We start from the raw sequence: 115,343 nt of genomic DNA, 5'->3' as shown, positions 1-115,343 counted from the left end.
CAACGGCGGCGTCGGCTCGGTTCTGGTCCAGCTCGCGCACGCCGCGGGCGCAAAGGTGATCGGTACGGCCTCCGCGCGCCACCACGACGCCCTCCGGGCCCGCGGCGTCACCCCCGTCGACTACCGCACCGAGGACGTCCCGGCACGCGTGCGAGAACTCGCCCCCGGCGGCGTCGACGCCGTCTTCGACCACGTCGGAGGCCGCAGCGCCGTCGACTCCTGGCACCTGCTGGCCCCCGGCGGCACGCTCGTCTCCTACGGCAGCGCCTCCACCCGGGACGACACGGGGTCCAAGCAGGGGCCCGTCCTCAAGCTGCTCGGCCGGGTGTGGCTGTGGAACGCCCTGCCCAACGGCCGCCACGCGTACTTCTTCAACGTCTGGGCGGGCCGGGCCCTGTCCAAGAACCGCTTCCGGGCCCGGCTGCGCGCCGACCTCACGCAGGTCTTCACCGCCCTCCAGCGCGGTGACGTCACCGCGCAGATCGCCGTCCAGCTGCCGCTGACCCGCGTCGCCGAGGCCCTGCGGCTGGCCGAGTCCGGCACCGTCGCCGGAAAGGTCGTCCTCAATCCGTAGGTCCAGGCCGCGACACGCCTGACCGCCCTTCCCTCCCTCCCCGGAACGCGAGGACCTGCCATGACCGACACCCACGCAACCCCTCCGCGCCGCCGGATGCTCCTGCTCGCCCCCGCCGCGCTCGCCGCCCTGGGGCTCACCGCCACGACGGCCGCCGCGGACACCTCGACGACCGGCCCGTCCGCACGGACGGCTTCCGGCCCGGGCCGTCACGGGACCGCCCGGAAGACGAAGGCGATGCTCGACGCGTGGCTGCGCCTCTGGAACGGCGACTACACCCAGGCGCCGGGCATCATCTCGACCGACTTCCGCGTCCACGCAGCCCTCCTCGACGGCGGCGACGGCAGCGCCATTCGGGGCGCCGACGGCCTCGTGGCCTGGATCGGGCAGACCCGTGCCGCGTTCTTGGACCTGCGCTTCGCGCTGCAGGTCGCTCCCTTGGTGGACGGCCGGTACGCGTCCGTTCGGTGGACGGCCACCGGCACCTACGCCGGCGGCTTCCCCGGCGCCAGGGCCGCGCCCGGCACCGAGGTCACCTTCACCGGCACGGACACCCTCCGCATCCGCGACGGGAGGTTCGTCGAGTACTGGGTCAATTCCGACACCCTGCAGCTCCTCACCCAGCTCGAAGCCCTCTGAACCACGCCCCCGTTCCGAGGTGATCGTGAACGGGTCGCCCCGGCTTGCCCGCGCGGGCCCGGCAGCCGCGTGTCAGTGTGGTTTCAGGGCCGCGTGGCCGCGAGACCGTCAGGACTTCGGGCGCCAGGCCCTCAGACCGCCGAGTCGTCTGACCGACGAGGCAGAAAAGGAGACAGCGCGTGGAGGAGAGGGAATTCATCCAAGCGGTGTCGGAGCGCACGGGCCTGTCGCGACAGGAGTCGGCCGATCTGACACGAGCCACGCTGGAGACGCTTGCCCACCGGCTGAGCGGCAGCAAGGACCGGACCCTGGCGCTGGAGCTCCCGGAAGGCCTGGCCGAATCCGTTCGGCGGGGTGCGACCTCGGCCATCGAGGTCTTCGGCTACGACGAGACCGTACGGCGTGTCGCCGAACGCAACATGCTCAAGAAGGACGAGGCCGACAGTGGCGTCCGCGCCGTGCTGGTGACGCTGCGCGACGCGATCACCGACAAGGAGTTCGGCAACATGATGTCGCAGCTCGGAGCCGAGTTCTCCAACCCGGTCGAGGAATTCGTCGGCTGACGCGCCGGCACTGTCCCGCTGTCCCGCCGGGACATGATTCAGGGACTTCGGTTCCCGCGTCCGGCCGAGGCATCGCCGTTCTGGGCGGACAGCCTCTTGGCCCCCGCAGTACCGCCGCGTTCACCTGCCGCCTCCTCGCCCCAGGCGTTCGCGTCGCGGCAGGGCGGCCATTGGCCCCGACCCGGCAGTCCCGGCACCGCGTGCCGGGCTGTCGGCATGTCGGGCCCGGGTCGAGGACGTGCCCGGACGCGACCCGGGGCGTGCCCGGGGTCCCGCACCGGACGCGGCACGTCCCGGCCCGCTCACGCCCCGGCCTTCGTGCCGTGCTGCTGCTGCTCGTGCCGTGCTGCTGCCCGGGCCGGGCTGCCGTTCGCGCCGGGCAGGCCGGTGACCCCGGTGCGCCGTGCGGGCCCTGAGCGCGGGGGCCGCTGCCCTCGCTGTCCGTGGCCGGACACCGATGTACCCCGTCGGCGTCCCGCCGCACCCCCGATATCCTTCAGTTTTCCTCCTCGTCTCCGACTTCGGGTGCCCCCACCTGGAAGGGATCGCACCCGTGGAGTTCCGGCTGCTCGGCACGGTGTCCGTCGACACCCTCGTGGGACCGCTGCCCCTCGGCCCGGCCAAACGCCGCAGCCTGCTCGCCGCGCTGCTGCTGTCGGTCAACACACCGGTACCCGTCGCTCGTCTGACGGACTGTCTGTGGGACGACGCGCCGCCGCTGCACGCCCGCAGCGTCATCCAGGGACATGTGTCGCAACTCCGCGCCTTGCTGGCCGGCGCGGACGCCGCCGCCTACGGGGTCGAACTGGCCACACTCGGCGACGCGTACGCCTTGCGCTCGCCCGAAACCCTGCTGGATTCGCAGCGGTTCGAAGAACTGCTCGCGCTGGCCAGGGAGCAACAGGACGCACACGATGCCGTGTTGATGCTCAAGGATGCCCTGTCCCTGTGGCAGGGGCCTGCCCTCGCCGGCGCGTTCCCCGGCCCGCCGCTCCAAGCGGCCGCGCACTCGCTGGAGGAATCACGGCTTGCGGCCGTCGAGCAACTGGCCCGCGCCTACACAATGTTGGGGGAGCACGACCGGGCCGCGGCCGTCCTGCGGACCGAAGCGGTGGTTCACCCCATGCGGGAGCCGTTGGCGGCGTCCCTGATGACCGCGCTGTACCGGGCCGGACGCCAGTCGGAGGCGCTGACCTGGTTCCACCGCACCAGGCGGCTGCTCGTCGACGAACTCGGTGTCGACCCAGGTCGCGAACTCGCCCAGGCGTACGCGCTGATCCTGCGGGGCGACCCCCATCAGCAGGGCGCACCGGATGCTTCGACGGACCCGGTCGCAGGGCCGCCCCAGGAGATGCGCGACGGACCCGGCCAACAGGTCGCCGAACGCGGCCGGAACACATCCGCACCCCGGACGGCGGGGCACGAACAGGCAGGACGCCCTTCGGCGGGTCGCTCATCGGACCGACACCCGTCGGCGGGGCGCCAAGTGCCCGCGCAACAGGGGTCCGTGCAGCAAGGGTCCGTGCAACAGGGGTCCGTGCAGCAAGGGTCCGTGCAGCAGGGGTCCGTGCAGCAAGGGTCCGTGCAGCAAGGGTCTGTGCGGCAAGGGTCCGCACAAGGAGCGTCCGCACAGCAGAAGTCCGTACAACAAGGGTCTGTGGATCAAGAGGCGGGAGACCGAGGGCCAGGACGCCGGCCGGAGCCGTACGGTCCGTATCCGGTCACCTCGTCCGTCCACCGCCCGGACGTCCCGGCGAACGGCCTTCCCCCCACGGAGCCGGAAGCCCGTACCGAGGAGGTCTGCGCCTCAACGCCCGCGTGGTCCGGGCCCGTTGCGGTCCCGCCCCCGGTCGGTCTGCCGTACCCCACGGATCTGCTGCCGCGGGCGCCCCGGGGATTCCATGGACGGGAGGCCGAACTGGCTGCGCTCACCCGGGCGGCCGCGGCCGAGGCACCCGTCTGTCTGGTCACCGGGCTGGCGGGGATGGGCAAGACCGCGCTCGCCGTGCAATGGGCCCACCTCAACGCCGACATGTTCCCGGACGGGCGGCTCTTCGCCGATCTGCGCGGTTTCAGCGACACGGGCGAGACCGCCCTCGCCGAAGTCCTCCGTGAGTTCCTGCCTGCGCTCGGCGTGCCCCCGCGCCGCGTGCCCGAATCCGTGTCGGCCGCCGCTGCGCTCTTCCGTTCCCTGACCCACCGGCGCCGCCTGCTCGTCATCCTCGACAACGCCCGCGACTCCGCCACCGTCCGCGCGCTGCTGCCGGGCGGCGCCGACTGCGTCACCCTGGTCACCAGTCGGCACCGGCTGGACGGCCTCGTCGCCTCCGAAGCGGCCAGCGCCGTCCCGCTGGACAGCCTCGAACCCCAGGACGGCACCGCCCTGTTGGCCCGCGTGCTCGGCAGGGACAGGGTTCTGGCCGAGCCGATGGCGGCGCGCAGACTCGCCGAACTGTGCGGCGGACTGCCCCTCGCCCTGCGCGTCACCGCCGCGCGGCTGGCCGGACGCCCCCAGCGGACACTCGCCGACCTCGCGGACGAACTCGCCGACGAGCGGAGCCGGCTGGGCTACCTCGACGTGGACGACACCAGTGTCCCCGCCGCCCTGCGACTGACGGTGCAGCAACTGCCGCCCGACGCACTGCATCAGTTCACCCGGCTCGGTCACCATCCCGGCGCGCACTTCGACCCGTTCACCGCCGCGGCCCTGGCCGACACGGACCCGCTCGTCGCCGCCGCGGCACTGGAACGCCTCGCCGCCGCCCACCTGGTGACCGAGACGGCACCCGGTCGATGGGAACTCCACGATCTGGTACGCCTCTACGCCCGCTCCCTCGATCCCGGTTCCGGACGCGAAGCCCTCACCGGTGTCCTCGACCACTACATCGCCACCGCGCTCGCCGCCGCCGACACCGCGCAGCCCGGAGGCGAGCCCTGTTTCACCCTGCCCGGCGGCTTCCATCGCCCGGCCGCGGTAAGGGACTTCACCGACCGGGCGGCCGCCATGCACTGGCTGGCCACCGAACGCGAAGATCTGGCACTGGCCGTCGTCGCGGCCCGCGCCGCCGGCCTCGACGACCGTGCCTGGCGGATCATTCTGCTCCAGTGGCCCCAAGTGGTGTGGCGGGTACGGGACAGCTGGGTACCGCTGCTGAACATCGCGCTGGAATGCGCGCGCGCAGAGCGGGATCCGTACGCCCAGTCACGTGTGCTCACGCTGCTCGGCTGGGTGTTGAGCGAGGAAGGCCGGCCGACCGAGGCCCTCGCTCTGCTGGAGCTCTCGCCACCCCTCGCCCGGCAGGCAGGTGACCGGCTCGGCGAGGCGACCGCGCTGATCAACCTCGCCGTCGTCGAAGCCGCGCAGGGCGATCTCGGGGCCGGACTGGAGAACTGCACCCGGGCCATCGCGCTGGCCCGGGAGGAACCCGACGCGCACACCGAGATGCTCGCACTCCAGCATCTCGCCCGGATACAACTCACCGCGAACCGGCCCCGAGAGGCCCTCCGCTCGGCTCGCACGGCACTCGATCTCGGCCCCGAGCACGAGGAGGCGGCGCGCCACGCGCTGCTGCTGACCGTCTGCGGCGAGGCCCAACTGGCGCTCGGCGCGGTCGGCGAGGGAATCCTGCTGCTGGACCGGGCCGCGGGGGAGGCCGAAGGCGCCGGTTACGACGAGGGCGCCGTACAGGCACTGGCGGCGCTGCTGAGGGTGAACCCGGCGGCGGACTACCGCGGACGGTACGAGGAGGCGGTGCGCCGGATCGCCGACGACGGGTGACACCCGCCACCCGTTGCCCGGCGCACGAACACCCGCTGGCGTTCGTCGGCCGAGCGCAGACGTTCGGCGGCGACGATCCGCTCCCCGCTCGCTGCGTGAGCGAGGACGGCACGACCACGTGAGGCGTCCGGCGCCCGTGCCGGCGTCCGTGTCGGCGTACGACAGGCTCTACGACTGCTCCTCGACGACCATCTCGCCCAGGAGTGACCAGTCGTCCTGGGGGATCTTCATGTTCACGATGCGCGGTGTCGCGACCAGGTGTCGGGGCAGGGTCTGCTGGGCGGCCTTGAAGTGCGCTGACTGGACGTGGGACGCTCCGGCCTCGTCGTCGCGGAAGGCCTCGACCAGGACGTACTCCGTCGGATCATCGAGGCTCCGGGACCAGTCGAACCAGAGGCAACCGGGCTCGGCGCGGGTCGCGGCGGTGAAGTCGGCGGTGATCTGAGGCCACTTCTCCGCGTCTTCGGGGCGGACGCGGAACTTGACGGTAATGAAGATCATGAAGGCTCCTCGGATATGTGTTGAGCCATTCTGTGCTGTCCGCGCCAGTTGAACACCAAGGGCCCGCAGGCCGACCGGGGAACCTCCACGAGGAGGCCTGTCGTGTCCGTCAGCGGCCCCCCTTCTCGCGACCCCGGCCCCGACCTGGAGGCGAACTTCCCTAGTCGCGGTCGACCGCCGTGCAGACGCAGACCCTGTTTCCCTCCGGGTCGGCGAGCACGATGTACGACGGGGAGTGGGAATCGTCGACGACCGTGCCCCCGGCGGCGACGGCGGCCCGAATGCGCGTCCCCGCCGTCTCGGGGGCCAGCCAGAGATCCATGTGCCACCGCTGGCGCGGGGTCTTGTGGGCATCGGTCCGCTGGAACCACACGCTGGGGACACGGCTCGTCGGGTCGAAGACCGTGTCGTACACCGTGTTGTCGGCGTCTCCCGTGAGCAGCGCCGCCCAGAAGGGGCCTGCCGCCGTGTCGTCAGCGGTGTCGAGGGCGATCTCCAGCTGGGCCACCTCGTCAGGGGCAGCCGTCAGCCCGTGCTCGCGGGCGAGCGCCGAGATGACGCGAGCCAGCTCCAGGTCCTGCGAGGTGACCCAGCGGGCACCGCTCTCGTCGACGCTGAAAAGGCTCACATCAACCAGACCGGGCGCCAACCTGATGTCCGGGACGTCATGTCCGGCGGAGACCGACGCCTGGGCGACCGCGCCCACGAAAGTGGCCCCCGAGCCCGTATCGGCGGCCCGGTAGCGGGCGGCGAGGGGCTGAGCGAGCTTGCGCCAGTCGTTCAACCCGTGCGCGATCGATTCAAGAATCCCGCGATTGCTGATCCTGTCCATGCGCCCATGCTTCCAGGCTGCCTTCGGTGCCACGAGAAGCCGGACGAACGAACCGTCATGTGATGGGCCCGTCCCGTTTCCCCTTCCCGCCGGATGCCCCGGGTTCGGGCCGTTCGTCGGTGAGTTCGGGCTCCAGACCTTCGCCGACGGCGGTACGGGTCCGCCCCGCGTCGGCACGCCACGCCTCGAAGGCCCACGCGGTGAGGGCGACGACGGCCAGACCGAGCAGCCAGCCGCCCACCACATCGCTGAACCAGTGCACACCCAGGGCGACGCGGGTGAAGCCGACCCCGAGGACGGAGAACACAGCGGCGTACCAGCACAGCGCTCGCCGGGAGCGCGGCACCACGGGCAGCAGGACCAGCAGGAGGATGGCGAACGAGGTGGTTGCGGTCATCGCGTGGCCCGACGGGAAGGAGAAGCCGGGAGCCCGTGCCACCGGATCCTCCAGCGACGGACGTGCCCGCTCGACAACCGTCTTCACCAGGAGCCCGATGAGTCCGCCGGCCACGGCTGTCACCGCGGACCAGGCGGCCAGACGCCATGCCCGGCGGTACACCAGCCAGACGGTCAGCAGCGCGACAGCCGTACGCAGGGTGAGCGGGTCCCAGACGCGGTCGGAGAGGAAGCGCAGCGTACCCGTCCAGGCGGGATGCTCCAGGGCGATGCCGTGCAGCCGCCGGGCAGCGCCCGCGTCCAGCCGGCGCAGGGGCCGCCATCGTCCTTCGACCAGGACGAGGAGCAGACCGAAGGGCACCGCGGCGATCGCCGCGACGGCGGCCGAGCCGAGGAGCCGGGCGCCGAATCTGCGGTCGGCCGCCCGGCGGCGACGCTCTCGCAGGTTGCGGACCGCGACGCGCGCCGCCATTCAGACTCCCGGATCGGCGTGGATCGGACCGGGGCGCCGCGCACGTGAGGCCTCCAACTGCGCGGCGAAGGACAGCCCGAGGAAGAGGGCGATCGATGTCAGGTAGGCCCAGAGCAGCAGCGACATGAAGGCGCTGAGGGGGCCGTAGACCGTGTCGAAGGAGCCGCTGACCCCGAGGTAGAGGCTCAACAGCCAGGTCAGCGCCGTCCACAGCACCAGATACACGGCGGCGCCGAAGGCCAGCCAGGTGTATCCGGGTTGCCGACGGCGGGGCGAGCGACGGAAGATCGCGCTGGCCGAGATGAGGGCGAGGAGCAGCCCGGACGGCCAACGCAGGATGTCCCAGGCGGTCTTGGCGCCTCCGTCGAGGTGGTAGACGGTCACGACCGCGGACGCCAGGTCGCCGCCGGCCACCATCAGGACGAATCCGAGGCCGAGCGGGATTCCCGCGCTCAGCGCCATGACCAGGCCGCGCAGATACTTCCGGTGGAACACGCGGTCGCGCTCGTTCCCGTAGATCCGGTTGGCACCGCGTTCTATCTGGCACATCGCGGTGGTCACGTTGACCAGGGAGAAGGCCAGACCGAACCACAGGGCGACCTGTGCCCCGTCGCCCGCCGTGTGCCGGCTGCGGCGCAGCGCGTCGTCGACGACGTCGGCGCTCGGGCCCGCGGCGATCCGGCGGATCGTCAGCTCGGCGACTCTGCCGATGTCCTCGGTGTGCAGGGCCGAGGAGAGTCCCACGAACGCGATGGCGAGCGGGATCAGGGCCAGTACCGTCTGCAGGGCGAGCGCACGGGAGTGGCTGAACCCGTCGGCGTAGCGGAAGCGGATGAACGCGTCGCGCAGCAGCGGCCAGCCGCCGTAGCGGCGCAGGGACGCCAGTGCCTCGTCGGCGGAGAGCTCGTCGCCCGTCATGGCACGGGTCTCGGGGACCTTGGTCGCGGTACCCATTCACTTCTCCCGGGAGGGCAGCAGGACGGTCAGCGCGCCGGGCTCGACCTCGGCGCTGAGGCGGCGGCCGGGACCCACCGGATCCCCGTCGAGTTCCCGGGACTGAGGGGTGTCGAAGGTGAGTTCGGCGCGGCGGAAGGCGAAGAACTCGACGGGGATCCGGCGTCGGTCGGCGCCATCGGCGGGGAGGGTGTGCACGGCGGGCGGCCGGGGAGACTTGCCGCGGCCGCGCAGCAGCGTCCGCACGGCGCGCAGCCAGCCGCCCGGGCCGCGGGGGTCGAGGACCAGGAGGTCGAGCAGCCCGTCGTCGGGACGGGCGGCGGGCAGCAGGGTCACCCCGCCCTGCACGGTTCCGACATTGCCGACGAGCACCATGCGGGCCGTACGGCGGATGGCGGGGGACCCGTCCAGCCGGATCGTCACCCGCATGCGGGGTGTGCGCAGCGTTCCGATCGCGGCCAGGGCGTAGGCCGGCCAGCCCAGGTGGGCCTTGGCGCGAGGATCGGTGTGCTCCATCATCGCGGCGTCGAGGCCCGCCCCGGCCATCGCGGCGAACCGGGTGGCGGTCAGGCCGTCGCCCTCGATTCTTGCGAGGTCGAGCCGGTGCGGACCGCCGCCCAGCGCGGCGTCGAGCGCGGCGGTGGGGGAGAGCGGCAGACCGAGATTGCGAGCCAGCAGGTTGCCGGTGCCGCAGGGGACGATGGCCAGCGGAACACCGCTCTCGGCCAGCGCGTCGGCGACCGTGCGGACGGTCCCGTCCCCACCGCAGACCACGACGAGTGTCGCGCCCTCGCGGACCGCGCGGGCCGTCTGTCCGGCTCCGGGGTCGTCCGCGGTGGTCTCCAGGAACACGGGGCCGCGGTGGCCGTGCCGTTCAAGGATCTGCCGCAGATCGTCGCGCGTGGCCTCGTCGGCCACCGTGGGGTTGAGGATCACGGCGGTGGTGCCGGGCCGGCGCTCATCGGCGGTCCGCGCGGCGGGTACGCCGCCCGCGGAGGGCACGGCGGTCACGGACCGGTCGACGAGCAGGGCGCGGCCCACGATCAGCAGGGACAGCCCGCCGTTGGCGAGGCCGCCCAGGACGTCCGTGGGGTGATGCATGCCCCGGTAGAGCCGGGCGGCGCCCACGATCAACGGCAGGAGCAGCAGCAGTCCGGCCACGATCCTGCGCCACGGTCCGCGGATCCGGGACAGCGCGACCACCGCCAGACCCGCGTAGAGCGCGGTCGCCGCCCCGGTGTGTCCGGAGGTGTAACTGGACGTGGGAGGCGAGGCGTCGAGGCGGTCCACGTCCGGCCGGTTGCGGTCCACCGACTCGGTGATGGCCAGGAAGACCAGCGACTGGAGCGAGACGGCGACGGCGAGGAAGATCGCCTGGCGCCACATCGGCAGCCGGGGTATCAGGAGCAGGCCCAGGCAGGTCAGAAGCGTGACGGCGATGACCGTGAGGGTGTTGCCGGCCTCCGATGCGATGGACGACAGCGTGGTGAGGGTGCCCGTGCGGGCCTGTTCGAGGCGCTCGTTCACGGTGTCCTCGGCCGTCAGCGGCCACAGTCCGCGGGCGGGACCGGTGATCAGGAGACCCATGCCCACCATCAACGCCGCCTGGCACGCGGTCAGCGCACCGATGCGTGCGGTGGTCCTGCCGGTGCCCCGGGGCAGCGCGAACGAGCGGGCGGAGCCCAGGGCTTCGGTTGGGCTGCCGGACGTTCCGGCAGCTCTGTCCGGTACGGCGGTCGGCATCGGGGACTCCTAGGGGGCAGCGCGGTGCGGCCGGATTCCGCCCGGGCCGCGCTTCCTCCCGGGTCCATCGCCGTTTGCCCCGGAACGCCTCGGACAGGCCTGTCACGGCGTGGAATTGGGCGAAAGCCCTGTTTCGAGCGGATGCCCCGCAGCCGGGCGCCGATCCGGGCGAGCGGCTCGCCGCCCCTGGTGGGGCGAGCCCGGCCGGATCGCACGCGCAGGCGGAGCCCGGCGCCGGTCCGAAGACCGGTCGACGGGCTCCGAGGGGTCGCTCAGCCGTGATAGGAGATGTAGCCGTTGCCGTCACGGTCGTTGGCCGACTTGGTGTACGAGTGGACGTCGGCGCGGGCGCCGGACGACTTGTACAGGTTGATGGTGTCCTTGTCGTTGTTCCAGATGAAGTTGCAGTTCTGGCGGTAGACGACGTTGTTCGTGTCCGAGTCGGTGCCGTGCCCGCCGCGGAGCTTGATGTAGTCCCCGGGCTGGAGGTAGTGGTTCGCGGGGAAAGTGAACTTGTTGCCTACGGCGTCCTTGACGACGTAGCCCTTCAGGTTCACGGTCGTGCTGGACGAGTAGTTCTTGATCGTCAGGTACTCGTCTCTCGTGTTGCCGCTGGAGCAGTTGTTGGAGTCCCGGCCGGGTGCGTCGTACTGGACACCCTTGATCTTCAGCGCGGACGAGTACTCCGTGGCCTGGGCCGGGGCCGTGGCGATGGCGGCGAGCGTGCCGACAGCGGCGGCGGTGACAGCCAGGACGTTGCGAATACGCATGAGGAATCCCCCCTCGGTGGTGCGGATGAAGCTCCAGGAGCATACCGATGATGTGATCAAAAGATGGTGGAAATGTGTGGAACACGTAAACACCCTCGCGCTGCGAGTGTCCCGCGCTGCCCGGTGGGCCGAGCCTGCCGATCGGTCGAGGGACCCGCCGTCGTGGCTGCCGACCTGCTGTGACTTCTCCCACCTCCTCTTGTCCCGACAAGAAAGGCATACCTAAGTTCTGTCCATGGCCCCACAGAATCCCCCGCTCCCCGAAGGTCCCGGCGACGCCGACTCCCCCCGCTCCCCGGGTGCCGGTCGACCGGACGCACCCGCGCTGGTCGATTTCACCATCGACCTCACCTCCCAGGAGGTTCTGCGGCAGGCCCAGGTCCTGGCCGCCCTCGGACCCGACTGGGACCCGATGGAGGTGATGCGCGGAGAGGAAGCCGCGTACGCCCTCCTGTACTCCGGTCTCGACGAGGAGCAGCAGCGCGTCTACGACGGCCTGGTCGAGTCCGGCGTGCTTCCCCGGCGTGGAGACGACAGTGCTGCCGCTTGACCCTCAGGCGGACATCGGGCGCCGCGCCTGGGTGACGTGCCCGAAGTGCGCCGACAGTCGCGGGTGCGAGTCGTGCGAGCAGGGCCGGTCGTGCTCCGACCACTGGCGCTACCTGCTCTCCACCACCGGAAGCCTGCTCCACCTGCAGTGTCCGTCGTGCACCCATGTCTGGGCCCACGAGACCGGATTCGGCGCCACCCGTTCCCTGTGGAACCGCATCGCCGGCGGCCGCCCCAAACGCTGACCGGCGGGCAGGCGTCGCGAGCCCAGCTCTTTGCCCACCCCCCAGGACCCGCATGGCGCGGCGGGGATATCCTCAGGGGCCCCAGGCGGGTCGAACTTGTCCGACGCGCCGCTGTGGGAAGATCGCAACCCCGCACGACAGCAGTCCGGGCCCGCGCACGCCATCGCTCGTAGATTCGACGACGCTCGCGGCCCACCGGTGGATGACGGACCGGCCCGCGCGGGTAAAGAAACTATGCGCACCAGCGCGAACATCCCACTGCCGAAGGACTGCCGGTCTTGGACCTCCCACACTCCGAATCCCCTGCCGCGCGACGTCCGGGACGCACTTGGACCGTCCGCATCTCCGGCCACAGTGACCGCACCGCGTCGGTCACGTGCTCCTCTCCCTGCGCCATGCCGCCGCGGTCCCGTGACCTCGCCGCGCTGCGCCGCTTCGCCGAGGCCCACGTCGGGGCGCATGCCCGCGCGGCCACCGTGCACGCGGACGCCGCCTGCGCCTGCAGGCAGACGCAATGCGCCTCCCACGAGGACAGCCAGGTGCACTGCATGGGCAGTGTGCTGCTGGTGCTGCGCCATGATCCGGCCATTGCCCAGGTGTGGACCCTGATGGAAGTCTGCGCCGCCTGCGCCCCGTTGATGACGCACACCCGCGTCGTGGGCCGTGCCGTGCCCCGCACCCGCACGCCGTCCGCACCCACCGCGCCGTCCGCTCCCGCGGCGACCGCCGGTGCCCCTGCGGTCGCCCCCGCGGTCCCCGGCGGATTCAGTGCCCCGAGCGGGCCCGGTTTCAACAGCGCGGACGCACCGCCGGCACCGTCACGTCGCCGCGCCGGCGGCCGTGGCCGCCCGCAGCCCCGACAGGGTCGACGGGACCAGGGCAGATCTCGCGGCTGACCATGTCCGCAGCCGGCTGACCACGGTCCCACCCGAAGTCGGCCGGCCATTGCTCAAGCCTGCTGACCAGGGCCTCAGCGGTCCGGCGGCCAGGGTCCACCTTGGTCGGCCGTGGTCCCACCGTGGCCGCTCGCCGCGCTGCCGATCGTCGTCGACCGGTGGTCGACGCGACCCGGGCGAAGTCGCAGCCCGGGTCCGCTTCCACCCCTCGACGAGAGTGCGCTGCGCGCCGGTCCGACCGACCCGACGACCGGACCGTGCGCCCGGCTCTGCCCAGGGTTCTCGTCGGTCCCCATCGGGCCCGCGCCCGAGCGCCGTCGCCCGTACGTCCGTCCGCTGGGATCGGTGACGCGCCAAACGCGCATGTCGCCACGGAGGCGGGCGCAAGGCCCGGATCGGGGCATTTGCATGAACAGCACTGATTCGGTTGAGAGTTCATCATCGACTGAAAGGTGTTGCAGCACTTTGCGCAATTCTTGCAGCCGTTGCAGGGTGACACCGCGCGGCGGCTCCAAGGCCGCTGCTTCGCCGACCTGAAGGACGTCACCATGTTCCCCGCCAGCCGCTTCGTACCCTCGCACCGGCTCAGGACGGTCCTGGGTCTGTCCGCCGCAGCTCTGGGTCTGTTGGGTGCGACCGGCGCACCCGCCACCGCGCGAGACGCCGAACGGGGCGCCCTCGCCGACGACGTCGTCCAGGCGACAGCCGTTCCGGACTGCGTCCACTTCTACAGCGACTGGCGCTATACGACGGTCGTCAACGACTGCGACACCACCGTGAACGTCACCGTCGAGTACACCGACGGCCAGGGCGCCCCTTGCCGCACCCTGCTTCCGCGGGCCATCGCCACCTTCGCGGGCTACGGCCCCCAGCTCAACTACGTCACGGGCCTGAGCACCTGCACACCGGCGAGCGCGTGAGGTCGTCGCACATCGTGCCGACCCGGGCGTCGGGCCTCCCTCTCGCCCGGGTCTCCCCCTTCGCACGGGTCTCCGGTCCGTGCGGGCCGAGCGCCGTCACGCGGCAGGGCTGTCCAGGGGCCGGAGTTCGTCGGCGTACGAGACGGAGACGCGGCGCATCAGACCGTCCTCGGTGATGTCGTACTGACCCAGGCGCCACAGCGGCGGCGAGTAGGCGTGCAGGGAGACCGCGTCGTCGGTGGCGCCGGTGAGGCGGTGGATGTGGTCGGGGCCGAAGCAGAACGAGTCACCCGCGCCGACGCCGACGGACAGGTGACGGCCGCCGATACGGGGGTTGGACTCGGTCAGACCACCCTGGACCACCCGGACGGCACCCGAGGAGACGTCGTGGTCGTGCCAGCCGGTGTCGTTCCGCCGGGTCCAGCAGAGCAGCCAGACGTCGACGTACTCGTCGCGGTGCAGGGAGGCGTAGTGCCGCTCCTCGTGGGAGAAGGCGATCCGGTCGCGCCAGAGCTCGGGCCGGGCGGCGAGATCGTCGACGAGCCGCCGGAGTTCGTGCTTGTCGAGCGTGCGGTCCGGCAGGGACGAGTACGTCACGGTGAGGTTCCCTTCCAGGAGTGGTCCGCCGGGCGGCTCAGGTGCGGCCGTGCAGCAGACGGGCGGGGTTGACGGTGCGCAGGGCGTGGACGGCGGCGTCCGCCCCCAGGTCGGGGATGACGGGCGGCGCGTACGGCCGGTCGCTTCCGCTGACGACGACATCGATGCCGACGGCCCGGACGAGAGCGTCCACGGCCCGCGTGCCGTACGAGGAGGTGTCGTAGAAGACGTCGAAGTCGACCTCGCCGCGGCCCCCGCCCCGGGCCGCGAGCCGTTCGCCGTGCAAGGGGGCCAGCCCGGCGAGTGCGGCGAAGCAGACACGCAGTCCCGGATGGCGGGCGCGACCGAAGGCCCGGAACGCGAACCACGCACCGTGCAGCTGCTGTTGGTAGGGGACGAGGGCCGACCACCAGGGTGGGGCCCGGAGGGCGGACGGGGCCTTGCCCGGATGGACGAACAAGGGTTTGCCGAGGCGGGTGAGGAGGTCCAGGAGCGGGGCGCGGTCGCGCCAGCCCGTCGCGTCCAGGAGTGCCGTGGCCGGGAGTTGAAGGCCCACGCAGCCCCGGCGCAGGTCGCGCTCCACCGCCTCGGGGTCCGGCTCGCTCAGGCAGGGTGAGGCCCAGGCGCCGAAGGGCGCCGGGAGGGTGAGTGCCCCCTCGTGGAAGGCGCTCAGCAGCGGCAGGGCTTCGGCCGCAGGCAGGTACTCGATGCCCAGTGGGCTGGAGAGGGAGACCAGGGCGAGCCCGAGGCCGTCGGCGGCGGCCAGGCGGGTACGGGCGTCGATGTCGTGGTCGGCCGGGTCCACCTCGTACGGCGGCTCGCCCTCAAGGTGCAGCGTCCAGCCGTCGAGGTGCGGCGGCGTGGTGCGCGCACGCAGCAGATCGACGAAGTCGGGCGGCCAGATGTGCTGGTGGACGTCGATGGGCACCCTGAAGTCCTTGAGGAGTCCGTGCGGTGACCGCACGGGAGCTGTCATGGGTTAAGCGCTTCAGTGATGCGCTTAACTTAAGCGCTTAACAACGAGTCGTGTCAAGCACATGCCCGCGCCGCGGACGCGGCCCGGTAGGCTTCCCGGCATGGTCAGGCCTCAGAAGCGCACCACCCTCAGGGAGGTGGCCGAGGCCACCGGCCTCTCCACCGCCGCCGTCTCCTACGCCCTGCGCGGCAAACACGTCTCCAAGGAGACCGAGGAGCGCGTACGCAAGGCCGCGGCCGAACTCGGCTACGAGGCCGACCCCATCGCCCGAGCCCTCGCCAGCGGCCGGACCAGCATGGTCGGCGTGCTCGCCGGCGACCTCCAGGATCTGTGGCAGCAGCAGCTCATGGCGGCCATCGGCCGGGAACTCCTGGCCGGCGACCGCTACGCGCTGATCCTGGACGCGGGCGGCGATCCCGACCGTGAACTCGTCCTCGCCAAGCAGCTGCGCGATCAGCGCGTCGACGCGCTCGTGGTGTCTCCGGTGAACCCGGCTGCGGAGGCGTGGGCGGCGATCGCCGACGCACTGCCGGTCGTCGCCGTCGGCGACTCACTGAGCCGGGCGCGCACGGCCGGGCAGGTCATCTTCGACAACCGGGCCGGGATCGATGCCGTACTGGAGTACCTCCACGGTCTCGGCCACCGCCGGGTGACCGTGCTGACCCCGACCCGGCCGAGCACGCCCGACCGGCCCGCCGACGTGTATGTGCGCGAGGCGGCCGACCGGATAGGGCTGCGGGCCGAACTCGTCCCCTGCCCGCAGGAGTTGGGTGCGGCGACCGTCGTCGCACGGCGGGTCCTGGACGGGGACCGGCGTGCCACGGCCGTCTTCTGCTTCTCCGACTCCCTGGCGTACGGGGTGTACGCGGCGGCGGCGGAGGCGTCACTCGTCGTGGGGCGTGACGTCTCGGTGGTCGGTTTCGACGACCACCCCGTCTCCCGGGTCCTCACACCGCCGCTGACGACGGTCGGCTGGGGGCTGACGCAGATCGCCGCGGAGGCCGCGCGGTTGACCGCTTCCGCGATCGAGGGAAAGCGGGCGCGCAGAAAGCGGATCCTGTGCGCTCCGATGATGTGCGCGCGCGGATCCGCCGTGGCCGTCTGAGGGCCAGGGAGGTGCCGCGGGCCGGCCGCCCGGCCCTGTCGGCCTGTCATGGGCAGTGGTAGGTGAGCCCCGTCGAGACAGTACGGCGTACCGGTGAGAGCAGGTGCAGCTCGGCGCTCGCCTCGTAGCGGCCGTTGCCCTGGAACGTCCACAACAAGTGCAGCCGGGACTGTTTCTGACCGCGCGTCATGTCCTCGTGCAGGACGTCCGAGAAGGTGCCGTCGCTGCGGACCCAGCGGTACGTGAGCGTGCCGGGCCTGCCATTGGTGGTGACCGTGCCCGTGATGTCGGCGGTTTCGTCGCATCCGGGGGAGGGCGACGCGGCGGAGACCGCGACGTGGTCCACGTCCAGGGACGGCGCTGCGCGGTGCCAGAGGAGAAAGGCGACGACGGCCAGCAGCACCACGGTGGGCAGCGCGTGTCTGCGCCAGGTCCGGTGACGTACCAGGACCGCCGGAGGAGCCACGGTGACCCGGCGCATGGTGTCGGCGTTCACGCCGGGGCCGAAGCGCAGCAGGGTGCCCTCGACCCGGTCGGGACGTGTGTCCCCGGTCGTGGGATCCGACAGCGCCACCGTCGCCGTATCCCCGGAGAGGGGAAGGGTGTCGGGGAAGTCCGGCCGCTGGATCCAGTGGCTGGCCAGCGCGGTCGCGCTGTAGTCGTCGTCGGGGGAGTGGGCGCCCGCAGCGCCGGGGTGTTCAGTCATGACAGGGTGCACCGCCGGGTCAGTAGCTGTTGGAAGGCGCCGCCGTCGGCGGAGGCCGGCTGGCTCCTGGCCTGGACACCCCAGTAGCAGCCCGTTCCCTGGAAGGTGTGGGCGAGGGCGATCGTGTACTGCGTCGAACCGCTGCGCTGGTACGTGTCCGCCGCCCCGTCCTGGGACCCGGCCTGGCCGCTGACCTCGCCGGTGAACCACGCGACCGTGATGGTGACCGGTCCGGGCCCGTCGGTGGTGACTGTGGCCGTCGCCGCCGCGGTCGCCGTGCCCGTCTGCCGGAAGCCGCTGAACGTGACGGACTTGACGTTGACGGTGACGGTCGGCGACGGGGACGTCGTGGTGGGCTCGGCCGTGGTCGTGGCCGGTGGCGTCGGCGGCGCGACGGTCGCGGACGCGGACGCGGTGCTGGTCGCGGACGCCGACGCGGGCGGCTGCGTGGTGGCGTCCGTGGCCGAGCCGGAAGGCGTGGGCTGAGCCGAGGTGGACGACGAGGAGGACGGCGTCGGGGAGCCGGAGTCCGCCGTCGTGGGGCCGCTGTCGCCGGTCGGCTGCGCGCTGGTGGTGGCGAGTGCCTGTGCCGCCCTTCGCGGTGTGCCGAAGTCCGGAGCGTGCCGGTCGATGCCGTACGTCAGGAGGAGGGCCGCGACGAGCGCGGCCGCCGCCACCAGCAGCGAGCGGAGGCTCGGCTGCCAGGCTCGGAGCCAGTCGGGTGTCCCGCCGAGGATCGTGCGCGCCGTGTCCGTGGCGCGGCGCGGAACGGCGGGGGCGGCGGGAAGCAGCAGAAGGGACAGCGCCGCGAGTGCCGCGAGCCGCCCGCGGCCGCGCTCCTCCCAGTCCGGACCGTACGCGCCGCCGGCCGTGGCCTCGAGTTCCGCGACGAAGTCCTCGGCATGGGCGGGCCGTTGCTCGGGCGACTTGGCGAGGCCGCGCTGGACGAGGGAGCGGACCGGCTCGGGGACCTCGTCGGCGGGGATGGCTCCGTCCACGTGCTGGAGGGCGAGTTCGGCCAGGTTCTCGCCGGTGTAGGGCTTGCGGCCGGTCAGGCACTCGAAGAACGTCGCGGTCGCGGCGTACACGTCGGCGGCCGGTGAGGCGGGGGCGCCGGTCCACTGCTCGGGAGCCATGTACGACGGGGTGCCGGCGATGCCCGCGGTGGTGCCGTAGGCGGCGGCGATCCCGAAGTCGACGAGCTTCGACGTGCCGTCGGGGCGGACGAGGACGTTCTCCGGTTTGTAGTCGCGGTGGACCACGCCGATGCGGTGGGCGTCGGCGAGGCCGAGCAGTGAGCCCTTGAGGAGGACGAGAGCGGCTTCCGGATCGAGGGGAGCCTCCCGGGCGAGCAGGGCCCGCAGGGACACGCCGTCCACCAGCTCCATCACGATGGCCGCGCCCTCGGGCCCCTCCACGTACTCGTAGAGGCCGGTCACGTGGTCACTCCGCAGCCCGCCGAGCAGCCGGGCCTCCGCCCGGAACTCCTGCACGAAGCCCGGACGGGTACGCAGCGACTCACTGAGGTATTTGACCGCGACCGGATGGCCGGTCTCCTCGTGAACGGCCAGCGCGACGCGTCCGCTCGCCCCCGAACCGAGCTCGCGGGACTCGGCGTAGCCCGGTACCGCCCATGTGCTCATGACCCAACTCTCCCCCGAGACGCGGGGCACGTGAGGCATTCCGGTCCCCACGCGCTCCCAGTCGTGTGCAGTGAGACACGATTTTGGCCACTTCGGTTGCAGGTGGCCAGAGGCCGGATCGCCGGACCGCAGTCATCCGCGTCACACGGGCGGTCGTTGCCGGTCCCGGGCCGGCGGGTCGATCCGGGGTCGTGGCGGTGCCGGGCGCTTGGCTCAGCCGATGCGCGCGAGGCCCCGGGCGTCGCGGCGGGGCAGGCCGAATGTGCGTCGCTCACGTCGTCCGGATGGTCCCCGTTCGAGGCCCCGGCCGCCCCGTCGGCAGACGGAGTCCCGTCCACCGCGTCCGAACCGGCACTCCCGACACGCGTGCGCTACCCCAGTTCGGCGACGTCCTCGGTGCTCAGTTCGAGCGCTCCGGAGGCGAGGTTCTCCTCCAAATGGGCCAGGGAACCGGTGCCGGGGATGAGGAGGATGTTGGGTGACCTGGCCAGCAGCCAGGCCAGGGCCACCTGGGGCGTGGTCGCCCGGTGGCGGGCGGCGACGGACTCCAGGTGCTCGGCGGTGACCGGCTGGAAGCCGCCGACCGGGAAGAAGGGGACGTAGGCGATGCCTGCCTCCACGCAGGCGTCGACGAGGGGGTCGTCATCGCGCTGGGACAGGTTGTAGAGGTTCTGGACACAGGAGATCGGCGCGATCTTGCGGGCCTCGGCGAACTGGTCGGCCGTGACGTTGGAGATGCCCAGATGCCGGATCAGGCCCTCGTCGCGCAGCGCCAGCAGGGCTTCCAGGGGTTCGGCCAGGGACGGCGTCCCGGTCTCGGCCAGATCGCCCAGCCGGAGGTTCACCACGTCCATCCGGTCCAGGCCCAGCGAGCTGAGGTTCGCCTCGATTCCACGGCGCAGATTGTCGGCCGTGAGGCCCGTCTTCTCGGCCGCGGGCAGAGCGATGTCGGCACCCTCGACCAGCGCGCCCACCTTGGTCACGATCACCAGGTCGTCCGGGTAGGGGTACAGGGCCTCCCGGATCAGTTCGTTGGCCGACACGCCGTCCCGGGAGTAGTAGTACGAGGTGTCGATGTGGTTCACCCCGAGTTCCACGGCACGGCGCAGAATCCCCAGTGCGGTGTCCCGGTCCGGCCGGTCGCCCCGAGGCCAACCGGTCAGCTTCATCGTGCCGTATCCGATTCGCGCGACGCTCAAGTCGCCGCCGAGTGCCCATCGTTCAGTCGTCACGATCACCACCCTAGTCCTGCGGCGGCAGGGCGATATCGGTGACGAGGGCCTCGGGTGACGAGTGTGCCTCGCTCGAACGGCCGCGGCCGGCGAGCCGTGCCGGTCGGGCCGTCGCACGACCGGCAGCCGGCCCCTCACAAGGCGCGCACCACAAGGGCGTACACCACGGGGCGCACGACACACGGCATGCACCCGCACGGTGCACGGCACACCGGTGCACGCCATACATGACGTGCTCGCGTGCGTCGTACGGGGACAATCCGGGGTGTACGGGAGACGCTGCTCCTGAGCAACCGGTCGGACCGACACCGAGTCACCCCGTACCCCCGCCGCACCGCCGCAGTCCCGCACGAAGGAGTCCCCCGTGACCGAGTCACCGTCGACCTCGGCAGCCGACGACGCATACCGCTTCGACGATCTGCGCGCGCTGTTCATCAACTGCACCCTCAAGCCGGCACCCCAGCAGAGCCACACCCAGGGGCTGATCGACAAGAGCAGCGAGATCATGGAGGCGCAGGGAGTCATGGTCGAGGAGGTACGCGCCGTCGACCACGACATCGCGCCCGGCGTCTACCCAGACATGACCGAACACGGCTTCGCCACGGACGACTGGCCGGCCGTTCAGGAGCGGGTGATGGCCGCCGACATCCTCGTCCTCGCCGGGCCGATCTGGCTCGGCGACAACAGCTCGGTCACCAAGCAGGTCGTCGAACGGCTCTACAGCGGCTCCGGACTGCTCAACTCCGCCGGCCAGTACGCCTATTACGGGCGGGTCGGCGGCTGTCTGATCACCGGCAACGAGGACGGCGTGAAGCACTGCGCGATGAACCTCCTCTACAGCCTCCAGCACCTCGGCTACACCATCCCGCCCCAGGCCGACGCCGGCTGGATCGGCCCGGCGGGACCCGGTCCGTCGTATCTCGACCCGGGTTCGGGCGGCCCCGAGAACGACTTCACCAACCGCAACACCACCTTCATGACCTGGAACCTGATGCACATGGCGGCCCTGCTGAAGCGGTCCGGCGGCATCCCCGCCCACGGCAACCAGCGTTCGGAGTGGGACGCCGGCTGCCGTCCCGACGCCCCGAACCCCGACTACCGCTGAGTCACAGACTCCGCGCGGGCCAGTCCAGCAGCCGGGCGCCGATGACCGCGGTCTGCAGCATGTAGCGCTGCGCGGGGTCCGCGGGGTCGGCCCCGGTCAGCAGGTGGATGCGTTCCAGGCGGTACGTCAGGGCGCGCACGCTCAAGGAGAGATGGCGGGCCGCCGCGGCGGCGACGCAGCCGGTGTCGAAGTACGCGGTGAGGGTGTCCAGGAGCGGCTGGGCGCCGCCGCGGGCGCTGGTGAGCGGGCCCAGCGCGGCGAGTACCAGGTCGGCCATCGCCTGGCGGTCCCGGGTGAGAACGGGGTAGACAAGCAGATCGGCGGCGCGCAGCACGGGAGCGTCCAGGCCGAGCCGCTCGGCGAGTTCGAGGGTGTTCAGCGCCTCCTCGTAGGACTGCACGACTCCGCCGGGGCCGGGCTGGGGTCGGCCGATGGCCACATGCCCGCCGTCGGTCGCCGCGTGCGCCTGCTTGGCGAAGTGGATGAGGACGTCCTCCTGTTCGCCCGGTGCGACGCACAGCATTCTGCCATCCTTCGTGGTGAAGAGGATGTTGCGGTCGCCGAAGCGGGCGATGAGGGCCTGCTCCACCCGGCGGGGCACGGGCGCCGACTCGTCGTAGGCCGTCGGGCCCTGTGCGACGGCGACGGCGTGCGCGTGGGAGAGCCGCAGACCGAAGCGTTCCGCGCGCTCGGCGAGGCGGCCCAGGTCGCTGCGCCCGTAGAGGAGGTCGTCGATGAACTCGCGGCGCGCGGCCTCCTCCTTGCACACGGCGAGGAACTGGGCCCGCCCGTAACCCTCGGCGAAGGCGTCGATGACCTGTTGGACCGCGGCGAGTGCGCGGTCGGCCGAACCGGGTGAGGCGGGCCAGGCTGCGCGGGCGGCGGAGAGGTGGGCACTGACGAGGGCGGCCAGGCCGTGACCGGCGTCGGCGGCCCGTTCGCCGAGAGCGCGCCGGGACTCGATCTCGTCCCGGGTGAGGCGCCTGCCTGTGACGGAGACGTCGGCCAGTATCCGGGCACAGCCCTCCAGATACTGCTCGGGTATCTGCCGTTCCATCACATCGTCCCCCGGTTTCTTGACGGCCCGGTGACGACTTCTTAGCGGTGACCGGCACGCAGAGACTAGGCAACACTGCCGGGAACCGGCAATGCGCCTGTCACGCACCGCGATGCACGATGTCGGCAGGGGAGCACGGCGGATGGTCCTGTGCCGGACACCGGCAGAGTCGACGGTGACCGGCACAGGACCGGAAAGATGCCGTGCCGTCCGCATCCGGCCGGTGGAGGCATCGGTCTCAGGGGGCGGGCCAGTTCCGCAGCAGGGCGTCGAGGGCGTCCAGGACACGCGACCAGCTTTCCTGCGAGTCGGGGGCGCTGTGGCTGAACCCTCCGCCCATCTCCAGGCTGACATAGCCGTGGAACACACTGCCCAGCATCCGGACGGCATGGGTCTGGTCCGGTTCCGTCAGGTCGTAGCCGCGCAGGATCGCCCGCATCATCTGCGCGTGCTTGACGCCGGCGCTGGCCGCCGCCGTCTCCGGGTCGAGCCTGAGCTGCGCGGCGGAGTAGCGGCCGGGGTGTTCCCTGGCGTAGTCGCGGTAGATGTTCGCGAAGGCGGTCAGGGCGTCCTTGCCGGCCCGTCCGGCCAGCGCGGCGGCCCCTTCGTCGGCGAGCTCGTCCAGAGCGAGCAGGGCGATCCGGGTCTTGAGGTCGTGGGAGCTCTTCACGTGCGAGTACAGACTCGCGACCTTGACGTCGAACCGCCTGGCCAGCGCCGACACGGTCACCTGGTCGAAGCCGACCTCGTCGGCCAGCTCCGCCCCCGCCCGCGTCAGACGCTCGGCGTTCAGTCCCGCGCGAACCATGCCCTTCCTCTCCCTCGACGTAACCGATTATGCATTTGCCTAATACTTTTAGGCAAATTACCGTGGGGCTCTATGAAGCCGTTGACCGAGCAAGAGATCCGTGCCGCGTTCGTGAACTGCACCAAGGGCGAGGCGAAGCGCCTCTCCGTCCCGCGCGACCTGGCCGACCGGCCCTGGGACGACCTGGACTACCTCGGCTGGCGAGACCCGCAGGCGCCCGAACGCGCGTACATCGTGGCCGAACTGCACGGCGGCCCGAAGGCCCTCCAGCTCCGCTGCCCCAGCGCGACCTCGGGGCAGCTGCGGCGCAGCATGTGCTCGATGTGCGTGACGACACACACCGGCGGTGTCTCCCTGATGGTGGCGCCCAGGGCGGGGAAGGCCGGGCAGCAGGGCAACTCGGTCGGTGCCTATCTGTGCAGCGACCTGGCCTGCTCGCTGTACGTGCGGGGAAAGAAGGACGCCGGCGTCGGAGGGCGGCTCCACGAGTCGCTGACCCTGGAGGAGAAGATCCAGAGGACCGTGGCGAACCTCGTGGCGTTCATCGCCAAGGTGACGGCCTGAGCGATTCTCCGGGCGCCCGGCACTCCGAGCGGGGACGCGTCGGTCTGCCGGAGCCCGTCACGCGGCGCTCGGCCATGGCGGTGAGTCGGGCCGCCGGGATGTGCGGGATCCCGGCGTGGGTCCGGCTCGCCATGTCGGCGGCGGGCCGCAGCGCGAACGCCGCGGCCGTGGCACCGGACCTCACCATGTGCTCGAAGGAGCGGAGAACACCTTCGGGCGAGGGCACATCAAGATGTTCGGTGCGGAGTAGCGCCCGACACACAGCAGCGCCGGATACACAGCAGCACCGGACACGCAGCCGCGCCGGATACACGGACGGCCGTCGCGAGCGCCCCACCTTTCGGTCCACCGCGTCGGAGCTGATGCCCAAGTCCCGTGCGAAGAAACAAGGTTGACGGGGGTCAGTTGCTGTCCGCCACTGCCTCCGCCTCCGTCGGCAGGTCCGCGCTCGGCGTTGACGCCGACGGCTCTTGAGCGCCGATGGCCGTGTAGAACACGGAACTGCCCTGCTTGGCACGGTGGGCATGGCTCTTGGCTACGAGGTTCTCGAGCGTGGTCCGGACGACGTTGGTCTGGATGCGACGGTCGGGGTGGGTCTGGCCGAGCGCCGTGGACACCTCCGCTGCGGAGCGCGGTTCCCGCTGGTCCGTGAGGTAGCGGCGGATGAGTTCGATGAGGGTGGGCTGCGTCGAGGTGGCCTTGTCCGTGGGCTTCTTGGCCGCCGACGTCCGCGCCGGCGTGTCCTTCACGGCCTCGGCCTTCTTGGTCCGTGTGCGCTTGCCGTCGGCCGACTTGCCGGGAGTCTTCTGGCGGGGCACCGAGGATGCCGCCGTCGGCTCGGGCTCGGCCTCGATGAGTGCGCCCGTGGCACCCAGCGCCTGGTGCAGGTTGGTGAGGACGGCGTGGTCGTGCCGCAGGGCATTCAACTGCTCCTGCAGTGCGTCGATTTCCGCACCGACGCGCTCCTGCTCCTTGGCGTTGCGCTCCAGGTCGCCGACCACCTGAGCGGTGTACTGCGATGTCAGTTCGGTGGGAGTCTTGGTGTCGGGCATGGTGGAGACCTCTCTTCGGTGCGCGGTCGCCACATGAACACACCGGGAAGGTGCCGGAGGGCGGGGCGTGTTCCTGTTGACCGGGCTGCATGGCTGGGCGGCCGCACTTGATGCGTATGCCCCGGCTTACAGATAGTACGGACACTGTTGGCCTGTTGTTCCCTTCGCGTGCTGGTTCGCCCCAAAGGGGAGCTCGGGTTGTGGTGGCGGATTGACCCCACAGGTGTCGTCCGTGCCGCGCACCGAGCGCACCGCGCCCAGTTTTGACTCATCGACGGTTGATGCCTGGAGCGTCTCCGCGGTGTCTCGGACGCTTTGGCGGTGGTGCCGAGTGGGTGGGCGGCTTTCGGGTACCCGGCCGGTACGAAAGACACGGGCGACGCAATCGGGAGCGAGGTCGGGCGATGGCGGTCAGGGCGATGGGCTGGGCGCACTCGTTCCCGGTCTCCGGAGGGGTGAGCGCCGGGCGGCGCTGGACCCGTGGGCACCTGGAGTCGCTGGCGTGGACGGCCGAGGAACCCGAGACGGTGGACGCCGTCGTGCTGACGGTGTCCGAGCTGCTCACCAACGCCCACGTCCACGCTCGGAGCGACGCGTATCTCGTGCTCACGTGGGACGGCGACTGCCTGCATGTGAGCGTCCACGACGAGGACTCCACACTGCCGCTCCAGCGCGATCCGGAACCGGGCGCGGTCTCCGGCCGTGGGGTCGGCATCGTGCGGATGCTCGCCGACGAGTGGGGCATGAAGTGCCAGCGGCACGGGAAGACGGTCACGGCGTGCTTCCGCCCGGCCGGTGCCCGGCAGCGCGGTGACGATGGCTGAGGCTCCCCGTCCTTCGTGGGCGGAGCGTGCGCGTGATGTTCCAGGTGCCGATGCCGACGGGATGTCATGGCCGGCGGAGCGGACCTCGACGTGACATGAACTTCACCGGGCGCGGAGCCGACTTGCTGTCGGCTCCGCGCCCGGTGCGTCAAGGGGCAGCGGGCGCGATTGGTGTGCGCTCACCAACGGCGGCAGGCTGATGACGCTCCTCACCGGCCCCCTGCCCCGGGCGAGCTGAGCACATCTCCCGCGACGCCCCGCGCGGATTTCGAGGCAGAGCACCTGGTGGGGCGCCGAGGAACCGAGCCGGACCGCCTCGGACAAGTGCAGCTCAGCCGTGCCGAACGGCGGAGAAGCTGTGGGTGCCCGTGCGCAGGCCGGAAACCGTGATCCGGCCGTCGGTGACCCGAACGTTGTTGCCGGCCGATGCCCGGTTTCCGTTCCAGAGCACGCGCCCGCTCCCTCGAACCGTCACCTCATGACTGTCCATCGGGAACGTGACCGCACCTCGGGTTCCCGCGGGCACACGCACGGTCAACATGAAGACCTTCGCACTGTTCTCCCACTTGACCTGCAAAGGGCCCTGAGGTGTGGGCAGTTGTCCTTGGGCCCAGGCGATGCCGCCGGGATGCGGCCGTACTTCCCAGGTCGCGTATCCGGGGGACGTCGGCAGGGCGCCCAGCAGTTGATGCGTCAACGCCGGGAGAACGCCCGTGGACCAACCGTGCGCCATGCTGGTGTAGGCACCCTCGTACAACGATCCGCCGGGACCGATGCCCTCCCAGTTCGTGATGCCGGGGTCGTGGCTGTCCATCCAGCCGTAGGTGCGCCGGATCTGGTCGACGGCGGACTCCGCCCGGCCTGCCTCGAAGCGTGCCACTATCTCGGGGTACGAGGTGAAGGCGTACACGCGCTGTGAGGCATCGCCGAAGATGGTGTCGTTGTCCATGAACGCGTTGCCATACGGCCGTTGTGTGGTGGCGTCCAGATGGGCGAGGGCGGAGGCGGCGCGTTCGCTGTCGGCGACGCCCGCGGTGATGGCGATCGCGTTGCCGTCCTGCGCGTGCCTGACCGGTCCCGTCGCGGAGTCGAGGTAGGCGCCGGCGGGCGCGTCCCACAGATGGGTGTTGATGGCGTCCTTCACCGACGAGGCCCGCTGGGTCCAGCGCCTCGCGTCGTCCTCGCGCCCCAGCCAACGTGCCAGCAGAGCCGCGTCGTTGAGGGCCTGGACGTAATTGGCGTTGTAGTAGGTGATGCGTCCGGTGCGGTCCAGGAAGGCATAATCACCGTATCCGCCGGTGCCGTTGAGGCCCTTGCTCAGGAGACCGGCGCTGTCGGTGACACTCGGGTACCAGGTGTCGAGCAGCTTCAGCAGGTTCGGGTAGTAGCGGTTCGCGTACGAGCGGTCCCCCGTGTAGAGCACGTAGTCCCAACTGCACGTCACCCACCACAGCGGATAGTCGAACAGGGGCAGGGCGTACCCGGCGATGGAGGCAGGAGGTATCCAGCCGTCGGCACGCTGATGGTCGGCCAGGTCGGCCAGGACGTTGCGTGCGGCGGCGGCCGCGTCGTCATGCGTCAGATAGAGGGTGCGCGCGGACACCGCCAGGTCACCGACATAGGGGTCCCGGTCGCGCTTGGCACCGTCGTGCAGCACCGACTTGCCTTCGAGCGAAGGGCTCCAGGCGTTGCGCGGGTCGACGTCGTCCTGACGGAAGGTGTCCGTGACCAGCTCATTGGTGTACGAGGCTCCGTACCAGTAGCGATTGAGGTCGTCGTCGGAGCACAGGAACCATCCCCGGTAGGTGCTCGGCGTGCCCAGATAGGCGCTGAAGTCGAGGCCGACGGAGTCGATCTCGACCATTCCCCACGGCTGAGCCGCAGGCGCGTCACCCGCGAGTGCGTCGAGCGTGATCCTGAGGTAGCGGAAGCCGTGCAGGCCGTCCGCGTAGACCTTGTCGCCTGCCTGAAAGCCCTTGTGGTCGGTCCAGTCCGCGCCCGCAGCCGGCACGGCGAACTGGTCGGTTCCCTGACCCGCCCCGCCGGACTGGTCGGACCGGGTGAAGTCGGAGCGGTCGGTCAGGAACTGCCGGGTCTCGGAGAACGCGAGCCGCACACCGGGGGAGTTGTCCGACGCGGAGGTGAAGCGGATGCGCGGATATCCCACGACGACTTTGCCGAAGTCCACCGTCACACTGGGTGCCACCACAGGCGCGACGGGCTCCGGCCACACCTCGTTGACCCGGGTGAAGGCCCCGCGCGGAGTGTCCTGGACGCCCGTCACCGTGATGCGGACCCTGGTGGTGGACACCTTGGCCGCGAACGGCACGGCTCGCTGGATGACATCGTTGTCCGTGACCGCGGCGGCCGGCTGCCACGCGCCGTCCTGCCATACGTCGACGACGAAGCCGGTGGGGACGCCGTCGCTGTTGGAGATCAGCGTGATGCCCGACAGTTCCCGCGCCGCCGGCAGCGTGATGGTGAGGGTGTCGGGAAACACGCCCAGGGTGTCGTCGTTCCAGAACGTGCCAGGATCGCCGTCGATCGCGTTCTTGGCGTCGTAGGTGCGTGGTTGTCCGTCGTTGCCGTTGTTGCCCGCGTGCGCCGACGAGGCCTCGGCCGTGGTGCCGTCGGGCCAGCGTGGGGCAGGTGCGGGCCGGGGGCGGCGCAGGACGGTCCGGGGGCCGCCGGGCCGCAGCAGGCCCTCGGGGCTGCCGACGTCTCCGGTGGAAGCGATGACGCGTACGGGCTGCACCGCACGGGAGGCCGGAGCCTGTACGTAGCGCTGCCAGCCCGTCCCGGAGCGGGGCGCGGTCGAGGGGGCCGCCGCACCGGCCGATCTCTCGGAGGCGGACGCGGCCCCCGCGGCGGGGAGGCCCGTGGCGGACAGGGCCAGGGCACCGGCCCCGGCGGCGATGACCGTTCGCCGGGGGAGACGGGACTGTGGGGCGTTCTCAGAAGTGCTGTTCGACGGCATGGCGCCTCATTCCTCAACTGATTGAAACGATTCAATCGTGGTGGGCGAGGTGACGCTATCTCAGGACCTGGGCTGCGTACAGGGATTGAGCCGGGCCACTCTCGAACGGCTCCGCGTTGACCGACAGCTCGAAGAGGCGCTCACCCATGGCGCCGACCCACTCCAACCCGCCCCTCGATTCCGGCATCGATGAGAGGACCGCCAACCGCTGCGCGGAGTCAGCACGCGCGCTCCTGGGAGAAGTTTCCGAGCAGACATCGCAGTGAAACCCCTCGACCTGCTCAACCCACTGACGAGACCATGGACGGATGCCGTCGACCGAGCCAGCAGCCCGCGAGTTCCAGGACCGTGCCGTTCTCTGGAGCATGGGCGAGATCCGCGCAACCGACGTCGTCAGTGCTGCCTGTGACGCACTCGTTGCCGGCCTCGACAGTCCCGCCCTGCGGATCTTGGCCGCGTGCACACGCGCGGAGGCGAACTATGACGTCCCCGACCTCCTTCCCCCGGCACTCGACGAACTGGGCCTCACCTTCTGCTCAGCGGGCAGCGTTGTCGGACAGGAAGCCGCCGCACGAGCACTGGCCGCCCGGATGCTGGCCGGCGAGCTGACGCCACGCGAGCTGGCCTTCCGGATCCATCAGCGCTTCGGGCACGACCTGCCTCTGGTCGAGCGACTCGCCGAACTGGACGACGACTACGACATCCTCGAGTACGGCTACAGAACACCGGCACAGGTCGACGCCGGCGTCACGGCCGAAGCCCTTCGGCTTGCACGGCACCCTCGTGTTCCAACCGAACCCACGGATGCACCGCCCTGAAGCAGACCGCGGATGCACCGACCTGATGCCGGCCCGTGGACCCCTGGGCTCAGGCTGAACGGCCTTCGGTTTCCTTGAACCCAAGGGGACCCGGGCCCTGTTCTTGTACAGCTACGGCGAACGGCCATGCATCGCTCCGTCGAGCACGGGCGCGGCAGGACTGGGGCCGGAAGACCTGATCGAAGTCCGGACGCCGCTCGAGGGCGACATGAAGCGGCTGCCCCGGAGGGCGACCTGTCGGCGGACTTGAAGGACAACTGGTACGTGCACTACGCCGCGCTGGGCCGGCCGCGGGACGCCGGGAGTTCATCACCGCCCTGCAAGGCACGCTCCGCACCTCGCTGGACCGCTTCGAGCAGGCCCTGGCGACAAGCCGCAATCGCTGTGACCGAGCGCGTTGCAACCAGCGGAGCGGGCGAGTGCTCCTCGGCCGTCAGGACAGGGTGGTGGTGCGGGCGGCGTTGGAGTAGCGGGTGGCGAGGCGGGCGAACGCCGCGTTGAGTTCGGGTGGACCGATGACTTCGATGTCGGCGTCGAAGCGGCCGATGGTGGCTGCCAGACCGGTCCACGACCAGGAGCCGAGGGCGAGTCGGCAGCGGTCCGGGCCGAGCTCTTCGACGATTCCGTCCCGGGCGAAGGGGGCGACGGCGGTGGCAGGAAGGTCGAGGACGACTTCGCCCTGGCAGGGCCAGTCCGTGGTGGTGCCGTCGGAGCCGCGGAATCGGCCGGCGACGAAGGCGGACACGTCGCCTCCGGGCAGTTCGCGCGGGGTGAAACGGGGTCCGGTCGGTGTGCGCGGGTGTATGCGGTCGACGCGGAAGGCCCTCCAGTTGTCGCGGTCGAGGTCCCAGGCCAGGAGGTACCAACGGCCTTGCCAGGCGACCAGGTGGTGGGGCTGCACCCGACGATGCTGCGGCCCGGTTGCGGCCTTCCGGTCCTGCGCGTAGTCGAAACGGAGTTCCTCACGGGCGTGGATGGCGCTGCTGAGGTCCGTGAAGACCTGGGTGTCGGCCTGTGGGGCGTCGCCGTTCTCGGGTGGGCGGACGGCCGTGATGCGCAGCATGTCCATGCGATGGCGAAGGCGGGACGGCATGACCTGGCGGATCATGGCGAGGGCGCGTGCGGCGTCCTCGGCGATCGTGGTGCCGGTGGCGGCGGTTTGCAGCGCGACGGCCAGGGCGACGGCCTGGCCGTCGTCGAACAGCAGTGGAGGCAGGTGTCCGCCGACGTCGAGGCGGTAGCCCCCGGTGGGACCCTTGAAGGCCTTGATCCGGTAGCCGAGTTCCCGCAGGCGATCCATGTCGCGGCGGACCGTGCGCGGGCTGATGTCGAGCCGCTCGGCGAGGTCCTCGCCGGACCAGTCACGGCGCGTCTGGAGCAGCGAGAGCAGCGCGAGCAGTCGCGAGGACGTTTTCTGCATGTCCGCCAGTCTGCCTTCAGTACAGGACACAGCCTGTCCGCTACCCCTGCAATGGTGGTCCACGCGCCGCCAAGGGGACACAGCCCCGGCTCACGGTGGCCGCGCCGCTTCCGTCGCAGTGGCGCACATCCGAGGAACCCAGAACGAGGAGCGGGCCATGTCCGTCACGACCACCACCCACCTGAACTTCCGTGGGGCCGCGCGCGAGGCTCTGGACTTCTACCAGACCGTCTTCGGCGGGCGGGCCGTCGCCGTCACCTACAAGGACGTCGGCAACGTGCAGAACGAGAACGAGGCGGACTGGGTGATGTGGGGAGAAGTGGTCGGGGACAACGGCTTCCACGTCATGGCCTACGACGTGCCCTCCCAGTTGCCGTGGAACCGGGGCGAGAACCCCTTCTTCGTTTCGGTGCGCGGCGACGACGTCGACGAGATCAGCGCCCTGTGGCAGAAGCTGTCGGACGGCTCGACGGTGGTGCGGCCCTTGGAGGCCGCGCAGTGGGCGCCGCTGTACGGCATGCTCACCGACCGCTTCGGCGTGACCTGGGTCATGGACGTCACCTCCCCCTACAACGGCTGATCCGCCCGGGCCGGTGCGGCGGAAGGCACGCCGCCGCACCGGCCCGCAGGCTCGGCACGAGAACGACTGGGGGCACTCTCGGGACGCGGCGGGCTCGTCCCTGTCGCCGAACAGGCCGACATGTCCCTCACCCACCCGGCCATGGCCTTCGCCACCACCCACCCGGACGTCACTTCCGCCATCGTCGGCCCGCGCATGATGGACCAATTGGAAGACGGCCTCGCGGGCGCCCCCACCACACTCGACGACGATGCTCTCGACCGGATCGACGGGATCGACCCGCCCGGCCTCGGCATCAGCCCCCTGGACGTCTCCCGCACACCCCTCCCCCGTCCCAACTGCCCTGCGCCGGCGTCCGCTCGACGAGTGGGCCGCGGCCGGAGAACGCCATGACCGTCCTCGACACCCGCACCCTCAACCGCGCGACCCTCGCCCGTCAGTACCTGCTCGACCGCGCCGACACACCGACCCGCGACGCCGTGGCCCATCTGTGCGGGATGCAGGCACAACGACCACAGGAGCCATTCATCGGCCTGTGGTCCCGGCTGCGCGCCTTCAAGCCGGATGAACTGGACGACGCGCTGACAGGACGAGAGGTCGTCCGCACGCACCTGATGCGCCGCACCGTCCATCTCGTCACCGCCGACGACGCGCTGGCCTGGCGGGCCCGCCACGACATGATGCTGCGCCAGCGGGTCCTGGCCACCTACCGAAACGAGCTCGCGGACATCGACCTGGATGAGCTCGCCACGGCCGGCTGGGCGGTCGTGGCCGACCGCCGGCCCCGCAGCATGGCCGAGCTCGTCCAGACGCTCCATGACCGCTGGCCCACGCCCCCACGCCGCGCCCTCGGTGAACTCCTCGTCGCCGCCTTGATTCCGATGGCCCAACTCCCGCCCCGCGGCCTGTGGCACAACACGGCAGGCGTGCGCAACCTGCCCCTGGCCACATGGCTCGGACGCGACATCGACCCACCTTCCCCCGACGCCACCGACCCGACCGGGCAACAACTCGTACGGCGCTACCTCGCCGCGTACGGGCCCGCCGCGACAGCGGACATCCGCTCCTGGTGCGGCCTCGCCGGGCTCCCCGCCGCCGTCGAAACCGTCCGCGAAGAACTAGTCACCTTCCGCGATGAACGCGGCCGCCAACTCCTCGACCTGCCCGACGCGCCGCGCCCGCACCCCGACACTCCCGCGCCCGTCCGCTTCCTCCCGGCCTTCGACAACGCGATCCTCGGCTACCACGACCGCAGTCGCATCATCGATGACGCCCACCTCGGCCTCTCCGTCGCAGGCCTGCGCGCCGTCCTCGTCGACGGACGTGTCTCCGCCACCTGGACCGTGCACGACAACCGACTCGCCATCACCCCACTCCGCCCCCTCTCCACCACGGACCAGGAAGCCGTCCACGCCGAAGGCCAAGCCCTGACCACCTTCCTGGACGAAGACATCGATCACGTACACATCGAAGCCACCAACGGCTGAGAACGACCACATCGCTCCGGTTGGCGAACGCTGCCAACTGGAGCGATCCCGCTCGCAGGGCTGTCCGGACGGCCCACCCGCCGGGCGTGGTCGTGGCCCGCCGCCTATCTTGAATTGGTGAGTGGCTCCAGCGTTCCACCTGAGCGTGGGGATCGTACAGACCAGCCGGACGGCCATCGAACCGACTACGCGGGTGCCATCTACGGCTCGATCCTGGCGGCTTCCGTGGTGGCCACGGCCGGAACGGGAGGGGAGTACCCGCGGCTCCAGGCCGTGGTGCTGCTGATGATCACCGGCCTGGTCTTCTGGGCGACCCATGTCTACGCACAGCTCGCGGGGGAGCGCATTGTCGGTCAGGTCTGGTCCTGGCAGGAGATCCGCCGGATCGGTACGCACGAGTGGTCGATCGTCGAGGCCGCCACCCTTCCCGCTGCCGCCGTGGCCCTCAGCGCCGCGTTCGACATGAGTGTGAACACGGGCCTGTGGATCGCTCTGGGTATCGCGGTGGCCCAGCAGGTCATGTGGGCGTGCCTCGGAGCCGCCCGTGCGGGCGCCACCCGCGGCCTGGTCATCGCCGAGGGCTTCGTCAACCTGGCTCTCGGACTGATCATCGTGGCCGCCAAGGTCGTCCTGAAGCACTGATGGCGCGGCCGGCTGTCGAGCGGCCGGGTGTCCAGACGTACGAACGCCCCGGTCGCGGATCGCCCTGGTCGCGGATCGTACGAGCGCTCCGGATCCCGGACAACTCGTTAGCCTGGAGCGGAGGGGGAGGCTCGGGTGACGGCCCAGAGGAGGCCGGTATGGCTGATGTGACTTCCGAGGCCAGAGGGGAGCACCACGGGACCCGTGGTGCGCCTGGCGGACCGCGTGGCGCCGGCACTCCCCGCTATCTGCCCATAGCCGACCACGGTCTGATCGGCGACCTGCGCAGCGCGGCCCTGGTCGGTACGGACGGCACCATCGACTGGTACTGCTGCCAGCGCTTCGACGCGCCCAGCGTCTTCGCCTCGATCCTGGACGCCGACCGCGGTGGCTGCTTCGAACTCGCCGCCGACGTTCCGGCGCGTACGAAACAGTTCTACTTTCCCGACACGAATGTGCTGATCACCCGGTTCTTCGCGGACGACGGGGTCGGTGAGATCCAGGACTTCATGCCGATCGTCGACGACTCGCGCGAGGTCCGTCGGCACCGCCTGATCCGCCGTGTGGTGTGCGTCCGCGGAACGCTGCCCTTTCGCGCGCGGGTCGCCCCCCGCTTCGAGTACGGGACGGTCCCGCACACCGTGCGCGTGGACTCCGGCCAGGCCGTCTTCACCTCGCCCTCGCTCATCCTGGCCCTGACGTCCACCGTGCCGATCGAGGTCGCCGGACAGGACGTGTGGTCGCTGTTCAAGCTGCGCGAGGGGGAGTCCGCGGTCTTCGCCCTCGATCAGATCGACGACGAGGTGGGCCCGCGCTTCTGCGCCGTGACCGAGGCCGAGAGGGACTTCAACGCCACCGTGCGCTACTGGCGGCGCTGGCTGTCCCAGTCGCGCTACCGCGGTCGCTGGCGGGAGATGGTGCACCGCTCCGCCCTCACGCTGAAACTGCTGACGTACGCCCCCACCGGCGCCATCATCGCCGCGCCGACCACCAGCCTGCCCGAAAGGATCGGCGGCGAGCGCAACTGGGACTACCGCTACGTGTGGATCCGCGACGCCGCGTTCTGTGTGTACGCGATGCTGCGTCTGGGCTTCACCGACGAGGCCGAGGCCTTCATGGGCTTCCTCGCCGAGCACGTCCAGAGCGACATACCCGAACGGGTCGGTCCGGACGGCCCGCTGCAGATCATGTACGGCATCGACGGGCGCCGTGACCTGCCCGAACGCGAGCTGACACACCTTGAGGGCTACCGCGGATCCGCTCCCGTACGCATCGGCAACGGCGCCGTCGGCCAGCTCCAGCTGGACATCTACGGCGCCCTCGTCGACTGCCTCTACCTCTACGACAAGTGGGGGCAGCCCCTCTCCAGCGCGCACTGGGACAACCTGAGCGGGCTCGTCGACTGGGTGTGCGACAACTGGGACCAGCCCGACGAGGGAGTGTGGGAGACCCGCGGGGGCCGCAAGCCCTTCCTCTACTCCCGCCTCATGTGCTGGGTGGCCATCGAACGTGCCATGCGGCTGGCCCGGCACCGCGGCCTGCCCGCCGACGTCATCCGCTGGGGCACCGTCCGCGACACGATCTACCGGCGGATCATGAGCCAGGGCTGGTCAACCAGACGCAACGCCTTCACCCAGACCGAGAACAGCGACATCCTCGACGCGTCGCTGCTGATGATGCCGCTCGGGAAATTCATCTCCCCGACCGACCCGAAATGGCTCGCCACCCTCGACGCCCTGGGCGAGGACCTGGTCTCCGACTCCCTGGTCTACCGCTACGACCCGCAGGTGAGCCCCGACGGCCTCAAGGGCGAGGAAGGCACCTTCTCGATCTGCTCCTTCTGGTACGTCGAGGCACTCACCCGCGCGGGCCGGCTGGACGAGGCCAGACTCGCCTTCGAGAAGATGCTCACGTACGCCAACCACCTCGGTCTCTACGCGGAGGAGATCGGCCACACCGGGGAACAGTGCGGCAATTTCCCCCAGGCCTTCACCCACCTCGCCCTGATCAGCGCCGCCTTCAACCTCGACCGCAAGCTCGGCTGACTCCTCCCGGGACCACAGGTGAACCCCTCGGGGACTCCAGCGGAGAGCGATCCGCGTGCTCAGGGGGCTGTGAACAGGCCCGGGAAGCGGGGCGCGAGCCAGGGCTTGCGGCCCCGGACGAGGATGCGGCCGCGGGCGAGCGGGCTCACCTGTCCTTGGCGGCCGAGCGCCATCAGGAGGAAGGTGACCGGTTCGATGGAGATGGTGCAGTCCGGCCTGGCGGGTGGCTGCGGGTCGACGGTCAGTACGCCGTCGGCCAGGGTCACGCCGAACCGGCCGCTGCCGCCCCACAACCGGATGTCGTAGCGGGCGTTCATCCCGGCCGTGCGGACCGAATCGGTCACGCGTGGCATCGCGGTGAGCATGAACGGCAGGGTCAGCGCGACGCGGGCACGGTCGAGCATGTGCGCCCGGCCGAGCGCGCGAGCGAGATCGTAGCCGTGGCCGAGCATGTGCGTGAGGAGGTACGACCCCAGCTCCTGTGGGCTCATCGAACCCAGCGGAGTGACCACGGTCCCCTCCGCCGCTCCCTCCTCCAACGCCTTCACGCAGGCTTCGGCGTGCTCGACGATCATCGCCGCCAGCGGCTCGGCCGCCCGCTCCCCGAACTCCGCCAGCGACCGCTCGTTGGCCGCGGCGAGGCTCTGCGGTGTGCCGTCGCCGTAGGGGCGCGCATGTCCTGCCGCGAGCTCGGCCATCAGCTCGTTGGCCAGGGCCAGATGCGCCGCCGCCTCGCCGACACTCCACTCCGCCCCGGGAACCCGGCGTTCCATGTCGGCGTCGGTCCGCAGCAGGGCGGCGATCTCCTCGGCGGTCTCGCGTATCGCGGCGCCCAGCCCTTCGGGCAGCGACCTCCGCACGTCCTGCCCAGCCACTGAGTCCACGTTTTCGCCTTTCCTGCCGGCCCCGTCTCACCGAGGGCTGCGGGCAGACCGTGGTGCGGCGGGGCGCTGTTTTGCTCACCGGGCGTACAGAAGACCAGGGAACGGGAGGGGCGACAAGACCCTGAACAGCGAGAACGCGCTTCCGGGGCTGGACTGCGGCGGCAAAACGGTCATTTGTGTCTGGGTGCGTGTTGCGTCAGTCGCATGAAGGGTGGCTCTTGGCGCGGTGCCAGAGGAGCTTCACGTGTTCCGTGGTCATGGCGTGCGGCCGGCTGACGGTCACCGTGACGCGTCCACCGGTCCGGACGGGGAGGCCGAAGGCGGAAAGCCGGCGTCTGCCGTCGACGAAAGGGGGGAGTGGTCGGAGTGCGAGGGGTGTGCCGTTGCACGTCACCGACAGGACGGTTTCGCGGTCCGCGCCGATCACGTGGTGCTGGTCGTTGATCCCGAGGGTGACGAGGGGGACGATCGCGGGACGGGCGGAGAAGGGGGTGTCGCCGGGGGACGTGGTGCACGTCGTCATGACGGCTCCGCCGTCCGCCGTGGCTGATCCGAAGCGGAAACGCTTGTCGGCGGTTTCCCGGACGAACAGCGCGGTCCGCCGGTCGACGGCGGCGGTGGACATCCCCGTAACGCCGTCACACGTTGTGCCACGAAGCCAGGTTGGTGCGGAAGAGACGTCATCCTCCGGGGCGAGAAGGGCATCGCCTGCATCGTCGTTCGTGCACGGAGAGGGAGGCACTACCGGGCGAGCAGCCCGCGTGCCGGCCGGGGGAGTACGCACTGAGGGGATGGCGCCGCCCGGACCTCGGGTGGCACCATCCCCTCAGGGGTACTGCCTGGCGGGAAGCCCGGCGCTGATGGAGCCGGACGAGGCACCCCTTGGGCACCCCGTCCGGAGCCGATCAGGTGTCAGCAGGCGCCTTCGTCCTGCCACGGACCCCAGTCAACGCCGGTCGGCGTCTCGTTCTGGGTCCACCACTTGGCCTTCCAGTTGTGGTTGTTGTACGACGCCTCGTTGCCGGCGGTGTAGACCGTGGTCGAGTTCCAAGCCGTCTTGCAGCCACTGCTCGGCGGCGTGGGAGTCGGGGTCGGAGTCGGCGTGGGCGTCGGGGTGGGTGTGCCGGTGGGCGGGGTCGCGCCGGCGAACTTCACCGAATACTTCGCGAAGTCCCAGGAGTTCTGGGCCACGCTGGAGCACGTGCCCGACGTACGGCCGCCGTTGTCGGCGGGCGAGCACTGGCGGTCCCGGTTGAGGGACCAGAACGTGAAGCGGTCCATGTTGTGACCGGTGGCGAAGTCCAGGACCGTCTGGAAGTCGGCCTGGGAGAAGTACTCGCCACTGTCGCTGCGGCCGTTCATGCCGGAGTAGCCCTCATGGGCGTACGCGGTCGCCTGGTCCCAGCCGAACGTCGACTGGAGGATGGTGTTGAAGTTGGCGAGCGCGCTGGTCTGCGACGCGGCGCCGTTGAAGCCGCCGTCGAACGGCATGATGGAGAAGTTGTTCGGAGTGAAGCCCTGCGACTTCGCCTCCAGCAGCATCTGCTTGCCGAACCAACCGGTTCCGTCCGCCGTTCCGGGCGTGGTGACGGACACGTACAGGCCCGCGTTGTTCTGCTGAAGGATCTTGGCGGCGCCGATCTCGTTCTTGATGGCCGCCGTGTTCTCGTACTCCGGCTCCTCAAGGTCGAAGTCGATGGCGTGTAGGCCGTACTTGGTGATGACCTGCTGGTACGCGGCAGCGGTGGCGGCCGGGTCCGAGCAGGTCTGGCCGAGCTTGGTGCCGCCGTAGCCGCCGATGGAGATGGAGACGTCGCCGCCCTTGGCACGGATGGTGTTGATGACCGACTGCACGGCGGTGTCCGAGGAGACCGCGGCCGTCCCGCCCCAAGTGGGCGAGCATCCGCCGCCGTTGGGGGCGAGGACAAAGGCGAGCTGGAATGCCTTGAGGCCGGTCGCGTCCATGATGGCGGCCGCGTCCGGCGGATCGTTGTCCAGCGGCATCAGGTAGGGGGCGGCGGCGTACCACCGGTTGCTGAGCGCGGTGGTCGCGCCCGAGGCGCTGCCCGCGACGAGCGCGGTCGTGCCGACCGCAGCCAGGCTGACGGCGGCTGCCGCGCCCAGACATGCGCGAAAACGTCTCACTGTGCCTCCAGAGGGGTGGGGGAGTCCCAGCCTCCGGTCTCTGTCGAGATCACGTCAATAATGTTGGACTAGACCAGACGGGTCTTTGGACTAGACCAGGCGAACTCTTTACTCGGCCGCCGTTCCCTTCTCGTCGCTTGTGGGGCGCGAGGGGACGATTCACGCTCGGTGGGGGTCGTGCGGCCCATGTCTCCCCGGCTGCCGGCGGCACGGCGAGCCCCTCGGAAATGGCGCACGCAGACATCTTGTCACTGAGTGACATCCGCTCCTACTCTCCTGATGTAACTCGGTAGTAACTAGCGGGCGTCGTACGGGACTTCGGCGTCCGTTCGTTGTCGAGGACGCATACAGGAACAGGGCAGCACAGGACAGCACGCGACAGCGCAGGGCGGCGGAGCCACAGCCACGAGCACCGGGCCCGCCGTATACGGAACCCCAGACATCCGCCTCGCCCGGCGTCGTACGACGTGTGGGCCGGCACCGCACTGCGCGCCGCCCGGCCGACGGCGCGCGGGCGGTGCCTTCGTCCTGCCCACCTCCGCGATGCGGGCGGGTGCGGCCCCGTCCTGCCCGCGTCCGCCTCCGGGCGTTGCCCTTCCCCCCATCACGCCGACCTGAGACCGCCACCAGCCTCCCCCGGTGGCGGTGCGGTCGGCACCTCAGCCAGTAGCGGCGTCACGCCATTGACGCCGTCGGCCGCCCGCACGAGCCCCACGTTTTGACGAAGCAGGGAGTGAGCCGCATGGAACGACCCCACAGCACCCATCAGCCGCATCCGGCGTCCGGCCGAAGTCCCCGCGCAGAACGGCCTTTGCCCTCCGCGCACGCCGGGCCCGCCGCACCCAACCGCAGCCGTCTCCTCGCCACCGCGCTCGCGGCTCTCGCCTGCCTGAGTGTCCAGGCGATCCCCGCAGCGGCCGCCACTACGGACGACGTCGTCTCCCGAGGCGTGACCATTCCCGCCTTCTACACGCCGCCCGCGAGCCTCCCCTCGGCCAACGGTGCCCTGGTCCGCAGCGAACCCCTCCCGCTCGCGCTCAGCCTGCCCGGTCTCGACGGTCCGCTCCCCGGCACCGCGACCCGCCTGATGTACAGGTCGACCGACTCCAACGGGCAGCCCGTGGCGGTGACCGGCGCCTACATCGAGCCCTCGGCCGCCTGGCAGGGCGGCGGTCCGCGCCCCCTGGTCGCCCTGGCCCCCGGCACCATGGGCCAGGGCGACCAGTGCGCCGCCTCCATGGGCCTTCAGCACCCGATCACCTTGAACGGCGAGACGGTGTCGGTCGGTTACGAGGATCTCGCGATCTACCGGCTCCTGGCCTCCGGCACGGCGGTGGTCGTCACCGACTACGTCGGGCTGGGCGCGACCGACCGGCTCCACACGTACGTCAACCGCCTCGACGGCGGTCACGCGCTCCTCGACGCCGTCCGCGCGGCACGCGCGCTGACCGGGGCATCGATCACCTCCGCCTCACCCGTCGGCCTCTTCGGCTACAGCCAGGGCGGCGGCGTCAGCGCGTCGGCGGCCGAACTCCAGCCCTCCTACGCTCCGGACATCACACTGGCCGGCACCTACTCCGGAGCCCCGCCCGCCAACCTCACCGACGTGATCAAGGGCATCGACGGCAGCGCCCTCGCCGGTGCCCTGGGCTGGTCGCTCAACGGATTCCTGCAGTCCGACCCCGACCTGCGGGCCGTCGCGGACGCCCACCTCAACGCCGCCGGGAAGGCCGCGCTGAACGACCTGTCCACGATGTGCGTCGGCGACGCGATCCTCGGATACGCGTTCAAGAAGAGCACGTCCTGGACGACGGACGGCGAGTCCGTCAGCGAGCTCGTCGAGAACACACCGGCGCTCCGGGCCACGCTCGACAATCAGCGCATCGGCAACCTGGAGCCGACCAGTCCCGTACGCCTGGCCACGGGCATCCAGGACGACATCGTCCCGCACGCCCAGGCCCGTCAACTCGCCGTCGACTGGTGCCGCAAGGGCGCGAACATCACCTACGACGCCATCAACCTGCCGAACCTCGGCGACGGACTGCTCACCAACCATGTCGCGCCCCTCATCACCGACCAGGGCGATGCCATCTCCTGGCTGACCGACCGCCTCTCGGGCCGACGGGCCACCTCCAACTGCTGGACGATGCCCTTGCAGCCCTGAGACACGTGCCGCGGGCCCCGGAGCGGATCCACCGCGCCGGGGCCCGCAGCACACCGAAGAGCACCGGACCCGCGACCGCGGTGCAGCAGACGCCGGGGCCCGCGAGTCCGGCGCGTCGGAGCCGGACCATCCGCATCGTGCGGTGTCCACGGGGTGGTGCTGCCCCTGTCGTGACGCGAGGATGCTCCTTCGCGTGGTGCCCGCCGCCGCGGACGGTGTCCGGAGCGGTCCTCGCGGACCCCGTGCGGGGGAGAGCGGCGGCGCCCGCACGCCGAGGAGCGAGGGAGGCCCCCCGATGGGTTCACACGCGGCGCCCGGCCGACACGGGCGTGCTCTGCTGATGCCTCTCGCTCTCGCCCTCCTGGCCGGCGCCCTGTTCTGGGTACCCCGTGCCGACGGAGCACCGCGCCCGGCGGACGCCTGCCACAACGCGAGTACCGTCCTGCCCCGCGGTGACTGCGGGCCGTTCTGGCAGGTCCTCGCGGAGGACTTCAACGGCGACCGGGTGCCGTTGGGTTCGTTCAGCGACTGCGACCACGCCGTCGACACGTCCGGCGCGTACTGCGGTGGGCTGCGCGGCAAGTACCGCGACAACTGGTGGGCGTATCCCACCGGTTGGCGCGACACGGCGAACGACCGGGGCCGGGACGTCGTGGGCGAGTACCACCCCGAGGACACGGTGAGTGTGGGTCCCGGCGAGAACGGCGACGGGATGATGCACATCCGGATGTGGCGCCCCGAGGACGGAGGCCCCGTGCACGCTGCGGCGCTCGTACCGCGTGCCGTGATGCAGATGGTGTACGGCAAGTACAGCGCTCGTATCAAAGTGACGAAGCCGGCCCCCGGATACAAATCCGCATGGCTGCACTACGGCGGCGGCTGCGAAATGGACCACCCCGAAGGAGAGTGGACCGGCACCATCACCGCGTTCCACCATCCGTGCGGAGGGGGCGAACAGGGCTACTTCCCGAGCAATGACGACTGGACCCGGTGGCACACCGTCTCCACGGAATGGACCCCCGGACGGGTGCGTTTCTTCGTCGACGGCCGTCAGACCGGTGAGGACACCCGCCGGGTTCCCTCCATTCCCCTTTCCTGGGTCCTGCAGAACGAGAGCGCACTCGAAGGCCCCGGCGCGGCACCGGGCAGCAGCGCCGAACTCGACATCACCTGGGTGGCCGCCTACGCCTACGGGTGGAAGTGACCGGCCGCGCGCGTACGACCGTGGAAGTGGCACGGTCACGGGAGGCTCCGCACACCGCGCCGAGCCCGTCCGCCCGCGCGTGTCCGATCCGAAAGGCAAGCGGCCGTATTCGCTCAATGCGCGCCTATTAGAGGCAAAGCGCCGTGATTTGGCCCGGATATTCCTAGGCTCGCCTCCTGTTTCTCAGCATCCGGGAGGCCCCGCGTGCCGCAACCCCATCGGACGAACGAACATGATCTCGTCCTCCCCAGCGGTTTCGACGACATCGTCCGAGTGATCGACCGCTATGTCGTCGACCGCCGAGCCGGCATCCCGCCCAGGCGGCAGAGCGCACGGCACCGGCTGCCCGCCCTGTTGCTCACCCGTGAGCCGGCGGCCGACACGACCGCGGAGGGAACCACCGCGGCCGGGCTCGCGGCGGCCGACACCGCGCGGGGCGAGCCGGATCCGGCGCTCTCGGCGTTGGTGCACGTCTACCACCACCGTCTCGTACGCCTCAGCACAGGTGAGACCGGCCACCTGGCCAGCCTCGCGCCGCACGCCCTGGTCGACGAGGAACTGCTCGCGTGCGACCACCCCGGGGAGGACGCCGAGGGGCAGGACGGCCCCCACGTACGGCTGCTGGACAGGGTGGCCAGGCAGCTGCGCGTCACCATGCCGGACGGCTCCGGCACCCTGCGGCTGACCGAGTTCGACGCGTGTCTGTCGGTGCTGCGCGCCGCCATCGCCGCGGGGGACGTGACGGACGAACGGCGGGCACTGCGCGACCGGATCTACGACAAGTACGCCTGGAAGTTCGGGTTCGCCTCCGAGGTCGGCGCCCTCGGCGACGAACTCGGCGCCAGGCACTGGTCGGCGATCACGAAGCTGGTGACCACACCGCTGGCCTGGCTGTGGCGGTGGTCGTACGGCGTACGGATCGACCGCGGTGCCCGCTTCCGGTGGGTCGGCGGGATGCTGGACGAGCCGGGGCGCAGCTTCCTGAACGCCGCGATGTCCCTGCGCGACGCCCATCTGCGTTCCCGGGCCCAGGGCAGGGCCGATCAGGGAGCCCCGGCCGACGCCGGTGCACCGGCGGCTTCGGCCAGGTCCGCGGCGTCCGCCGTGTCGGCCCGTGACGAGGCCGTGGTCCGCCAGGTCCTGCTGACCGCGCTCATCCATGACCTGGCGCGGGCGGCCCGCCCGCCGGTGTGGAGCGTGCGCAGGCCGCGGCGGCGATGGCCGTTCGTCCTGCTGCTCCCGACGGTCGGCGGCGACGATTCCCCGAGCCGCAAACTCCTGAACTCCTTCTCCGCCGTGTCCGAGGACGTCGGGACCTGCCCGCTGCTCGTCCTCGGCGCCGCCACGGCGGACCTCCCGCCGTACGCCGTCGGCCTGCCCCGGCCCGGCATCCCGAGCCAGGGCAGCCGGCACAGCACTCACGGCACGACCGCTCAGGCGGTGACCTCGCTGCTCGCGGCGGGCGCCTCCGGGCAGCCGGTCGAAGCGGTGCGCGCGGTGCCGCTGTCACGTGTGCCCGACAACGGGACGAGCGCCGAACGGCCGGTCGTGCAACGGACCGTGCGCTCCCGCGAGCGGCGCGCGAGTGACTGGCTGCGTCCCGCAGTGGCCGCCGTGGCCGTGCTGGCGGTGGTCGCCACCGGACTGTTCCAGGCGGTGAGGGCCGGCGAGACACACTCCCGCGCCGAAACCCGCGCTGTACCCCGCGCCGCCGACACCTGGTGTCCGCGGGTCGGTACGGGCGAACGCGTCGGGATCACCGACGGCAGCGACACGTGCGAACTCGCCCATGGCCTCTACGCGTCCGAACTGCGAGCACTCGAAGCCCGGTTGGGCCGCCAGAACGCGGACGTCGACCGGACCCGGCCCTATCGCACCCTGGTCTTCTTCGCTCCGCTGAGCGTCGGCTCCACGTCCCGCCGAACCGTGCCCACGGGCTTCCAGATGCTGCGCGGCGCGCTGCTCGCCCAGAAGGAGGTGAACGACCTCAACCTCAAGTCACAGATGCCGATCCGGCTGCTCGTCGCGAACGCGGGCGAATACTTCACATTCGGATCGCACGGCGGACTCAACACGAAGAACCACACTGGTGTGGATGTGGCCCGTATGATCGTCGACCGTATCCACCGGGACCACATCGCCGGCGTCATCGGCCTCACCCAGAGCCGTCCGGAGTCCCTCCAGGCCGCCATCGAACTCGACGCCCAGGGCGTCACGGTCCTCGGCACCGGAGTCTCGGGCCAGCCCATGGTCGAGGGCGACTCCCCGGTGTCGTACTTCCAGCTCTCGGCGCCGGACGCGCGGGTCGCCCGCATCATGGCCTCCTTCGCCCGGCGCTCACCCCGGCTGGCGGCCCTGACCAAGATCGCTCCGGGGCACACCGCGCCCGCCGCCGTCCTGGTCTTCGACCCGCACGACACGTACTTCAGCGCGGATCTGAAGAAGCGCTTCACCGACGCCTACGGTTCGGCCGGGCCGGTCTACCCGGTGCCGTACGGCGAATCGGGCAACGACAGTCAGACACCCTCCGTGGCGGCCGGCATCTGCGCGCTGATCCGCAGGACCGACGGTTTCGTCCTCTACGCGGGCCGGTCCAGCGTCATGTACGACCTGTTCTACTACCTGCAGAGCGACAAGCAGTGCCGTACGCACCAGGGCCGCGTCGCCGTGCTGGCCGAGAGCGCCGCTCCCAATCTCGTGCTGCACCCGGAACTGATGGCGCGGGAGTACGGCTCGCTCAGCCTCTTCTACAACCAGTTCAGCCTGCCCGACGCCAAGGGGCCCTTCGTCACGAACTTCCGGAATTCCTACGAGGTTTCCTCCGACAGTGACGCCGCCGCCGGCTACGACGCGGTGAAGGTCTTCTTCCAGGTGATGAACGAAATCTCCGTCACCGACCCGCAGTTCACCCCCAGCGCCGTCGTCACGTTTCTCCAGTCGACCGGAGTCACCGACTTCGTCGGCGAGTCGGGGATCATGACCTTCGGCAAGGGACACAAATATCCGGTGAACAAGGAAGTCGACATCCGGGAGATCACCGAGGACGGCACCAGGATCACCGACCTGACGTGCGGAGCCGTCGCCGCGAAGGCGGCCCCGGTGACGCGCTGGGGGCCTTCGGGCAACTTCCTCTGTCCGGAGGACGACTGAGAACGGCCTCGCGTCACGCGTCCGGGCACGGCGGCTCGGACGCGTGACCAAGGTCGGCCGCCGGGCACCGGCTTTCCCGCCGGTGCACCTCCTCGCCTCACCGGACTGCCCGACTCCGCTTCTCTGCGGGGGAGTTGAGGCAGCGAAACTCCTGCGGCACGAGGCAACCCCTCGGCTTCGCCCGCCGTCCTCGTGGGACGGGGGAGCGCTTCGGGACCAACGGGGCGACGGGGGCGAATGCCGACCAGAGGAGAAGAACTTGTTCCGTGTCCGGCGAATAGGGGTTGTCGCTGCGGTGTTTCTCGCAGCGGTCGCAGGATCGCCAGGATCGACCCACGCACAGCAGAACACGAACGGCTCCGCACAGTCCGAGGGACGCGCACCGGCCGCGGCCGCCGACGGCGGACTTCCCGCCGGGTGGAGCGTCGCAGGCGAGGGAGCCGCGCGACAGCTGGTCTGGCGCTCGGACACTCCGGTGCCGATCAGTGATTCGGGCGTCACGTTCTATGCCGGGGACCGGTTCCTCGGCCGGCCCGTCGGCGCGTCGAACGGCCGCACCTTCCGGCTCGCGCTCGGCGCGGCCCAGCTCGGGAAGCCGTCGGACCTCCAGGCACGGACGGGCGAACGGCGCCTGGACGCGGCGGGCGCCGGGCAGAACCGGCCCGCCGGGCAACGACCCGGACTCGCGGCCCAGCCCTCGACCCGGCTTCCCGCAGGCGAGGTCGACCCCGGTCAGCCGGGCACCTATCGGACAGTCACCGGCGACTACGCGCTCGCCTCGATCCGTCTGCCCGGCTTCGCCCGGCCCGTGGAGATGCGCGCGGTGGTGGTCGCGCCCACGAACGCCCCGGGACACCGTCCGCTGGCGCTGTTCCTGCACGGCCGCCACGCCACCTGCTACACCGGCCACGGCGACGACACCGGCGGTGACTGGCCCTGCCCCGCGGGCGCGAAACCGATCCCGAGCTACCGGGGCTACCTCGCCGACCAGAAGCTGCTGGCCTCGCAGGGATATGTGACCGTGTCCATCGCCGCCAACGGCATCAACGCACAGGACAGTGCCGCGGAGGACGGCGGCGCGCAGGCCCGATCGTCCCTGGTGCGGCAGCACTTGGCCCACTGGGCCGACTGGGCGGCGCGCCCGACCTCCGCGCCCGCGATCGTACGACGGGCGTCCGCCGCCGACCTGTCGCGTGTCCTGCTGGTCGGCCACTCGCGCGGCGGCGAGGGCGTGAACCGGGCCGCCATGGACAGCCTGTACCCCGCTCCGGCCGACCAGGACGGCTACCGCGGGCCGGTGCGCTGGCACATCCGCGGCACCGTACTGATCGGCCCCACCATCTTCGGACAGAACCCGACCCCCGACGTACCGTCGGCGACGATCCTGCCCGGCTGCGACGGCGATGTGTCCGACCTGCAGGGCGAGATGTACGTGGACGCGACACGCGGTGTCAGCGGGGGTGCCGCCCTGCACAGCGCCGTCTACATGGTCGGCGCCGACCACAACTTCTTCAACAGCGAGTGGACACCGGGCCAGGCCCAGGCACCCGCTGAGGACGACTTCTGGAGCGGGGACCAGCCGGACCGGGTGTGCTCGCCGGGCACCGCGACGAGATTGACGGCCCGTCAGCAGCAGACCGCAGGCGCCACCTACATCGCCGCCGCCGCGCGGCTGTTCGTCGCCGGTGACGACCGCGTACGGCCGCTGCTCGACGGTTCGGGCCGCCGCGCGCCCTCCGCCGACCCCGCGCGGGTTCTCACCCACGCGGTCGGCGCACACCGCACTCCGGCGTTCCTGCCGGACGGACCGGTCTCCGTCGACGGCGGCCGGCTGTGCCAGGAGGTGGACGACAACGAGTCCGCGGCCTGCCTCGGCTCGCACGGCGTCTCGCCGCACTTCGCCCACTGGGAGGCCTCGAAGGAGCCGGGCCGACGCGCCGTGGCACTGCGGTGGACGGCAGCCGGTTCCACGGTCCGGGTCCGCTCCGCGAGGCCGGTCTCGATCGCCGGCTCCCAGGCTCTGGCCATGCGCCTGATCGTTCCGCCGAACACCAGGGACACACGGCTCGACGTCGCCCTGACCGACACCTCCGGCCACCGGGCGACCCTGGGGCGCGTCCACCTCGAAGGCCTGCCCGGAACCGACCGCACCGCCTCCCACTGGGGCCAGGAGGTACGGCTGCCCCTGACAGCCGCCATCCGGGCGGGAGTCGACCTGCACCGGGTGACGGTCCTGGAGATCGTCCCGCGCACCCACTCCGGGCAGGCGTGGCTCATCGACTCGTGGGGATGGCGCGCCGGCACCCCCGCCGTCCGGGCCGCGGGCCTGGCGCGCGTCGACATCGGCCGGCTGACCGTCAAGGAGGGCGACTCGGGCGTCCGGACCTACCACGTGCCGGTGAAGGTCTCCGGGCACGGGAGAGGCACGGTCCGCCTGTTCGTCGCCGATCCGGAAACGGGCCGGACCACCTCGCGCGAGGTGGCCGTACGACCCGGCGGCCAGAGCCCTGATGTGAAGGTGGAGGTCCGGGGCAACACACGCTTCGGCTACGACGTGTCGCACGACGTCCTCGTGAAGGCGGTCCACGGCGCCGTGATCGGCGCCCACCGGGGCGGTGTCACCGCCGTGAACGACGATCCGGCGCCCACCCTCACGGTGACCCCGGCCTCCGCTCGCGCCGCCGAGGGCCGGAGCCTGACCTGGCGGATTTCCCTCTCCACGGCCGCCGACACGGACATCCAGGCCGATATCGCCGTTCTGCCGGTCACCGGCGGCGCCGAACTGTCGACCACCGACGTCGATCCCCAGTGGCTGCGGGAGAACTCCGGCAAGGAACCGCTGCCGTCCCGGCCCCTGTCCCAGGTGAGCGGACTCCTCCTCTTCGCCGATGTCCCGCCCGGCCGGACGAGCACCGACATCACCATCCCCACCGCCGCGGACACCGTGACCGAGCCCGAGGAGACGGTGCGGCTGCGCCTGACCGTCTACGACGGGAGCGGCACGTCGCACGACGGGCCGGAGTTCACCGGCACGGTGTACGACCCCGCGTAGTCCACCGCTGACGAGTGCCGACCCGCGCGCCGACCGGCCCCGGACCCATCGGATCCGGGCTCCCCGGCCGGCGCGCGGGACCGGCGTCCACGGCGTCGACGTACGAACGCCTACTTCTCGTCGAAGACGAGGTCCTCCGGAGGACGGTTGAGCCGCACGGTGTTGCCGTTCGTGACCTCCACGATCGTGTCGAAGCCGGTCCACTGTCCGGTGGATAGGACGAACAGCCGGTCCGCACGCTGCTCCAGGTAGGGGCGGAAGCCGTCCAGGGACGGGTCGCCGTCGTAGAGCTGGAGGTAGTCCGCCAGCCGGCGGAAGAGCTTGGGCAGCAGCTCCGCGGAGTCGGTCAGCGTGGGCGGGCCCTCCACCTTCGCTCCGCTCTGGGTCAGGTCGGCCGGCCACAGCCCCCGCCCGCCCTGACGGGCCTCTCGCACCACCCCGGACAGCTCCTCACGGAGGTCGACGAAGAGGTTGCGGTAGAACGTGGGGTAGGCCAGGCCTTCGGCGAGCTGATGGTGGTTGGCGGTCTGCCGCACATGCTCGGTGGTGACGGTGACGAGCCCGCCGTCGGCACCCGGGGCGTCCGTCCCGCGGCCCGCGAGAGCCACACAGCGCCCGTGGACGTCCGCGCTGCGGGTCAAGATGTAGCCGGGTACGGATTCGGGCGCACTGTGCCTGACGATTCCGTTCGCACCGCGCTCCACCTCGACGAATCCCAGCCAGCCGAGCAGGGCGTCCGCGGCCTGACCGGCGTACGGCGCGGGCTGATGGAGCTCGGGCCCGTGCGGAGGCCGATAGTGGGTCTCCAGGGTGTCGATCCCGTCCAGCCGGAGCTGCGCCCCGCCGGCCCGGTTGCGGCGCACCTTCCGTCCGCGCAGCAGGTCCCACTCCCCGGGATCGTCCGGAACGAAGCGAACCGAGTCGCCGTCGGGACTGGCCCCGACGATTCTGTACGACCCCTTGATCAGCAGCATCGGCATGACAGTTCCCCCATCACTCGCAAGGCCCCTCCACGATGACCCGCCGGGCGTCCCGCGGCACCCCGGCGGAGCACGATGGGTATCCGAAGTCATGCAATGAGCGGACCGTGCCACCGCGTCCGGCAGGACGCGGTGTACGACGTGCACGCCCGCGCAGCGTACGACCGACCCGTTCCCGCGCTGTCGACGTCTCACCGGGCGGATCTACAAGGCGCCGCGGACGGCGGCGCTCGCCGGCCGGCACGGGGTGATGCCGGACAGGTCGCGTGCCGTGACGCTGTTGCGGTCGCGGACCGACCGGCCGAAGGCGTACTGCGGCCACAGGCCGGCCGCGACCCGCCTGCCCCGTTCACTCCATTCCCTGGCCGGTTCGCTGTTGCTCTTGTAGTAGTTCAGCGCGTACCCGCCGGTGTGGACGCGCAGCAGAACGAAGCCACCCGGGTAGTCCTTCGCCGCGCCGACCTCCTGCAGGGTGACGTGCCCGGCCCGCGGAAGGACGGTGCGTTTGTTGCGGTGCGTGTGTCCCGAGTGGTGCAGGAAGACGCCGGGTGCCATGGCGTAGGCGTCGATGATGCTCCGGGCCTGGCGACGGTTGAGGCGCTGTCCGCTCGTCACGGGGAAGGCCGAGTGGCGGACCGTCAGCGGATGGTGCCCGAAGACCACGGTGGGCCGCTCCCCGTCCGCCTTCAACTGCGTGCGAAACCAGTGCAGTTGTTCCGGCGAGAGCCCTCCGGCGTCGCCGCCGTTGCCGCGCTTGTCATAGGTGTCGAGGCCGACGATCCGCAGCCCGCCGAGATCACGGGTGAAGTACGCGGGACCGTCGCCCCCGAAGAAGCCGTCCTGGAAGCTGTCCCCCGGCTCTCCGGGGCTGCGGTCCCGGGGCCGGTCGTGGTTTCCCCGTACGACGAAGTAGTCCTGCCCGTGCTCGCCGAAGCCGTCGAGGATCCGTCTGGCCTCCAGCAGATCCCGCGGCGCGCCCCCGGCTGATATGTCACCCGCGGCCAGCAGACGGTCGGCGCCGCGTCGACGTGCCTCGTCGACCAGGGCCCGGGCCATGATCTCCGGATACGGGGCGAGCCCGTGCTCCTGTGAGATGCCGCGCAGCAGCGGAACCCCCGCCATCAGACCGGCGGTGGTCTCCCCGAGGTGCAGGTCGTTGCAGAGCGCGATCGACATCACATGGCGGCCCGGCGGCGGCTCCGGTGTGGTGAAGGAGTACGGGCCGCCGCGCGAGCCGAGCCCGTGCGGGGAGGTTCCCGCCGCGTTGCCGCGCACCAGATGCAGCGGCGTGGGCGTGGCCGCCGAGCCGCGGGAATGTGCCCGGTAGTAGTAGGTCTGGCCGGGTTCCAGATCCGTCAGCTCCACGGTGTGGTGAGCGGTGCGGCGGCCTTCGGAGGCGGTGCGGTTCAGCCGGGCGGGATGGGTCCCGTAGACGACTTCGCCCTCGGTCACGGCCGGGAGCATCCGGCCCTGCCCGTTGTCGGTGGCGGATGTTCCGGTGAACCAGGTGATGACGGCGCGGTCCTCCAGGAGAGTGACCAGCTCCAGGTGTACGGCGGACACGGTGTCGGGTGAGCGGGGAGTGCGTGCGGGTGCCGTACGGCGCGGGGCGACGGCGGGAAGGCGTGGGCGTTGCATGCCGGTTGGGTGCCCATGGGCGGTGAACGGCGACGGTGCCGCCGGGGGCCGGAACTTGAAGTGACGCCGTGGGAGGGATGTCGCGTCCGGGCTCGTGGGCGAACGGAAGAACCCCTCCGCGTCGGTGCCCCGGCGCGGACGACTGACGCGAGTCCCTTGAGTGCTCAGAACTCCTCGTGCGTCGTCGGGTCACCGCCCAGGCGCCGCCGCGGACCGTCGGAGACGGCCGTCATCTCGGCGGGGGTCAGCTCGAAGCCGAAGATGTCGAGGTTCTCCCGCTGCCGCACAGGATCCGCGGACTTGGGGATGGGAACCGCTCCGAGTTGTGTGTGCCAGCGCAGCACGACCTGGCCGGGCCTCACGTCGTGCGCCTCGGCGATCTTTCCGAGCTCCGGATCGTCCAGGAGACTGCTGCCACGGCCCAGGGGGCTCCAGCTCTCCGTGACGATTCCCTTGTCGGCGTGGAAGGCGCGCAACTCGCCCTGGGGAAAGTAGGGATGGAGCTCGATCTGGTTCACCGAAGGCAGCACCCCGGTCTCCGCCTCCAGCCGGGTGAGGTGTTCGGCCGTGAAGTTCGAGACGCCGATCGAACGCACCAGGCCCCTGTCGCGGAGCTCGATCATCGCCTTCCAGGAGTCCACGTACTTGTCCACGCGCGGCAGCGGCCAGTGAATGAGGTAGAGATCGACGTAGGAGAGTCCGAGGCGGCTGCGGGACTCCTCCAAGGAGGCGAGGGTCTCGTCGTAACCGTGGTGCCTGCCCGGCAGTTTGGTGGTGACGACGATCTCTTCGCGCGGCACTCCGGAGCGGGCGACGCCTCGTCCGGTGCCGGTCTCGTTGCGGTAGTTGGTCGCCGTGTCGACGAGCCGGTAGCCCATGCCGAGCGCTTGGCTGACGGCCTCCTCGGCCTGCGTGTCGTCCATCGGCCAGGTGCCCAGGCCGACGGCCGGGATCTTCGTACCGTCATGGGCCGTGTGGGCCGGGATGCTGATCATCGGGGGAGCCCTTCCGAGTCTGCGATGGATACGTTCCCATCGTGCACGGCTGCCGCCGTCGGGGCGACGTGGGCGCGCCCCTGTCTACAGGGCGGCCCGGCGGACACCCGCCCCACCGCGGAGCGCCGGAATTCCGTGTGAGGGCCCGCCATCGGCCGGTGGCGGGCCCTCGTCCTGCTCGGCCGGTAGCCGACTCGCCGGTGCGCCGACCCGCTTGGCGGGCGGGTCGGCGCGGTCGGGTCACGCGGTGTGCAGTGTGAGCCCGTAGCGGTTCAGGATCTCGTTCACGGGCTGGTACCAGGTCTCGCCTCCACTGGTGCAGTTGCCCCAGCCGCCCGAGGTGACGCCCTGTGCCTGGTCACCACTGATGAACGAGCCGCCCGAGTCGCCGGGTTCGGCGCAGACACTGGTTTTGGTCATCTGGTGCACCGCGCCCTGGCTGTAGTTGACGGTCTCGTTCTTCGCGAGGACGTTGCCGCAGTGCCAGTGCGAGGTCGATCCGGAGCGGCAGATCGACGCTCCGATGGGGGCCTCGCCCGAGCCTCGGACGAGCTGGTCGGAGACGGTGCCCCAGCCGAGGACGACGGGAACGGTCCACCAGCCGCTGCCCACGTTGACCCAGGCGTAGTCGTTGTCCGGGAACGAGGAGCCCTGGAAGTTGCCGATGTAGCTGTGGTCCCAGCCGCTGACGCCGGCACCCGGCTGTGCGCAGTGCCCCGCGGTGACGAAACCGCCGTACACCGAGAAGCCTATGGAGCAGCGGACGTTGCCCGTGTAGTACGGGTCTCCGCCCACCGTGCCGGCCGCGAACGTCGTCGGTGCCTTGTCGGTCTGCCGCACGGTGACGGGACCGGATGTGCGGGCCCGGGCGAGGAACTTCTGGACATCGTTGTCATTCTTGTGTGTGGAGACCACGTTGATGACGACCGAGCCGGCCTTGGGGTCGACGTGCCAACTGCCCACCCCGGCCGGTGCGCCGAGCGCGTCGATGCGTGCCATGGTGGCGTCGAGCTGTCGCTGACTGTGCTTGACGAGGGTGACCCGGGCGCCGGTCGCCTCCACGGCTTCGCGTGCGGCGGCCTTGGTGAGGGCCACGACGAGCCGGCCGCTCCTGGCGTCGAACCAGGAGCCTCCGTACGAGGTGCCGGCCGCGCGTCGGGCGGTGCGCTCGACGCCGCGTGCCGCTGTCTCGTCGGCGAGCCTGGCGGTCGCCTGCTGCTCGGTGAGTCCGAGGTCGTGCCGCATGGCCGAGATCAGTGCGGAGGAGGCGGGTGCCCGGGACGCTGTGGCGTTGAGGGGGGCTTCGTCGGCCGCGGCCTGGGTGAGTCCGAGCGTCGCGGCGCTGACGAGCAGGCCGGCGGACAAGGCGGTACGCAGAACTGTGGTGCGTCTCAAGGGAGTTGCCTTTCGTCGATCCGGTGATCGGTGAGTGAGGCGAAGGGCAGGAGAGAGCGCTCTCAGAGTTGCGTGAACGAGGGTAGTGGGTGGTCGTAATTAGGTCCATACCAAGGCGCCGGCCGCTCGATCGGTCTGTTTCCAGGGGTGTGAAGGTTCTCTCGGCTCGTGGTCGGGAGTACGCAGGCTCTTCTTGGGTGGAGGTGGAGGTGGAGGTGGAGGTGGACGTGAATGGGACGGAGTGCCGGAAATCGGTGCTCGGTCCGCTTCCGTATGTCCTCGTCGGTGAACCCTGGATCGACTTTTGGTGTCACATTCAGTCAACGCCCTGTGGTTCTCCGACCGGTTCTCTGTGATCTTGAGGCCGAGGGTGAACAGCGTCTGATCACTGTCGTGTTGGCAGTAGGCTCAACCTGCTGCGGCGCCCCGATGATCACTCCTGCTCGGTAGGGCAATGCCCCGTGGCGATCGACGAAATCCCAACGGCGTGAGGATGAAGCACAAGTGCTGATAGCGGGGCGGTATCGGCTGCAGACCACTCTCGGGCGGGGCGCGATGGGGGAGGTGTGGCGGGCCTACGACGAGATGATCGGCCGGTCCGTGGCCGTCAAGCTGCTTCTCTCCCAGGACGCCGACCCGACCGCCGCGGCCCGGTTCCGTCTGGAGGCCCAGACCGCGGGCCTGCTGAACCATCCTCATGTGGTGGGCGTCCTGGACTTCGGGTCGTACGACAACCGGCTGTTCCTGGTGATGGAGCTGGTCGAGGGCGACAGCCTCGCCCGTGTCCTCGCCGGCGCCGGAACGCTTCCCGCCGATCGCGTCGCGCGGATCGCGGCACAGGCTGCCGCGGGGCTCGCCGCCGCTCATCAGCAAGGCATCGTGCACCGGGACATCAAGCCCGGGAACCTGCTGCTGGACGCCGAGGGGAGTGTCAAGATCGGCGACTTCGGGATCGCCCGCTTCCTGGACGATCCGGCGGGCGGCCTGACCGCGACCGGACAGATCGTCGGCACCAGTCTGTACCTGGCTCCCGAGCGGGCTCTGGGCAAGACCGCCGGGCCGCCGTCCGACATGTACTCCCTCGGCTGTGTCCTGTACCAACTCGTCACCGGACGACCGCCGTTCCAGGCCAGCAGTCCTGTCGCGGTCCTCCATCACCACCTCGACACCGCCCCCACTCCGCCCCGGGAGCTCGGTGCCGACGTTCCGCCCGCGTTCGAGAACTACCTGCTCAGCCTTCTCGCCAAGCAGCCCGACGACCGGCCCACCGCACTTCAGGCGGCCGCCTGGTACGGCACGGGCGCCTGGCAGGGGCGTTCCGAGCCGCTGCCGGCAGCGATGCCGGAGCCGGGGCGCCACCGGCAGGACCGGCAGGACCTCAGTGCTGCCGGCCCCGCGACCACGTACGCCCTGCCGTCGATGGCGAGGGACACCGCGGGCGGCCACCGGTCGCGCCGACGCCCGCGCCCGGGAGTGGCTGAGCTCTTCACTGATCGGCGAAGAGCCGTGGGCGCCGCCGTCGGCGCGGTGGTCTTCCTCCTGGCGGTCCTGGTGGGCGTGGCGTGGTTCTCGCCCGACAGCAGCTCCGCGCAGACCCCGCAGCCCGGCTCGACCGGCGCGGTGAACACGTCCTCTCCCGCAGCCACGGCACCGGGCGGCTCTCCCACCGGTTCGTGACCGGCCGGCCGGAGGCCGATGACGGCGGGGACGGGCCGGAGTTCGGCGAGGATCCGGGCCCGCGAGTCGGGGGCGACCGCCCGCAACGGGCGCCGCGAGCCGGTGAGGGCGCCGCGAGCCGGTCGCGCGCCGGGGTCGTGCGGGCCGAGCCCGGTATCGAATGGGACGCGCGGGCTGCGCGTACCGGACATTCGCGGTATCACTTCATACGGGCCTTCGGGGTGGCATACCGTGAGGTCACCGCGAACGGCGTTGTTGTGATAACTCCCCAACTTTTGTGGGGAGTTCGTCAATCTGGCGCATGTGAGACGTGACGCTTTCGTGCCACCGCCCGCTGTTCCCACCGCGGGTCCGGGGCCGATAGAAAGCGCTCCATGATCTCCCGCACACCTCCCCGCCGGAGCAGCCGCAGGGCACTCGCGGCAGCGGTCGGTACCCTCGCAGTTCTGACAACCCTGGCCTCGCCGCCGGGCCTCGCGGTTGCTGACGCACCGTCAGAGACTGGCCCGGTCCAGCCCGTTGCGGCCCCCGGCAGCGGGCAACACACCGTCACCCTCCTCACCGGTGACGTCGTACGCGTCAGCGACCTGGGCAGCGGCAACCAGACCGCCGACGTGACCCGCCCGCCCGGCGCCCTCGGTGGTGTGCGCACCGAGACCGTCGGCGGCGACCTCTACGTCTATCCGGACGAAGCGCTGCCCTACCTGGCCGCGAACCGGCTGGACCGGCGGCTGTTCGACGTCACCTCCCTGATCGAGCAGGGCTACGACGACGCCCACAGTGGCGGCATCCCACTGATCCTGGGTTACGGCTCCAAGACGGCGCCCTCCGCGACTGCCACGCCCAGCGGCGCCACCCGGGTGCGCTCCCTGCCCGCCATCCATGCGACGTCCGTGCGTGCCGCCAAGAAGCAGGCCCGGAAGCTGTGGAAGTCCGTCGCGCCCGCGACGTCCGCCACGGGCACCTCCGCCGGCGCGAAGTCCCTGACCGGGGCGACCTCCACCACCCCCCGGCTCGGTGACGGGCTGTCCAAGATCTGGCTGGACGGCCGCGTCAAGGCCACCCTGAAGGACAGCACCGCCCAGATCGGCGCACCCGCCGCCTGGGACAAGGGTTATGACGGCAAGGGTGTCAAGGTCGCCGTCCTGGACACCGGTGCCGACTCCCACCACCCCGACCTGGCCGGACGGATCGGCGCGTCGCAGAGTTTCGTCCCCGACGAGACCACCGATGACGGCCACGGCCACGGCACGCACACCTCCTCGACCGTCGGCGGCAGCGGGGCCGCCTCGGACGGCGTGGAGAAGGGCGTGGCACCCGGCGCCGACCTGCTGATCGGCAAGGTGCTCTCCAACGCGGGCTACGGCCAGGACTCCTGGATCATCGCCGGCATGGAGTGGGCCGTCGACCAGGGCGCCAAGGTGATCAGCATGAGCCTGGGCTCCTCGACGCCGTCCGACGGCACCGACCCGATGAGCCAGGCGGTGAACCGGCTCACCGACGAGAGCGGCGCCCTGTTCGTCATCGCGGCCGGCAACTCGGGCGACGAGACGACCATCGGCAGCCCCGGCGCCGCCGACGAGGCGCTGACCGTCGCCGCGGTGGACTCCGCCGACAAGCGGGCGTACTTCTCCTCCCAGGGCCCGCGCATGGGTGACTACGCTCTCAAGCCGGACATCTCGGCCCCCGGCGTCGCCGTGCTCGCGGCCAAGGCGGGGGGCAGCGCCGCGACCGGCTGGTACCAGTCCATGAGCGGCACCTCCATGGCGACGCCGCACGTCGCCGGAGCCGCGGCGATCCTCGCCCAGGAGCACCCGGACTGGAAGGCGCAGCAGCTCAAGGACGCGCTGATGAGCACGTCCAAGGAGCTGTCCGCCTACACCGCCTACCAGGTGGGATCGGGCCGCGCCGACCTCGACGCCGCCACCGCCGCGACGGTCACCGCGACCGGCTCGGCCTATTTCGGCATCGACGCCTGGCCGCACGACGGCGCGAGCTCGGTCGACCGCACCGTCACCTACACCAACACCGGCGACTCCCCCGCGGAGCTGAACCTCGCGCTGAACGCCTCCGTCGCCGGCGGCCCGTACGACACCGACCCGACCGCCGACAAGGGCAAGCCCGCCCCCGACGGGATCTTCACCCTCTCCGCCGACACCGTGACCGTGCCCGCCCACGGCACCGCGACGGTCACCGCCACCGCCGAGCCGGGCCTGGGCGCCGACGGCCGCCGCTACCTCGGCCAGATCACCGCCGCGGACGCCTCGTCCGGCGTGACGCTCACCCGTACCCAGGTGGGTCTGTACCGGGAGGACGCTCGCCACACCCTGCACGTCACCCTGAAGGACCGTTCCGGCAAGCCCACGGCGGGCTGGGTCGAGATCCAGCGCTTCGGGGCCAGCGAGGACCCGTACTCCCAGACCATCGACGACAGCGGCACGCTCGACCTGCGGCTGCGCGAGGGCACCTACAGCCTGGTGACCTACCTGGACGTGCCCGGCAGCCACGGCCCGGACTCGGTCGGCATGGCGCTGATGGGCGACCCCGAGGTGGTCCTCGACCAGGACCGTGACGTGGCCCTCGACGCGAGCCGCACCCGCGAGGTCACCGCGGAGGTCCCGCGCAGGACCGAGGACCGGGTGCTGTCCATGAACTGGTACCGCGCCGACGGCTCGGACCTCAACCAGTACGGGCTGGGCATCCTGGAGGTGCAGTACCTGCTGGCCGCCAAGTACGACAGCATGTTCGTGCTGCCCACCCGCAAGGTGACCACCGGCAGCTTCGAGTACGAGACCCGCTGGCGCAAGGCGGTCCCGTTCCTCACCCTCACCCACGACGGCCGTGAGCTCCGGCCGATGGGCCAGGGCGGCTCCTCGCTGTACGACGGTCACAGACGCCTGGACGTCGTCTACGCCGGCACCGGCACCGCCGCCGAGTACGCGAAGCTGAGCGTCAAGGGCAAGGTGGTGCTGGTGACCCGTTCGGACGTCATCTCCGCCGTCGACCGGGCACAGGCCGCGGCCGACGCCGGGGCCGGTCTGCTGATCGTCGTCAACGACCAGCCGGGCAAGCTGCTGGAGTACGTCGGCACCACGGGCAGCCACTACAGCGCCGTGCCGGTGTTCTCCCTCACCGCGCGCGACGGCGCGGCCCTGATCGCCGACGCCAAGCGCGGCCGGGGGCGACTGGAGGTCGAGGGCGTGCCCAACTCCCCGTACGTGTACGACCTCTCCGACGCCCACCCGGGACAGATCCCGTCCACCGGGCTGACCTACCGGCCCCGTTCGTCCGATCTGGCCACCGTGGACATGCGCTTCCACGGCACCACCACCACGCCCAGCGGCGAGTACCGGTCGGGCTTCCGTCCGTACCGCAAGTACGGCTCCGGGTACCTGCAGCGCTTGGACATCCCCGGCACGCGCACCGACTACGTGTCGACGCAGCCGGGCGCCCGGTGGGTGGAGAACCTGGCCACCGGGCCGGAAATGGCGCTCTCCTCGCAGAGCGTGCGGAACGCCTACCAGCCGGGATCGCGGCAGGTCCGTGACTTCTTCGGGGCGGTGACGCGGCCCGCCAACGGCGGCACCTACTGGTGGTCGCAGCGGCAGAAGGCCCAGATCGCGTTCAACGTCCAGCCCTGGGCCGACAGCAGTGCGGGACAGCACGCCGGCGTCATGCAGAGCGGTGACAAGAAGAGCCTGAAGGTCTACCAGGACGGCAGGCTCATCAAGACCAGCGCCTCGCAGGCCGCCACGATCTACCCCGCGCCGACGACCCCGTCGGTCTACACCCTCGACCTCACCGCCGAGCGTGACGCGGACACCTACCGGCTGTCCACCCGCACCCACACGGTCTGGCAGGTGAAGTCCGACCCGGTCACCGACCCGACGAAGATCGAACACATGGCCGTGCTGCAGATGGACTACGGCGTCGCCACCGACCTCGCGAACGACGCCCGCGGCGGCCGTCAGACGCTCACCCTGACGCCTCGCCACATCGACGACGCGGTGGGTACCGGGAAGATCCAGGGCGCCACGCTGTCGGTTTCGTACGACGACGGCACCACGTGGAAGCCTGTCAAGGTCACTGGCAAGTCCGGTACCTGGACGGCCTGTTACGACGCTCCGCACCACGGCTACGTCTCGCTGAAGGCCGAGGGCTGGGACGACGCGGGCAACCGGATCACCCAGGAGGTGATCCGCGCCTACGGTCTGAAGTAGCCCGCATACGGAGGCTGTCGCCCCGAGTCGTGTCGCCCACTCGCCGGCGACCGACGGGGCGACAGCCTCCGTTCGCGTTCCCCCGGACCTCCGCTCGTCAATGCGAGGGTGATCACCCGGTGTTCCGGAGTCCGCGCTGTCCGGGCAACCAGTTCGGGCGCTCGGTCGTCCTCTGTTTGAGGATCCCGGAGGGGAGGCGCTGATGGGGCTGGTGCGCACACTGCTGCCGTTGTCGCGGGCGGCGGCCCGCCTGAGCCCTCGCCCGGGGCGGCGGTTGCACGGCGCCGCGCTGATGCGCTGCGTCGTCCCCTACCGTGTGCTGTTACGGCCTCCGTCGCCGCAGCGGCGGCTGGCCTGGGCCGAGGAGGCGGTGGCCGTTCACCGGGCGCTCGTCGAGTCGGCGGCCCCCCGGCCGCGACACCGGGACGACCTGGCCCGCAGTCTGGTCCAGCACGGCTACGCGCTGCAGCTCGTCGGCCGCTGCGAAGAGTCCTGCACGGCGTTGGACGCGTCACTGGCTGTACCGGGCGCGCGGTGGTCGCAGGCGCAGCGGGCGTTCCTGCTGCTTCTTCGGGCGCAGGCGCAGTTCGAACTGGCCCGACCGGACGCCGCACTCGGTCCGGCGGAGGAGTGCGTGGCCGCCTACCGTCGGCTCCTTCCCGCACGCCGGGATCGTGCCCTCGGCAGTCTTCCGAGGGCGTTGCGCACGTACGCGCTGGTGCTGGCCGCCCTGGATCGTAGCGAGGAGTCCGTGGCCGCCTACGAGGAGTGCGCCGGGCTGCTGCGGAACGTGTCGATGGGGGAACTGGGTCGCGTGGCGCTGCTGCGGGTGCTCGTACTGGGCGAACTGACCAACCGATTGCGGGCATTGGGCCGGTACGAGGAAGCACTGTCCGTCGGGCCGGAGGCGAGGGAGGTCATGGACCCGATCTTCCTGTGGGCCCTGCCCGACACCGCACGGTCTTCGCGGGTACGGCTTCTCACGGACCTGGCCCGTTGCCTGGAGGCCACCGGAGACCTGTCGGCGGCGCGGACGACCGCGGAGGAAGCCGTCGCCGAGGCCCGGAACCTGGCAGGCCGGGACCGAGGGGCGGGGGAGCCGTCACTCGTCACGGCGCTCGACTGTCTTGCCGACGAGCTCGGTGAACTGGGCTGTTCGACAGCCGAGTTGGACGCGCGCCGGGAAGCGGTCGACCTCTGCGCCGCCCTCGCCACTCAGCGGCCCGACGTCTACGACCCGCTCCTCGCCGCTTGTCTTGAGCGGCTGGCCGACTGCCAGGACGCGGCGGGTGACCGTTCCGCGGCGCTGCGGGCGATTGAGCGTGGCGTGGCGGCGTACCGGCGCGCCGCGGACGTCGACCCCGCCGCCCATGAGCCGAAGCTCGCCCGGATGCTGGCGAACCTGAGCCGTCTCCGGGGGGACGACGGAGACCTCGACGGCGCCATCGGGGACGCCCGGGAGGCGGTCGCCCTCACCCGCCGCCTGGCCGAGTCCGACCGGCTCACCCACCACGCCCTGACAGCCCGCCGTCTCCGGTTGCTCGGCCGTGCCCTCCGCCGCAACGGCGACCACGGGGCGGCTGTCGCCTGCTACGAGGAGTCGGAGAGCATCCTGGCGGACGCCTCGGCGGATCCCGGGACCGGCCGGCACGCCGCCGACCTCGGTGGCACCCATACCGGCCTCGCCCGCACACTCGGGGCGGCGGCCGACGCCCACCTGGCCGACGGCCGTACCGACGACGCGGTCTTCGCGCTGCGGTCCCTGCTGGCTCTCACCCGACGCACCGACAGGTCGGACGTCCACGTCCGCTGCATGGCCGCCTTCGCCCAGGCCCTGGCGGAGCACCGGGACACGGTCGTACCGGCCTGGAGACGAGAGACCGGTGAGGACTTCCCGACGTTCGTGTACCGCTGGTCCGGCACGGGGAGCGAGCACCGCCGGCCGGAAGGCAACTGAACTCCGGCTGCCGATCGGGCGGATCCACGACAGACCGGGCGGATGGCACTCCAGAAGCGGAACGCTCCTTCTTAAGTACGGGTTAAACGCGTCTTAAGGAACCGTGGGCACCACATGCTTCCGCAAGTAACCGCAGGTCAGGGCGATTTGATGGTTCCGGCGGTCAGTTGGCCTCTCAACAACTCGTGCGTAGCATCGGGGCCCACCGGTGCCGTCCACCGCCGGCGGGAGAGCGCTCTCATCGATGTGCTCTCATCGCTCCCGCAGCGGGCGGGCCGGGGCACGAGTTCACCCCCCCCACAGACAAGGTGTGTTCAGCCATGGCTGCTCATCGCGCACGTCGATGGTCCCTCGGAGGGCTGGCGTTGCTGCTCGCCACGGGCGTCACCGGTGGCGTCCTCCTCGCCACCACGGGTCCCGCCGCGAACCGGGCCCACGCCGCCTCCGCCGTGCAGACCTGGTCCGACGAATTCGACGGGGCCTCCGGAAGCGCGCCGAACTCGGCCAAGTGGACCGTGGAGACCGGTGGTTCGGGCAACGGCAATCACGAGCTGCAGTACTACACGAACAGTTCCGACAACGCCGCCCTCGACGGGAACGGCCACCTGGTCATCACCGCGCGCAAGAACAGCGACAGCGGACTCCAGTGCTGGAACGGCGCCTGCCAGTACACGTCGGCCCGGCTCAACACCGCACGGTCCTTCACCCAGGCGTACGGCCGGTTCGAGGCCCGCATCAAGGTGCCGCGCGGGCAGGGCGTCTGGCCCGCCTTCTGGATGCTGGGTGACAACCTGGGCAGCGCGGGCTGGCCGAACAGCGGAGAGATCGACGTCATGGAGAACGTCGGCAAGGAACCCGGCACGGTGCACGGGACCATCCACGGCCCGGGATACTCCGGTGCCGGCGGCATCGGCGCCGCGTACACCCTGCCGGGCGGCAGGGCCTTCGCGGACGACTTCCACGTCTTCGCCGTCGACTGGAGCCCCACCGCCATCACCTGGTCCGTGGACGGGCAGACCTACGAGACCCGCACACCGTCCGACCTGAACGGCAACAAGTGGGTCTACGACCACCCGTTCTTCGCCATCCTGAACCTCGCGGTCGGCGGTGACTGGCCCGGCAGCCCGGATTCCGGCACGTCCTTCCCGCAGACCATGACCGTCGACTACGTGCGGGTCTCCGCCGCGGACACGTCCCAGCCGACCGCCAAGACCGGCGCCATCAAGGGCATCGGTGGCATGTGCGTCGACGTGGCGGGCGCGTCCAGTGCCGATGGGACGCCGATCCAGCTCCACGGCTGCAACGGGGCCGACGCCCAGAAGTGGACCGTGGGCAGCGACGGCACCGTACGGGCCCTGGGCAAGTGCCTCGACGTGAGCGCCGCCTCCACCGAGAACGGGGCCCCGGTCCAGCTCTACGGCTGCAACGGCACCAAGGCGCAGCAGTGGACCCTCACCGCCGCCGGTGATCTGACGAACACCGGCGCGGACAAGTGCCTCGACGCCAAGGACGGCTCGTCGGCCGACGGCACCCGTCTGCAGATCTGGACCTGCGGCGGAACGGCCAACCAGAAGTGGACCCTCGGCTGACCGGCTGACCGGCTGACCGGCTGACCGGCTGACCGGCTGACCGGCTGACCGGCTGACCGGCCGTCCTCCAGCCCAACGTGGCTGACCGGCCGCCCCCATCGCCTCGGTCGGCCCTCCCGACACCCTTCGTCCGTCCTCCCCCCACCGCCTCCCCAAGCACAAGCACCAAGGAGTACACGTCATATGACGCCTCGTCATCAGCGCAACCTGACCCGTCGCAAGGTGCTGTTCGCCCTCGGCGGCGCGGCCGTGGCCGCACCCGCCGTCGAGGCGATCGCGCCGTACGCCATGGCCGGAACGACGGACGCCTCCACGAAGGCGGCCGCGGGCTCGCTCCAGCTGACGATCGTCAACAACAGCGGTTCGTTCGGTAACGCGTCGGTGTACATGTACGTCGTCGGCAACCAGGACGGCCAGCAGGTCCGCGTCACCCAGGACGGCACCCTGGCGCCGATCTCCCTCTCGGACAACGGCGCGGACGGATTCACCGACTACGCGCTCACGCTGGCCGGGAGCGGAGAGACGCGGCTCAGCCTCCCGTACATGTCCGGCCGCATCTATGTGTCACTGGGCGCGAAGCTGAAGTTCAAGGCGGTCAAGGACGGGAACGGCAACGCGGCCCTCCAGTACCCGGCCGGCTGGGTGACCTCGGACCCCAGCTTCGGGGTGCTGCACGACTGCGCCGAGTTCACGTACAACTCGGCGGGCATGTTCTGCAACACGACCATGGTCGACATGTTCAGCGTGCCCGTGAGTATCCGGCTGAACGGGGACAAGGAGCAGACGACCGGCACCGTTCGCGACGGCGGGCGGGCGGCGGCCTTCGCCGCGGTGAAGCAGAACGCGGACTTCGCGCCCCTGGTGGTGGACGACGTCCGCATCATCGCCCCTGGCCACGGCCTCGACTCCGGCCTGTTCGCCAAGGACTACTTCGCCCCGTACATCGACGAGGTGTGGAGCACGTACACCGGCAAGGACCTGACCGTCACCACCAACGCGGGCACGTTCACCGGCCGGGTGCGTGCGGACAGGTTCACCTTCGACGGACCCGCCTCCGTCTCGTTCGCCAAGCCCTCCACCCGTGACGTCCTCTTCTGCGACGGCAACCTCGCCGCGCCCAACGACGGCACGACCGGGCCGGTGGCCGCGGTTCTCGGCGCGGGCTTCAACCGCTCCACCCTGCTCAGCAATCCGGCCCAACCGACCACCTCCGCGGCCGACTTCTACCGGACCGACCTCACCAACCACTACTCCAAGGCCGTTCACGCGGCCACCGAGGACGGCAGGGCCTATGGCTTCGCCTTCGACGACGTCGCCGACTTCGCGTCCTACATCCAGGACACCGCCCCCACGGCGATCCGCCTGACCTTGACGCCTTTCTAGGGTCCAGGTGCCCTGCCCCCCGCGGGCAGGGCACGGAACCGGTCGGCGGGCGCGGGGGAGAGAGTCAGGGCCTGCCTCTGGCGAGCAAGTGCGGCGCGTGCGTCGCCACCGCCGACATGACCTGCCCCTTCGACGGGTTCACCATCGAGGTGCCAGCGACCGTCACGGTCGGGACGGTCTCGTTCCCGTCCGCGACCGAGCGGACGAAGGCCGCTGCCTCGGGGTCCGCCCAGATGTTCTTCTCGGTGTACCGCAACCGGCTGAAGCGCAGCCGCAGGCGCAGTTTCATGCAGTAGGGGCACATCGGCCGCCAGTAGACGACCACGCCCTCGTCGTTCCCGGTCACGGATCTCCCCCTTGATCGTCACGGTGCTTCGGGCAGCGTAGACGAGCAAGAGGGCGGTGCCCAGAGTGTCCCGATCCGGGCGGGGTCCCGGCCGGTGGAAGGAGAATCCCGCTGGGGGGGCGGCACATCCGTTCGTTCCGGCGGCGGATGGTCGACGCGCCCGTGCTCCGGTCGCGCGCCACTGAAGAGCGAATATGGTGGAACTCTGACAATTCGGAATGTATGGGCGGTCAACGGTCTACGGAAGTGTCATGGATGCATCGCTGGGCGGACATGGCCGACCGGGGTCGGAGCTGGACCAGGCCGTTCTCGGCGCACTCTTCTCCGAGTCGACCGTGGGCCTGCATGTCCTCGACACACAGCTTCACCTGGTGCGCTTCAACACGGCGGCCCGCTACGTCCGGGCGTTCGCTCTGGATCAGGCCCTGGGCCGCCACCCGAGGGAGTGGGCCGGCGACTTCTACACGGGAAACTATGAGGCGACCGTGCTGGAGGTGCTGGACACAGGAGTGCCGGCTCTGGACGTGGAGGTGCGCGGCCATCTGAGGCCCGACCAGCCCGAGATCGTCCTGTCGGTCTCGTGCTTCCGGCTGGAGGACGCGACCGGCGGCGTTCTGGGGCTGGCCACGGCGGTCGTGGACATCACCGAGCGGAAACGGGTGGCGGCGCGGCTGGCCCTGCTGGAGCGGGCGAGCGGGCGCATCGGTACGACGCTGGACATCTTCCGTACGGCTCAGGAATTCGCCGATGAGGTGGTGCCCGCGCTGGCGGACACGGTGGTGGTCGAGGTACTGGACTCGGTCCTGCGCGGCGAGGTCTCAGCACCGGGCACCGTCATGGAGTACGGGGCTCTGCGGTGTACGGGCCGTCGTTCCGTCGCTCCGGAGGCCGAACGGTACCTTCCCTCCATCGGCGAGGCGATCGGCCTGTCCTCGGCGACCCCCTTCGCCCAGTGTCTGTCCGACCTCCAGCCACGCATGATCGAGCACTTGAGTCCGGACGCGGACTGGCTGGGGCGGGAACCGGTGCGGGGGCGCCGCATGATCGAGGCGGGGGCGCAGTCGGTGCTCGTGCTGCCCCTGGCGGCCCGCGGCTCCGTGCTCGGGGTGGCGCACTGCTACCGGGCAGGCACCGCGCACGCCTTCGACGACGGCGAGCTCGCCCTTGCCGCCGAACTCGCCGATCGCGTGGCTCTGTGTCTGGACAACGCCCGGCTGTACACGAGGGAGCGATCGGCAGCCCGCGTCCTCCAGCTCAGTCTGCGACCGGCCCGGGTCCTCGGCCACGCCGCGGTGGACACGGCCTACAGCTACTGCCCGCTCGGCGCCGGCGGGGACTGGTTCGACGTCATCCCCCTCTCCGGGGCGCGGGTGGCCCTGGTGACGGGCGACACGGCGGGCAGGGGCCTGAGGGCCGCCGCCACCATGGGCGAGGTGAGGGCCGCGATCAGCGCGCTGGCCGTCCTCGACCTGGCACCCGACGAGGTCCTGGAGCGGCTGCACGCCCTGGTGACCCGTCTCCGCGGAGAACGGCCGCGGCAGCCGGACACCGAGGCTGAGGATCAGCCCGAGCACACCACGTGTCTCTACCTTGTCTACAGTCCCATCACCCGGCGTTGCGCGGTCGCGAGTGCCGGGCATCCGCCTCCGGTGCTGGCCCTGCCCGACGGGACCGTCGAATACGCCGTGGTGCCGGCCGGGCCGCCGCTGGGCCGTGGTCTGGTGAAGTACGGCACGGCCGAGTTCGAGCTCCCCGAGGGCAGCATTCTTCTGATGTCCAACACCGCCATGTTGCGGGCTGTCTCGGACGACCCGCAGGAACAGCTGGTCCGGATCGGCGGTGCGTTGCTGCCGGCCGACCGGCCCCTGCAGAAGATCTGTGACGAGGTGCTCTACCGGCTGACGCCGGAGCAGGTGGAGAACGACGCCGTGCTGCTGCTGGCCCGTACCCGCGCCCTGGGAGCGGATCAGGTCGCATCGTGGACGCTGCCCAACCACCCCGCCTCCGTTGCCGAGGCACGCGCCCGCACCGAGCGCGCTCTGGCGGCCTGGGGCCTGCAACAGCACGCCTTCACCGCCACTCTGGTGGTCAGCGAACTCGTCACGAACGCGGTGCGTTACTCGGACGGTCCCATCGGACTACGCCTCATCCTCGACGGCTCCGCCATCGTCTGCGAGGTGACCGACGACAGCAGTACCGCGCCGCATCTGAGGCACGCGGAAGAGGTCGACGAGGGCGGCCGGGGCCTCTACCTCACCTGGCAGGTCAGCCACCGCTGGGGAACCCGCCCCGAGGCCCGCGGAAAGACGATCTGGGCGGAAATCGCCCTGTCCGAGAACGGATGAGAGCGCGAGGCCCTTCGGCCGGCGAGTGAGTGCCTCGGGGACGCGGAGCAGGGCGCCCTCGTGAGGGAGGGAGCCGGTCCCGGTCGGGACCGGCTGTGACGGCCGACCGGGTGACCTGACGCGCGTCGTCCGCCCGGCCGCCGCCGTCCGGCCGTGTCGTCCGTCCCTGCCCGGACGGCCGTCCGTTACGCTCGCACCGCCATACCGGGCCCGAATGTACGGAGGACAGGACGGCGGGGATCAATCGCGAGCGCCTCGTCAGGACGCTGACGTTCTGGCTGCGTCCCGCCTTTGCCTTGCGGGTCATCAACCGGTTCCAGAAGATCGTGGGCTTCGACCGCTCGATGGCTCTGGCATCCAGCGCGCTCACCGCGATCATCCCGCTCACGATTCTCTGCGGTGCCGTGCTGAGCAGCTTCTCGGACTATGACGCCGCCGAGCGGATCATCCAGCGCTACGGCCTCACCGGACAGGGCGCCCAGGCGGTCAGGTCACTCCTCGCCCCCGCCGAGGGCACCAGCGCGAGCGTGGGTGTCTTCGGAAGCGTGTTCCTGGTCATCTCCGTGCTGAGCTTCGCACGCGCCACGCAGCGACTGTTCGAACAGACATGGGAACTGACCCCGCTCAGCGTCCGCAACACGAAGAACGGCCTGTGGTGGATCCTCGGGCTCGGCGGCTATGCGGCGGTCACCGGGTGGCTCCACGCGGTCCTCGGGGGGAGCAAGTTCGGGCTGGTGGCTTCGGTGTGCGAGGTTCCGGTGACTGCCGCCTTCCTCGTCTGGAGCGGCTGGGACCTGTCCGCGAAGCGGATCCCCTGGCGCGACCTGCTGCCCTTCGGTATCACGGCGGCCGTCCTGACCGCGCTCTACTCGGTGGGCGCGGCCGTCTACCTCCCGCGGCTCTTCAACTCCTACGCATCACGCTACGGAGCGGTCGGTGCCGTCTTCGCGATGATCTCGGCGCTCTTCGCCGCGATGTTCGTCATCGTCGCGTCGGCGGCCCTCGGACGCGAGATGCGCGACGAACTCACCCGGATCCGCGGCGGCGACCGCCCCTCCGACGACGAGGTCCGCCGCCAGTGGGACAGCGTGGTCGAACAGACCCGGTCGCGCTGGCGCACCACACGCGAACAGGTCTCCTCCCACCGACGCTCCAAGGACGCGAAGAAGCCGTAGGGCTACTTCGCGCGGGCGACGAGGAGGGCGACGTCGTCGTGGTCGTCGGAGTTGCGCAGGCCGTACAGCAGAAGATCGCAGATCTCCTCCAGTGCCCGGCCCGGTTCGTCGAGGAAGCTGAGGAGAACGTTCAGGCGGTCGTCGATGGGATGCAGCCGGGTCTCGACGAGGCCGTCCGTGTAGAGGACGAGCAGGTCGCCCGGGTTGAGCTCGATCGTGATGGTCTCGAAGGGGATGCCGCCGACGCCCAGGGGCGCGCCCGACGGCAGGTCCAGCAGTTCGGGGGCGGCGCCGGGACGGGCCAGCGCGGGCGGCATGTGCCCGGCGTTCGCGATGCGGCACTGCCCGGTGCGGGGGTCGTACACGGCGTAGAGACACGTGACGATGTAATGCTCCAGGTCGCACGTGATCTTGTCGAGGTGGTGGAGCACATCTCCGGGGTCGAGGTCGAGGTCGGCGTAGGCGCAGGTGGCCGTACGCAGCCGGCCCATGGTGGCGGCCGCGTCGATGCCGTTGCCCATGACGTCGCCGACGACCAGGGCGGTCCGGTCGTCGGCCAGCGGAATCACGTCGTACCAGTCGCCGCCGACCTCGCTGGTGGCCTGGGCGGGCTGATAGCGGGACGCGACCTCCAGACCGGTGAGATGGGGCGGATGCTCCGGCAGCAGACTGCGCTGGAGAGTGACGGCGGTGTTGCGCACGCTCTGGAACCACCGGGCGTTGTCGATCGCCACGGCGGCCCGGGTGGCCAGCTCGCTGGCCAGGACGACATCGTCGTCGTCGAACGGGAGCGGGTTGCGGGTGCGCTTGAGGTCGAGGGCCCCGAGCACCTCACCGTGCGCGATCAGTGGAACGGCGAGATACGAGTGGACACCGGCTTGTGCCAGGAGGGCCGTGCCCTCGGCGTCGCGGGCGATGCGCGGCAGATCGTGCTCGCCGACGTGCCGCACCAGGACGGGCCTGCCGGTGTGGACGCACAGGGTCACGAGTCGGTCGCCGTCGTAAGCGGCCACGTCACCGGGCGGGTCGGCGGCGCGCAGCGCCACGGTGGGGTAGGACGCCTTCAGCGCGAGAGCGCGGAAGAACTCCGGGCCGCTGTCCGGCCTGCGCTTGCGGCGGCAGGCCAGAACGGAGTCGAGGACGTCCACCGCGACCACGTCGGCCAGTTCGGGGGCGGCGATCTCGGCCAGTTCGCGGGCGGTCTGTTCCACCTCCAGGGTGGTGCCGACACGGGTGGAGGCGCTGGCGATGAGCGCGAGGCGACGCCGCGCCCGGTCCGCCTCGGCGGCGGCGCGATGGCGTTCGGTGACGTCGACGACCGAGGCGGCCGCGCCCAGAACCCGTCCGCCCGCGTCCTCCAGCCGGTAGAAGGACAGCGACCAGGCATGTTCGTGGTCGGGATCGGTCGGCGGGCGGCCCACGTGGTACTGGTCGAGCAGCGGTGTGCCCGTGGTGAGCACCTGACGCAGTGCGGACTCGACGGTGTCCACGTCGGGAAAGGGCAGCGTCTCCCGCAGGTGACGGCCGACGTGGTCCTCGGCCGGGATGCCGTCGATCCGCTCCAGCGCCGGGTTGACCATGAGATAGCGCAGATCGGGGTCCATCAGTGCCAGACCGATCGGAGACTGATTGATCAGCTGTTCGCACAGGGCGAGATCGGTCTCCACCCGCTGGAGCATGGTGTGGTCGGCCGCGATACCGAGGGCGTAGACCTCCCCGCGATCGTCCAGGAGCCGCATGTTGCGGAACTCCATCAGCCGGGTGCTGCCGTCCTTGTGCCGGATGGGGAAGGCACCGGCCCAACTGCGCCCCGTCTCGAGCACGTCGGCGAACAGCTCGGTGACGGACTGCATGTGCTCTGGATGGATGATCAGACGCGCCGCGTACTTGCCGAGAGCCTCTTCCGCCGAGTAGCCGATGAGGTCCTCGGCCTGAGGGGTCCAGAAGACGATGCGTCCCTCGGCGTCGAGGACCATCGCGGCCACGCTGAGCACATCCAGCAGGCCGCTCGGCCGGGAAGTGTCGGGCTCGTAGCCTGCACTGTCGGACTGCGAGGAATCGGCTGTCATCCCTGGCCCTCCTCCACCGGCCGCGGCGCGGTGTGCCGGGCTCCGTCGCCGTCGCCGCGCACCCGTGTGCCGACCCCGGCCCTTCCATGCTGCGCCCTGCCCTCGGCCTTGCCCACTCCAGAGCGGCGCGTTGGCATGTTCAGGGCCAGAGAGCGGGTGCGGTGCGGCGCTGCCCGGGTCCGGTGATCATCCGCCGGGCCGTGCACATCGGGCGGACAAGCAGGAACATGGTCGTGGGTAAAGGATGAGAGCTTCATGGTTTCTGCGCAGGAAGGTTCCGATGCGCCCGCGTCCGACGGACCGGGCGATCCCTTCGACGCGTCCACCGACGCGGCGGCGGTGGTGTCCGGCGACGGAGTGGTGCTGGGCTGGACCCGGGGTGCCGAATCGCTCCTCGGCTACCCGGCGGCCGAGACGGTCGGCACCTCGGCCGGGCATCTGCTCGCGCTGCCCAGGGACCCGTTGCGGGTGAAGGGTGTTGCGGACCGGTGCCGCGCCGGAATGGGCTGGAGCGGCCTCATCCCCGTACGGCACCGCGACGGCCGCCGCATCGACGTGGACCTGCGGGTGTCCGCGTCCTTCCGCATGGGCGAGAGCGAGTGCTTCCTGATCTCGGCACGGGACCGGAGACGGCAGTGGACGGTGGGCCCGGCCTTCCTCGACGGATTCCTGACCCGCTCGCCGGTCGGCATGGCGGTGCTCGACCTGCAACTGCGCTACGTCTGGATGAACGACACCCTGGAACACCTCGGCGGCGTGCCCCGTGAGCAGCGGCTCGGGCGTCGCCTGACCGAACTGTTGCCCGGGCTGCAGGCGGAGACCATCGAGGGACTGATGCACAAGGTCCTGGCGACCGGTGAGCCGGTGATCGACTACGAGTACCTGGGATGGAGCTGGGCCGACCCGCATCGCCGGCACGCCTATTCCACCTCGTTCTTCCCGTTGCTGGGCGTCGACAACTCGTACACCGGTGTGTGTTACATGGTCCTGGACGTCACCGAGCGGTGGAACGCCCGGCAGCTCCTGTCGCTGGTCAACGAAGCCGGGACCACCATCGGCAGAACGCTCGACGTCATGCGGACGGCACAGGAGCTCGCGGACTTCGCCGTTCCGCGCTTCGCGGACTTCGTCGTCGTCGACCTCCTGGAATCCGTCCTCAGCGCCGAGGGACACGGAGCCTGGCTGTCGGACGCGGGACCGGCACCCGCAAAGCCGATGATGCGGCGCGCCGGCATGAGCTCGGTGCGGGAGGGCTGCCCGGAGGCCGTGGCCCGGATCGGGGACCGGGCGGACTTCCTCCCGCCGCCCCACGACGTGCACCTGCTCACCAACGGCGAGCCGGTCCTGATCCAGGTACTCGACCCGAACGACGACCTGTGGATCGCCGAAGAGCCCGCGAGAGCGGAAAGCATCCGCCAGTACGGGCTGCACTCCCTCATCTCCGTACCGATGCGGGCACGCAACACCTCCCTCGGCCTCACCACGTTCGTACGATCCATCAATCCGGTCTCGTTCCAGCCCGACGACGTCCTGCTGGCACGCGAGGTGGTGGCACGCGCGGCGCTGTGCGTCGACAACGCCCGCCGCTACACCCGAGAACACACCGCGGCGGTCACCCTTCAGCGCAGTCTGCTGCCCCACGCCCTGACCGGCGGGACAGCGCTGGAGATCGCCTCCTCCTATCTGCCGGCGGACCCGAGCGGCGGGGTCGGCGGCGACTGGTTCGACGTCATCCCGCTGTCCGGTGCCCGCGTCGGCCTGGTCGTCGGCGACGTGGTCGGCCACGGGATCACCGCCGCGGCCACCATGGGCCGGCTGCGCACCGCGGTGCAGACCCTCGCCGACATGGAGTTGCCTCCCGACGAACTGCTGGCGCACCTCGACGACCTCGTGCTCCGGCTGAGCGAGGAGCGGACCCACGAGCGGGAGGCCGACCGGACCCCGACGGAGCAGGAGGCCGACCGGAGCACGACCGCGTCCTTTCTCGGAGCGACCTGTCTGTACGCCGTCTACGATCCCGTCACCAGGCGCTGCACGATGGCCCGGGCCGGACATCCGCCCCCCGTCGTCGTCGCCCCCGACGGGCAGGTCACCTTTCCGGAGCTGCCCGCCGGCCCTCCGCTCGGGCTCGGCGGGATGGCGTTCGAGAGCCATGAACTCGAACTCGCCGAGAACAGCCTGATCGGTCTCTACACCGACGGCCTCGTCGAGGGCGGGCACTACGACATGGAACTCGGCATGGCACGCCTCGGGGAACTGCTCGCCCGGTCGGACCCCGACCTCGAAACACTGTGCTCGGACGTCGTACGGCAGCTCGTGCCCGTGCCCCAGCCCGATGACATCGCCCTGCTCCTGGCGCGCACCCACACCCTGGGAGAGGACCGTGTCGTCTCGTGGGAGGTGCCGGTGGACCCGGCCGCCGTCTCCGACATGCGGGCCCGTGCCACCCGCCTCGTCGAATCCTGGGGCCTCGGCGAACTCACCATGACGACGGAACTCATCGTGAGCGAACTGGTCACCAACGCGATCCGCTACGCCGAACCGCCCATTCGGCTGCGGTTGCTCTGCGACACCCGGCTGACCTGCGAGGTCTCCGACGCCAGCAGCACCGCCCCACGGCTCAGACACGCCCGGAGCATGGACGAAGGCGGCCGCGGTCTCTTTCTGGTGGCCCAACTCACCCATCGCTGGGGCGCCCGCCACTCGGCGGAGGGAAAGGTCATCTGGGCCGAACAGGAGATTCCGTGAGTACGCCGGACCTCCGCGGCCGGCTCAGGGCGGGGCGCGCCTCTCTCAGCCGAGGCCGGCCTCGGGCCGGTCCGCCCGGCCGGAACTGCCGTCCTGGTCGCCGGGATCGACGCCGTACGCGCCGGGATCGACGCCGTGGCTTGCGCACCAGGAACGGTACGCGGCGACCGCCGTGGGCAGCGTGGGGAAGATCCGGTCCTCGCCGACGGACGCGCTCAGCCCGTAGGCGTCCAGGTCGTCACGCAGATCCTGCTTGACCCGGGCCATCGCGAACTCGATATCGCGCCGCCCGAGTTCCTGCCGCAGCTCGTCCAGCGAGTCCAGCGCGGTGATGTCCACCTCCACGTTGGCCTCCGCGTTGAGGACGAACCACCGGACCGGGATCTCCTGTTCGTCCACCGCGCCAAGGGCACTGCGCCGGAAGTCCTCCGCGTTGGCGAAGAACAGCGGGGAGTCGTAGCGGTAGACCAGCAGACCGGGGATCACCCGGGCCTCGGGGAAGTCGTCGACGTCGTGCATGCCCGCCATGCCCGGCACCAGTCCCTGCACCGCGTCGTGCGGGCGCGCCACCCTGCTCAGCAGCTCGGCGACCGACAGGCCCACGGCCACGAGCACCCCGTACAGGATGTCGAGGGCGAGGACTCCGACGAGGCAGCCGAGGGCCAAGAGGAGTTCCCGGGCCCGGAAGGACGCCAGCCGGCGGAAGCCGGCCAGGTCGATCATCCGGATCGCCGCGTAGACGACCAGCGCGCCGAGGACCGCCTTCGGGGTGTTGGTGAGCAGGGGGCTCAGGAAGAGAAGCACCGCCAGAACGGAAACCCCCGCGGTGAGCCCGTACGCCTGGGTGTGCGCGCCCGTGGACTGCGCGAGTGCCGTACGGCTGGCGCTGCTGCTCACGGGGAACCCCTGAAGTGTTCCGGCGCCGAGGTTCGCGGCGCCCAGGGCCAGCAGCTCCTGGTTCGCGTCGAGCGCCTTGCCGCCGTCGTCGGTCGTGAAGGCACGCGCGGTCAGGATGAAGTCGGTGTACCCCACGAGCAGGACACCGACGGCGGGCAGCAGCAGTTCGGGCAGGTTGCCGAGATCGGGCAGTTCCGGGCGGGGCAGCCCGGCCGGAATCTCCCCGATCACCGCGAGGCCGTGGTCCTGGAGGTCGAACACCGCGACCACGGCCGTGCCGAGGACGACGGCCAGCAGTGGCCCCGGGATCTTCCAGCCGAAGCGCGTGGCCAGATACAGGAAGGCCAGCGTCACGGCGCTGAAGATCACCGTCATGGGATCGATCTCGTCCAGGTTCCCGAAGAAGGAGGCCAGCTTCGGGAAGAACCCCGAACCGTCCGTCGGGACGCCGGTGAGCTTGGTGAGCTGATCCACCATCATGATCAGCGCCACGCCCGCCAGATACCCGATCAGCACGGGCCGGGAGAGCAGATCGGCCACGAATCCCAGCCGCGCCGCCCACGCCACGAGACACATCAGACCCACCGCGAAGGCGAGCGCGGAGGCCAGGACCGCGTACCGCGCCGGATCGCCGCCGGCGAGCGGCCCCACGACCGTCGCGGTCATCAGCGCCGTCGTCGACTCCGGGCCCACCGACAGAAGCCGGGACGAGCCCAGGATGGCGTACAGCACGATGGCGGGCAGGATCGCCCACAGACCCACGACGGGCGGCAGCCCCGCGACACTGGCGTACGCCATGACCTGCGGCACCAGATAGGCCGCGACCGTGACCCCGGCCAGCAGGTCCCCGCGCAGCCAGCTCCGCCGGTAGCCCCTGAGCACCGCGAGACCGGGAACCCCCGGCACAGCACGACGCCACCCTCCGCCTGGGGTGCCGGGGTGCTTCGACACGGGTGTCCTTCGGGTCGGTCCGCACCGCATGGGGCGGGCGCGGACATGGGCCCTCGTACTCAATCGGTGCGCTGCGCCCTGCGGGCCAGGAGCTTACCCACCTCCCACAGGACCAGGAGCGCGACGGCGGACAGCAGGGCCCAGCCGAACTGCCGCAGATCGATCCGAGTGGTGCCGAGGATGCGACGGAACCCGTCCATCTGGGTGACCAGGACCGCGAGGACGAACTGGGCCAGTGCCGTCCAGTTCATCTGCTTGCTGTCGAACGTGCTCGTCGTCAGCACCGACTCCGTCTCGCTGCGGCACTCGAACGCGGCCACGATCAGACAGAGCGCGAACGCCGTGAACGCCATCGAACTGCCGATGTGGACGCTGTCGAAGCGGGATTCGCCCAGCTTGATCAGCCCCAGCAGGATGAGCGTGATCGCCAGCCCGCTCAGGCCGACCGTCACCATCACGGGCCGGGTCAGCACCGACTCGCCCCGGGGACGCGGCCTGCGCCGCATGAGCCCCGCGCTCTCCTTGTCGAAGCCGAGCGCGAAGCCGAAGGAGGCGTTGACCACGAAGTGGATCCACAACACCTGCGGCGGGGTGAACGGTTCACCGGCCGCGATGTTGAAGATGGTCGCCCCGAGGAACGTCAGGACGAAGGTGACCAGCAACAGGAGCACGAAGCGGATGTACTTGGTGAGGTTGTCGTAGAGATTGCGGCCCTGTTCCACGGCGTAGACGATCGTCGCGAAGTTGTCGTCGGACAGGATCATCCGCGCCGCGTTCTTCGCCACGTCCGTACCGCTGCCCATGGCGATACCGATGTCGGCGGACTTGATGGCGGGAGCGTCGTTGACGCCGTCGCCGGTCATCGCGACGACATCGCCCTTCTTCTTGAGCGTGGCCGCCAGCAGCACCTTGTGCTCCGGCGCGACCCGGCCCACCACGCCGATGTCGTCGATGCGGGCGAGCTGTTCGTGCTCCGGCAGCGCGGCGAAATCGGCGCCGAGGACGGCCTCGCCGGGGATCCCGAGCTGCCGGGCGATGGCGGCCCCGGTCGTCACGTCGTCCCCGGTGACCATGCGGACCCGGATGTGGGCGGCCTGGGCGTTGGCCACGGCGGCGCGGGACTCCTCGCGGGGCGGGTCGACCATCCCGACCAGACTGGTCATACGCAGGCCGGTGACATAGGCGAGCAGATCTCCGCCGGGATCGAAGTCGGCCGGGTCCAGATCCCGGGTGGCCGCCGCCATCACCCGGCGCCCCTCACCGCCCATGCGTTCGGCCTGCTCGTCGGCGCGCCGGCTGAGCTCCGCGTCCCACGGGACGGTCGCGCCGCCCGACAGCGCGGTCGCCGCGCGGGCCGTCACCGCCGGAGCCGCGCCCTTCACGAAACAGCGCACCACCGGCCGGCCCACGGCGTCGACGGCGGAGTTGAAGGTCGCCATCAACTTGTAACCCGGGTCGAAGGGCAGGGTGGCGAGACGCGGCAGCCGCTCGTGCGTGCCGTCGATGTCCAGCCCCGCCTTGTGGGCCAGCACCAGGAACGCGCCCTCCGTCGGATCGCCGACGACCTCGCCGTCCACCAGCTTGGCGTCGTTCGCGACGAGGTACGGAAGGATCGCGTCCTCGACGCCCGCGGAGGAGCCCGCGGCGTGCTGGATCCTCCCGTCGAGGCCGTAGCCCGTGCCGGTGACGGTGTACCGGTCCGTGGGGGTCAATATCTCCACGGCCGTCATCTGGTTCATGGTCAGGGTGCCGGTCTTGTCCGAGTTGATCGCCGACGTGAACGCCAGGGTCTCGACGGACGGCAGCTCCTTCACGATCGCGTTGCGCTTCGCCAGATTGAGACTGCCGACGGACAGGATCGCCTGGGTCACCGTGGGCAGGGCCTCGGGAATGGCGGCGATGGCCAGCGAGACCGCGCTGACGAACAGGGCGTCCCACGCCTGGTCGCGGCGGTACCCGAGCGCGAACATCACGATCATGGTCAGGCCCGCGGCGGCCGTGATCCACAGCGTCAGCGTGTCGAGCTCCTTGGTGAGCGGCGCCTCCTCCCTCTCGGTCGCCGACAGCATCTCCGAGATCTTTCCGAGCTCGGTGCCCTGACCCGTCCCGGTGACGACCACGACACCGCTGCCGTGGGTGACCGGGGTGTGCATGAACGCCATGTTCGACTGATCCCCCGGGCCCATGAGGACGGCCGGAAGTGTCGTGGCGTCCTTCGAGGCGGGAACGCTCTCGCCGGTGAGCGCCGACTCGTCGATCTGCAACGCGTGGGCTTCGACGATCCGCCCGTCCGCCGGAACCTGGTCGCCGGCGGTGATGTGCACGACATCGCCCACGACCAGCTGCTCCGCCGGGATCTCCGACTCGGTTCCGTCACGTCTGACCCGCGCCGTCGCCGTCAGCATGGACTTGAGCGCGTTCATCGCGCTCTCGGCCTTCCCCTCCTGCCGCAGTCCCACGACCGCGTTCAGCAGGGTCAGCAGGACGAGCAGGATCGCGGTGCTCCACTCGGCGATCGCCAGCGAGACGACCGCTGCCACCAGGAGGACGACCTGCATATAGCTGCGGTACTGATCGACGAACCGCCGCCACGCGGGCTTCGGCTTCTCCTCCGGCAGCACGTTCGGCCCGTTCTCGGCGAGCAGTTCGGCGACCCTGGCCGCGGTGAGTCCGGACGCGGGATCGACACCGAATGCCGACGCGACGTCCTGCGGAGCACGCGCGTACCAGAGCTCCGGAGCAGCACGCTCCGGAGCCCTTGGGCCGCTCGACTGCATCCCCATCTCAGCTCTCCGATCTGGATTCGCTCCGCCGTCCGTGTCCCTGAGGCCTTACTTCCGCTTGCCCTTCCCGGTCGGCGATGCCGCCCCGGACGCGTGCCGCCCCTTCGCCCTAGGGCCGCTCCCGTGCTGTCCGTCGCCCGCTTCGGGGACCGGATGACCGGCCGCGTACGGATCGGCCGGCGCACCCGCAGGAGCGTCGGCCTCCAGTTCCCGCCTCGCGGCCCGGAGGTCCTTGCGCGCCTCCTTGCCGACCACGGGGTAACTGGGGTCGATGTCCATGAGCGTGTGAGCCAGCACCGCCGCGGTGGAGATGCGCGCGAACCACTTCCGGTCCGCCGGGACGACGTACCAGGGCGCCCACGGCGTACTCGTGTGCGAGAGCATTTCGGAGAACGCGTGCTGGTACTCGTCCCACCGCCGGCGCTCCCGGACGTCGGCGCCGGAGAACTTCCAGTTCCGCTCCGGCAGGTCGAGCCGTTTCATGAAACGGGTGCGCTGCTCCTCCTTGGACAGGTTCAGGAAGATCTTCACGACCTTGAACCCGTTGTCGGTCAGGTAGCGCTCCCAGTCGTTGATGGCCCGGTAGCGGCGGTCCCAGAGGCCCGCCCCGCGCACATCCGCCGGCAGCCGCTGCCGGTCGAGGACCTCCGGGTGCACCCGGACGACGAGCACCTCCTCGTAGTGCGAACGGTTGAAGATCGCGATGTCGCCACGGGCGGGCAGCCTGGTGGCGTACCGCCACAGGTAGTCGTGGTCGAGCTCTTCGGCGGAGGGCTGTTTGAAGCTGCTGACCTTGACGCCCTGCGGGTTCACCCCGCTCATGACGTGCCGGATCGTGCCGTCCTTGCCTCCGGCGTCGAGCGCCTGAAGACAGAGCAGTACGCCGTACGTGTCCTGGGCCGCCAGCCGTTCCTGGTACTCGGCCAGCAGGGACACGCCCGTGCGCAGCAGTTCCACACCGCGCTTCTTCTTCAGACCGGCCTTGTACCGGGGGTCGAAGTCCTCGCCCAGGTCCACCCGCGAGCCCGGCTCGACCCGCAGTGGCTCGATGAGCTTCGCGATGCGTTCGGCCCTGGCATCCGTCATGACGACCCGCCTCTCTTCCTGTCACGGGGAGCACCGCGCGGTCATGAGCGTTCACCGACACCGCCCAGGTCGGAGGCGGGCGCGGGCCGGAGCCTGGCGGGAATCCACCGGCTGAACAGGGAAGGGCGTCCCGGGCTTTTGGCCTGCCGCTCCGCCGTCCCTGCCGGTGCCGGCCGCTCGGCGGTCGCGTCGCCGACGGCCGTCCGAGCGTGGGAGGTCTCTTCATCGTGCAGGGCGCCGAGCAGCGCCCGGACCCGGCGTTCGACCAGGATCGGGACGTACGTCCTGACCTTCGCCTGCCGGAACGAACCGCGGGCCGTCGCGACCACTTCGTCCACGACGGACGGGTCGACCGAGGGGTACGCGGTCTTCAGCCTCGCGGCCAGGCGCAGTAGGGCGACCGCCTCGTCCTGGCGGACAGCCCTGTGAGCCGCTGGGTCCGCCGTCGGCACCGTGCCCGCGGGCGGAGCGGGAGCGCGACTCGCTTCCCGCGGTGCGCCGCCCTCGTCGGCCGTGGATGCCGGCTCGTCCGTGTTCATCGCTCAACCACCCGCGCGCTCGCAAGATTCGAGCCTCAAGGGGCGGAGACCGTGGGGCCACCGGTCCCGATCCGACCGCCCCGAGACGGCTCGACGGCCGGGTACGAGGCCGTCCCACTCATTCTGAGTCCGCCCGGTCGAAACCGCCTCACGGACGGTGCGCGCTCACCGGTGCCCGAGCTGTCGCGGGCGCGGCCATTGCAAATGGGCCGCTTGTGGGACGGCGCAAGGGCCGTGCCCGCGTAGCGACCGATCCTGTGAGGGCGGGTGGCGGCTCGTCGCCGGAGTGCTCGCGGAGGTCTGATCGCTCGCGGAGGTCAGGTGGTGCGCAGGGTCCGCTGGGCGAGTCGGTACGCGGGAAGCATCTCTGTGTGCTCCCCGGTGTCCAGTCCGCCGAGGTGCACGACGACCGGGCCGTCATCGGTGGTGACGGCGAAGGCGGACTCCTTCTTCGACTCGTGGAAGGACTCACTGGTGTAGACGTACTCCACCTCGGCGCCGGACAGGCCACCCGCGTCGAACGTGCGGTAGACCGCCTTGCTCGCGCCGTGTTCGGCGGCCACGAAGGCCCTGAGTACGGTGCCGGCGTCGTCGGCGCCCGGTTTTCCGGTCCAGACCCGCAGGTAGCCGATGTTCCCGGCGGGCTTGGCATCGATCTCGCAGGCGAGGGTGACCGGTCCCTGCCGAAACAGCGGATCCGTGACGTCCCGGGAGCCGTCCGCTCCGATCGGGGCCTGCGCCGCCGCGTCGATGGACTGCGGCTTCCAGTTCTCGGCCGTGTCGAAACCGACCGGCAGTTCGCAGGCCGAGCCCGCGGGGCCGAGTGAGCCACCGCTCTTGGCCACGGTGCCGGTGGCACCGGAAGTCCGGTCCGTGGACGTCGCGCCTGTCCCCGACTTCGGTCTCTCGTCGGCGGTGGTCGAGCAGCCCGTCGCCACCACGCTCAACAAGGCCACGTACACCGCCCCGCGCCATCCGCCCCGTGTCCCTGCAACCATGATGTGCTCCCCCTTGGTCCTGTGGACACAATGTAAACGAGGGCACGGCTGCTGGGCGCGGGGCGGGTGGCAGGGTTCCGTCCGTCGACCGGGCAGGCAGTGCCCGACGTGACGGACTGATGACTGGTGACTGATGTCCCGTCACCATTGTTCGGCTCTAGCGCAGTTGGCTCGAATCTCACCGGGGTGCGGGCAGGGCACATGTCACTGCCTGGCGCTCCAGGTGGGTGGACGGAGGGTCAGCCGAAGGCCTTGACCGCCTGGTAGTAGGTCCAGGCGGTGCTGTCGCAGGAGACCTTCGTCGCGCCGCTGTAATTGCCACAGACTCGCTCGAGGTCCGCGTAAAGGGCGCTGTCGAGACGCGACTTGTTGGCATCGAAGGCGCCGGCGGCCTTGTAGTTGCGGTAGCCGAAGTCGTGGCGGGCGCATGAGGTCGCGAAGGGGAAGCCGAACGGGTTGTCCGGCGACGAGGAACAGTAGTCGGTGGACCAGTCGAACGCATACGCTGACCAGGCGGACTGGTTCGCGCGGGCGGCGACCCAGGTGTTGTAGCTCGACGCGCTGGTCTGGGTCCAACTGGACAGGACTTGGGGCTTGTCGGCAGGGGCGGCGCTAGCGGCTGTAGCGGTCGCCGTGATGGTTGCCAGAGCCATGGCCGAGGCGGCAAGGCCGGTGGCGAGTCTTCGGTGCATCCCACACCTCCATGAGGCTGCGACCCGCCCATCGGGCTGCAGGTTCATGACAGGAATGATCGGCATCGCGACCCTCCTTGCATAGTGCTTTGACCCCAACAATCAATTAACTCGGCGGAGTTGGGGCGACGCGTCTCATGTCTGCGACCACCATGGTCGACTATGGCTGGATGTGTTCCCTGGGGTCTGGGGCGCCACTCCCGAGAGCGACAACGGGGGGTTGACGCGACAACGAGGGGTTGTCAGTCTGGGAACATGGCGAACATGAAGGACCTCTCCGCGCATCAGCCAACTCTCGGTCGCATCAAGGAGGTACGAGCGCAGGCCATCCACCACGCACGCCTGGCCCGGCAGTTCGCTGTCGAGCGGCGTGAGTTGATGCAGGGCCTCATCGACCAGGGGGTGTCGCAGGCGGACATCGCGCGGGAACTCGGCGTCACGCGGCAGGCCATTCAGAAGATGCTGGCCTGCTAGGCCGTGGCGCGGCCGCGTCGCAACGACTCCCTCGACCCCTGGGGCGTCCAACCGACCGCCGACTGGGACCGGCGCATGTCGCATGTTCTCAAGCGCTTGTGTCCTTGTTCATGTGCGTTCATGTCTGCCCCCATGTCCATGTGTGTGTCGTCATGCCCTCATGTGCCTGGTCGGTCGGTTGGTGGCGTGCCGCCCCGGGTCGGCTCCATGGCCGACTGCTTGTGCGAAGTGATGCCGACTGCTGTACGAGGTGCCGACGCGCCTGACGGCGGGTCCGCTGCCCCAGGTACCCGTCTGGTTGGTGCACGGCACCGCCGACACGGTCGTGGACATCCGGTAGTCGCGCGCCGCACGAGGCTCTTGAGCGGCGGGACCGGCCGGTGACCCTGGTCGGGACGCCCGAGGTTGTCCTTCAGTTGCGTTTCCGGAACCAACCATGCCGTGCGGGTGACGAGGTGACCCGCACGGCATGGTTGCGGACGGAGCCGGGTAAGGCGTGTCCGTGTTGTGCCTCCCCGAGTACACCTGTGTCCTGCGCGACTGCTTCGCCGCCGACGGCTACCTGCCCCTGCCGACCCTGGTGCCACCCGAGGTGCTGCCGGTCCTCGACAGCGAGGTGCGACGGCTGGCAAGACTTGCCGCACGGCGAGACTTCGACATGGAATGCATGGATCGCTCGCCCCGCCACATGACCACACTCGGCGGCCACGTCATCGCCCGGGAATCCGAGCTGATCCCGCGGCTGTACCGCGACGAGCATCTGCTCGGCCTGCTCGGCCGGATCGCAGGCATTGAGGCCGTCCCGGTGAAGGAGCCGCTCGAACGGCACGTCATCAACAGCCTCCACCAGCAGGGGGACACCCACGGCGCTCACACCGACGACTACCCCCTGGCCCTGGTGCTGTTCATCGAGGCACCTGCCGACCCCGCCCACGGCGGACTACTGGAGTACGTCCCCCACACCGTCGAACTGGACACCCTGCAGACCGCCACGGCCCGCCGGGCCCACCACCGGCCCGGCGACGGCTACCTGCTGCGCAGCGACACCACCGCCCACCGCGTCACCCCGCTCCGCCACCCCGGCCTGCGCCGTACAGTCCTCAACTTCGCCTACACCACCTCGGACCGGCAACGGGCTGTGACCCCTTCCAGCTCCCAGCTGTACTGATTACGGCACACCAGCTCCAGGCGTGACCGGATCGGTCCGCAGCCGGACCCGATGAGGTCTGTTCCCACGGTGTGCGGGCCGGTCAGAGTAGAGGCATGACCCGAGCACTGATCGTCATCGATGTCCAGGAATCCTTCCGCGCCCGACCCCTGTGGGAGACCATCTCCAACCCGAAGATCACCGACCAGGTGGACCGGCTGGTCACGCTCGCCCGCAGCGCCGGCGACACGGTGGTGTGGGTGCTGCACTCGGAGCCCGGCAGCGGCGACGTGTTCGACCCCGCCCTCGGCCATGTCCGGCTCATGGAGGAGCTCCGGCGCCAGGACGGCGAACCGCTGATCCACAAGACCTCGCACAACGCCTTCACCACCACCAACCTTCAGCAGCTCCTCACCGAACGCGGTGTCCGCGAGCTCACCGTCTGCGGAATCCGCACCGAGCAGTGCGTGGAGACCACCACCCGCCTCGCGAGCGACCTCGGCTACCAGGTCACCTTCGTCTCCGACGCCACCGCGACCAACCCCATCCCGCACCGGGACGCGCCCGCGGACCAGAGCGTGGCCGAACTGCTCGCGGACCCCCGCACCCTCAGTGCCGAGGAGGTCATCAGGCGCACCGAGTACGCCCTGGCCGGGCGCTTCGCCACCATCGCCACGGTGGACGAGCTGGAGATCTCGGCCGCGTCTCGGGCATGATGACCGGATCGTGAGCCACATCGTCTTCTTCCTGGTGCCCGGAGTCCATCTGCTGGACCTGGCCGGCCCCGCGCAGGTCTTCTCCACGGCCTCCGACTTCGGGCACCCGTACACCCTCGACTACGTCGCCGAGCAGCCGCAGATCCCCACCGCGCAGGGGCTGCCACTGGTGACCCGGCTCGACTGGCCCGAGCTCGGTCCCGAGGATCTGATCGTCGTGCCCGGCTGGCAGGCGCTCACCCTCACCGACGGCCCTCTCATCGGTGAATCCAGCCTCCGGGTCCTCCGGGAACACCACGCCAGGGGCGGAACCGTCGCCAGTGTCTGCGCGGGAGCCGACGCGCTCGGCCGGGCCGGACTCCTCGACGGCCGTCGCTGCACCACGCACCACGACGTCCAGGACGATCTCGCCCGCCGCTACCCCCGGGCCGCCGTGGTCCGCGATGTCCTGTACACCGAGGACGACCGGGTGGTCACCTCGGCGGGCATCGCCAGCGGGATCGATCTCGCCCTGCACCTGATCGCCACCCGGCACGGCCCGGCCGTGGGCGCGCAGGTGGCGCGGGACATGGTGGTCTACGCACGACGCAACGGCCACGAACCCCAGGCCAGCGCGATGCTCCGGTACCGGTCCCACCTGGACGACACCGTGCACCGCGCGCAGGACCTGCTCGACACCCGCTTCGACCGGCCGGTGCCCCTGCCGGAGCTGGCCGCGGCCGTGGGCGTCAGCGAACGCACCCTCACCCGCCTCTTCACCCGCGCCACCGACGGCCTCACACCGCTGCGCTATCAGCAGGCCCTGCGTCTGGAACGCGCCGAGCACCTCATCAGCCACGGCGTCACCGTCGACGCCGCCGCCCGCGCGGTGGGCTTCGAGGACGCCCGCATGCTGCGCCGCCTGCGCGCCCGCGCGACCTGAACCGCGACGAGCGGACTCACCAACGGGACTCACGTGGGAGCCTCAGGTCTCCTGGCCCGCTCCCGTGAGCGTGGCCCGCTGGCGCGCGGCGCGTACGGCCGCCGTCAACGAGGCGATGTCGTAGGCGCCGTAGTGACGGCGGCCGTTGACGAAGAACGTCGGAGTGCCCGAAACACCGCTGAGGTCCGCCGACTCGACGTCCATGGCCACCCGGGCCGCGCTCGCGCCGTCCCGGAGGTCCTCGCGGAAGCGGCCACTGTCGAGGTCGAGGCGAGCGGCGTACCGGAACAGGTCCTTCGGCCCCAGGTCGCCCTGGTGTCCCATGAGGAGGTCGTGCATCTCCCAGTAGCGGTTCTGGCGGGCCGCGGCCTCGGCGGCCTGCGCGGCGAGCTGGGCGTTGGGGTGCACGTCGTTGAGCGGGAGATGGCGCCATACGTAGCGGACGTCGCCGAAGTCGGCGAGCAGTTCGCGCACCACGGACTCGGCCAGACCGCAGTAGGGACACTCGAAGTCGCCGTACTCGACGAGGGTCACGGGCGCGTCGAGCGGCCCCCGCACATGGTCGCGCTCCACATCGACGGGTTCGCTGAGGTCCACGATGCTCTGGCCGGTGCCGAGGAGCGCCCGCGCGCGGGAGCGCCCGGTGAGCGCACCGATCACCAGGGTGACGGCCCAGGTCAGGAGGAACGAGCACGCGACCGCGGCCAGAATGCCGACCTTCGCCTGCGCCAGACGGTCGCCGGTGAAGGCCAGCGACGCGATCAGCAGCGCCACGGTGAAGCCCACACCGGCCAGTGTGCCCCCGGCCGTGATGGCGCCCCAGCCCACGGGCGGGTGAAGACGTCCTCGGGCGGCGCGCGTGGTGAGCCAGGTGCCGCCGATGATGCCGACGGGCTTGCCCAGCAGGTAGCCGAAGAGGATGCCGAGGGTGACCGGTGAGGTGAAGGCGTCGGCGAGCTGACCGGCGCTCAGGGTGATTCCGGCGTTGGCGAGGGCGAACAGCGGCACGATCACGTAGCTGGTCCAGGGATGGAACATCTGCTGGAGCCGCTCGTTCGGGGAGAGCGTCGAGGCGAGACCGCGCCGCACCGTGCGCTCCAGCTCCGGGGTCGGCTGCTCGCGGAAACGCCGGAACAGCCGGCTGGCATGTTCCAGATCGCTGCGCTCCGCCGAGTACGCGTACGTCAGCATGCCCATCGCGAGACCTGTCACCACCGGGTCGATGCCCGACTTCAGGAGCGCCACCCAGATCGCCACGCCCAGCACGCCGTACAGGGACGGAATCCGTGCGCCGATGGTGCGCCGCAGCAGCAGGACGACCACGAACAGGCCGAGTGCCGTCAGCAACGCGGGCAGCGAGATGGCGTCGCTGTAGGCGACGACGATGATGGCCAGCGCCAGGAAGTCGTCCACCACGGCGACGGTGAGCATGAAGACGCGGAGATTGGTGGGCAGTCGTGAGCCGAAGATGGCCAGCATGCCCAGGGCGAAGGCGGTGTCGGTCGACATGGCGGCACCCCAGCCGTGCGCCGCGGAGCCATGGCCCGAGGTGATGGCCAGGTACACGACGACGGGGACGATCATGCCGCTGAGACCCGCCAGCAGCGGCAGGGTGACCCGGCGGCGTTCTCGCAGCTCGCCCAGGTCGAACTCGCGGCGCGCCTCCAGGCCGACGACGAAGAAGAACAGCGTCATCAGGCCGCTGTTCACCCATTCGCGCAGGTCCATCGACACTCCGCCCGACCCGATACGGATCGACAGCTCGGTGCCCCACACGCTCTCGTACGAGTCGGGACCGATGTTGGCCCAGGCCAGCGCCACCAAGGTGGCGGCGAGCAGCACGGCGGCGCTGCCGGTCTCCGTCCGCAGGAACGAGCGCAACGGGCTGCGGGCGCGGTTGCCGCACTGAGTCTGACCTGACAGGGGCGGCGTCTCGGATGGCATGGTCACCCTCCGATTCTCGCCCCGGACCCGATACTTCCCCAGACGACGGGTGCCCGGACCGACGGGGGTGCCAGGACCGAGCAGGATTCGGGGGTGCCAGGACCGATCAGCATTCGAGGGTGCCCGGACCGATCAGGATTGGAGAAGCGCCGACGACCGGGCCTCACCTGGCGTGGCGCATGGACACCGTCCCCTCACATCGGCCGGCACCGACGGTGACGTACGCCGTGGTCGGTGGCCACGACCGCGCGGACGGAGTCGGCGAAGGAGAACCCGGCGTACCGCGCGAAGCTGGTTGGATCGAGGCAGGCGATGCCGGCGGAGACCGTGAAGGCGGCCCCGCCCGACAGATGGAGACACGATGAGCAAGGCCACGAGGACGGACACGCAGCCGCCCGCGCCGCATGGTGCCGACAGCCACGATCTGATCCGCGTGCTCGGCGCGCGGGAGAACAATCTCAAGGACGTCAGCATCGAGATCCCGAAGCGCCGGCTGACGGTGTTCACCGGCGTGTCCGGCTCGGGCAAGAGCTCGCTGGTGTTCAACACGATCGCCGCCGAGTCGCAGCGCCTGATCAACGAGACCTACAGCAGCTTCGTGCAGGGCTTCATGCCCACGCTCGCGCGGCCGGAGGTCGACGTCCTCGAAGGTCTGACCACCGCGATCATCGTCGACCAGCAGCGGATGGGTGCCGACCCCCGCTCCACGGTCGGCACCGCCACCGACGCCAACGCGATGCTGCGCATCCTCTTCAGCCGGCTCGGCAAGCCGCACATCGGCCCGCCCAGCGCGTACGCCTTCAACGTCCCCTCGGTCACGGCGAGCGGTGCCATCACCGTCGAGCGCGGAGCCAAGAAGGCGGTGAAGGCGACCTTCAACCGCACCGGCGGCATGTGCGTGCTCTGCGAAGGCCGGGGCGCGGTCTCCGACATCGACCTCACCCAGCTCTACGACGACACCAAGTCGCTCAACGACGGCGCGATCACCATCCCCGGCTACGGCTCGGACGGCTGGAACATGCGCCTCTACAAGGAGTCGGGCTTCGTCGACCCGGACAAGCCGATCCGCAAGTACACGAAGAAGGAACTGCACGACTTCCTTCACCACGAGCCGGTCAGGATGAAGATCGCGGGCATCAACATGACCTACGAGGGTCTGATCCCGCGGATCCAGAAGTCGATGCTCTCCAAGGACAAGGAGGCGATGCAGCCGCACATCCGGGCGTTCGTGGACCGGGCCGTCGCCTTCACCACCTGCCCCGAGTGCGACGGCACCCGGCTCAGCGAGGGCGCCCGTTCGTCGAAGATCAAGCGGATCAGCATCGCCGACGCCTGCGGGATGCAGATCAGCGACCTGGCCGAATGGGTCCGCGGTCTCGACGAGCCCTCGGTGGCACCGCTGCTCTCCGCACTCCAGCAGACCCTCGACTCGTTCGTGGAGATCGGCCTCGGCTACCTCGCCCTGGACCGGCCTGCGGGCACGCTGTCCGGCGGCGAGGCACAGCGCGTCAAGATGATCCGCCACCTCGGCTCCTCGCTCACCGACGTCACCTACGTCTTCGACGAGCCCACGGCGGGCCTGCACCCCCATGACATCCAGCGGATGAACGACCTGTTGCTGCGGCTGCGGGACAAGGGCAACACGGTGCTCGTCGTGGAGCACAAGCCGGAGACCATCGTGATCGCCGACCACGTCGTCGACCTCGGCCCCGGCGCCGGTACGGGCGGCGGCTCCGTCTGCTTCGAGGGCACGGTCGAGGAACTGCGGACCGGCGGCACCGTCACCGGCCGCCACTTCGACGACCGGGCCTCCGTCAAGGAGACGCTGCGCAAGCCCACCGGCACGCTGGAGATCCGCGGCGCGTCGGCGAACAACCTGCGGGATGTCGACGTCGACATCCCGCTCGGGATGCTGGTCGTCGTCACCGGCGTCGCCGGGTCCGGCAAGAGCTCGCTCGTGCACGGGTCCATCCCGGCCGGTGAAGGTGTGGTCTCGGTCGACCAGGCGCCGATCCGGGGTTCGCGGCGGAGCAACCCGGCGACGTACACCGGTCTGCTCGACCCGATCCGCAAGTCCTTCGCGAAGGCCAACGACGTGAAGCCGGCGCTGTTCAGCGCCAACTCCGAGGGCGCGTGCCCCACCTGCAACGGCGCGGGCGTCATCTACACGGACCTGGCGATGATGGCCGGCGTCGCCACGACCTGTGAGGACTGCGAGGGCAAGCGGTTCGACGCGTCGGTCCTGGAGTACCACCTGGGCGGCCGTGACATCAGCGAGGTGCTCGCGATGTCGGTGGACGAGGCCGAGGAGTTCTTCGGCGCCGGTGAGGCGCACACGCCGGCCGCGCAGCGCATCCTTGGGCGGCTCGCCGATGTCGGGCTCGGCTACCTCACCCTCGGACAGCCGCTCACCACGCTGTCCGGCGGCGAGCGACAGCGGCTCAAGCTCGCCACGCACCTGGGCGACAAGGGCGGCGTCTACGTCCTCGACGAGCCGACCACCGGCCTGCACCTCGCCGACGTCGAGCAGTTGCTCGGTCTGCTCGACCGGATCGTCGACTCGGGCAAGTCGGTCATCGTCGTCGAGCACCACCAGGCGGTCATGGCACACGCCGACTGGATCATCGACCTCGGCCCCGGCGCCGGTCACGACGGCGGCCGGCTCGTCTTCGAGGGCACGCCGGCCGACCTCGTCGCCGCCCGCGCCACCCTCACCGGCGAACACCTCGCGGCCTACGTCGGCGCCTGACCGGGTCCGCGCGGACACCTGGGACGAGTTCCGGACGCTGCCCGAACCGGTCCCACGTGTCCGCCGGCCACGGACGGACGGCGGAAGCCCGGCACCGGTCCGGCAGGGAGTAGAGAAGTGTCGGACGCCGCCGAACGGAGCCTGCCCCGACCGCAGGTGGCGACCCGCCAGTGGAGCCGGCCGGGGTCAGGACGGGCGCCGCGGGACCCACCGGGCTCCGCGCGCGCCCTGCCCGAAATGCACCTACGGTTGACGCACAGAGTGGCGCCCGCGGACAGCGACTCCTTCCGCTTCCAGCGCCCCCGTCAGTGCATCAGGAGGCCGGCCGCCATGACCACCGCATCCGAAACCCCTGTCCTGGACACCATAGCCGCCATGACCGTCGACTCCCTGGAGCGGTGCGGACTGCCGATGGACCAGCTCCTCCTCACCCGTATCGCCGCGCTCGCGGCCTCGGACGCGCCGCCCATCTCCTACCTCGCGCACATCGGCCCCGCCATCAAGGCCGATCTGCCCATGGCCGCGGTGCAGGACGTCCTGGTGGCCATCGCCCCCATCGTGGGTACGGCCCGTGTCATGACGGCGGCGGGCAACATCGCCGCGGCGTTCGGCATCGCGATCGCCGTGGCCGAGGAGGAGATCGCGGCGGAGGCCGCCGCCGAGGGCGGGATTTGAGGGGCGAGCGCTGAATACGATCGCTGAATGAACACAGGCGCTGGAGACGGGCCCGGAGGACGAGTGATGACCAACGTTGCCCGCGACGAGTGCTGAACACGAGCGCCGGGCACGTGTGTTGAGGCCGGGCGCCGAGGGTCAGTACACCCGGGGATCAGGGTTTCCGTTCCTCCGGGGGCCTGTTGCTCTCCGCGCCCGGCCCCGACAGGTTCTGTTGGTGTCTTCCTTGCTGGACCGCCGAAACGAGCAGCCGGGCGGCCACACCGATCAACAGCAGGTTCACCGTCATCTGCCCCGTGACCAGCAGCCGGGCCGTTTCGCTGCGCGCAGTGATGTCTCCGAAGCCGACGGTGCTGAAGACCGTCATGGTGAAGTACAGGGAGTCGCTGCGCGACAGCGACTCGCTGAAGCTGCTTGCCGCGCTGTGCTCCATCAGGTAGTAGACCGTCGCGAAGAGGAGCAGGTAGAGCGGTGCGGTGGTTGCCAGAGCCTCCATCGCGCGCAACTCGGGCCGCGGCGCCCGGGTGATCTCGCGGATCTGCCAGGCCAGAAGCAGCGCCACCAGCACGATGCCACCGACGAGCGCGAGGACCGTGCCCGGGGTGAAGGCGGAGTCGAGCGGGAGCCGGAAGTAGGCGGTGACGAGGATCGCTGAGGTCAGAAGGGATCGCATGGTGGCGCGGAGCGCCTCCCGGCGGTGCCTCCTCGACTTCCTGTCCACCGCTCCGCCCCGATACCCGCCGCCGTGACCGCGCGACCGTACCGGCTCGCGGATTCACCAACCCTTCCTGATGCCAGGGGTGCGACGCGGCAGGCGCACCACGTGCTCACCGGGATGGCGGTGTGCTCTTTGGCCGGACCGGAGGAACGCGATGGCGCCGAACCGTCCGGGCGCTCCGCTCCACCCGGCTCCACCGGCCCGTCGTGCTCATGGCCGGATCAGCGTCACCTCGCGACGGTGGGAGCCCTGGACCTCGGGGGACCAGTCGCCGGTGCAGTAGACGGACACCTCGCTCATCGAGTTGTCACGTACGTCGGCGCGGAGCAGTTCGCGGCAGTACCAGGTGCCGTCGGCGTCCTCCCAGCGCTCCTCGAACTCGATGACGATGCCGGTCCCGGTGACGTCGGCACGGTGGCGTGGCACGGTGCCGAGGAAGGGATGGCTGGTTCGGCGCAGGGCCACGAGGTTGTCCCGGCCGGACGTCTGGAGCCGCCACTGGGGCAGGCTGAGGTCCACGAACACATCGTCCGTGAAGAGTCCGGCCGGGGCGCTGTTCGTCTGCAGGAACTCCAAGAAGAGATCGGCGAGTTCCTTGGCCCGGCGGGCGTCGAGGGTGCTCATGACGGTGCCTCCGCGAGATTGCGGCCGATGACCCACATGGTGCGGTCCAGTTCGGTGGTGGGGCTGAACTCGACGACTTCGGTACCGGCGAAGAGGAGGGGCAGGTGGCCCGGTGCGCCGTAATAGGCGTCTCCGGCGTGGAAGACCTCGTCGTGGTCGACGTACCTGAACACGATCTTTCCGGAGATCACCTGGCCCCAGTGCGGGCACTGGCACCGGTCGTCGGGCAGCCCCTGGAAGAGCGGCGCCGGATCCATGTCCGCCTTCATGGTCTCGTACGAGACGGTGTACGGGCCGACCTCGGCGTACCGGCCCTCGATCACCGGCTCGTCCACCTTGAGCTCCGCCTCTGCTTTGGCTGTGCGTGGCATGACGTCCTGCCCTTCGTTCGCCGGCCGTACCCGGTCGTACGGCGCCTTCACTCATCAGGCGTGAGGTCGGACGGCACGGTGTGAGGTGACGGCTCACCGGTGTCGATCGTGTGGCGGCGGCCCGGCTCCCGGACTCACAGGCGCCAGGCGGGCGGGTTCTCGGGCTCGTAGACGCAGAGGGTGCCCGTGCGCACGGCGGTCTCCAGATGGCGTCCGAGTTCCGGGTGGACCGCCGCGACCCGGCGTACGGCGGCGCGGACGCGTGCCGTGACGGCCGTGCGGGCGCGTTCCGCGGGGGAACCGGCGCGGCGGACGTGCCCGCCGATGCCGTACGCGGCGGACAGCTGGCGGACGAGCGCGTCCTTCTCCTCCGCGATCCGGTGCGACCGCGCGGCGTCCCCGCCCGCGTCGGCGTCCTCGGCCTCCTCCTCCAGCTCCCGCAGCCGTCGCCGGTACGCGGCGCGCGCGTCGGCGTCGATCACCTCACCCAGGTCACCGGGAGGGTGCATGTCCGCTGTGGCCGTACCACCGCCGACGGCGGTGGCACCGGGTGTCGCCAGATCGACCGCCGGGACCGGGGTTCCCGGCCGTCCGAGGAGCACCGCGATGTCGCGCAGCCCCTTGCTGTCCGGGAGACGGGCCTCCCGGCCGGCGTAGACGAGGTGCCACAGCGGGCCTTCGCGGCGGAAGAGCGGTACGGGGAGGGCAGCTTCCGGCTGCTGCGCAAGGGTGTTGGGCCGCGCCGCTGGGGGGCGGGCCGAGTTCTGGAGTCCGGCGTTGGTGGGGCGGGCCGAGTTCTGGGGTCGGGCATCGGCGGAGACCGGGAGTGGCACGCCGTCCCTCGTGCCGCCCTGCGCCCGGGCCGTGCCGCCGCGTGACGCGGTCGGTGTCGGATCGGCTGTCCCGGTTCCGCCCTCCGGAACGCCCGGCGTCCCCACCGTCTCCCGCCCGATGCGCTCGGCGAGGGCGACCGCTCCGGCCTCCATGGCGGCCCGCAGGGCGCGGTCACGGTGGTGGCGGGCCGTGCGCTCGTCACCCATGGACCGGGCCAGGAGCGCCAGATGACGGTCGACCGGGCCCCGGATCGCCGCGCCGATGCCCTCCACCACGAACAGGCCCGCGTACGGTGCCAGGGCGTCGTAGAGCAGGGGTGCGGAGGGGTGGGTGCCCACCGCGCCGACGGTCTCCGCGGCCTGCGCCGTCATCGGCAGCCACTCGCTGTCCCGGGGAGCTCGGACGAGCGACGGCATCACCGCTGCCAGGCGCCGAGAAGCCTCCTCCGGACGGCCGAGCTGCGCGGCGAGCAGGCCCAGCGTGACGCGTGGCCACACGCCCGGCATCCGCTCCAACGGCGCCCGGTCGCGCAGCTGTTGCAGGTTGTCCCGGTCGCCGGTCTCCGCGTACAGACACCAGCGCTGCGTCTCCGCGAGCAGCGCGGCGTTGGCGCTGCCCGCCGCGCCGCCCAGGGTCTCCACCTCGTCGAGCGCGGCGGCACAGTCGTCGTATCTCCCCTCCATCAGGGCCCGGGTGCCGCGCCACAGCGGCACGTACCACGCGTACAGCGGTCGCCGCAGCGGCCGGGCCGCCGCTTCGTACGCCGTTGCCTCGGTGTCGGCCTCGGCGAACGAGCCGGTCTCCATCAGCGCGACCAACCGCAGCCGTCGGCCGAGGAGTTCGAGGGCGAGGTCGCGCCGGGAACGGGCCACGGAGATGATCTCCTGCGACCAGTCGAGGCGGTCGCGGCAGTGGTCGGGGCCGGGCCGGGCGTCGCACAGGGCCGCGAGCGCCGGTCCGAGGGTTGCCGGGTCGCCGACCTCACGGGCCGTGGCCACAGCTTCCTGGGCGAGAGCCACCCGGTGTCCCTCCGGTTCGAGGAGAGCCGCCGCGAGGGACAGCCGGGCCGTCACGGCGGCGCGCAGCGCGGCGTGCGCCGGATCACCCGCGAGGCAGGAGCGCGCCTCGCCGAGCAGGTCGACCTGCTCACGATCGGCCACATCGACCTCGAAGCCGACGGGACCCGTGCCAAGGCCCAGCGCGGCCCGCGCGAGCAGATCGGGCCGTCCCGCCCTGCGGGCGAGCGAAGCGGCGCGCAGCAGCGCGGAACGGGCCGCCGCCCAATCGCCGGACCCGAGCCGCGCCGCCCCGAGCCCGAGCAGCACCTCGACGCGCTCCTCGGCGTCACCGAGCCCCCGATCGGCGGCCTCACCACCCGCGACGGTCCCGGCGGCCTCACCACCCGCGACGGTCCCGGGAGACCCACCGCGACCGGGACCGGCTCCGGCACCAGCCCTGGCCCCGGCTCCTGCCCCGGCTCCGGCACCAGCCCTGGCCCCGGCTCCCGCCCCGGCTCCGGCACCGGCGCTGTCCCCAGCACCCGCCCCGGCTCCGGCCCTGGCACCTGCTCCGGCTCCGGCCCTGGCACCTGCCCCGGCACCGGCGCTGTCCCCGGCAGCCGCCCCGGCTCCGGCACCCGCACCGGCCCCGGCGCTGTCCCCGGCACCTGCCCCGGCTCCGGCGCCCGCACCGGCGCCCGCACCGGCGCCCGCACCGGCGCTGTCCCCGGCTTGCTCCGTCGCGTCGATGCCACCGGTGGCGTACGCCTGCTCGGCTCTTTCGTACCAGCGCGCCGCCTCCTCGAACGCGAGAAGCGCCGCGGCACGGTCGGCGGCCTCCCGGCAGTACCCGGCGGCCTCGCGTGCGTGTTCCGGGCCGGAGAGCAGGAGGTGGTGGGCGACCTCGGCGGGGCCGGTGTCGCGGCCGCGCCGGGCGTAGTCGGCCAGAACGGCCGCGACCGCATGGTGCAGCACGGCCCGCTCACCGGGCGCCGGCCTCCCGGACAGGGCCTCGCGCAGGAGGTCGTGCCGGAAGCGGCCCTCGTTCGCCCCGGCCTCCGCCAGGAGTCCCGCTCCCGCCGCCTCCCCGAGCAGCGCGCGCACCTCGTCGAGGGGCACGGCGGCGGCATCGGCGAGCACGTCGAGCCGGAACCGCGTTCCCAGCAGGGCGGCGATGTCCAGCAACTGCGCGGCGCGGGGCGACAGTTCGGCGGTACGGGCACGGACCGCGTCGCGCACCCGGACGGAGGCGGCCGTCGCCGGGACGCCGGAAGCGGGCCCGTCGAGGCCGCCGCCCGCCCGGAGGAGCTCCGTCACGAAGAACGCGTCACCGCCCGTGTACCGGGCCAGGACATGCACGGCGGAAGGCGCGGGCGCGTTGCCCGTGGCGGCGTCGAGCAGCGCCGCCACGTCCTTCTCCCGGAGCGGTCCCACCGGCAGCGCGCGGCCGCGGCGCAGCAGCTGAGTGCGCGCCCAGGCGCGGTCGTGCCAGGCGGTGTCGTCATCGCGGGCCGTGGCCAGCAGCAGGACCCGGGCACCGCGCACGGCGTCCGAGGCCTCCAGCAGCAGCCGCAGCGAGGAGGCGTCGGCCGCGTGGACGTCGTCGAGCACCAGCAGCAGCGGCCGCTGCCGTGCCACCGTCGTGAGGACCTCGGTGACGTCCCCCGCCAGTCTCAGCCGCGCCGCCTCGGGGTCCGGGTCCCGGTCCGCGCCGGCCGCGGACCCGGCGAGCAGCGCCCGCAACGACGGTGACGCGGCGACCAGCCGCCCGCAGCGCACATCGTCCACGACGAGTTCGCGCAGCAGCCGCGACCAGGGCCTCAGCGCATGCTCGACGGCGTCCGGCGGGCACCATGTCCACACCGTGCGAAAGCCCTCGGCGCGGGCGGCGGCCTCCTCGGCGAGGCGGGTCTTGCCCGCTCCCGCCGCCCCCGTCAGGGTGACGAGCCCGCCCCTGCCCGTGGCAGCGCGCTCCTCCGCCTCTCGGAGCTCGCCGAGTACGTCCTCGCGTCCCACGAACGGGAAACCCGTCACCATGGCAGTCCTCGTCGGTCCTTCGCCGCTCCGCCCCTCCGTAGAGCGTAGGCAGGAGACACGAAGCCCGCGAGGCACGGACACGCAGGCGGAGCCGACGATCAGGCGGTGGCAGGGGTGAGGAACACGGGTCCTCGTCCCGGTTGGCGGCTCCGATCAGGCACGTCACCGTGACACCCGCGGGCATGACGCCGCCGGAGACCTCCACCTCCGTGGCGGACTGCCGCATGATCATGTGGACCGGAGGGGGTAACGCAAGGTCTCGGCGCCGACCGCCGGCAGCAGGCTGCGGAACGCCTTGTCGGCGTGCTGAAAACCTGTCGCGTGTGGGGTGATCGGGTTGGTAGGAAGGGGAGATGACTACGCGTGATCTTGACCCACTGGAGTGTCTGCTTGCCGAACGTGCCTGTGAGCGGCTGGTCTTGGAGCTGGTTCATCGGCTCGACCTCGGTGAGCCGAGTACGGTCTGCGACCTCTTCACGCCCGACGGTGTGTGGGAATGGCCGTACGACGGACGACGGATCGAAGGCCGGGAAGCTCTGCGCGCCTACTTCGGCTCTCGGCCCGTGGACCGCCTGTCCCGGAGGATGTGCACGAACATCCTGGTCACCGTCGACTCACCGGACACCGCCTCGGCGACGACCTACTTCGCCACCTACCGCGTCGACGGCTACACGGAGGGCACGTTGGTTCCGTCCCGGCCGCCCGCGAACGTAGGGCACTACGAGGACACCTTCCGCAGGGTTGACGGCACTTGGCTCATGGCGACCCGCAGGCTCGTCCTGCCCTTCGGCGGGCCGACGGAACGCCTGGAGGCGCCGACCGGTTCTCCCGCGTCCGTGTGACGCCGCCACGGGCAACTGGCGGGTGTGTTCGGCTCGTTGGCCGGGTGCTCGCCGTAGCGGTAGGCCGGGGCCCGGGGGCCGGATGTCGGCAGCCGGATGTCGGAGACCGGAGACCGGATTTCGGATGCCGTCCGAATGGCGACGTGTCGTGCGGGGGCCGGGCCGTGGAGATCGCGGTCCGGCCGAGGTGAAGACGTTGCTTCAGCCCGGTGTCGCCGCCCGGTAGGGGCGGAAGAACGCGCGCAGTTCCTCCGCGTAGAGCTCGGGCTCCTCGAAGGGGGCGAAGTGGCCGCCACGGGCCGGCTCGGTGAAACGCGTGAGGTTCGTCGTGCGCTCGAGCCACGCCCGCGGCGGGCGGACCACGTCGCCGGAGAAGATCGAGAAGCCGGAGGGCACCTCGACCCGGCGGGCCAGCTGCGCGGGCGGGATCGCGCTGTTCGCGCGGTACATGCGCATCGACGAGCCGATCGTCCCCGTGAGCCAGTAGATCGTCACGTTCGTGAGGATCTCGTCCTTGGTGAAGGACCGTTCGATGTCGCCGTCGCAGTCGCTCCACGCCCGGAGTTTCTCGACGATCCAGGCGGCGAGCCCGGCCGGCGAGTCGGTGAGCCCCACGGCGGCGGTCTGGGGCTTCGTGCGGTGCATGGCGGCGTACGCACCCTCGGTACCGCCCCAGATCGCGGCGCCCTCCATCCACGCGCGTTCCTCGGGTGTCAGGTCGGCGGGGTCCCCGGGGAAGACGGGGAGACCACCGTCCGTGCGGTGGACTGCCACGACGCGCTCGGGGTGGTCGAGCGCGAGGTAGCGGCTCACATGGCTGCCGAGGTCACCGCCGGCCGCACCGAAGCGCTCGTATCCGAGGACGTTCATGAGTTCGGCCCACAGACCGGCGACGGCGATGGAGTCGAGCGGCGGGCCGGTGGGGCGTTCGGAGTATCCGTAGCCGGGAATGTCGGGCACGATCACATCGAACGCGTCGGCGGGATCGCCCCCGTGCGCGCCGGGGTCGGTCAGCAGCGGAATCACCTTCGTGTACCGCCAGAACGAGTCGGGCCACCCATGGCTGAGCACCAGCGGCAGGACCGGCCCGGCCGGTGCGACCGCTCGGGCGTGCACGAAGTGGATCCCGAGACCGCCGAGCCGGACGCGGAAGTGGGGGAGCCGGGCGAGCGCCGCTTCCTGCGTCGGCCAGTCGAAGCCGTCGGCCCAGTACGCGACGAGCTCGCGGAGGTAGCCGAGGTCGGTCCCGAGTGACCACCCGGCGTCTTCGGGGGCGTCCGGCCAGCGTGTCATGCGCAGTCGTGAGCGGAGGTCTTCCAGTGCCGACGGGGCGGTCTGCGGAGTGAACGGCTCGGGGCGAGGCGCGGCATCAGACATGAGCCGCATCCTATGGAGCGTGCCGGGCGACTCCTCGAACGCGCCGACCAGGCGTGGCGCCCACTCGCGACGCTCGTGTTCCCCGGGCGGCGTCAACTGACGTCTGTGGCCGGAGCCGTGCGGTCGGAACGGTCCGACACTTGACGCTTGACGCCGGCATCTCCTCCGCCCACAGGGATCAACCGGCCCGGTCCCCGTACGCGGCCCTGCTGGCCTCGATCTCGGCGATGTGCTCGATCGCCCAGCCGGCCAGCGCGAGGGCAGGCTGGATCAGGCTCTGCCCGGTGGGGGTCAGCGCGTACTCGACGCGTGGCGGGACCTCCGCGTACGCCGTCCGGGACACCAGGCCGTCGCGCTCCAGGTTCCGCAGGGTCAGCGTGAGCATCCGCTGCGAGATGCCGGGTATCTGCCGCTGGAGGTCGGTGAAGCGCAGGCGTCCCTGCTCGAGGGTCGTCACGATCAGCAGTGTCCACTTGTCGCAGATCCGGTCGAGCACGGCGCGGATCGTCTGCCCGCCGTCCCCGCGGATCATGCATGTGTGCTCGTAGCGCGACATGACAGCTCCCTGTAGGTAGCGCACACCCATGTGCCTTTTGTAAGCCCCCCGACAGTGACTCATCATGAGGCAACTCACGCCTGGTAACCATTGTGCAAGGGGCCCTTATGGACGTCGCCTACTGGATCGTCGCGGCGCTGCTGGCGGCGTTCTACCTCTATGCCGGAGGCATCAAGATCCTGCAGAGCCAGGAGCGGCTTCAGCCCATGATGGGGTGGGTCGACCGCGTTCCCATGCCGGTCGTCCGGCTCATCGGGACGCTGGAGGTCCTCGGCGCGGCAGGCCTCGTCCTGCCGCCCCTCACCGGCATCGCGCCCTGGCTCGCCGTCGTCGCGGCGACAGGCCTCGTCCTGATCCAGGTCGGCGGAATCACCGTCCACGTCTCTCGCGGCGAGACACGGATGATCGGCCTCAACATCGTTCTGCTGGTGGCCGCCGCGGCGGCCGTCCGGCTGGGGACCACCTGGCTCTGACCGATCCGCCGCGCACAACGGCGCACAAGACGCCGCACGCAACGCCGCACGCAACGCCGCACGCAACGCAAAGGGCGGGAGCCCGGCAGGTGGTGCCGACTCCCGCCCCGGAACGCGACCGCTCAGGTGCGGTAGGCGTAGTACGCGGCGTTGGGGTACGACGCGATGATGCTCGCCAACGACCTGTTGTAGGTGTTGTTGGAGTGGTACGACACGTACGGCACGCCCTGAGGGCTGCGGTACGTGACGATCATGGTGTGGTCCTTGGACCCGTCCTTGTTGAAGTCCTCCTGCACCACGTCACCGACGTCCGCCTGGTAGACGTTGGCGAGGCTGGTGGCCCGCTTGGAGGACAGGGCGAACCACGAGAACTCGTTGACGCCGACGAACGAGTCCGACTGGATGTCGGAGTTGCCGAACCACTTGTGGAAGTCGTTCGTGTAACCCGGAACGTGCTTCCAGCCACCGGCCTTCAGAGCCTGGCTGACGAAGTTGGTGCAGTCGCCGCCGGCGCCCTCCCCGTTGAAGTTCGGGTAGGCCGGGTTGTAGTTGTTCCAGTACTTCGCCACGTACGCCGCCATGGCCTTGTAGTCCAAGCCGGTGGCCGAGAAGTTCTTCGGCTTGGCCGGCGCGGGCTGCGTGATGGCGGAACGGGTCGCCGACGGCGGGGTGTTGCCGCCGGTCATCGGCGTGGCCGTGTACGTGGTGGCCGCGACCTGGTTGACCGCGACCCCGTCGTCCGTGTCACGGATGTTGGTGAGCTGCCAGTCGCCCTTGTGGTCGGCCTTGAACGTCAGCGTGTGGTGCGCCTCGAAGCCGGTGGTCTTCGGCTCCGTGCCCTTGGCCTTGTCGTACGCCAGCGTCGTCGTCTCGGTGACGTCGACAGTGGCGTGACGGCCCTTCACCACCGTACGGTCCAGCGACACAGTCGTGTTGGCCGAGCGGTACTTCTCGCCGAGCTCCGCCAGACGGGCCTTGCGGCTCTCCAGCTTCGCCAGCGCGGACTTCTCGGCACGCGACTGGGTCGAGGACAGCCGCACGTCGCCGGAGAACCGCGACGTCTTCTGCTTCGCTCCGTCGTTGTCCACCAGGGCGTCGGTGCGGTCGGTGAAGACCGCGTCCGCGAGCCGCTGGAAGGTGGCCTTGGTCGACGCGTCCACCTTGGGGTCGGCGGTGACACTCGCCGCGCCCGCGGACCAGTTGGGCAGCAGGGCTGCGCCGGCGACGACCGAGGCGGCGGCCGCCCCGATTATGGTTGCTCGTTGCCGCTTACGGCTCAGTTTCCTTGATTTCAATGGTGTTCCCCTCTACGCCGGTATTCGATACCGGAGCCGCATCCTCGCACGGCGTGTGTGGCTCCTGTGAAGGGGGTTGCCGAAGCGGTATCGAGGTGAGACGGCGGAAAGCCGCAGCTCCGCGCTCGAAAGGGCAATCCCGGCAACTAGCCGTCCCTGCCGGGCCCGGCCGCCGGTTCCGGGGCCGTCCGGCCGGAGGCGGCGGGCCTTCGCCGATTCCGGTGAGGGAGCGTCACCTGCAGCTATGAGGAGTTGTACTGGGGGAGCGGACGCTACGTCAGACCGCGGTGTCCGGTGTTCGGTGTTCGGGCAGGCGGTGCGAGTGGCCGGCGCAGATGGGGGGCGCAAGCGGTCGTCGCTGGTCCGCCGGAGAGCCACGACCCGCACGCCCACGTACCCTTTTCACTGTGGCAGCATCCCCTTTGCATCACGTCGCCGTCCTCGTGCTCGAGGGTGCCAAACCACTCGATGTCGGTATTGCCGCGCAGGTGTTCACCACCCGGGCGAGCATGCCGTACGAGGTGCGGGTGTGCGGCGCCGAACCCGGTCTGGTGACCGGCGGCGACGGCCTGTCGTACCACGTCGCCCACGGCCTCGAACAACTCGCGTGGGCCGACCTCGTCTTCGTCCCCGGCTACCGGTCTCCGGACCGCGAGGACCCGCCAAAGGCCGTCGTCGGCGCGCTGATCGAGGCTCATGACCGGGGCGCACGGCTCGCCGCCATCTCGACGGGCGCCTTCGCCCTCGCCGCCACGGGGCTGCTCGACGGCAAGCGTGCCACGACGCACTGGCACTACACACGGGCGCTCGCGGCGAAACACCCGCTCATCAAGGTCGACGAGAACGTCCTCTTCGTCGACGAGGGGAGCGTGCTCACGTCGGCCGGCGCGGCCTCGGGCATCGACCTGTGCCTGCACATCCTGCGCGGCGACCTCGGTGTGGCCGCGTCGAACCATGCGGCCCGGCGCCTCGTCGCGGCCCCCTACCGCAGCGGCGGCCAGGCGCAGTACGTGCCGCGCAGCGTGCCCGAACCGCTTGGCGAACGATTCGCCGCCACCCGCGAGTGGGCCCTGCACCGGCTCGGTGAACCCCTCTCCCTCGAGGCCCTCGCCCAGCACGCCGCGGTGTCGCCGCGCACCTTCTCGCGGCGCTTCGCCGACGACACGGGGTACACGCCGATGCAATGGGTCATGCGAGCCCGTATCGACATGGCCCGCGAACTCCTGGAGCGTTCGCAATGGAGTGTCGAGCAGATCGCCGCGGGCGCGGGTCTCGGCACCGGTGCCAATCTGCGGCTGCACTTCCAGCGGATCCTCGGCACCACCCCGAGCGAATACCGGCGCACGTTCACCCAGGGCGAATAGCGCACCCTCACGCAGGGCGACCGGCTCGCCGACGAGCGGCCCCCCATCCTGTGGCGCGATCCTTGCGGACCGTGGCGATCCCGCCGCTGTCACGGCCCGACGCCGCACGTGAATCTGAGGGGGAGCCGAAGGGACACCACTCATGACTCGTATCGCCATCAATGGATTTGGCCGCATCGGACGCAATGTGCTGCGCGCGCTGCTCGAACGCGACACCGACCTGGAAGTCGTCGCGGTCAACGACCTGACGGAGCCCGCCACGCTCGCGCGGCTCCTCGCCTACGACTCGACGGCCGGCAGACTCGGCCGTCCGGTGACCGTCGACGGGGACACCCTCGTCGTCGACGGCAGGCGCATCAAGGTACTGGCCGAGCGTGAACCGGGGCAGCTGCCCTGGGCCGAGCTCGGAGTCGACGTCGTACTGGAGGCCACCGGCCGTTTCACCACGGCCAAGGCCGCCGGAGCCCACCTCGACGCCGGTGCGAAGAAGGTTCTCGTCAGCGCGCCGGCGGAGGGCGCCGATGTGACGCTCGCGTTCGGCGTCAACAACGACGCCTACGACCCGGCCGTGCACACGATCGTCTCGAACGCGTCGTGCACGACCAACGCGCTCGCGCCGCTGGCCGCGGTGCTCGACGAACTCGCCGGTATCGAGCACGGCTTCATGACGACGGTGCACGCCTACACCCAGGAACAGAACCTGCAGGACGGCCCGCACCGGGACGCCCGCCGCGCCCGTGCCGCCGCTGTCAACATCGTGCCGACCACTACCGGCGCCGCCAAGGCGATCGGCCTGGTGCTGCCGAACCTCGACGGCAAGCTGTCGGGCGATTCGATCCGGGTGCCGGTTCCGGTGGGCTCGATCGTCGAACTCAACACCACGGTGGCCCGCGATGTGACACGCGACGAGGTCCTCGCGGCCTACCGCGCCGCGGCCGAGGGGCCGCTCGCGGGCGTTCTGGAGTACTCCGAGGACGCACTGGTGTCGTCCGACATCACGGGCAACCCGGCCTCGTCGATCTTCGACTCGGCCCTCACCCGCGTCGACGGCCGTCATATCAAGGTGGTCGCCTGGTACGACAACGAGTGGGGCTTCTCCAACCGTGTCATCGACACACTCCAACTCCTCACCACCGGCTGACCCGACAGCGCGGCGGCCTCGCTGCTGCTTCCGCGCCCGGTGACGACGGCGGCAGAGAGGGTCGCTGCCGTCGTCGGAAACCCCGGCCTTCCCGCCGAGGACACGCACTGGTTCTCGACCGGGCGAGGTGCCGGCGCACCCGCGTCGCCGCTCACCGGGCTGCCCCTGAGTCTTCCGCCGAGCGCGGTGCGGCAGGATGGGGGCATGAGCGTAGTCAAGATCAACGTACTGGCCGTACCTGCCGAGCAGCGGGAGACGCTGGAGAAGCGCTTCGCCTCCCGCGCCCATGCCGTTGAGGGCTCCGACGGGTTCGAGTGGTTCGAGCTCCTCCGGCCCGTCGAAGGCACCGACAGCTACCTCGTCTACACCCGCTGGCGTGACGAGGAGTCCTTCCAGGCCTGGATGGAGGGCCCGATGAAGGCCGCCCACCAGGGCGGTGACGCGCAGGGCGCCGAGCGTCCCAAGCCCGCGGCGAGCGGGTCCACGCTGTGGTCCTTCGAGGTCGTGCAGCAGGCGGCGCCGACCCAGCCGTAGTCAGGTCGTCGCGCGAACGGCCGGCGGCGCCTGAGCGCCGCGGGCCGGGAGCGCCGCAACAGTGGATGAGGCATCGCGCGCGGCGGGAGGCGGCGGCAGCGCGCGCCACGCGCACCGGGGCTGCCGAGCCGGAGGTCAACTTCCGCCGCGGAACGGTAGTTGACCTGCGCCGGTGACCAGAGCGCCGACTCGCGCGGCCATCAGTGTGGTGACCCGCGCGTGGACCGGGAGGGCGCCATGCCTGCGCTCAAGGGCTCGGCGTGGTCGCGGGCCGGGTCTGCCCGGTGAGGGTCTCGAAGGCGGCCAGGCCGGTGTCGATGAGTGTGGCCGCGCGCCGGACGTCCGCGGTCACCGCCTCATGGACCTGTTCGGGTGAGCGGACCCCGTCCAGGTGTTTGCGCAGGCTCTGGAACTGGATGCTCCACAGTCCGAGCAGAGCGGTCGCCGCGATCTGCGGCTCCGGGGCGTCCGGGCTCATACGGGTGCGCTGGGCCAGCACCTCGGCCGCGACCGCGACGAGTCGGTCGGTCATGTCGCGGTGGTAGGCCCGCAGTGAGGGCGTGGACCTGGTCAGCGCGCCGAAGCGTCCGACCTTCGCGGCGGCCTCGACGGGGTCGTCCTGCGCCGCGATCCAGGACGTCATGCCGCGCAGCTCGCCCGAGAGGATCTGAAGCACCGCCTCGACCGCGGAGCGGGCCGGATCGGCCAGGGCGACGCGCAGGGCGGCCATCGTGGTCTCGCCGAGGTCCAGGACGAGCGATTCCTTGGTCGGGAAGTAGTTGAAGACCGTCTTCTCCGAAACCCCGCACACCTCGGCGATCTCCGCCACGCGGACGGCGTCGAAGCCGTGCTCCATGAACATCTCGGTCGCGGTATCGGACAGGCGTTGCCGCGTCAGGCGCTTCTTGCGCTCCCGCAGTCCCTCGGCCTCGGGCTCCTCGGCCTGCTGACGCCAGGCCGTCCAGTCCACTGTGCTCATGGCAGCAGCGTAGACCAGTGGCGAAATTATTACTGTTACTATAAAATTTCAGTCGCTGAAACGAACTGCTGTGATGATCTGCTTTGGTGATTCGTTGAGGCGACTTGCTGTGGTGATCCGCTGTGGTGATCCACGCAGCCCTGTCATCCCTACGTTCTTGGGAGCTCGCATGAGCGCCATCCACATAGTCAACGACTACCCGCATCCGCCCGCGAAGGTCTGGCGCGCAGTGACCGACCCCGAGCTCATCCCGCTGTGGACCGCGACCGGCGCCGGCGGGCGACCGGAAGGGTTCGCCACCGACGTCGGCACCGAGTTCCGGTTCGTCGCGAAGCCGAAGCCCGGTTGGAGCGGCATTGTCGACTGCGTCGTCCTGGAGGCCGACGAGCCCCGACTGCTGCGCTACTCGTGGACCGACCACGGCGGCGGCGAGACGACCGAGGTCGCCTACCGGATCCAGCCTCATGCCGCAGGGACGCGGTTCACCTTCGACCACACGGGCTTCACGGGAACCGGTGGTCTCTTCGTGGCCCAGATCCTGGGCCACGTCCGGCGGAAGATGCTGCGCGTCGGTCTGTCCGCCGTGCTGAACCAACTCGACGAGACGGGCAGCCTCCGTGCCGGAAGCACGCTCAAGCCGAAGATCTAGCAGCGCGCCCCGCGCGGTTGGTCACGGGATGCCGACTTCGAACAGGACGTATCCGGCGTAGGAGCCCGAGGCGAGTGCCGCGATGGTGAGGACCGTGCACAGGGCCGGAGTGCCGAGTCGGCGCATGGCGGTGGCGCAGGGGATGAGGAGGGGGAAGGCCGGGAGCAGGTAGCGGCAGACGTTGCCGAAGATCTGCTGGCTTCCCAGGACGAGCGCGATCGTCAGGAGGGTGTGGACGGTCAGCACGAGTGGCGGGCGCAGCCGGAACAGCAGAGGCAGGACGAGCAGGGCCAGCAGGACGGTGCCGCCGGCGATGACGTCTTCGAAGGGGTAGGCGTAGAGGTAGTCGTAGTGGCCGACCATGAGTGATGCGAACACCTTGATGGTGTGCCGGCCGTAGTCGAAGGTGTGGGCCCAGGCACCGTCCTGCAGTTTGAAGTACCCGCCGTAGTCGCCCAAGCGGTAGCCCACCCAGCCGAGATAGCCGGCCAGACCGATCGGGGCGATCACGACCGCCGCGAGCGGGCGCAGGGCCGCGTCCCAGCGCCCTGTCCCGTCAGGGGCGGGGGAGTCTCCCCAACGGTGTACCGCGCGTCTGTGCCGGAGCAGTTCCACCAGTACGGCGAGGGTGAGCGCCGCGATCAGTGCGGTGGCCGTCGGCCGGGTGAGGCCCGCGGCGCAGGTCAGGAGGCCGGCGGTGAACCAGTTCCGGCGCATGACGGCGTAGCAGGCCCACGCGGCGAGGGCGATGTACAGGGATTCCGAGTAGCCGGACCACTCCATGCCCGAGCCGGGCCACACGGCCCAGAGCCCGGCGGCGGCCAGCCCGGCGCGCCGACCGCTGATCCGGGCGGTCACGGCGTACACGGCGAGTGCGGCCGCGAACGAGGCGGCGACGGAGACCACCAGGCCCGCACCGAGCAGACCGAGTCCGGTGCAGGAGGAGACCAGGCGCATCAGGGCGGGGTACAGCGGGAAGAACGCCGCGGAGTTGCCCTCGAGGGTGATCAGGCCGGTGGCACCGGGCACGGGTATCAGCGCGGGGTGGTAGCCGTGCGCGGCGATCTGCTGGTACCACCAGCCGTCCCAGGTGGCCAGGACGTCCCAGGTGTGGGCACCGCCGCCGAAGCGGGGGTTCTTCCTGCGGAAGTCCCCGGAGGAGTCCAGCAGGTACATGAAGACGCAGAAGCCGATGAGTTTCATCGCGCCGTACAGGGCCAGGACAGGGGCGTGCTGTCGCGTCGCCCGGCACAGCCGTGCCCACCCGTCACGGGCGCGTTCGCGGGCGTCTTCGCGGGCCGAGGTGCCGGCGGGACCTCCCGGGGGAGGCGGCGCGCTCTCCTCGCCGTGCGCGCGGATGCCGTGGGTCGAGCCGGTGTCGTGGGTCGAGTCGGCGTCGTACTTCGAGTCGGCGTCGTACGTCGAGCGCGCGCCCTGGGCCGGACTCGTGTCGTCCGGCCGTTTGGCCATGGGCCAACGGACCGAGGTGCGGGGCCTGTTGCTCTGCCGCGCCGGGGTGTTCGCGGGGCCGGGGTTGTTCATCGCGGCTCGGCTCCCGTGTCGTCGCCCTGGGCGGCAGCGGTGAACACCCAGGTGCGCAGGAGCAGGAAACGCAGCAGGGTCGCCGCGAGGTTGGCTGTGACGAGGACGGTGATCTCGGTGGTCCGTCCGGGTCCGTGCGTCCAGCGGTGCAGCGCGGCCAATGAGCCGCTGGTGAGCGCGAGGCCGAGGCCGAACACGGCCAGGCCCTTGGCCTGGTGGCGCAGTGCGCCACCCCGGCCGCGCAGCCCGAAGGTGAGCCGTCGGTTCGCGGCCGTGTTGGCGACGGCGCAGACCAACAGCGCCCAGGCGTTGGCGGCCTGAGGTCCCGTCACCGGGCGCAGGACCGTGTAGAGGAGGACGTACCCGATCGTGCTCACCGCGCCCACGGCGCCGAACCGCAGCAGTTGGGCCGTCGGTGAGGCCGGCGGCCCGCCCTCGGAGGCGCGCCCCAGCCGCGCGGTCGGCAGCGTGCCACGGGCCAGCGCGCGGCCGATCCTCGCGATGCCGCGCAGGTCGGCCACGGCCGTGGAGACCAGGTCGACCCGGCTGTCGGGGTCGTCCACCCAGTCGACGGGTACTTCGTGGATACGCAGCCCGGCCCGCTCGGCGATCACCAGCAGCTCCGTGTCGAAGAACCACCCCGAGTCCTCCACGAGGGGCAGCAGTCGCTCGGCGACATCGCGGCGGACGGCCTTGAAACCGCACTGCGCGTCGGAGAAGCCGACGGCGAGAGTGGACCGCAACAGGACGTTGTAGCAACGGGAGATGATCTCCCGCCGGGGGCCCCGGGTCACCCGGGAGCCGCGGGCCAGCCGGGAGCCGATGGCGATGTCGGAGTGCCCGGATATGAGTGGGGCGACCAGCGGCAGGAGCGCGTTCAGCTCGGTGGACAGGTCGACGTCCAGATAGGCGAGCACCGGCGCCTTCGAGCCCGACCACGCGGTGCGCAGGGCCCGGCCGCGTCCCTTCTCGTCGAGTCGTATCCACGTGGCCTCGGGCAGGTCGGCGGCCAGCCGGGCGGCGATCCGCGGGGTGGCGTCGGTGCTGGCGTTGTCGGCGACGGTGATGCGGAACGGGTACGGGAACGTTTCGCGCAGGTGGGCGTGCAGGCGCCGCACACTCGGCTCCAGGTCCGTTTCCTCGTTGAACACGGGGACGACCACGTCCAGCACGGGTTCCGTGTGGTCCGCCGGCAACGGAACGCGGACGGGCAAGCGGACGGGCAGGTGGTCAACGGGCAGGCGGTCAACAGGCAAGCGGTCAGCGGGCAGCCGCTTTCCGGGCTTTCGCTCCACGGGCAGTCCCCTTTCGAGGTCCTTGAAGTCCGCGAAGCCCTCGAAGTCCGGGGGAGCGGAACGCAATGCCTTCGTCATGTTTCGTCCTGTTCTGTGCTCCGTCGCGAGGCAGGCTGAAGACGCTCAGGGCCGAACTGCGCCGGTGGAGTGCGGATATGGGTGCTGTGCGGACAGGGGCCACCGGCAGCCGGGCGGTGGAGGCGGGAGCCTGTCCGGGGGGCGGAACCGGCCCGCGGGAGCGGCCGGCGCGGTTCGTGCCGGAGTTATCGGGTGTTGGTCGCGCCGACTGACGACGGATCGAGGCTCGACGTCGGCAGATATGACGGGGTCTCGCTCGGCGTCACCGGTGCGGTGGCGGGTGCGCTGGTCGTCGCAGTCCCTCCGGGGCCGGAGGAGACAGAGGTCGAACTCCCTGTCGTGGTAGGTGTGTTGGGCGGTCCGGAGATCCCGGCGGTGTTCTCGGCCGAGGCGGTGGCCGACTCGGCGGAGGTCCCACTCGGGGACGAGGTCGGCGACGGGGTGGTGTACGGGGAGGTCGGGGTGGTCGCAGGCCTCGGTACGGGGCCCAGTGGCATGTCGCGGTCCGGGGTGTGCGGCAGCAGGAACAGGCCGACGCTGACCCCGGCGACAGCCAGGACGCAACTCGCGGCCTTCTGTGCCGCGCGGACCCGGCGGCGCACCCGGACACCGTTCCGGAGGCTGTTCTGCTGTGCGGGCTCGAAGGGGGTGTGTTCCTGGGCGTCGCGCATCATCCGCGCCAACTCCCGCTCGAAGTGATCCATGCTTTCCTTCACCCCACCGGCTCGATGACATCCGCCAGGATCTGGCGCAGCCGCGCCACACCGCGTGACGCGTGGGAACGGGCGGTGCCCAGCGGGCAGCCCAGAACCTCCGCGACCTGCCTTTCGGGCAGATCCTGGTAGTAGCGCAGCACTACGGCCGCCCGCTGCCGGGGCGGCAGTTGGGCGAGGGCCGCCTCCAGCCGCGACCTTTCCACCACGGCGGCGGACTCGTCCCCGGTGTGCGCCAGATCCGGCAGTGCCTCCACGGGCCGTTCGCCCCACCACCTTCGCCGTGCGGAGCGGGCGGCCGCGCGGGCCAGCACCTTCCGTACGTACGCCTCGGGCGCCTCGTCCGCGACCTTCGGCCAGACGAACCAGAGCTTGACCAGGGACTCCTGGAGCAGATCCTCGGCGCGGTGCCGGTCACCCGCGCAGAGGAGGCGGGCGAGGTGGAACAACGCCGACCAACGGGCCGCGACGAACGCGTCGAAGCCGTCGATCCCCTCGGCTCTTGTCTGTTCCATCCGCACCGTCCCCGCCCTTGCCACCTTCGTACACCTGGAGAAAGACGCTGGCGGGCGCCTCGCTATGCACCCGGGTCGGGTGATCTGGGTCACGCCGGGCGAGGTCTGGTCAGGTCAGGGGCGGAGAACAGGAAGGGACTGCGGGCACGTTGGAACGCTCCGGGACCTTTGGGGCGGCTCGCGGTTGCGGGTGCGTCGGAAAGCGCGTCGGCGCCGGCAGTCAGACGCGTCAGCGCCACCAGGCAGGCGTGGAAGCGCCACCAGGCAGGCGTAGAAACGCGACTGGGGCAGGCTGGAAGCGTCACCAGCCAGGCGTGGAAACGCCGACAGATAAGCGTGTCGGGGGCGTTGCCGAGTGCGACGCCCCTCCACGCCTGCTCGTCGCGCGGGTTCTCAGCGGCCGGCGGCCTGCTTGCGAACCCGGGCCGCGCCCCTGCGCCGCTCCGCCCGCAGTTCCCGGAGATAGGCCTGCGCGTCGACCTGGATGGTGTGCCGGGTCGAGGTGACATAGCGGCGCGCGAGTCTCGCGCGGTAGGTCCCGGTCTCCTGGCGCATCCGCTCCGGTCCGGGCAGCACGCACCGGCCCTCCAGCAGATCTGCGACCCAGTGCGACTGCGCCTCCGCGAGCGGCATGATCGCGCCGAGGGGCTGGACCAGCCCGATGAAGTAGAGGCCGGGGCGGTCCGGTGCGACGACCCGGTGGTAGAGGTCGATGTCGTTGTCGGACGGGTCGATCACCTCGTCCTTGAGGAACGGGAACGCGATGTCGTAGCCCGTGCAGTAGACGATCGCGTCGATCTCCTCCGTGCTCCCGTCCTCGAACGTGACCCGGTCGCCGTCCAGTTGTACGGGAGCGGGTTTCACGGCGATGTCGCCGTGGCCGAGGCGCGACAGCAGGTCGTCGGAGATGGTGGGGTGGGCCCCCAGCACCCGATGCCGGGGCACCGGCAGACCGTAGTCCTTCAGCCGGCCCCGGCTGAGCCGCAACAGGAGCCGCAGGCCGTGCTCCTGCACGGACAGCGGGGCCCTGGCCAGCCAGGAACCGGTGAGATGGTCGGTGGGCACACCGAAGAGATACTTGGGCAGGATGTGCGCGCCGCGGCGCATGGCGAGAACCGTGCGCCGGGACACCCGCGAGGTCTCCACCGCGATGTCGCAGGCCGAGTTGCCGATGCCGAGGACGAGGACGCGCCGGTCGGCGAAGGCTTCCGGCGTCCGGTAGTCGTGCGAGTGCGTCTGCGTGCCGGTGAACTCCTCGGCTCCCGGCAGGGACGGCCGGGGCCAACGGGGTTTCCAGTGATGGCCGTTGGCGACCAGGACGGCCCCGTAGGTCAGTTCCGCCGTCCCGCCCGAGTCGCGGTTGCGGGTCGTGACGCTCCACAGCCCGCCGGGAACCGGTTCCACGCGCACCACTTCGGTGCGGAAGGTGATCGACGGCCGCAGCCCGAAGTGGTCCACGAAGCTGTCGAAGTACCGGGCGATGTGGAAGTGGCTGGGGTAGACCGGACAGTCCTCCGGCATGGGGAGGCTCGCGTACTCCATGATCTGGCGCGAGGTGTTGATGTGCAGGGATCGGTAGGCGGACGACATCCCGTTGTCGTTCAGATAGCGCCAGTTGCCACCGACCTCGGATCCCGTCTCGAAGCAGTCGTACGCGATCCCGCGCGCCGCGAGCACCTGGCAGGCGGCGATTCCGGACGAGCCCGCCCCGATCACACACACCCTTTCCATGTCCGCCCCTCCCTGTGACCACCCGGTCACATGACCGGGTGGTCACAGGCTGCTGCGCGACCGGCGCCCTGTCAATGACCCTGACAGGAAGGCGAGTTCAGGTGGACTGGGGATCAACAGCGTTTCCTGCCCGACTCGTTGACAGGCGACGTCGGCGCACCGACGATGACCGGGCGGTCACATGACCGCCCGGTCATGCACGGGAGTCTTCATGCCCACTTCCACCTGGACCCGTCTGTCACCGGTGCGCCGCGAACGGGTCCTGGTCGCCGCGATGGACGAGTTCGGCACCCACGGCTACTCCACCGGAAGCCTCAACGTCATCGCCCGCGAGGCCGGCGTGGCCAAGGGCTCGCTGTTCCAGTACTTCGAAGGCAAACTCGACCTCTTCGCCTACGTGGCCGAGCAGACCTCCCTGCGCGTCTATACCGCGATGGAGCCCTGGCTCGACGGGTACGACGGCTCCACGGAGTTCTCCCGCTACCTCACCGACGCCCTGGAGGCCTGGCTCGACTACTTCGCCCGCCATCCGCTGGAACGCGGGGTCACCGCCGCCACCAACATGGAACTCGACCCGGCCGTCCGCAACGCCGTACGCGCCCCGGTGCAGGACATCTACCTGGCCGGGCTGCGCCCCCTGGTCGAGCGTGCGGTCGAGACCGGCGACCTGCGAAAAGGTGCCGACGTCGACGCCCTGCTGTCCCTGCTGCTCGTCCTGCTGCCGTACTTCGCGCTCGCGGCCCACACACCCGGCCTCGAAGGACCGGTACGGCTCGCGGGCGAACACCGGGAAGTCCGCCGGGCGAACATCGCGCGCCTGATCGGCCCGGTCCTCGCCGACTTCGTGCCGAAGGGGCCCTGATGGACGCGCCCGACTACGACGTACTCGTCATCGGCTCCGGATTCGGCGGCAGCGTCACCGCGCTGCGCCTCACCGAGAAGGGGTATCGCGTCGGGATCCTGGAGTCCGGCCGCCGCTTCGCCGACACCGACTTCCCGCGTACGTCCTGGCATGTGCGCGACTACCTCTTCGCCCCGCGCCTCGGCTGCACGGGCATCCTGCGCATGACCCTGCTGGGTGACGTCCTCGTCCTCACGGGCGCGGGCGTCGGCGGCGGCTCCCTCGGCTATGCCAACACGCTCTACGAGCCGCCCGACGCCTTCTACGAGGGCTCGCCGTGGGCCCGGATCACCGACTGGCGAAGCGAACTCGCGCCCTACTACGCGCAGGCCCGCCGCATGCTCGGCGTCACCCCCAACCCCGTATTCACCGACGCCGACCGGCTCCTCAAGGACACCGCGAATGATCTCGGCTGCGCGGACACCTTCAAGACCGTTCCGGTCGGTGTGCACTTCGGGCCGCCCGGCACCTCTCCCGGCGCCCGCGTCGCCGACCCCTACTTCGGCGGGGCGGGGCCCGAGCGCAACGCCTGTCTGCACTGCGGCGCCTGCATGACCGGCTGCCGGTACAACGCGAAGAACACACTGCCGAAGAACTACCTGGGCCTGGCCGAACACGCGGGCGCCCAGGTGCTGCCGCTGCGCACGGTCACCGACGTCACCCGGAACGGTGAGGGCTGGGCCGTCACCTCGGTACGCACCGGTGGTGGCCCGCTTCGCCGCGAGCGGACCCTGACCGCTGGGCACGTCGTCTTCGCGGCGGGTGCCCTGGGCACCCAACGACTGCTGCACCGGCTGCGGGCCGGCGGCTCCCTGCCGCGGGTGTCGTCCCGCCTCGGCCGGCTGACCCGCACCAACTCCGAGGCCATCCTCGGCGTCCGGGCCAGGGACAGGACCACCGACTTCAGCCGGGGCGTCGCCATCACCTCCTCCGTGCACCTCGACGAGAACACGCACGTCGAAGCCGTCCGCTACGGCCGTGGCAGCAATCTGCTCGGGCTGCTCGGCGCGATGCTCGTCGATCCCGTCCCCGGCCGCTCCCGGCTGCTCCTCGGTCTGGTAGCGATGGCACACAATCTGCGCGACCTGCCGAGCCTGCACAGCCCGCGCCGCTGGTCCCAGCAGTCCGTCGTCCTGCTGGTCATGCAGTCCCTCGACAACTCCGTGACGACGTACCTCCGCCGGACCCTCACCGGACGCAAGCGGCTGACCAGCCGCCCCGGCGAGGGCACCCCCAACCCGACCTGGATACCCGCGGGACACCGGGCGGCCCGCAGAGCGGCGGAGCGGATCGGTGGCCAGGCCTGCGGCACCTGGGGCGATCTGTTCGACATCCCTACCACCGGACATCTCATCGGCGGATGCACCGTCGGCGAGAACCCGGAGACCGGAGTCGTCGACCCCTATCACCGGCTGCACGGGCATCCGGGTCTGCACGTCATCGACGGTTCCACGATCTCGGCGAACCTCGGTGTGAACCCCTCCCTCACCATCACCGCCCTGGCCGAGCGGGCCGTGGCCCTGTGGCCCAACCACGGCGAGGACGACCTCCGGCCCGACCCCGGTCTGCCCTATCGCCGAGTGCCGCCGGTACCGCCGAGGCACCCCGCCGTGCCCGCGGACGCACCGGCGGCGCTGCGGTTGGAACCCCCGACCGGAAAGGACCCCCTGTGACGCCCTACCCCGAGGAACCCTGGCATCTGGCCGGCCAGATGTATCTGTCGCTGTGGCTGGTGCCGAGCCGAGAACTGCCGCCGGTGGCGGACGGCACCCGGCCGGTCGCCATCGCCGGACGCGGTGTGGTCGGCGCCGCCTGGGTCGTCTACGAGAACGACAGCGTCCTGCACTACAACGAACTGCTCCGCGCCGTCCTCGTACGGGACGGCCACCGCCCCCGTGTCTGCATCACCGACATCTGGGTGGACAGCGCCGCCTCGATGGCGGGCGGCCGGGAACTGTGGGGTATCCCCAAGGAGATGGCGGACTTCGACATCGACCGGACCGCCGGTGTACGGGCGGGCGCGGTGACGCGGAAGGACGCCCTGGCCACCGCCGCCTTCGAGCCCGGCCGCCGGATACCGGGCCGCTGGCCGCTCACCTATCGCGTCGCGCAGACCCTCGACGGCGGGCTGAAGACCAGCTCCGTCCGCTCGCGCTCCACCGTACGGACGGCCAAGGCGCGCTGGACCGCACACGAAAGCGGTCCGCTGCGGGGGTTGGGCCGCCGCCCGCCTCTGCTCAGCCTGGCCCTGAACGACTTCACCATCCGATTCGGGGACACCGCCCGCGCGCCGTCCCCGCCGTCCGCACCACCCGCGCCGGAGGCCTGTACGTGGAATGAACCGACCGGCGGTGGATGAGAGTTGGACAAGTGGAGGCGATCAAACTCTGGTCCGGCGGCCTACCGGCCGGTATACAGACCAGGTTGGGTCTGCCGGGCAGGAGCCGTCCGGCCTGCCGCGGCGCCGCGATCCCTTGCGCGCCGCGGGAAAGCCGGTACCCGTTCAGCAGGCCGTCATGGCTTCAGGGGAGGGGCACGATGAACCATCACACGCGTCCGGACAATGGCGTCCCGAGGCGACGGGGCGCCATGGCGCTGGGGGCCGCGCTGAGCAGCTGCGCGCTCGTCGCCGGTGTCGCGGCGGCGACTCCCGCCGCGGCGGGCGAAGGACATGCATCGCATGGCGTGGACTACGTCGCGCTCGGCGACTCGTACACGTCGGGGCCGCTGATTCCTCAGCAGGTCGACGCGAACTGCGCGCGTTCCGACCACAATTACCCGTCGATCACCGCGGCCGCGCGCAAGGTCGCCTCGTTCACGGACGTCAGCTGCTCCGGCGCGAAGACCGACGAGATGTGGAAGGCACAGGGGACCAACGGACCCCAGCTGGACGCGGTGAAGCGCGACACCGACCTGGTGACCCTGCAGATCGGCGGCAACGACATGGGCTTCGGCCCGATCATCGCCACCTGCGCCGGGCTCAGTTCGAAGGACCTCGCGGGCAACCCCTGTCAGCAGTACTACGGCGCCGCGGGCTACGACCAACTCACCCTGAACATCCTCCAAACGGCCCCCAAGGTCGCCCGGGTGCTGCGTGAAGTGCACGCCAGGGCTCCGCATGCCCGCGTGGTCGTCGTCGGCTACCCCGACCTCCTGCCCGACGACGGCAGCGGCTGCTATCCGACCGTTCCGTTCGCCGCGAAGGACTTCCCCTATCTGCGGGACACCGGCAAGCGGCTCAATCTGATGCTCCGCACGGTGGCGTTCCTGAACCGCGCCGAGTACGTGGACACCTACGGGCCGACCATCGGGCACGACATGTGCAAGGCCCCCGCCGATCGCTGGATCGAGCCGCTGCGCCCGACCTCGCCCGCCGCTCCGGCCCACCCCAACGCCAAGGGCCAGGAGGCCATGGCACGCGCGGTGCTGGCGCACCTGGGCGAACGAGCCCGGCACCACTGACCGTTCCGGTCGTGACCCCCGATGCCTGGGCGTCCCTGTCGGCGAGCGCCCGTGCGCTCGCCGACAGGCTTTCCCGGGGCACGGGCGCAGCCGTCGGCCACGAGCGGGAGTTCCAGCCGACGCGCCGGGACGGGAACCGTACTGACCGGCCGTGTCAGGGGGTCGGGACCTCGTCCACGAACGCGGTGCCGGCGCTCCGGTAGGCGGCCACCTTCGAGGCCACCTGGGCCGGGGTGAGGACCTGGTCCTTGACGTGCAGGACGTAGTCGACCTGTTCGTCGTACGCGCGCGCCGCGGTCGAGGTCTGTCCCGCGAGGTCGATCAGCCACTGGTTGAAGTTGATCGACATCGGCCGCTCGGGCAGGTACTGGGCGTCGTGGGTGCCGAACAGCTGGCCGTCGATGTAGTACTTGATGCTGCTGTTGTCGATGGTGAGCACCAGGTCGTGCCATCCGGCGTAGCTCTGGCGTGCCTCGGTGTGCTGGTTGACGGCCTGCCAGGGATCCGGGTTGTACGTCTCCCAGGAGGTCGTATAGAGGATGTTGCCCGTCTCGCCCCAGCCGCCGTTGGGCAGGTACTCGAAGTCGTACTCGGCGTAGTCGTCGGCCATCGGCGCTGTGAGGTCGTTGATGGTGAAGAACGTCTGCACCAGGTGATCGCCGTCCGGGCCGGACTCGGGAGCGTCGGCGAACTTCACCCGCGCCGCGTAGGTGCCGTTCTTGAACTTCATGCTCTTGGAGACGACTTCGGTCTGCCGGGTGGATTCCGCGGTGCCCGAGGTCGACGTCCGCAGGTTCATCACGGAGTTGCCGGACACGGTGGGGAAGGTGACCTTGGAGGGGTCCCAGGTCGCGCCGGGGACTCCGGGGCCGCCGGAGTTGGAGCGGACGTTCCAGCCGTGCGCGGAGATCGCGGGGTCGGTGTACGACGAGTAGGTGAAGTCGTCGAACAGCGCCTGGCCTCCGCCGGGCGGGTCGGTGGGGTCGGTGGGGTCGGTCGGATCCGTGGGGTCGTTGCCCTCCGGCGCCGTGCCCCACACGGTGGTTCCGGCGAGCTGGGCGGTGACCTTGTTCCAGTCCGCGTACGAGGTCTGCGCGCCGTTGAAGGAGTAGTCGTCCGCCTGGTTCACGGACTGCCAGTTGGACTGGTAGAAGC

At 70.7% G+C, this 115,343-nt stretch carries 92 protein-coding genes and 1 pseudogene (2 of these 93 running past the window's edge); 46 read left to right on the top strand and 47 right to left on the bottom strand.

Going from position 1 to position 115,343, the window contains the following annotated elements; translation table 11 throughout:
• From ACFYR3_RS14920 to ACFYR3_RS14905, 4 genes are all read left to right on the top strand, one after another.
• Nucleotides 1–574, top strand: partial view of a medium chain dehydrogenase/reductase family protein gene (locus ACFYR3_RS14920; RefSeq protein WP_355849087.1) — the 3' portion only. Its footprint begins 458 nt before the window's first position; only the last 574 of its 1,032 coding nucleotides appear in the window; the start codon falls outside the window, past its left edge; its stop codon occupies nt 572–574.
• Between the two features lie 60 nt (nt 575–634).
• The gene (locus ACFYR3_RS14915) at nt 635–1,213 is read left to right on the top strand and encodes an ester cyclase (protein ID WP_389283185.1); all 579 of its coding nucleotides are present in this window, start codon (nt 635–637) and stop codon (nt 1,211–1,213) included.
• Nucleotides 1,214–1,392: 179 nt separating this feature from the next.
• Complete coding sequence (locus ACFYR3_RS14910) at nt 1,393–1,776, top strand: DUF2267 domain-containing protein (protein WP_389283183.1); 384 nt, start codon at nt 1,393–1,395, stop codon at nt 1,774–1,776.
• Between the two features lie 553 nt (nt 1,777–2,329).
• A complete protein-coding gene (locus ACFYR3_RS14905) occupies nt 2,330–5,554 on the top strand; it encodes a BTAD domain-containing putative transcriptional regulator (protein WP_389283181.1) in 3,225 nt (1,074 codons plus the stop codon).
• A gap of 168 nt (nt 5,555–5,722) precedes the next feature.
• On the opposite strand, the gene ACFYR3_RS14900 is transcribed toward ACFYR3_RS14905, so the two are convergent.
• The 6 genes from ACFYR3_RS14900 to ACFYR3_RS14875 all read right to left on the bottom strand — a co-directional run bounded on the left by ACFYR3_RS14900 (nt 5,723) and on the right by ACFYR3_RS14875 (nt 11,222).
• On the bottom strand, nt 5,723–6,055 hold the full coding sequence (locus ACFYR3_RS14900; protein WP_355849099.1) for a putative quinol monooxygenase: 333 nt from the start codon (nt 6,053–6,055) through the stop codon (nt 5,723–5,725).
• A gap of 160 nt (nt 6,056–6,215) precedes the next feature.
• Nucleotides 6,216–6,887, bottom strand: coding sequence for a VOC family protein (locus tag ACFYR3_RS14895; protein ID WP_355849102.1), 672 nt, complete (start codon nt 6,885–6,887; stop codon nt 6,216–6,218).
• Nucleotides 6,888–6,942: 55 nt separating this feature from the next.
• Nucleotides 6,943–7,755, bottom strand: coding sequence for a phosphatase PAP2 family protein (locus ACFYR3_RS14890; RefSeq protein ID WP_389283179.1), 813 nt, complete (start codon nt 7,753–7,755; stop codon nt 6,943–6,945).
• Entirely contained in the window at nt 7,756–8,709 is a 954-nt protein-coding gene (locus ACFYR3_RS14885; RefSeq protein WP_355849107.1) for a YihY/virulence factor BrkB family protein, read from the bottom strand.
• On the bottom strand, nt 8,710–10,452 hold the full coding sequence (locus tag ACFYR3_RS14880; RefSeq protein ID WP_355849110.1) for a diacylglycerol kinase family protein: 1,743 nt from the start codon (nt 10,450–10,452) through the stop codon (nt 8,710–8,712). It lies immediately after the preceding gene.
• A 272-nt stretch (nt 10,453–10,724) separates the two neighbouring features.
• Entirely contained in the window at nt 10,725–11,222 is a 498-nt protein-coding gene (locus ACFYR3_RS14875) for a lamin tail domain-containing protein (RefSeq protein WP_355849113.1), read from the bottom strand.
• 235 nt (nt 11,223–11,457) lie between these two features.
• On the opposite strand from ACFYR3_RS14875, the gene ACFYR3_RS14870 reads away from it, so the two are divergent.
• From ACFYR3_RS14870 to ACFYR3_RS14855, 4 genes are all read left to right on the top strand, one after another.
• The gene (locus tag ACFYR3_RS14870; protein WP_355849116.1) at nt 11,458–11,772 is read left to right on the top strand and encodes a DUF6400 family protein; all 315 of its coding nucleotides are present in this window, start codon (nt 11,458–11,460) and stop codon (nt 11,770–11,772) included.
• Nucleotides 11,759–12,016 (top strand): hypothetical protein, encoded by a 258-nt coding sequence (locus ACFYR3_RS14865; RefSeq protein ID WP_389283176.1) that lies wholly within the window; start codon nt 11,759–11,761, stop codon nt 12,014–12,016. Before ACFYR3_RS14870 ends, ACFYR3_RS14865 begins: the two co-directional genes overlap by 14 nt.
• 395 nt (nt 12,017–12,411) lie before the next feature.
• Nucleotides 12,412–12,912, top strand: coding sequence for a hypothetical protein (locus ACFYR3_RS14860; RefSeq protein ID WP_355849122.1), 501 nt, complete (start codon nt 12,412–12,414; stop codon nt 12,910–12,912).
• A 548-nt stretch (nt 12,913–13,460) separates the two neighbouring features.
• Nucleotides 13,461–13,832: an alpha-amylase gene (locus ACFYR3_RS14855; protein WP_355849125.1), complete on the top strand. Its 372-nt coding sequence runs from the start codon at nt 13,461–13,463 to the stop codon at nt 13,830–13,832.
• Nucleotides 13,833–13,928: 96 nt separating this feature from the next.
• Here ACFYR3_RS14855 and ACFYR3_RS14850 read toward each other — a convergent pair whose 3' ends face one another.
• Nucleotides 13,929–14,429: a cysteine dioxygenase family protein gene (locus tag ACFYR3_RS14850; protein WP_355849128.1), complete on the bottom strand. Its 501-nt coding sequence runs from the start codon at nt 14,427–14,429 to the stop codon at nt 13,929–13,931.
• Nucleotides 14,430–14,466: 37 nt separating this feature from the next.
• A complete protein-coding gene (locus ACFYR3_RS14845; RefSeq protein WP_355849131.1) occupies nt 14,467–15,405 on the bottom strand; it encodes an amidohydrolase in 939 nt (312 codons plus the stop codon).
• A 100-nt stretch (nt 15,406–15,505) separates the two neighbouring features.
• On the opposite strand from ACFYR3_RS14845, the gene ACFYR3_RS14840 reads away from it, so the two are divergent.
• Entirely contained in the window at nt 15,506–16,510 is a 1,005-nt protein-coding gene (locus ACFYR3_RS14840; protein WP_355849134.1) for a LacI family DNA-binding transcriptional regulator, read from the top strand.
• A 46-nt stretch (nt 16,511–16,556) separates the two neighbouring features.
• Here the strand turns inward: ACFYR3_RS14840 and ACFYR3_RS14835 are convergent, their stop codons facing one another.
• The 3 genes from ACFYR3_RS14835 to ACFYR3_RS14825 form a co-directional block, all read right to left on the bottom strand.
• Nucleotides 16,557–17,216 (bottom strand): hypothetical protein, encoded by a 660-nt coding sequence (locus tag ACFYR3_RS14835; RefSeq protein ID WP_389283173.1) that lies wholly within the window; start codon nt 17,214–17,216, stop codon nt 16,557–16,559.
• Nucleotides 17,213–18,859 (bottom strand): serine/threonine-protein kinase, encoded by a 1,647-nt coding sequence (locus ACFYR3_RS14830; RefSeq protein WP_355849140.1) that lies wholly within the window; start codon nt 18,857–18,859, stop codon nt 17,213–17,215. The genes ACFYR3_RS14835 and ACFYR3_RS14830 overlap by 4 nt, the downstream gene beginning before the upstream one ends.
• A gap of 371 nt (nt 18,860–19,230) precedes the next feature.
• Complete coding sequence (locus ACFYR3_RS14825; protein ID WP_355849143.1) at nt 19,231–20,091, bottom strand: oxidoreductase; 861 nt, start codon at nt 20,089–20,091, stop codon at nt 19,231–19,233.
• 364 nt (nt 20,092–20,455) lie between these two features.
• Here ACFYR3_RS14825 and ACFYR3_RS14820 point away from each other — a divergent pair, with 364 nt between their 5' ends.
• Nucleotides 20,456–21,196 (top strand): flavodoxin family protein, encoded by a 741-nt coding sequence (locus tag ACFYR3_RS14820; protein WP_389283171.1) that lies wholly within the window; start codon nt 20,456–20,458, stop codon nt 21,194–21,196.
• A gap of 1 nt (nt 21,197) precedes the next feature.
• Here the strand turns inward: ACFYR3_RS14820 and ACFYR3_RS14815 are convergent, their stop codons facing one another.
• Together ACFYR3_RS14815 and ACFYR3_RS14810 are read right to left on the bottom strand one after the other, a co-directional pair.
• Nucleotides 21,198–22,256, bottom strand: a complete 1,059-nt coding sequence (locus ACFYR3_RS14815; protein WP_389283169.1) for a PucR family transcriptional regulator — start codon at nt 22,254–22,256, stop codon at nt 21,198–21,200.
• A 235-nt stretch (nt 22,257–22,491) separates the two neighbouring features.
• Nucleotides 22,492–23,061 (bottom strand): WHG domain-containing protein, encoded by a 570-nt coding sequence (locus tag ACFYR3_RS14810; protein WP_356779859.1) that lies wholly within the window; start codon nt 23,059–23,061, stop codon nt 22,492–22,494.
• Nucleotides 23,062–23,133: 72 nt separating this feature from the next.
• Here ACFYR3_RS14810 and ACFYR3_RS14805 point away from each other — a divergent pair, with 72 nt between their 5' ends.
• The gene (locus ACFYR3_RS14805) at nt 23,134–23,625 is read left to right on the top strand and encodes an FBP domain-containing protein (RefSeq protein ID WP_355849155.1); all 492 of its coding nucleotides are present in this window, start codon (nt 23,134–23,136) and stop codon (nt 23,623–23,625) included.
• A gap of 401 nt (nt 23,626–24,026) precedes the next feature.
• Here ACFYR3_RS14805 and ACFYR3_RS14800 read toward each other — a convergent pair whose 3' ends face one another.
• On the bottom strand, nt 24,027–24,677 hold the full coding sequence (locus ACFYR3_RS14800) for a hypothetical protein (RefSeq protein ID WP_389283166.1): 651 nt from the start codon (nt 24,675–24,677) through the stop codon (nt 24,027–24,029).
• A 404-nt stretch (nt 24,678–25,081) separates the two neighbouring features.
• Here ACFYR3_RS14800 and ACFYR3_RS14795 point away from each other — a divergent pair, with 404 nt between their 5' ends.
• Nucleotides 25,082–25,501: an ATP-binding protein gene (locus ACFYR3_RS14795; RefSeq protein ID WP_355849161.1), complete on the top strand. Its 420-nt coding sequence runs from the start codon at nt 25,082–25,084 to the stop codon at nt 25,499–25,501.
• Nucleotides 25,502–25,832: 331 nt separating this feature from the next.
• Here ACFYR3_RS14795 and ACFYR3_RS14790 read toward each other — a convergent pair whose 3' ends face one another.
• Nucleotides 25,833–28,478: an alpha-L-rhamnosidase C-terminal domain-containing protein gene (locus tag ACFYR3_RS14790; RefSeq protein WP_389283164.1), complete on the bottom strand. Its 2,646-nt coding sequence runs from the start codon at nt 28,476–28,478 to the stop codon at nt 25,833–25,835.
• A gap of 308 nt (nt 28,479–28,786) precedes the next feature.
• Between ACFYR3_RS14790 and ACFYR3_RS14785 the strand changes: the two genes are divergently transcribed.
• Complete coding sequence (locus tag ACFYR3_RS14785) at nt 28,787–29,296, top strand: hypothetical protein (protein WP_389283162.1); 510 nt, start codon at nt 28,787–28,789, stop codon at nt 29,294–29,296.
• Between the two features lie 433 nt (nt 29,297–29,729).
• Here ACFYR3_RS14785 and ACFYR3_RS14780 read toward each other — a convergent pair whose 3' ends face one another.
• Nucleotides 29,730–30,716, bottom strand: coding sequence for a helix-turn-helix transcriptional regulator (locus tag ACFYR3_RS14780; RefSeq protein WP_389283161.1), 987 nt, complete (start codon nt 30,714–30,716; stop codon nt 29,730–29,732).
• A gap of 157 nt (nt 30,717–30,873) precedes the next feature.
• Here ACFYR3_RS14780 and ACFYR3_RS14775 point away from each other — a divergent pair, with 157 nt between their 5' ends.
• The 5 genes from ACFYR3_RS14775 (at nt 30,874) to ACFYR3_RS14755 (ending at nt 35,470) form a co-directional block, all read left to right on the top strand.
• Nucleotides 30,874–31,296, top strand: coding sequence for a VOC family protein (locus ACFYR3_RS14775; RefSeq protein WP_389283160.1), 423 nt, complete (start codon nt 30,874–30,876; stop codon nt 31,294–31,296).
• A 120-nt stretch (nt 31,297–31,416) separates the two neighbouring features.
• Nucleotides 31,417–31,689 (top strand): hypothetical protein, encoded by a 273-nt coding sequence (locus ACFYR3_RS14770; protein ID WP_389283159.1) that lies wholly within the window; start codon nt 31,417–31,419, stop codon nt 31,687–31,689.
• On the top strand, nt 31,686–32,783 hold the full coding sequence (locus ACFYR3_RS14765; protein WP_389283158.1) for a winged helix DNA-binding domain-containing protein: 1,098 nt from the start codon (nt 31,686–31,688) through the stop codon (nt 32,781–32,783). The genes ACFYR3_RS14770 and ACFYR3_RS14765 overlap by 4 nt, the downstream gene beginning before the upstream one ends.
• Nucleotides 32,784–32,900: 117 nt before the next feature.
• A complete protein-coding gene (locus ACFYR3_RS14760; RefSeq protein ID WP_356779873.1) occupies nt 32,901–33,425 on the top strand; it encodes a hypothetical protein in 525 nt (174 codons plus the stop codon).
• A gap of 158 nt (nt 33,426–33,583) precedes the next feature.
• Entirely contained in the window at nt 33,584–35,470 is a 1,887-nt protein-coding gene (locus ACFYR3_RS14755; protein WP_355849179.1) for a glycoside hydrolase family 15 protein, read from the top strand.
• A 59-nt stretch (nt 35,471–35,529) separates the two neighbouring features.
• Here ACFYR3_RS14755 and ACFYR3_RS14750 read toward each other — a convergent pair whose 3' ends face one another.
• The 3 genes from ACFYR3_RS14750 to ACFYR3_RS14740 all read right to left on the bottom strand — a co-directional run bounded on the left by ACFYR3_RS14750 (nt 35,530) and on the right by ACFYR3_RS14740 (nt 38,499).
• Nucleotides 35,530–36,354, bottom strand: coding sequence for a maleylpyruvate isomerase family mycothiol-dependent enzyme (locus ACFYR3_RS14750; RefSeq protein ID WP_389283155.1), 825 nt, complete (start codon nt 36,352–36,354; stop codon nt 35,530–35,532).
• Between the two features lie 196 nt (nt 36,355–36,550).
• The gene (locus ACFYR3_RS14745; RefSeq protein WP_355849185.1) at nt 36,551–36,979 is read right to left on the bottom strand and encodes a hypothetical protein; all 429 of its coding nucleotides are present in this window, start codon (nt 36,977–36,979) and stop codon (nt 36,551–36,553) included.
• Between the two features lie 287 nt (nt 36,980–37,266).
• Nucleotides 37,267–38,499, bottom strand: a complete 1,233-nt coding sequence (locus ACFYR3_RS14740) for a chitinase (protein ID WP_389283153.1) — start codon at nt 38,497–38,499, stop codon at nt 37,267–37,269.
• Between the two features lie 742 nt (nt 38,500–39,241).
• On the opposite strand from ACFYR3_RS14740, the gene ACFYR3_RS14735 reads away from it, so the two are divergent.
• From ACFYR3_RS14735 to ACFYR3_RS14720, 4 genes are all read left to right on the top strand, one after another.
• Nucleotides 39,242–40,663 (top strand): lipase family protein, encoded by a 1,422-nt coding sequence (locus tag ACFYR3_RS14735; protein ID WP_389283151.1) that lies wholly within the window; start codon nt 39,242–39,244, stop codon nt 40,661–40,663.
• 295 nt (nt 40,664–40,958) lie between these two features.
• Complete coding sequence (locus ACFYR3_RS14730) at nt 40,959–41,867, top strand: glycoside hydrolase family 16 protein (RefSeq protein WP_389283149.1); 909 nt, start codon at nt 40,959–40,961, stop codon at nt 41,865–41,867.
• A gap of 204 nt (nt 41,868–42,071) precedes the next feature.
• Nucleotides 42,072–45,017 (top strand): hypothetical protein, encoded by a 2,946-nt coding sequence (locus tag ACFYR3_RS14725; protein WP_389283147.1) that lies wholly within the window; start codon nt 42,072–42,074, stop codon nt 45,015–45,017.
• Nucleotides 45,018–45,276: 259 nt separating this feature from the next.
• Complete coding sequence (locus tag ACFYR3_RS14720) at nt 45,277–48,069, top strand: hypothetical protein (RefSeq protein ID WP_389283145.1); 2,793 nt, start codon at nt 45,277–45,279, stop codon at nt 48,067–48,069.
• Nucleotides 48,070–48,179: 110 nt separating this feature from the next.
• Here the strand turns inward: ACFYR3_RS14720 and ACFYR3_RS14715 are convergent, their stop codons facing one another.
• The 4 genes from ACFYR3_RS14715 to ACFYR3_RS14700 all read right to left on the bottom strand — a co-directional run bounded on the left by ACFYR3_RS14715 (nt 48,180) and on the right by ACFYR3_RS14700 (nt 53,077).
• Entirely contained in the window at nt 48,180–49,049 is an 870-nt protein-coding gene (locus tag ACFYR3_RS14715) for a nuclease (RefSeq protein WP_389283143.1), read from the bottom strand.
• Between the two features lie 204 nt (nt 49,050–49,253).
• Nucleotides 49,254–50,687 carry a metallophosphoesterase gene (locus ACFYR3_RS14710; protein ID WP_389283141.1) on the bottom strand — a complete coding sequence of 478 codons (1,434 nt, stop codon included), beginning with the start codon at nt 50,685–50,687 and terminating at the stop codon, nt 49,254–49,256.
• Nucleotides 50,688–50,851: 164 nt separating this feature from the next.
• Nucleotides 50,852–51,682, bottom strand: a complete 831-nt coding sequence (locus ACFYR3_RS14705) for an aldo/keto reductase (RefSeq protein WP_389283139.1) — start codon at nt 51,680–51,682, stop codon at nt 50,852–50,854.
• 240 nt (nt 51,683–51,922) lie between these two features.
• Entirely contained in the window at nt 51,923–53,077 is a 1,155-nt protein-coding gene (locus tag ACFYR3_RS14700) for a S1 family peptidase (RefSeq protein WP_355849212.1), read from the bottom strand.
• 504 nt (nt 53,078–53,581) lie between these two features.
• Between ACFYR3_RS14700 and ACFYR3_RS14695 the strand changes: the two genes are divergently transcribed.
• The 5 genes from ACFYR3_RS14695 (at nt 53,582) to ACFYR3_RS14675 (ending at nt 63,903) form a co-directional block, all read left to right on the top strand.
• Nucleotides 53,582–54,754 (top strand): serine/threonine-protein kinase, encoded by a 1,173-nt coding sequence (locus tag ACFYR3_RS14695; RefSeq protein WP_355849215.1) that lies wholly within the window; start codon nt 53,582–53,584, stop codon nt 54,752–54,754.
• 374 nt (nt 54,755–55,128) lie between these two features.
• Complete coding sequence (locus tag ACFYR3_RS14690; protein ID WP_355849218.1) at nt 55,129–58,974, top strand: S8 family serine peptidase; 3,846 nt, start codon at nt 55,129–55,131, stop codon at nt 58,972–58,974.
• Nucleotides 58,975–59,176: 202 nt separating this feature from the next.
• Entirely contained in the window at nt 59,177–60,931 is a 1,755-nt protein-coding gene (locus tag ACFYR3_RS14685; protein WP_389283136.1) for a hypothetical protein, read from the top strand.
• A 320-nt stretch (nt 60,932–61,251) separates the two neighbouring features.
• The gene (locus ACFYR3_RS14680; protein ID WP_355849224.1) at nt 61,252–62,520 is read left to right on the top strand and encodes a family 16 glycosylhydrolase; all 1,269 of its coding nucleotides are present in this window, start codon (nt 61,252–61,254) and stop codon (nt 62,518–62,520) included.
• Nucleotides 62,521–62,703: 183 nt separating this feature from the next.
• The gene (locus ACFYR3_RS14675; protein WP_389283134.1) at nt 62,704–63,903 is read left to right on the top strand and encodes a beta-1,3-glucanase family protein; all 1,200 of its coding nucleotides are present in this window, start codon (nt 62,704–62,706) and stop codon (nt 63,901–63,903) included.
• Nucleotides 63,904–63,967: 64 nt separating this feature from the next.
• Here the strand turns inward: ACFYR3_RS14675 and ACFYR3_RS14670 are convergent, their stop codons facing one another.
• The gene (locus ACFYR3_RS14670) at nt 63,968–64,249 is read right to left on the bottom strand and encodes a glutaredoxin domain-containing protein (RefSeq protein WP_389283132.1); all 282 of its coding nucleotides are present in this window, start codon (nt 64,247–64,249) and stop codon (nt 63,968–63,970) included.
• A 251-nt stretch (nt 64,250–64,500) separates the two neighbouring features.
• On the opposite strand from ACFYR3_RS14670, the gene ACFYR3_RS14665 reads away from it, so the two are divergent.
• Both ACFYR3_RS14665 and ACFYR3_RS14660 read left to right on the top strand, forming a co-directional pair.
• Nucleotides 64,501–66,594 carry a SpoIIE family protein phosphatase gene (locus ACFYR3_RS14665; RefSeq protein ID WP_389283130.1) on the top strand — a complete coding sequence of 698 codons (2,094 nt, stop codon included), beginning with the start codon at nt 64,501–64,503 and terminating at the stop codon, nt 66,592–66,594.
• 296 nt (nt 66,595–66,890) lie between these two features.
• Nucleotides 66,891–67,769 carry a YhjD/YihY/BrkB family envelope integrity protein gene (locus ACFYR3_RS14660; protein ID WP_355849236.1) on the top strand — a complete coding sequence of 293 codons (879 nt, stop codon included), beginning with the start codon at nt 66,891–66,893 and terminating at the stop codon, nt 67,767–67,769.
• 2 nt (nt 67,770–67,771) lie between these two features.
• Here the strand turns inward: ACFYR3_RS14660 and ACFYR3_RS14655 are convergent, their stop codons facing one another.
• Nucleotides 67,772–69,838 (bottom strand): SpoIIE family protein phosphatase, encoded by a 2,067-nt coding sequence (locus ACFYR3_RS14655; RefSeq protein WP_389283128.1) that lies wholly within the window; start codon nt 69,836–69,838, stop codon nt 67,772–67,774.
• 255 nt (nt 69,839–70,093) lie between these two features.
• Here ACFYR3_RS14655 and ACFYR3_RS14650 point away from each other — a divergent pair, with 255 nt between their 5' ends.
• Nucleotides 70,094–72,586: a SpoIIE family protein phosphatase gene (locus ACFYR3_RS14650; protein ID WP_389283126.1), complete on the top strand. Its 2,493-nt coding sequence runs from the start codon at nt 70,094–70,096 to the stop codon at nt 72,584–72,586.
• 45 nt (nt 72,587–72,631) lie between these two features.
• Here ACFYR3_RS14650 and ACFYR3_RS14645 read toward each other — a convergent pair whose 3' ends face one another.
• The 6 genes from ACFYR3_RS14645 to ACFYR3_RS14620 form a co-directional block, all read right to left on the bottom strand.
• Nucleotides 72,632–74,464 carry a SulP family inorganic anion transporter gene (locus tag ACFYR3_RS14645; protein ID WP_389283323.1) on the bottom strand — a complete coding sequence of 611 codons (1,833 nt, stop codon included), beginning with the start codon at nt 74,462–74,464 and terminating at the stop codon, nt 72,632–72,634.
• A 29-nt stretch (nt 74,465–74,493) separates the two neighbouring features.
• Nucleotides 74,494–77,217 (bottom strand): cation-translocating P-type ATPase, encoded by a 2,724-nt coding sequence (locus ACFYR3_RS14640; RefSeq protein WP_389283124.1) that lies wholly within the window; start codon nt 77,215–77,217, stop codon nt 74,494–74,496.
• Between the two features lie 48 nt (nt 77,218–77,265).
• Nucleotides 77,266–78,303, bottom strand: coding sequence for a polyphosphate kinase 2 family protein (locus ACFYR3_RS14635; RefSeq protein WP_389283122.1), 1,038 nt, complete (start codon nt 78,301–78,303; stop codon nt 77,266–77,268).
• Between the two features lie 41 nt (nt 78,304–78,344).
• Entirely contained in the window at nt 78,345–78,842 is a 498-nt protein-coding gene (locus ACFYR3_RS14630; protein WP_389283120.1) for a three-helix bundle dimerization domain-containing protein, read from the bottom strand.
• Nucleotides 78,843–79,159: 317 nt separating this feature from the next.
• The gene (locus tag ACFYR3_RS14625; RefSeq protein WP_389283118.1) at nt 79,160–79,840 is read right to left on the bottom strand and encodes a lipoprotein; all 681 of its coding nucleotides are present in this window, start codon (nt 79,838–79,840) and stop codon (nt 79,160–79,162) included.
• A gap of 239 nt (nt 79,841–80,079) precedes the next feature.
• A complete protein-coding gene (locus ACFYR3_RS14620; RefSeq protein WP_355849286.1) occupies nt 80,080–80,532 on the bottom strand; it encodes a phospholipase in 453 nt (150 codons plus the stop codon).
• Between the two features lie 255 nt (nt 80,533–80,787).
• On the opposite strand from ACFYR3_RS14620, the gene ACFYR3_RS14615 reads away from it, so the two are divergent.
• From ACFYR3_RS14615 to ACFYR3_RS14600, 4 genes are all read left to right on the top strand, one after another.
• Complete coding sequence (locus tag ACFYR3_RS14615) at nt 80,788–81,006, top strand: hypothetical protein (RefSeq protein ID WP_356779926.1); 219 nt, start codon at nt 80,788–80,790, stop codon at nt 81,004–81,006.
• 496 nt (nt 81,007–81,502) lie between these two features.
• A complete protein-coding gene (locus tag ACFYR3_RS14610; RefSeq protein WP_389283116.1) occupies nt 81,503–82,174 on the top strand; it encodes a hypothetical protein in 672 nt (223 codons plus the stop codon).
• A gap of 95 nt (nt 82,175–82,269) precedes the next feature.
• Nucleotides 82,270–82,869, top strand: coding sequence for a cysteine hydrolase family protein (locus ACFYR3_RS14605; RefSeq protein ID WP_389283114.1), 600 nt, complete (start codon nt 82,270–82,272; stop codon nt 82,867–82,869).
• A 10-nt stretch (nt 82,870–82,879) separates the two neighbouring features.
• The gene (locus ACFYR3_RS14600) at nt 82,880–83,791 is read left to right on the top strand and encodes a GlxA family transcriptional regulator (RefSeq protein WP_389283112.1); all 912 of its coding nucleotides are present in this window, start codon (nt 82,880–82,882) and stop codon (nt 83,789–83,791) included.
• A 42-nt stretch (nt 83,792–83,833) separates the two neighbouring features.
• On the opposite strand, the gene nhaA is transcribed toward ACFYR3_RS14600, so the two are convergent.
• Nucleotides 83,834–85,735, bottom strand: a complete 1,902-nt coding sequence (gene nhaA, locus ACFYR3_RS14595) for a Na+/H+ antiporter NhaA (protein WP_389283321.1) — start codon at nt 85,733–85,735, stop codon at nt 83,834–83,836.
• Nucleotides 85,736–86,096: 361 nt separating this feature from the next.
• On the opposite strand from nhaA, the gene ACFYR3_RS14590 reads away from it, so the two are divergent.
• A complete protein-coding gene (locus ACFYR3_RS14590) occupies nt 86,097–88,484 on the top strand; it encodes an excinuclease ABC subunit UvrA (protein ID WP_355849271.1) in 2,388 nt (795 codons plus the stop codon).
• Between the two features lie 330 nt (nt 88,485–88,814).
• Nucleotides 88,815–89,159 (top strand): carboxymuconolactone decarboxylase, encoded by a 345-nt coding sequence (locus ACFYR3_RS14585; RefSeq protein WP_356779932.1) that lies wholly within the window; start codon nt 88,815–88,817, stop codon nt 89,157–89,159.
• Nucleotides 89,160–89,313: 154 nt separating this feature from the next.
• On the opposite strand, the gene ACFYR3_RS14580 is transcribed toward ACFYR3_RS14585, so the two are convergent.
• The 5 genes and pseudogenes from ACFYR3_RS14580 to ACFYR3_RS14560 all read right to left on the bottom strand — a co-directional run.
• Nucleotides 89,314–89,832, bottom strand: a complete 519-nt coding sequence (locus tag ACFYR3_RS14580; RefSeq protein ID WP_355849277.1) for an ion channel — start codon at nt 89,830–89,832, stop codon at nt 89,314–89,316.
• A gap of 255 nt (nt 89,833–90,087) precedes the next feature.
• Nucleotides 90,088–90,501 (bottom strand): hypothetical protein, encoded by a 414-nt coding sequence (locus ACFYR3_RS14575; protein WP_356779935.1) that lies wholly within the window; start codon nt 90,499–90,501, stop codon nt 90,088–90,090.
• Complete coding sequence (locus ACFYR3_RS14570; RefSeq protein ID WP_389283109.1) at nt 90,498–90,872, bottom strand: hypothetical protein; 375 nt, start codon at nt 90,870–90,872, stop codon at nt 90,498–90,500. Before ACFYR3_RS14570 ends, ACFYR3_RS14575 begins: the two co-directional genes overlap by 4 nt.
• Before the next feature lie 134 nt (nt 90,873–91,006).
• A complete protein-coding gene (locus tag ACFYR3_RS14565; protein ID WP_389283107.1) occupies nt 91,007–94,741 on the bottom strand; it encodes an ATP-binding protein in 3,735 nt (1,244 codons plus the stop codon).
• Between the two features lie 112 nt (nt 94,742–94,853).
• A pseudogene (locus ACFYR3_RS14560) lies at nt 94,854–95,029 on the bottom strand (cytochrome P450); the annotation flags it as partial.
• A gap of 65 nt (nt 95,030–95,094) precedes the next feature.
• Between ACFYR3_RS14560 and ACFYR3_RS14555 the strand changes: the two are divergent.
• Complete coding sequence (locus ACFYR3_RS14555) at nt 95,095–95,583, top strand: nuclear transport factor 2 family protein (protein ID WP_355843467.1); 489 nt, start codon at nt 95,095–95,097, stop codon at nt 95,581–95,583.
• A 201-nt stretch (nt 95,584–95,784) separates the two neighbouring features.
• On the opposite strand, the gene ACFYR3_RS14550 is transcribed toward ACFYR3_RS14555, so the two are convergent.
• Together ACFYR3_RS14550 and ACFYR3_RS14545 are read right to left on the bottom strand one after the other, a co-directional pair.
• A complete protein-coding gene (locus ACFYR3_RS14550) occupies nt 95,785–96,960 on the bottom strand; it encodes an epoxide hydrolase (RefSeq protein ID WP_355843465.1) in 1,176 nt (391 codons plus the stop codon).
• Between the two features lie 178 nt (nt 96,961–97,138).
• Nucleotides 97,139–97,516 (bottom strand): helix-turn-helix domain-containing protein, encoded by a 378-nt coding sequence (locus ACFYR3_RS14545; protein WP_355843462.1) that lies wholly within the window; start codon nt 97,514–97,516, stop codon nt 97,139–97,141.
• 107 nt (nt 97,517–97,623) lie between these two features.
• Here ACFYR3_RS14545 and ACFYR3_RS14540 point away from each other — a divergent pair, with 107 nt between their 5' ends.
• A complete protein-coding gene (locus ACFYR3_RS14540) occupies nt 97,624–97,989 on the top strand; it encodes a DoxX family protein (protein ID WP_389283104.1) in 366 nt (121 codons plus the stop codon).
• Between the two features lie 122 nt (nt 97,990–98,111).
• Here ACFYR3_RS14540 and ACFYR3_RS14535 read toward each other — a convergent pair whose 3' ends face one another.
• A complete protein-coding gene (locus ACFYR3_RS14535) occupies nt 98,112–99,284 on the bottom strand; it encodes an amidase domain-containing protein (protein ID WP_356779948.1) in 1,173 nt (390 codons plus the stop codon).
• A 407-nt stretch (nt 99,285–99,691) separates the two neighbouring features.
• Between ACFYR3_RS14535 and ACFYR3_RS14530 the strand changes: the two genes are divergently transcribed.
• The 3 genes from ACFYR3_RS14530 to ACFYR3_RS14520 all read left to right on the top strand — a co-directional run bounded on the left by ACFYR3_RS14530 (nt 99,692) and on the right by ACFYR3_RS14520 (nt 102,323).
• On the top strand, nt 99,692–100,648 hold the full coding sequence (locus ACFYR3_RS14530) for a helix-turn-helix domain-containing protein (protein ID WP_355843453.1): 957 nt from the start codon (nt 99,692–99,694) through the stop codon (nt 100,646–100,648).
• A 142-nt stretch (nt 100,649–100,790) separates the two neighbouring features.
• Nucleotides 100,791–101,789 carry a type I glyceraldehyde-3-phosphate dehydrogenase gene (gene gap, locus ACFYR3_RS14525; protein WP_355843450.1) on the top strand — a complete coding sequence of 333 codons (999 nt, stop codon included), beginning with the start codon at nt 100,791–100,793 and terminating at the stop codon, nt 101,787–101,789.
• A 204-nt stretch (nt 101,790–101,993) separates the two neighbouring features.
• Nucleotides 101,994–102,323, top strand: coding sequence for an antibiotic biosynthesis monooxygenase (locus ACFYR3_RS14520; RefSeq protein WP_355843447.1), 330 nt, complete (start codon nt 101,994–101,996; stop codon nt 102,321–102,323).
• Between the two features lie 247 nt (nt 102,324–102,570).
• Here ACFYR3_RS14520 and ACFYR3_RS14515 read toward each other — a convergent pair whose 3' ends face one another.
• A complete protein-coding gene (locus tag ACFYR3_RS14515; protein WP_356779953.1) occupies nt 102,571–103,302 on the bottom strand; it encodes a TetR family transcriptional regulator in 732 nt (243 codons plus the stop codon).
• A 169-nt stretch (nt 103,303–103,471) separates the two neighbouring features.
• Here ACFYR3_RS14515 and ACFYR3_RS14510 point away from each other — a divergent pair, with 169 nt between their 5' ends.
• Nucleotides 103,472–103,951: an SRPBCC domain-containing protein gene (locus ACFYR3_RS14510; protein ID WP_355843441.1), complete on the top strand. Its 480-nt coding sequence runs from the start codon at nt 103,472–103,474 to the stop codon at nt 103,949–103,951.
• Between the two features lie 21 nt (nt 103,952–103,972).
• Here the strand turns inward: ACFYR3_RS14510 and ACFYR3_RS14505 are convergent, their stop codons facing one another.
• The 5 genes from ACFYR3_RS14505 to ACFYR3_RS14485 all read right to left on the bottom strand — a co-directional run bounded on the left by ACFYR3_RS14505 (nt 103,973) and on the right by ACFYR3_RS14485 (nt 109,825).
• Entirely contained in the window at nt 103,973–105,154 is a 1,182-nt protein-coding gene (locus ACFYR3_RS14505; protein WP_389283319.1) for a hypothetical protein, read from the bottom strand.
• A gap of 335 nt (nt 105,155–105,489) precedes the next feature.
• Complete coding sequence (locus tag ACFYR3_RS14500) at nt 105,490–106,866, bottom strand: bifunctional glycosyltransferase family 2/GtrA family protein (protein WP_355843438.1); 1,377 nt, start codon at nt 106,864–106,866, stop codon at nt 105,490–105,492.
• 185 nt (nt 106,867–107,051) lie between these two features.
• Nucleotides 107,052–107,570, bottom strand: coding sequence for a hypothetical protein (locus tag ACFYR3_RS14495; RefSeq protein ID WP_355843435.1), 519 nt, complete (start codon nt 107,568–107,570; stop codon nt 107,052–107,054).
• 8 nt (nt 107,571–107,578) lie between these two features.
• Nucleotides 107,579–108,094, bottom strand: a complete 516-nt coding sequence (locus tag ACFYR3_RS14490) for a SigE family RNA polymerase sigma factor (RefSeq protein ID WP_355843432.1) — start codon at nt 108,092–108,094, stop codon at nt 107,579–107,581.
• A 393-nt stretch (nt 108,095–108,487) separates the two neighbouring features.
• Nucleotides 108,488–109,825: a flavin-containing monooxygenase gene (locus ACFYR3_RS14485; RefSeq protein WP_389283099.1), complete on the bottom strand. Its 1,338-nt coding sequence runs from the start codon at nt 109,823–109,825 to the stop codon at nt 108,488–108,490.
• Nucleotides 109,826–110,036: 211 nt separating this feature from the next.
• Between ACFYR3_RS14485 and ACFYR3_RS14480 the strand changes: the two genes are divergently transcribed.
• The 4 genes from ACFYR3_RS14480 (at nt 110,037) to ACFYR3_RS14465 (ending at nt 114,188) form a co-directional block, all read left to right on the top strand.
• Nucleotides 110,037–110,687: a TetR/AcrR family transcriptional regulator gene (locus tag ACFYR3_RS14480; protein WP_356779962.1), complete on the top strand. Its 651-nt coding sequence runs from the start codon at nt 110,037–110,039 to the stop codon at nt 110,685–110,687.
• Nucleotides 110,687–112,399 (top strand): GMC oxidoreductase, encoded by a 1,713-nt coding sequence (locus ACFYR3_RS14475; RefSeq protein WP_389283097.1) that lies wholly within the window; start codon nt 110,687–110,689, stop codon nt 112,397–112,399. Before ACFYR3_RS14480 ends, ACFYR3_RS14475 begins: the two co-directional genes overlap by 1 nt.
• Nucleotides 112,396–113,085: an acetoacetate decarboxylase family protein gene (locus ACFYR3_RS14470; protein WP_389283095.1), complete on the top strand. Its 690-nt coding sequence runs from the start codon at nt 112,396–112,398 to the stop codon at nt 113,083–113,085. Before ACFYR3_RS14475 ends, ACFYR3_RS14470 begins: the two co-directional genes overlap by 4 nt.
• Before the next feature lie 179 nt (nt 113,086–113,264).
• Entirely contained in the window at nt 113,265–114,188 is a 924-nt protein-coding gene (locus ACFYR3_RS14465) for an SGNH/GDSL hydrolase family protein (protein WP_356779968.1), read from the top strand.
• A gap of 154 nt (nt 114,189–114,342) precedes the next feature.
• On the opposite strand, the gene ACFYR3_RS14460 is transcribed toward ACFYR3_RS14465, so the two are convergent.
• Nucleotides 114,343–115,343: the 3' portion of a cellulose binding domain-containing protein gene (locus ACFYR3_RS14460; RefSeq protein WP_389283092.1), read on the bottom strand. It continues 445 nt past the right edge of the window; the window shows 1,001 of its 1,446 coding nt (coding positions 446–1,446); its start codon lies beyond the right edge, outside the window — the gene reads right to left on this strand; the stop codon is at nt 114,343–114,345.

This window comes from Streptomyces sp. NPDC005784, from assembly GCF_042871525.1.
Classification (GTDB): Bacteria; Actinomycetota; Actinomycetes; order Streptomycetales; family Streptomycetaceae; genus Streptomyces.
Note: the sequence above shows the minus strand (reverse complement) of the source record. Positions and strands in the feature narration are given on the sequence as shown.

Bases quoted from the DNA above. Each gene is read 5' to 3' on its own strand.
- ACFYR3_RS14915 (WP_389283185.1), top strand. From the start codon at position 635: ATGACCGACACCCACGCAACCCCTCCGCGCCGCCGGATGCTCCTGCTC.
- ACFYR3_RS14900 (WP_355849099.1), bottom strand. From the start codon at position 6,055: ATGATCTTCATTACCGTCAAGTTCCGCGTCCGCCCCGAAGACGCGGAG.
- ACFYR3_RS14895 (WP_355849102.1), bottom strand. From the start codon at position 6,887: ATGGACAGGATCAGCAATCGCGGGATTCTTGAATCGATCGCGCACGGG.
- ACFYR3_RS14890 (WP_389283179.1), bottom strand. From the start codon at position 7,755: ATGGCGGCGCGCGTCGCGGTCCGCAACCTGCGAGAGCGTCGCCGCCGG.
- ACFYR3_RS14885 (WP_355849107.1), bottom strand. From the start codon at position 8,709: ATGGGTACCGCGACCAAGGTCCCCGAGACCCGTGCCATGACGGGCGAC.
- ACFYR3_RS14880 (WP_355849110.1), bottom strand. From the start codon at position 10,452: ATGCCGACCGCCGTACCGGACAGAGCTGCCGGAACGTCCGGCAGCCCA.
- ACFYR3_RS14875 (WP_355849113.1), bottom strand. From the start codon at position 11,222: ATGCGTATTCGCAACGTCCTGGCTGTCACCGCCGCCGCTGTCGGCACG.
- ACFYR3_RS14870 (WP_355849116.1), top strand. From the start codon at position 11,458: ATGGCCCCACAGAATCCCCCGCTCCCCGAAGGTCCCGGCGACGCCGAC.
- ACFYR3_RS14860 (WP_355849122.1), top strand. From the start codon at position 12,412: ATGCCGCCGCGGTCCCGTGACCTCGCCGCGCTGCGCCGCTTCGCCGAG.
- ACFYR3_RS14855 (WP_355849125.1), top strand. From the start codon at position 13,461: ATGTTCCCCGCCAGCCGCTTCGTACCCTCGCACCGGCTCAGGACGGTC.
- ACFYR3_RS14845 (WP_355849131.1), bottom strand. From the start codon at position 15,405: ATGACAGCTCCCGTGCGGTCACCGCACGGACTCCTCAAGGACTTCAGG.
- ACFYR3_RS14840 (WP_355849134.1), top strand. From the start codon at position 15,506: ATGGTCAGGCCTCAGAAGCGCACCACCCTCAGGGAGGTGGCCGAGGCC.
- ACFYR3_RS14835 (WP_389283173.1), bottom strand. From the start codon at position 17,216: ATGACTGAACACCCCGGCGCTGCGGGCGCCCACTCCCCCGACGACGAC.
- ACFYR3_RS14830 (WP_355849140.1), bottom strand. From the start codon at position 18,859: ATGAGCACATGGGCGGTACCGGGCTACGCCGAGTCCCGCGAGCTCGGT.
- ACFYR3_RS14810 (WP_356779859.1), bottom strand. From the start codon at position 23,061: ATGGTTCGCGCGGGACTGAACGCCGAGCGTCTGACGCGGGCGGGGGCG.
- ACFYR3_RS14805 (WP_355849155.1), top strand. From the start codon at position 23,134: ATGAAGCCGTTGACCGAGCAAGAGATCCGTGCCGCGTTCGTGAACTGC.
- ACFYR3_RS14800 (WP_389283166.1), bottom strand. From the start codon at position 24,677: ATGCCCGACACCAAGACTCCCACCGAACTGACATCGCAGTACACCGCT.
- ACFYR3_RS14795 (WP_355849161.1), top strand. From the start codon at position 25,082: ATGGCGGTCAGGGCGATGGGCTGGGCGCACTCGTTCCCGGTCTCCGGA.
- ACFYR3_RS14790 (WP_389283164.1), bottom strand. From the start codon at position 28,478: ATGCCGTCGAACAGCACTTCTGAGAACGCCCCACAGTCCCGTCTCCCC.
- ACFYR3_RS14785 (WP_389283162.1), top strand. From the start codon at position 28,787: ATGCCGTCGACCGAGCCAGCAGCCCGCGAGTTCCAGGACCGTGCCGTT.
- ACFYR3_RS14780 (WP_389283161.1), bottom strand. From the start codon at position 30,716: ATGCAGAAAACGTCCTCGCGACTGCTCGCGCTGCTCTCGCTGCTCCAG.
- ACFYR3_RS14775 (WP_389283160.1), top strand. From the start codon at position 30,874: ATGTCCGTCACGACCACCACCCACCTGAACTTCCGTGGGGCCGCGCGC.
- ACFYR3_RS14770 (WP_389283159.1), top strand. From the start codon at position 31,417: ATGTCCCTCACCCACCCGGCCATGGCCTTCGCCACCACCCACCCGGAC.
- ACFYR3_RS14765 (WP_389283158.1), top strand. From the start codon at position 31,686: ATGACCGTCCTCGACACCCGCACCCTCAACCGCGCGACCCTCGCCCGT.
- ACFYR3_RS14755 (WP_355849179.1), top strand. From the start codon at position 33,584: ATGGCTGATGTGACTTCCGAGGCCAGAGGGGAGCACCACGGGACCCGT.
- ACFYR3_RS14745 (WP_355849185.1), bottom strand. From the start codon at position 36,979: ATGTCCACCGCCGCCGTCGACCGGCGGACCGCGCTGTTCGTCCGGGAA.
- ACFYR3_RS14735 (WP_389283151.1), top strand. From the start codon at position 39,242: ATGGAACGACCCCACAGCACCCATCAGCCGCATCCGGCGTCCGGCCGA.
- ACFYR3_RS14730 (WP_389283149.1), top strand. From the start codon at position 40,959: ATGGGTTCACACGCGGCGCCCGGCCGACACGGGCGTGCTCTGCTGATG.
- ACFYR3_RS14715 (WP_389283143.1), bottom strand. From the start codon at position 49,049: ATGCCGATGCTGCTGATCAAGGGGTCGTACAGAATCGTCGGGGCCAGT.
- ACFYR3_RS14710 (WP_389283141.1), bottom strand. From the start codon at position 50,687: ATGCAACGCCCACGCCTTCCCGCCGTCGCCCCGCGCCGTACGGCACCC.
- ACFYR3_RS14705 (WP_389283139.1), bottom strand. From the start codon at position 51,682: ATGATCAGCATCCCGGCCCACACGGCCCATGACGGTACGAAGATCCCG.
- ACFYR3_RS14690 (WP_355849218.1), top strand. From the start codon at position 55,129: ATGATCTCCCGCACACCTCCCCGCCGGAGCAGCCGCAGGGCACTCGCG.
- ACFYR3_RS14685 (WP_389283136.1), top strand. From the start codon at position 59,177: ATGGGGCTGGTGCGCACACTGCTGCCGTTGTCGCGGGCGGCGGCCCGC.
- ACFYR3_RS14680 (WP_355849224.1), top strand. From the start codon at position 61,252: ATGGCTGCTCATCGCGCACGTCGATGGTCCCTCGGAGGGCTGGCGTTG.
- ACFYR3_RS14675 (WP_389283134.1), top strand. From the start codon at position 62,704: ATGACGCCTCGTCATCAGCGCAACCTGACCCGTCGCAAGGTGCTGTTC.
- ACFYR3_RS14665 (WP_389283130.1), top strand. From the start codon at position 64,501: ATGGATGCATCGCTGGGCGGACATGGCCGACCGGGGTCGGAGCTGGAC.
- ACFYR3_RS14655 (WP_389283128.1), bottom strand. From the start codon at position 69,838: ATGACAGCCGATTCCTCGCAGTCCGACAGTGCAGGCTACGAGCCCGAC.
- ACFYR3_RS14650 (WP_389283126.1), top strand. From the start codon at position 70,094: ATGGTTTCTGCGCAGGAAGGTTCCGATGCGCCCGCGTCCGACGGACCG.
- ACFYR3_RS14645 (WP_389283323.1), bottom strand. From the start codon at position 74,464: ATGCGGTGCGGACCGACCCGAAGGACACCCGTGTCGAAGCACCCCGGC.
- ACFYR3_RS14640 (WP_389283124.1), bottom strand. From the start codon at position 77,217: ATGGGGATGCAGTCGAGCGGCCCAAGGGCTCCGGAGCGTGCTGCTCCG.
- ACFYR3_RS14635 (WP_389283122.1), bottom strand. From the start codon at position 78,303: ATGACGGATGCCAGGGCCGAACGCATCGCGAAGCTCATCGAGCCACTG.
- ACFYR3_RS14630 (WP_389283120.1), bottom strand. From the start codon at position 78,842: ATGAACACGGACGAGCCGGCATCCACGGCCGACGAGGGCGGCGCACCG.
- ACFYR3_RS14625 (WP_389283118.1), bottom strand. From the start codon at position 79,840: ATGGTTGCAGGGACACGGGGCGGATGGCGCGGGGCGGTGTACGTGGCC.
- ACFYR3_RS14620 (WP_355849286.1), bottom strand. From the start codon at position 80,532: ATGCACCGAAGACTCGCCACCGGCCTTGCCGCCTCGGCCATGGCTCTG.
- ACFYR3_RS14615 (WP_356779926.1), top strand. From the start codon at position 80,788: ATGGCGAACATGAAGGACCTCTCCGCGCATCAGCCAACTCTCGGTCGC.
- ACFYR3_RS14605 (WP_389283114.1), top strand. From the start codon at position 82,270: ATGACCCGAGCACTGATCGTCATCGATGTCCAGGAATCCTTCCGCGCC.
- nhaA (WP_389283321.1), bottom strand. From the start codon at position 85,735: ATGCCATCCGAGACGCCGCCCCTGTCAGGTCAGACTCAGTGCGGCAAC.
- ACFYR3_RS14590 (WP_355849271.1), top strand. From the start codon at position 86,097: ATGAGCAAGGCCACGAGGACGGACACGCAGCCGCCCGCGCCGCATGGT.
- ACFYR3_RS14585 (WP_356779932.1), top strand. From the start codon at position 88,815: ATGACCACCGCATCCGAAACCCCTGTCCTGGACACCATAGCCGCCATG.
- ACFYR3_RS14580 (WP_355849277.1), bottom strand. From the start codon at position 89,832: ATGCGATCCCTTCTGACCTCAGCGATCCTCGTCACCGCCTACTTCCGG.
- ACFYR3_RS14575 (WP_356779935.1), bottom strand. From the start codon at position 90,501: ATGAGCACCCTCGACGCCCGCCGGGCCAAGGAACTCGCCGATCTCTTC.
- ACFYR3_RS14570 (WP_389283109.1), bottom strand. From the start codon at position 90,872: ATGCCACGCACAGCCAAAGCAGAGGCGGAGCTCAAGGTGGACGAGCCG.
- ACFYR3_RS14565 (WP_389283107.1), bottom strand. From the start codon at position 94,741: ATGGTGACGGGTTTCCCGTTCGTGGGACGCGAGGACGTACTCGGCGAG.
- ACFYR3_RS14555 (WP_355843467.1), top strand. From the start codon at position 95,095: ATGACTACGCGTGATCTTGACCCACTGGAGTGTCTGCTTGCCGAACGT.
- ACFYR3_RS14550 (WP_355843465.1), bottom strand. From the start codon at position 96,960: ATGTCTGATGCCGCGCCTCGCCCCGAGCCGTTCACTCCGCAGACCGCC.
- ACFYR3_RS14545 (WP_355843462.1), bottom strand. From the start codon at position 97,516: ATGTCGCGCTACGAGCACACATGCATGATCCGCGGGGACGGCGGGCAG.
- ACFYR3_RS14540 (WP_389283104.1), top strand. From the start codon at position 97,624: ATGGACGTCGCCTACTGGATCGTCGCGGCGCTGCTGGCGGCGTTCTAC.
- gap (WP_355843450.1), top strand. From the start codon at position 100,791: ATGACTCGTATCGCCATCAATGGATTTGGCCGCATCGGACGCAATGTG.
- ACFYR3_RS14520 (WP_355843447.1), top strand. From the start codon at position 101,994: ATGAGCGTAGTCAAGATCAACGTACTGGCCGTACCTGCCGAGCAGCGG.
- ACFYR3_RS14515 (WP_356779953.1), bottom strand. From the start codon at position 103,302: ATGAGCACAGTGGACTGGACGGCCTGGCGTCAGCAGGCCGAGGAGCCC.
- ACFYR3_RS14510 (WP_355843441.1), top strand. From the start codon at position 103,472: ATGAGCGCCATCCACATAGTCAACGACTACCCGCATCCGCCCGCGAAG.
- ACFYR3_RS14505 (WP_389283319.1), bottom strand. From the start codon at position 105,154: ATGAAACTCATCGGCTTCTGCGTCTTCATGTACCTGCTGGACTCCTCC.
- ACFYR3_RS14500 (WP_355843438.1), bottom strand. From the start codon at position 106,866: ATGACGAAGGCATTGCGTTCCGCTCCCCCGGACTTCGAGGGCTTCGCG.
- ACFYR3_RS14495 (WP_355843435.1), bottom strand. From the start codon at position 107,570: ATGGATCACTTCGAGCGGGAGTTGGCGCGGATGATGCGCGACGCCCAG.
- ACFYR3_RS14490 (WP_355843432.1), bottom strand. From the start codon at position 108,094: ATGGAACAGACAAGAGCCGAGGGGATCGACGGCTTCGACGCGTTCGTC.
- ACFYR3_RS14485 (WP_389283099.1), bottom strand. From the start codon at position 109,825: ATGGAAAGGGTGTGTGTGATCGGGGCGGGCTCGTCCGGAATCGCCGCC.
- ACFYR3_RS14480 (WP_356779962.1), top strand. From the start codon at position 110,037: ATGCCCACTTCCACCTGGACCCGTCTGTCACCGGTGCGCCGCGAACGG.
- ACFYR3_RS14475 (WP_389283097.1), top strand. From the start codon at position 110,687: ATGGACGCGCCCGACTACGACGTACTCGTCATCGGCTCCGGATTCGGC.
- ACFYR3_RS14465 (WP_356779968.1), top strand. From the start codon at position 113,265: ATGAACCATCACACGCGTCCGGACAATGGCGTCCCGAGGCGACGGGGC.